This window comes from Pseudomonas sp. LPB0260 (assembly GCF_013388395.1).
Map to the genome: position 1 here is coordinate 4,810,506 of NZ_CP058247.1, position 112,460 is coordinate 4,922,965.

The window sequence follows — 112,460 nt, forward strand, 5'->3', positions numbered from 1 at the left end:
GCTGTACCTGGTCTATCTCGGTTACCGGCAGTGGCAGGCGCTGCCCGCCGACCTGGCCACGGCGCCCGAGCAGCGCCCCATCGGTCGGCCGCTGACCCTGGTGCTGCGCGGCTTTCTGGTCAATATCAGCAACCCCAAGGCGATCATCTTCATGCTCGCGGTACTGCCGCAGTTCATCGATCCGCAGGCGCCGCTGCTGGCGCAATACCTGCTGATGGGCGTGACCATGATCTGCGTCGACCTGCTGGTGATGGCCGGCTATACCGGCCTGGCCTCGCGGGTCCTGCGCCTGCTGCGCACGCCGCGTCAGCAGCGGCTGATGAACCGCAGCTTCGGCGCCCTGTTCGTCGGCGCCGCGGCGCTGCTGGCCACGGTGCGCCGCACCACGGCCTGAGGCGCGGCCCGCCTACCACTCGATCGGCTGACCGTCCCAGGCCCAGAAGCTGCCGGATTGTTCGGGGCCATGGCGCGCCACCTGCTCCAGCAGACGCTCGGCGGCGAAACTCGCCTGGAACAGCTGCGCAGCCGGCACATTGGCCTGAAAGGGCCGCGACAGCTCGGTGTCGGTGGTGCCCGGGTGCAGCGCCAGCACCGTGCTCTGCGGATTGAGGCGGCTCAGCTCGATGCTGGCGGTGTGCAGCAGCTGATTGAGCGCCGCCTTGCTCGCCCGGTAGCTGTACCAGCCGCCGAGGCGGTTGTCGCCGATCGAGCCGACCCGCGCCGAGAGTGTCGCCACGGTGCACGGGTGGCGCCCGCGCAGCAGCGGCAGCAGGTGCTTGAGCAGCAGGATCGGGGCGAAGGCGTTGACCCGGAAGGTCGCCTGCAACCCGGCCAGATCGAGCTGGGCCAGGCCCTTCTCGGCCTTCGCCGTGCCATCCTGCAGCACGCCGACCGTGCACAGCAGCAGGTGCAGTCGGGCAATACGTGGCTTGAGCCGAGGCGCCAGTTCGGCCAGCTGCGCCTCGTCCGTGGCATCGACGTCCAGCAAGTGCAGGCGCTGGCCATGCTGCCGGGCCAGCGCGGCGAGGCCCTCGGACTGGCTGGCCCGGCGGGCCAGGGCCCACACACCGGCTACGTCGGCGCGGGCCAGCAGCTGTTCGCAGAGGGCCAGGCCGATGCCGCGGCTGGCGCCGCATACCAGCACCTGCGCGGGCTCATCCAGGCGTTGCCAGTAGGGCATGGGGCTTACTCCTGTCGCTCGCCCGGCGGCCAGAGGTGGGCCGCCGGTTGCGTCGGCCAGTATGGACTCATCGGCGAAAGCCGGCATCATGGGCGCCTGGCGGGCGCACCCGTTCGCCATTTCAGTCAGAGGAGAGTGCCGGTCGATGCGTATCTGGATAGATGCCGATGCCTGCCCGCGGGCGGCGCGGGATCAGGTGGTGAAGTTCGCCTTGAAGCGCGGCTACGAGGTGGTGCTGGTGGCCGGGCAGCCGGTGGCGCGGCCCAGCTTCGCCTGCGTGCGCCTGATCGTGGTGCCGAGCGGCCCGGATGCGGCCGACGACTACCTGGTCGAGCATGCGGTGCCCGGCGAACTGGTGATCTGCAGTGACGTGCCGCTGGCCGACCGCCTGGTGAAGAAGGGCGTCGCCGCCCTCGATCCGCGTGGTCGCGAGTTCGACGAGCGCAATATGGGCGACAAGTTGGCCACCCGTAACCTCTTTACCGAGCTGCGCGAGCAGGGCCAGGTCGGCGGCGGCCAGGGCGCCTATTCGGACAAGGACCGCCAGGCCTTCGCCAACGCCCTGGACCGCATCCTCACCCGCTTGAGCCGCGCTTAGCCGCACAGATAGGTGCCGGTGCCCACCGCGACCAGGACGCCCTCGTCGTTGTGCAGTTCGCTGCGTACCACCGCCACCTTGTTGCCCGAGCGCAGCAGCACGGCGCTGGCGGTGAAACTGCGGCCGCGACCGGGGCGCAGGTAGTCGATGCGCAGGTCGATGGTGCCGAGCTTGGACAGCCGTGTCAGGCGCTCGGCGCCCGGCAGCTGATGGTGCCGCTCGAAGGCGCCGATCAGCGCCATGGCGCCGCCGGCGACGTCGAGCAGCGAGGCGATCACGCCGCCATGGAGGATGCCGTGGAGGAAGTTGCCGATCAGCTCGTCCTTCATCGGCAGGACCATCGTCACCCGCTCCGGCGACAGTTGCTCGAGCTGAATGCCGAGCACCTGGTTGAACGGGATGCGCTGCATGAAGCTGCTCACCGCCTCCTGCAGCTCTGCGGTGAATTCATAGGGTTGGGTCATGGCCAGCGTACCTGTGCAGTTTGCCCGACACGCTGCCGCACGGCGGTGGACTTGGCCAGTGGCGCGGCGGGAGTGCCGCGCGCATTGGCCGGATCGACCTGCGCGGTCGGCCGTCTCAGTCGTGGTGGGTCAGTTCGAGGATGCGGTCGACCAGCTTGTTGATCCCCGAGGCGGCCTCGCTGATCGACTGGGCGAGCATGTAGGCCGGGGTGCTGACCAGCTTGCGCGGGCCGTCTTCGATGATCTCGCTGACCTCGCATTCGCGGTGCACGGCGCCCATCTGGGTCAGGGTCGCGGCGGTGTCGTGGTCGTTGCCGATGGTGCATTCCACGCCATTGCCGAAGATCCGCGCCGCCAGCACCGGCGAGATGCAGATCAGGCCGACCGGCTTGCCGGCGCTGGCGAAGGACTTGGCGGCGTTCAGCACGTCCGGTTGCACCTTGAGGTTGGCGCCGCTCAGGGCGAAGTCCGAGAGGTTCTTCGCCGCGCCGAAGCCGCCGGGCATGATCAGCGCATCGAAGTCGTCGGCGTGCAGCTCGCGCACGTCCTTGATCTTACCGCGGGCGATACGCGCGGATTCCACCAGCACGTTGCGGGTCTCGTCCATCTCGTCGCCACTGTAGTGATCGACCACGTGCAGCTGCTCCACGTTCGGCGCGAAGCACTGCACCTGGGCGCCGCGCTGGTCGAGGCGCAGCAGGGTGATCACGCTCTCATGGATCTCGGCGCCGTCGTAGACGCCGCAGCCGGAAAGAATCACTGCCACTTTCTTGTTCATCGAATACTCCTGGTCATGGGGCTGGGCCAAGGTGGCTGCGCAGGAAGCTTCTGGCCCGCTGCTGGGCATCCTTGGCGAGTTGTGGTTGGTAGGTGGCCAGATCGCTGAGGTGGTCGAACACGTGATCGGCGTTTGCGTAGCGCTGCACCTGGATCGCCCCCGGTTGCAGCTGCCGCAGGGCCTCGAGGCACTGGCGGTGATCGGTGATGTGGTCCTCGCCGGCCAGCAGCATCAGCTGCGGCGGCTGCGCACTCATGTGCCGGCGCAGCTGGGCGGGAAAGCCGCAATAGGGGTAGTAGAGAATCGCCGCCCTGACCCGCTCGAGCCCCTGTCGTCCGGGGGCGGCGAAGCCATGGCCGGCCGCGCCGCCATAGGCCAGGGCATCGAGGATGCTCCAGCCGCCATGGGAGAAGCCGAGCAGGGCCAGGCGCCGGCCGTCGACCCGGGGCAGCTCGGCGGCCAGCTCGATGGCGGCATACACGTCCAGGGCGCGCTGGTTGCCCCACAGCTGCTTGCCGGCACACACCGGCCGCCAGTCGTCGATGCCGCGGGCCCCGTGGCTGTCGACGAACAGCGCGGCGTAGCCGGCCGGCAGGAGCCAGTCGTTGACGCTGTCGAGTAGCGCCTGGTGCTGTCCGCTGCAGCCGTGGAACACCAGTACGGTGGCGAAGGGGCCGCTGCCGGCCGGGGTGAACAGGCGCAGGTGCGGGGCCAGGCGGGCCTTGGCGCTGGCCAGGTCGTCGGCTTCCGGCAACAGCGCCGTGCGATAGGGGTAGAGGCCGAGCAGGGCGGCAATGCTCAGCAGGGCCAGGGCGATCAGGAGCCAGCGAAGGGGTCTGCGCATACTGTCTTCACGTGTCACTCGGGCGGTCGCCGGGCCTCGCCTGAGGCGCCGGCGGCGGGTTTGCCATCCCTAGCAATCCTAGTCGCAGACTGCGCCGCGCGATACGCGCCGGGGTGAATTCGCCCGCGCCCGGCCGGCAGGCAACCTAGCGTTCGGAATCGGCCCCTCGGCGCAGGCGCCGGCGCAGCCAGAGCACCACGGCGACCAGCAGCAGGGCGGCGAACACATACAGCTGATAGCGACGCAGATCGCCGAGCAGCGTTTCCAGGGCCGCGCCCAGGTGGTAGGCGGCCAGGCCCAGGCCGCCGGCCCACAGCGCTGCGCCTATGCCGTCGAGCAGCAGGTAGCGGCGCCAGGAGTAGCCAGACAGGCCGATGGCCAGCGGCATCACCGTGCGCATGCCGTAGAGGAAGCGAAAGCTCAGCACCCACAGGTCCGGGTAGCGGCGCAGGTGGCGCAATGCCTTGTCGCCCAGGGCGTGCCAGCGTGGCCGGCGATCGAGAATCTCGCGGCCGTGGCGCCGGCCCAGGTGGTACCACAGCTGATCGCTGGCATAGGTGCCGCAGAAGGCGCACAGCACCACCCATTCCAGGCTCAGGTAGCCGCGCAGGGCCAGGTAGGCTGCCAGCAGCAGCGACACCTCGCCTTCGAGGAAGGTGCCCAGGACCAGGGCCGGGTAACCGTATTGCTGCAGCAGGTCTTCGAGCATGGGAACAACCGCGGGAAGGGGCATTCAGCCTACTCCCTCGGAACCGGGCGGAAAACTCCGGGCGACTCGACGGATACACGCCGGCATGGCCACAATGCGGCTCCGGCCGCTGCGACCCGCCGTCGCAGACTCGATTCCGCTGTCATCTATTGGTCATAATGACCGCTTATAACTGTCACACTCGCCCGTTCGCGCGGGCTCTGGAGTCTGCCGTGAGCTTTACCCCCGCCAATCGCCTGTTCCCTGCCACTCGCCTGCGCCGCAATCGTCGCGACGATTTCTCCCGGCGCCTGGTGCGCGAGCATCGCCTGAGCGTCGACGACCTGATCCTGCCGGTGTTCGTCCTCGACGGCGAAGGCCGCCGCGAGGCGGTGGAGTCGATGCCCGGGGTCGAGCGCCTGTCCATCGACCTGCTGCTGCAGGAGGCGGAAAAGTGGGTGGCCCTGGGCATTCCGGCGCTGGCGCTGTTCCCGGTGACGCCACTGGAGATGAAGTCCCTGGATGGCGCCGAGGCCTGGAACCCGGACGGCATCGCCCAGCGCGCGATCCGCGCCCTGCGCGCACGCTTCCCGGAGCTGGGGTTGATCAGCGACGTGGCCCTGGACCCCTTCACCACCCACGGCCAGGACGGCATCCTCGACGACAGCGGCTACGTGCAGAACGACATCACCGTCGATGCCCTGGTCAAGCAGGCGCTGTCCCATGCCGAGGCCGGGGCCCAGGTGGTCGCGCCCTCGGACATGATGGACGGCCGCGTGCAGGCGATCCGCGAGGCGCTGGAGCTGGCCGATCACAGCAACGTGCGCATCATGGCCTATTCGGCCAAGTACGCCAGCGCCTACTACGGCCCGTTCCGCGATGCGGTCGGCTCGGCGGGCAACCTCGGCAAGAGCAACAAGTACAGCTACCAGATGGACCCGGCCAACAGCGACGAGGCGCTGCACGAGGTGGCCGCCGACCTGGCCGAAGGCGCCGACATGGTCATGGTCAAGCCGGGCATGCCCTACCTGGATATCGTCGCCCGGGTGAAAAGCGAATTTCGCGCGCCGACCTTTGTCTATCAGGTCAGTGGCGAGTACGCCATGCACATGGCGGCGATCCAGAACGGCTGGCTCTCCGAGGCGGTGATCCTCGAGTCGCTGACCGCCTTCAAGCGCGCCGGCGCCGATGGCATCCTCACCTATTTCGCCGTTCGCGCGGCAGAACTCTTGCAGCAGGGGCAGTAGTCCCCCAGGACCAGACGATGAATACCGAAGGACTCTCCCAGAGCGAAGTGCTCGAGCCGCAGGCGCCAACCGTCGAGTTGCCGGAAGTGCCGGAGCCGGCGCCGATCGAGGCGCCCACCCCGGCGCCGCCTTTGGTGGTGCCGAGCCTGGACGACAGCAGCCTGTACATCCATCGCGAGCTGTCGCAGCTGCAGTTCAACATCCGCGTGCTGGAGCAGGCGCTGGACGAGTCCTATCCACTGCTGGAGCGGCTGAAGTTCCTCCTGATCTTCTCCAGCAACCTCGACGAGTTCTTCGAGATTCGCGTCGCCGGGCTGAAGAAGCAGATCAACTTCGCCCGCGAGCAGGCCGGTGCCGACGGTCTGCAGCCGCACCAGGCGCTGGCGCGGATCAGCGAGCTGGTGCACGAGCAGGTCGGCCGCCAGTACGCGATCCTCAACGACGTGCTGTTTCCGGCGCTGGCCAAGCACAACATCAACTTCATCCGCCGCCGCCACTGGAACACCAAGGTCAAGGCCTGGGTGCGCCGCTACTTCCGCGACGAGATCGCGCCGATCATCACGCCGATCGGCCTCGATCCGACGCACCCGTTCCCCTTGCTGGTGAACAAGAGCCTGAACTTCATCGTCGAGCTGGAGGGCGTCGACGCCTTTGGCCGCGACTCGGGCCTGGCCATCATCCCGGCGCCGCGCCTGCTGCCACGGGTGATCCGGGTGCCGGAGGAGGTGGGTGGCGCGGGCGCCAACTACGTGTTCCTCTCCTCGATGATCCACGCCCATGCCGACGACCTGTTCCAGGGCATGAAGGTCAAGGGCTGCTACCAGTTCCGCCTGACCCGCAACGCCGACCTGTCGGTGGACACCGAGGACGTCGAGGACCTGGCCCGCGCCCTGCGCGGCGAGCTGTTCTCCCGGCGCTACGGCGACGCGGTGCGCCTGGAGGTGGTCGACAGCTGCCCGAAGAACCTGTCCGACTATCTGCTCAAGCAGTTCGGCCTGACCGAGGGCGAGCTGTACCAGGTCGGCGGCCCGGTCAACCTGACCCGGCTGTTCAGCATCACTGGCCTGGACAGTCATCCAGAGCTGCAGTACACCCCCTTCACCCCGGTGATTCCCAAGCTGCTGCAGAACAGCGAGAACATCTTCAGCGTGGTCAGCAAGCAGGACATCCTCCTGCTGCACCCCTTCGAGTCGTTCACCCCAGTGGTCGACCTGCTGCGCCAGGCGGCGAAGGACCCGCACGTGCTGGCGATCAAGCAGACGCTGTACCGCAGCGGGGCCAACTCGGAGATCGTCGATGCGCTGGTGGAGGCGGCGCGCAACGGCAAGGAGGTCACCGCGGTGATCGAGCTGCGCGCGCGCTTCGACGAGGAATCCAACCTGGCCCTGGCCAGCCGCCTGCAGGCCGCCGGCGCGGTGGTGATCTACGGTGTGGTCGGGTTCAAGACCCACGCCAAGATGATGCTGATCCTGCGTCGCGAGAACGGCGATATCGTTCGCTACGCCCACGTAGGCACCGGCAACTACCACGCCGGCAACGCCCGCCTGTACACCGACTACAGCCTGCTCACCGCCGACGTGGCCCTCGGCGAGGACGTGGCCAAGCTGTTCAGCCAGCTGATCGGCATGGGCAAGACCCTGCGCATGAAGAAGCTGCTGCACGCGCCCTTCACCCTGAAGAAGACCCTGCTCGACCTGATCGGTCGCGAGACGGCGCTGGCCAGCGAGGGCAAGCCGGCGCACATCATCGCCAAGTTCAACTCGCTGACCGACGCCAAGATCATTCGCGCGCTGTACAAGGCCAGCCAGGCCGGGGTGAAGATCGACCTGGTGGTGCGCGGCATGTGCTGCCTGCGCCCGGGCATTCCCGGGGTGTCGCACAACATCCAGGTGCGCTCGATCATCGGCCGCTTCCTCGAGCACACCCGGGTGTTCTACTTCCTCAACGAGGGCGAGGAGAAGATCTACCTATCCAGTGCCGACTGGATGGAGCGCAACCTGGACAAGCGGGTCGAGACCTGTTTCCCGGTGGAGGGCAAGAAACTGGTCACCCGGGTGAAGAAGGAGCTGGAAAGCTACCTGACCGACAACACCCAGGCCTGGGTGCTGCAGCCCGACGGTCGTTACCTGCGTTGCAGCCCGACCGGCAACCAGAACCCGCGCAGTGCCCAGGCGGGTCTGCTGGAGAAGCTGACGGCGCCGGTGGTCAGCGCACGCTGAGGTCGATGCCGACGCGCTTGAGCCACTCCGCTTCCTGGGTGAAGTCGGCCTGGGTCAGCGGGTTGGCGGCCAGCCAGTCGTCCGGGAAGTGGATCTCCAGGCTGCTCTCGGCCGCGCGCAGCTGCACTTTGGGCATTTCCTGGGTGCCGCGGATGTGATGGAAGAGGATGGCGAAGCGCAGCAGCACGCACAGGCGCACCAGCTTCACGCCCTCGGCGCCGAAGTCGGCGAGCTTGTCCTTGGGGATGTTGCGCCGGTGGCCGCGCACCAGCAGCGCCAGCATCTGCTGGTCGAGGCGTGAGAAGCCGGCCAGGTCGGAATGCTCGACCAGGTAGGCACCGTGCTTGTGGTACTGGTAGTGGGCGATGTCCAGGCCGATCTCGTGGACCCGCGCGGCCCACACCAGCAGTTCGCGGTGCCAGTCGTCGCTCAGGCCCCAGCTGTCCTTCACCTGCTCCAGTGCCTCCAGCGCCTTGCTTTCGACCCGCGCGGCCTGCTCCAGGTCGACGTGGTAACGCTCCATCAGGGCGCTGAGGGTGCGCCCGCGCACGTCCTCGTGATGGTGGCGGCCGAGCAGGTCATAGAGCACGCCTTCGCGCAGCGCCCCCTCGGAGTGGCTCATGCGCTGGATGTCGCAGGCATCGAAGATCGCCTCGAGAATTGCCAGGCCGGCGGGGAAGATGCCGCGTCTGTCCGGCTTGATGCCGTCCAGATCGAGCTTGTCCACTTCGCCGAGCTTGAAGATCTTGCGCTTGAGCCAGGCCAGGCCTTCCGGATTGACCTCGCCGCTGCCCAGGCCGGCGGCCTGGATGGCCAGGCCGATGGCCTTGATGGTGCCCGATGCACCCACCGCGTCTTCCCACTTGTGCCGGCGCAGGGCGTGCTCGATGCCCATCACCTCCAGGCGCGCCGCGGTGTAGGCCTGGGCGTAGCGCGCCGGGGTGATCTTGCCGTCGCGGAAGAAGCGCTGGGTATAGCTCACGCAGCCCATCTGCAGGCTCTCGCGCAGCAGGGGCTCGAAGCGCAGGCCGACGATGAACTCGGTGCTGCCGCCGCCGATGTCGGCGACCAGGCGCTTGCCCGGGGTGGCGGCGATGCTGTGGGACACGCCGAGGTAGATCAGGCGCGCCTCCTCGCGGCCGGAGATGACCTCCACCGGATGGCCGAGAATCTCCTCGGCGCGGCGGATGAACTCGCCACGGTTGCGCGCCTCGCGCAGGGCATTGGTGCCGACGATGCGCAGCGCGCCCTCCGGCAGGCTGGCAGTCAGCTGGGCGAAACGGCGCAGGCAGTCGAGGCCGCGGACCATGGCCTCTTCGCTGAGCAGGCGCTGTTCGTCGATGCCGGCGGCCAGCTGGACCTTGTCGCCGAGGCGTTCGAGCACGCGAATCTCGCCGTGATCGGCCTTGGCCAGAACCATGTGGAAGCTGTTGGAGCCCAGGTCGATAGCTGCAATCAAGGGAAAAGACTCGGCTGGAGTGTGCGGCATGGGGCATAGGTCTCGGTGCGGATCCATGCCATCCTGCCACGATAGCCCGGGTGAGCCAACGCATACCGACGCCGCAGGCGTCCCCGTGGCCCGCGCAATCGGCCGCCACCGGGCTCAGCCGGCGACGCCTGCGGGCAGGTGAATTTGTGCGGGTCCATAGTTAAGCTCAATGGCGTCTGCCTTCCTGTGCCAGGCAAGCCGGGCTATGATGTCGATCACTTTTTGCTTCCGAACACGGAGACTTTCCATGAGCGAATTCATCACCAACGTCAGCGATGCTAGCTTCGATGAAGAAGTTATCCAGGCTGAGGGTCCGGTATTGGTCGATTACTGGGCTGAGTGGTGCGGCCCATGCAAGATGATTGCCCCCGTCCTCGACGAGATCGCCCAGACCTACCAGGGCAAGCTGAAGGTGTGCAAGCTGAACATCGACGAGAACCAGGATACCCCGCCGAAGTACGGTGTGCGCGGCATCCCGACCCTGATGCTGTTCAAGAACGGCAACGTCGAAGCGACCAAGGTTGGTGCACTGTCCAAGTCGCAGCTGGCCGCCTTCCTCGACAGCAACATCTAAAGTCGCTGTGTGGCAAAAAGGCCCCGAATATGCGGGGCTTTTTTCCGTCTGAAGGCTAGACGCCTTCGTCAGGCCGGTGTTACATTCGGCCTCGCTGCATTTCCTATGCAGCCCTCTGCAAGCCGTCGCCGACGCATTCCTACTCGAATACTTTCGCTACACCAGTAGGCGATCCGTTCGCCTTCTCAGCGGCGCGGCCTCCCAAGCTAATAGCTTATTCTCCCTCCTTCATGATTACGTCATTCCTATGAATCTGACCGAACTCAAGCAAAAGCCGATCACCGAACTGCTGGAAATGGCCGAACAGATGGGCATCGAGAACATGGCCCGTTCGCGCAAGCAGGACGTGATTTTCTCGCTGCTGAAAAAACACTCGAAAAGCGGCGAGGAAATTTCCGGTGATGGCGTGCTGGAGATCCTCCAGGACGGTTTCGGCTTCCTCCGCTCCGCAGACGCCTCCTACCTGGCCGGCCCGGACGACATCTACGTCTCGCCCAGCCAGATTCGCCGCTTCAACCTGCGCACGGGCGACACCATCGTCGGCAAGATTCGTCCGCCGAAAGAAGGCGAGCGTTACTTCGCGCTGCTCAAGGTCGATACGATCAACTACGATCGCCCGGAAAACGCGAAGAACAAGATCCTGTTCGAAAACCTGACGCCGCTGTTCCCCAACAAGCGCCTGGTCATGGAAGCCGGCAACGGCTCCACCGAAGACATCACCGGTCGGGTGATCGACCTCTGCGCGCCGATCGGCAAGGGCCAGCGTGGCCTGATCGTGGCGCCGCCGAAGGCCGGCAAGACCATCATGCTGCAGAACATCGCGGCCAACATCACCCGCAACAACCCCGAGTGCCACCTGATCGTCCTGCTGATCGACGAGCGCCCGGAAGAAGTGACCGAGATGCAGCGCACCGTGCGCGGCGAAGTGGTCGCCTCGACCTTCGATGAGCCGCCGACCCGCCACGTGCAGGTCGCCGAGATGGTGATCGAGAAGGCCAAGCGCCTGGTCGAGCACAAGAAGGACGTGGTCATCCTGCTCGACTCCATCACCCGCCTGGCGCGCGCCTACAACACCGTGATCCCGAGCTCCGGCAAAGTGCTCACCGGTGGTGTCGACGCCCACGCCCTGGAGAAGCCCAAGCGCTTCTTCGGCGCCGCGCGCAACATCGAGGAAGGCGGCTCGCTGACCATCCTCGCCACCGCGCTGGTGGAGACCGGCTCGAAGATGGACGAGGTGATCTACGAGGAATTCAAGGGCACCGGCAACATGGAGCTGCCGCTGGACCGGCGTATCGCCGAGAAGCGCGTGTTCCCGGCGATCAACATCAACCGTTCCGGCACCCGCCGCGAAGAGTTGCTGACCGCCGAGGACGAGCTGCAGCGCATGTGGATCCTGCGCAAGCTGCTGCACCCGATGGACGAGATCGCCGCCATCGAGTTCCTCATCGACAAGCTGAAGGCGACCAAGACCAACGACGAGTTCTTCCTGTCGATGCGTCGCAAGTAAGTCGCTGGGCTGTCGCAAAGGCCGGGGAAACCCGGCTTTTGTGCATCTGCATCCCCGCTATCCTTCTGAATAACCCAGTTCGGCGCTAAACTTTGCGCCCCCTACTGGCCTGCCCGAGACGAGGCTCCTGCATGCAGTATCGCGACCTGCGCGACTTTATTCGCGGTCTGGAACAGCGCGGCGAACTCAAGCGAATCCATACCCCGGTTTCCCCGGTGCTGGAAATGACCGAGATCTGCGACCGCACCCTGCGCAAGGCCGGCCCGGCGCTGCTGTTCGAGAACCCCACGGGCTTCGCCATGCCGGTGCTCGGCAACCTGTTCGGCACGCCCAAGCGGGTGGCCCTGGGCATGGGCGCCGAAGAGGTCGCCGAGCTGCGCGAGATCGGCAAGCTGCTGGCCTTCCTCAAGGAGCCTGAGCCGCCGAAGGGCCTGAAGGACGCCTGGTCCAAGCTGCCGATCTTCAAGAAAGTCCTGGCCATGGCGCCCAAGGTACTCAAGGACGCGCCTTGCCAGGAGGTGGTCGAGGAGGGCGAGGATGTCGACCTGGGCAAGCTGCCGGTGCAGACCTGCTGGCCCGGCGATGTCGGGCCGCTGATCACCTGGGGTCTGACCGTCACCAAGGGGCCGAACAAGGAACGGCAGAACCTCGGCATCTACCGCCAGCAGGTGATCGGCCGCAACAAGCTGATCATGCGCTGGCTCAGCCATCGCGGTGGCGCCCTGGATTTCCGTGACTGGTGCGAGAAGTACCCGGGCCGCCCCTACCCGGTGGCGGTGGCCCTGGGCGCCGATCCGGCGACCATCCTCGGCGCCGTCACCCCGGTGCCCGACAGCCTCTCCGAATACGCCTTCGCCGGCCTGTTGCGCGGCAACAAGACTGAGCTGGTCAAGTGCCGCGGCAACGACCTGCAGGTGCCGGCCAGCGCCGAGATCGTCCTCGAGGGGGTGATCCATCCGGGCGAGATGGCCGACGAGGGACCCTATGGCGACCACACCGGCTACTACAACGAAGTGGATCGTTTCCCGGTGTTCACCGTCGAGCGCATCACCCGCCGCCAGCAGCCGATCTACCACAGCACCTACACCGGGCGGCCACCGGACGAGCCGGCGATCCTCGGCGTGGCGCTGAACGAAGTCTTCGTGCCGATCCTGCAGAAGCAGTTCCCCGAGATCACCGACTTCTACCTGCCACCCGAAGGCTGTTCCTACCGCATGGCGGTGGTGACCATGAAGAAGCAGTACCCGGGCCATGCCAAGCGCGTAATGCTCGGGGTCTGGTCGTTTTTGCGACAGTTCATGTACACCAAGTTCGTTATCGTCACCGATGACGACGTCAACGCGCGGGACTGGAACGACGTGATCTGGGCCATCACCACGCGCATGGACCCCAAGCGCGACACGGTGCTGATCGACAACACGCCGATCGACTACCTCGACTTCGCCTCGCCGGTCTCGGGGCTAGGCTCAAAGATGGGCCTGGATGCCACCCACAAGTGGCCGGGCGAGACCACTCGCGAATGGGGTCGCGCCATCGTCCAGGACGAGGCGGTGAAGCGACGGGTCGATGAACTGTGGAACGAGTTGGGAATTGATTGATGCGTGTCACTCTGCAACCTTCAGGTGCGGTGCTCGAGACTCAGCCGGGTGAGCGCATCCTCGATGCCGCCCGGCGCCTGGGCTACGACTGCCCGCAAAGCTGCCGCAACGGCAATTGCCATATCTGCGCGGCGCTGCTGGTCGAGGGGCGCGTGCAGCAGGCCGGCGCCGAGCTGGACCATGGCGAGCTGCTCACCTGCCTGGCCGAGCCGCTGGGCGACTGCGTGCTGCACTGGGACGGGGTGATGGCGCCCGGCGAGCTGGCGGTGCGCGAGCTGAGCTGCCAGGTGATCGACTGCCAGGCGGTGGGCGGCGACGTCCATCGCCTGAGCCTGCGCGCGCCGGCCGGCAAGATCCCGCGCTACCACGCCGGCCAGTACCTGCTGCTGCAGCGTGAAGATGGCGAGTACGCGGCCTTCTCCCTGGCGTCGGCGCCACACTGCGGCCGTGAGCTGGAGCTGCATATCCTGGCCCGCGACGAGGCGACCCGCGGCTTGCTGGCCTTCCTCCGTGGCCAGGGCTTCGCCCGGGTGCAGCTGCCGTTCGGCGATACCCACCTGGCCGAGCTGCCGGAGGGCCCGCTGGTGCTGATCGCCGCCGGCACCGGCATGGCGCAGATGCACAGTCTGATCGAGCACTGCCGCGCGGCGGGCTTCAGGCACCCGGTGCACCTGTACTGGGGCGCCCGGCGTCCAGAGGACTTCTATCAGCTGCCCTGCTGGAGCGACTGGCAGCAGCTGGACAACCTGTTCCTGCACCAGGTGGTCAGCGACCAGTGCGGCTGGTCGGGCCGTTGCGGCCTGCTGCACGAGGCGGTGCGCGAGGACTTCGCCGACCTCAAACCACTGCACGTTTATGCCAGCGGGTCGCCGGCGATGGTCTATGCGACCCTGGATGCATTGGTCGAGGCCGGCATGGACGCGCACCAGATGCGCGCCGATGTGTTCGCCTATGCGCCCAGGGGCTGAGCGCCGCTCATGAAAAAGGCCGCCTGATGGCGGCCTTTTTCGTTGGCCCGGCCTACCTGACCCGGACCACCAGTTTGCCGACGGCCTGACGCCGGCCGAGGCAGTCGATCGCTGCGCCGGCCTGCTCCAGTGGGAAGGTCTGCGAGACCAGCGGCTTGAGCTTGCCCTCGGCATGCCAGGCGAACAGCTGCTGGAAGTTGGCGGCGTTGTCCTGGGGCTGGCGCTGGGCGAAAGCGCCCCAGAATACGCCGACCACCGCGGCGCCCTTGAGCAGGGCCAGGTTGACCGGCAGCTCGGGGATGCGTCCGCTGGCGAAGCCGACCACTAGCAGGCGTCCGTTCCAGGCGATGCTGCGGATGGCCGCGTCGAACTGGTCGCCGCCCACCGGGTCGTAGATCACGTCGGCGCCCTGGCCGCCGGTCAGGCGCTTGACCTCGTCCTTCAGGCTCTGCTCGCTGTAGTTGATCAGCTCGTCGGCGCCCGCGGCCCTGGACACTTCCAGTTTCTCCGCGCTGCTGGCCGCAGCAATCACCCTGGCGCCCATGGCCTTGCCGATCTCCACCGCGGCCAGGCCGACGCCGCCGGAGGCGCCAAGCACCAGCAGGGTCTCGCCGGGCTGCAGGTTGGCCCGCTGCTTGAGCGCGTGCATCGAGGTGCCGTAGGTCATGCCGAAGGCGGCGGCGCTGAGGAAGTCCATGCTCGACGGGAGCGGCATGACGTTGTAGCCGGGCACGGCCACCTGCTCGGCGAAACTGCCCCAGCCGGTCAGGGCCATCACCCGGTCTCCGACCTTGAGGTGGCCGACCTTCTCGCCGACCGCGCGAACCACGCCTGCGGCTTCGCCACCCGGGGAGAAGGGGAAGGGCGGCTTGAACTGGTACTTGCCCTCGATGATCAGGGTGTCGGGGAAGTTGACCCCGGCGGCATGTACCTCGAGGAGGACTTCGTTCTTCTTCGGCTCGGGGCTGGCGACTTCTTCCAGGGCCAGGGTTTCGGCGGGGCCGAAGGCTTTGCACAGCACGGCTTTCATCGGGCGTTGTCCTCTGTGGTGATGCCCCGCAGTGTAGGAAGCCGGCGGCGGCGGTCAACGAGCATGGTCGACCCTGATTGCGCGGCATAAGCGCCGGGCTTGGGTGCCGGCCCGGCAATGGCTATGCTAGGCCGCAATCTAGTGGAGATCTCGCTCGTGAAAGTCCTTATCGCTGCACTGCTCGCCCTGTCGCTGCCGATGTCGGCCCTGGCCGAAGAGGAGGAAAGCGCCGCCAAGCCGCAGGTGATCTACCACAACCTGTTCCCGGCACTGGTCGGCAACTTCGGCGGCGGGCCGAAGCTGAAGTTCTACAAGGCCGATGTCGCGCTGCGCGTCAGTGGTCCCGAGGCCCAGGCCAAGCTGAAGCACCACGAACCGCTGATCCGCAACCAGTTGGTGATGCTGTTCGCCCAGCAGACCGAGGAGGGCCTGAGCGCGGCGGATGCCAAAGAGGTGCTGCGCCAGGAGGCGTTGAAGCAGGTGCAGCAGGTGCTGACCCAGGAAGAGGGCCAGCCGGTGGTCGAGGACCTGCTGTTCAACAACCTGATCCTGCAGCGCTGACGAGGGCCTGTGCCTAGCGCAGGGCCAGGATCGCCGCCCACTGCTCGGTGCTGACCGGCATTACCGACAGGCGGCTGCCGCGCTGCACCAGGGGCAGCTCGAGCAGGGCGCTCTGCTGCTTCAGCTCGGCCAGCGGGATGACGCGGGCGAAGGCCTCGACGAAGCTCACGTCGACCGCGCTCCAGGGGGTCTTCGTAGCGCTGGCCTTGGCGTCGAAGTAGTGGCTCTGCGGGTCGAGCGCGCTCGGGTCGGCATAGGCCGGGCGGCTGATCCGCGCGATGCCGGCGATGCCGGGCTCGGGGCAGCTGGAGTGATAGAAGAAGAATGCGTCGCCGGCCTGCATGGCGCGCAGGAAGTTGCGTGCCTGGTAGTTGCGTACGCCGTCCCAGCGGGTTTCACCGAGACGCTGCAGGTCGTGGATGGATAATTCATCCGGTTCTGACTTCATCAGCCAATAAGGCATGAACTTTGCTCCATTTGGTCGGTCCGTTTATCGGGCTGATGGTCGTACGAGCCACCGACAACCGTTTGGCGCCTGATATTGCGACGCCGCCGCGGTTGGTCGACAATGCCCGGCCTCGTGCCAGGCACCTCGCGCGACCGATAAAAATAACGCCGCCGGTCCACCGTGCGCAGTGTGCCTTGAAGGAGGAGGCATTCGATGAAACGCAAGCCAGATCTATTGTGGGTATTGGTCATCCTGTTCAGCCTGGGCATGGTTACCACGGGTTACACCCAGAGCCTTTGGGATCGCCAGAACCAGCCGCCGGTCGAGGCCGCTGAGCAGCCCTGAGGCCCTCGCCCGGGGCCGCATCGGGAAGCAGGCTGGCGCCTGCCGTCAGTACCAACCCTTATCCGTTACCGTCGCCTCGAGCGGCACATCCCAGCTGGCCAGCGCCAGTCGATCCACTTGCTGACACTCATGGGCCAGGCCCAAGAGGGTCGGCTTGTGCCAATTTTTGCGCATGCTGCGGTAGGCCAGGCTGCGATCATAGAAGCCGCCGCCCATGCCGAGGCGACCGCCATGGCGGTCGAAACCGACCAGCGGCATTAGAATCAGGTCCAGCGCCCAGACCTTGCGCTGCCGCGCCGGGTCGCGTCTCGGTTCGAGAATGCGGAAGCGGTTGGGCGTCAGGCTGTCGCGCTGGCGCACCCGCTGGAACACCATTTTGGTGCTCGGCCAGGGGTTGAGCACCGGCAAATACGTGGCCTTGCCCCGCCGTTGGGCGGCGCGCAGCAGGGGCCTGGGGTCGATCTCGCCGTCGTTGGGCAGGTACAGGGCAATGTGTCGGGCGCGGCGGAACAGCGGGTGCTGCGCCAGCTGGCGATACAGGTCCTGGGCGGCGCGGCGCTGGGCCTGGGGGCTGAGGCGGCGGCGGGCCTGGCGTAGCAGGCGGCGCAGTTGCGCGCGGGACAGGTCGTTGGTGTCGTGCATGATTCAGGCGGGTAGTCCATCGCCGCGAACGGGCGCTGGGTGAAGAAGGGTGACTCCCCGACGTGCCGCTGTCGGTTTAGCCCTTGAACCCGAGAGTTCAAGGTGGAGGTTGCAGGAGGCGTTAAGGCTTTCCGTCAGGCGGACATGCACACCTGCCTCAACATGCAACCCCCGGGTTTGTGCGTATCGGCTCAGGGACATCACCAACTGGCGCACACCCCAGGGAGTGGCGGCCAGTATACCCGAATCGAGGCTGGCGTCAGCCATTGTGACCATCGCCGTCGCTGCCCAGGGCGGTATCGACCCGCTCGAGCAGGCTGCGCACGTGGTCGCGGGTGCTGCTGGTGTGCTGTTCCAGGTGCTGCTGCTTGTGCAGCAACTCGTGGGAGATGTTCAGGGCGGCCATCACCGCCACGCGGTCGGCGCCGATGACTTTGCCGCTCGAGCGGATCTCGCGCATCTTGCCGTCCAGGTAGCGGGCGGCGCTTTCCAGGTTGGCGCGCTCATCCGGCGGGCAGGCGATGCAGTATTCTTTGTCCAGGATATGGACGGTGACGGTATTCGACTGGGTCATGAGTCCTGCTCCAGGGCTTTTAGGCGCGAAATCATCGATTCGACCTTGTGCCGGGCCATTTCGTTCTTTTCGATCAGATGGGCGCGTTCCTCGCGCCAGGCCTTTTCATTCGCCAGGAGAAGTCGGTTGTGGGCCTTAAGCTGCTCGACGCGCTGGATCAGCAGGTCCAGCTTGGTCGTAAGGGCGTGCAGATCGGCGTCTTCCATGGGTTCTCGCTAAGGCAAGGATTGACCGGACTATATAGGAGCGGGCGGCCTCGGGGTCAAACCCTCGGATGGTCTTGCCGCGCCTGCCGGTGCTAGGATACGAGGCCTTCATTCTAGTGATTGCGCCGTCTGGCGCCTAGTTATCTATGCCGACTTCCAGTTCCGCCTATGCCGCCTTCGCCGCGTTGCTCGCCAGCAGCGCCAATCCCGTTTCTCCCGCCGAACTGCACGGCCTGCTGCTGGGGCGCAGTTGCGCCGGTGCCGGCTTCGAGATCGCACCCTGGCTGGCCGATGCCGCCGAGCTGCTCGGTGGCGCCCCCGAGGACAATGTGCGCCAGGCGCTGATCGGCCTGCAGGAAATGGTCAAGGGCGAATTGACCGGCGAAGAGGTCACCGTGGTCCTGCTGCTGCCTTCCGACGAGGCGCCGCTGCAGGAGCGGGCCAAGGCGCTGGGCCTGTGGTGCCAGGGCTTTCTCGGCGGCTTCGGCCTGACCGCCGGCGACCGCGCGCTGAGCGCCGAAGCCATGGAGGTGCTGCAGGACCTGTCGGCCATCGCCCAGGTGCAGAACGCCCTGGAAGAGTCGGAAGACGGCGAGAACGACTATATGGAAGTGATGGAATACCTGCGCGTCGCGCCGCTGCTGTTGTTCAGCGAATGCGCCAAGCCGGTGGCGGCCGCCAAACCGTCGCTGCACTGATTCTTCATGCCCCCCACACCGGACCCTGCCTGCCCATGACCAGCATCCCCAAGTCGGAATACGCCCGTCGGCGCAAGGCGCTGATGGAGCAGATGGAGCCCAACAGCATCGCCATCCTGCCGGCCGCGCCGGTGTACATCCGCAACCGCGATGTCGAGCACGTGTACCGCCAGGACAGCGACTTCCAGTACCTCTCCGGCTTTCCCGAGCCCGAAGCGGTGATCGCCCTGATTCCGGGGCGCGAACACGGCGAATACGTGTTGTTCTGCCGTGAGCGCGATCCCGAACGCGAGCTGTGGGACGGCCTGCGCGCCGGCCAGGACGGTGCGATCAGCCAGTACGGCGCCGACGATGCCTTTCCCATCGGTGACATCGACGACATCCTCCCCGGCCTGATCGAAGGCCGCGAGCGGGTCTACTACGCCATGGGCACCAACCAGGAATTCGACCGCCACCTGATGGAGTGGATCAACGTGATCCGCTCCAAGGCGCGCCAGGGCGCCCAGCCGCCGAACGAGTTCGTCGCCCTCGACCACCTGCTGCACGACATGCGCCTGTACAAGAGCGCCGCCGAGGTCAAGGTGATGCGCGAGGCCGCGCAGATTTCCGCCCGCGCCCATATCCGCGCCATGCAGGCCAGCCGTCCCGGCCTGCACGAGTTCCACCTGGAAGCCGAGCTGGACTACGAGTTTCGCAAGGGCGGGGCGAAGATGCCGGCCTACGGCTCGATCGTCGCCGCCGGCCGGAACGCCTGCATCCTGCATTACCGCGAGAACGACGCGCCGCTCAAGGACGGTGACCTGGTGCTGATCGACGCCGGCTGCGAGATCGACTGCTATGCCAGCGACATCACCCGCTGCTTCCCGGTCAACGGCCGCTTCTCGCCGGAGCAGAAAGCCATCTACGAGCTGGTGCTGGCGGCCAACGAGGAGGCGTTCAAGCACATCGCCCCGGGCAAGCACTGGAACGAGGCCCATGAAGCGACGGTGCGGGTGATCACCGCCGGCCTGGTCGAGCTCGGCCTGCTGCAGGGCGAAGTCGACGAGCTGATCGCCAGCGAGGCCTACAAGCCGTTTTACATGCACCGCGCCGGCCATTGGTTGGGCATGGACGTGCACGATGTCGGCGACTACAAGGTCGGCGGTGTCTGGCGCGAGCTGGAGGCCGGCATGGCCATGACCGTCGAGCCGGGCATCTATATCGCCGTCGATAACCAGAACGTGGCGAAGAAATGGCGCGGCATCGGCGTGCGCATCGAGGACGACGTGGTGGTGACCAAGGAGGGTTGCGAGGTGCTCACCACCGGCGTGCCGAAGACAGTCGCGGAGATCGAGGCGCTGATGGCCGCGGCAAAGCGCGAGGTCGCCTGAGGCCATGCAGCGCGCCCATCTCGCGATCATTGGCGGCGGCCTGGTCGGCGCCAGCCTGGCCCTGGCCCTGCAGGGCGCGGCCAAGGCGCGCGGCTGGCAGATCTGCCTGATCGAGGCCTTTACCCCTGGCGACGGTTACCAGCCCAGCTATGACGCGCGCTCCACCGCGCTGTCCTACGGCTCGCAACAGATCTATCAGCGCCTGGGCATCTGGCAGCAGGTGACCAAGCGCGCCGAGCCTATCCGGCAGATCCACGTCTCCGACCGCGGCCGCTTCGCCGCGGCGCGCCTCAGTGCGATGGAGGAGGGCGTGCCGGCGCTCGGCTACGTGGTGGAGAACGCCTGGCTCGGCCAGTGCCTGTGGCAGGCCCTGGATCCGGAGGTGGTCAGCTGGCGCAGCCCGGCCCAGGTCACGCGTCTCGACGCGCTGCCGGCAGGCTATCGCCTGACCCTGGACGACGACTCCAGCCTGGAGTGCGAGCTGGCGGTGCTCGCCGAAGGCGGCCGCTCCGGTCTGCGCGAACAACTCGGCATCGGCGTCAGCCACCGCCCCTACGGGCAGAGTGCGCTGATCGCCAACCTCAGCCCGCAGGAAGCCCATCGCGGCCAGGCCTTCGAGCGTTTCACCGAAGACGGGCCGATGGCCCTGCTGCCGCTGCCGGACAACCGCTGTGCACTGATCTGGACCCGGGCCGAGGCCGATGCCGAGCGCTTGCTGCGCCTGGATGAGGCGGCCTTTCGCGCTGAGCTGCAACAGGCCTTCGGTTACCGCCTCGGCGCCATTGGCCAGGTCGGCGCCCGCCATCTCTATCCGCTGGCGTTGATCGAGGCCCAGGAACAGGTGCGCCCGCACCTGGTGGTGCTGGGCAATGCCGCGCACAGCCTGCACCCGATCGCCGGCCAGGGTTACAACCTGTCGTTGCGCGACACCCAGGCGCTGGCCGAGGCGCTGCTGGCCAGTCGCGCGCCACTCGGCGATTTCGCCGTGCTGCAGGGTTACCTGCAGCGCCAGCAGAGCGATCAGCAGCTGACCCTGGGCTTCTCCGACCGGGTCACGCGCCTGTTCAGCAATGGTGAGCCGCTGCTTGCCGCCGGGCGCAACCTCGGCCTGCTTGGCCTGGACCTGTTGCCGCCGGCCAAGCGCTGGTTCGCCCGCCAGGCCATGGGCCTGGGCACTCGCGCCCAGCCTTGAGCCGGCGCATGGACAAGGGCTGCGCAAGGGCCAGGTCGCCTAGAGCGCGCCGTTCTACCCCTGGTACCCGTGCGGTGGTCAGGCGCTGGTATGGGTACCCAAGACTCTCTACTTGCGACTCGAGCCCCACGCGGCGAGCCGCCTAAGGAATGGACATGGATGCGGATCTGATCATCGTCGGCGCCGGTATGGTCGGCAGCGCCCTGGCGCTGGCGCTGCAGGATGCGGGCCTGGAAATTCTGCTGGTCGATGGCGGGCCGCTGAGTGTCGCGCCGTTCGACCGCAACGGCGCCTTCGAGCCGCGCGTCAGCGCACTCTCGGCGGCCAGTCAGCGGGTGCTCGAGCGCCTCGGCGTATGGCCGGGCATCGCCGCACGGCGCGCCAGTGCCTACGGCGAGATGCAGGTGTGGGACGGCGCCGGCACCGGGCATATCCATTTCAGCGCGGCCAGCGTGCACGCGCAGACCCTCGGCCATATCGTCGAGAACCGGGTGGTGCAGGAGGCCCTGCTCGAGCGCCTGCACGACAGCCGGGTGGGCCTGCTGGCCGGTGCGCGCCTGGAACGCCTGCGCCGCTCCGGCGACGGCTGGCTGCTGAACCTGGAGGATGGTCGTGAGTTGCGCGCGCCGCTGCTGGTGGCCGCCGACGGCGCCAACTCGGCGGTGCGCCGCCTGGCCGGCTGCGCCACCCGCGAATGGGACTACCTGCACCATGCCATCGTCACCAGCGTGCGCTGCAGCGAGCCGCACCGGGCCACGGCCTGGCAGCGCTTCACCGATGACGGCCCGCTGGCCTTCCTGCCCCTCGATTCGGGCGACGGGCAGCACTGGTGCTCGATCGTCTGGTCCTGCGTGCCGGACGAGGCCGAGCGCCTGATGAACCTGCCGGACGAGGCCTTCTGCGAGGCGCTGGGCAAGGCCTTCGAGCATCGTCTGGGGCGGGTGCTGCAGGCCGATCGGCGCCTGCGCATCCCGCTGCGCCAGCGGCATGCCAAGCGTTACGTCGAGGACGGCCTGGCGCTGATCGGCGATGCCGCCCACAGCATTCATCCGCTGGCCGGGCAGGGGGTCAACCTGGGCTTTCTCGATGCCGCGGTGCTTGCCGAGGTGTTGCTGCACGCCCTGGGGCGTGGCGAGCGCCTGGCCGAGGAGCGGGTGCTGAGCCGCTACGAACGCCGGCGCATGCCCCACAACCTGGCGATGATGGCGGCGATGGAGGGTTTCGAGCGGCTGTTCCAGGCCGATCCGCTACCGCTGCGCTGGCTGCGCAATGCCGGGCTCAACTGGGTCGACGGCCAGCCCGAGGCCAAGGCCTTGTTCGTGCGTCAGGCCCTCGGCCTGTCCGGCGACCTGCCGGAGCTGGCGCGCCCCTGATCCGCGGCAGGGTCGCCGCTGGCCTAGTCTGACGCCTCCAGTGGCCGATCGCCTCGGTTCGCGATCTTGTCGTTGCTGGGATGGCGCCGTCGGAAATGCCTGGTTGAGAAACTAAATAGGATTCACTACTATTTGCCGACTGAGTTCACCTTCGACCAAGAGGCAGATCCATGCAAGTAAGCAAGCGTTTGTTCGCCGCCTTCACCCTCACCGCGCTGGCCGGCGCCGTGCAGGCCGCTGACGAAGTGGTGGTCTACTCCGCGCGTATCGACGAGCTGATCAAGCCGGTGTTCGACGCCTACACCGCCAAGACCGGTGTGCCGGTGAAATTCATCACCGACAAGGAGGCGCCGCTGCTGGCGCGCCTGAAGGCCGAGGGCGAGAACACCCCGGCCGACATGCTGATCACCGTGGATGCCGGCAACCTCTGGCAGGCCGAGCAGGAAGGCGTGCTCAAGCCGATCGAGTCGGCCGTCATCGAGCAGAACATCCCGTCGCAGTACCGCTCCAGCACCAATAGCTGGACCGGCCTGTCGCTGCGCGCGCGCACCATCGTCTACTCCACCGAGCGGGTCGAGCCGAGCGAACTGACCACCTACGAGGCCCTGGCCGACGAAAACTGGGAAGGCCGCCTGTGCCTGCGCACCAGCAAGAAGGTCTACAACCAGTCGCTGACCGCCACCCTGATCGAGAACCATGGCGCGGCCAAGACCGAGGAGATCGTCAAGGGCTGGGTCAACAACCTGGCCACCGACGTGTTCTCGGATGACACCGCGCTGATCAAGGCCATCGATGCCGGCCAGTGCGACGTGGGCATCGTCAACAGCTACTACTTCGTGCGCCTGCTCAAGCAGAAGCCGGACCTCAAGGCCAAGCTGTTCTGGCCGAACCAGGACGGCCGCGGCGTGCACGTCAACCTGTCCGGCGCCGGCGTGACCAAGCACGCACCGCATGCCGAGGCGGCGCAGAAGCTGCTGGAGTTCATGACCACCGCCGAACCCCAGGCGATCTTCGCCAACCTGAATCAGGAGTTCCCGGCCAACCCGCAGATCGATCCGTCGCCGGATGTCGCCGCCTGGGGCCGCTTCAAGGCCGACAGCGTGCCGGTCGAGGTGGCGGGCAAGCGCCAGGCCGAGGCCACCATGCTGATGGATCGCGCCGGCTGGAACTGATGACGGCCGGGTAGGGTGGATGGCGCTTTTGGCATCCACCCTGCAGCCAACCGGCTTTATACTCCCGACGCCCCGGCCTGACCGGGGCGTTGTGCTTTCTCAGTTCCGAGGATTCTGCGTGGCCCACCCTGCCCAGCGTCGCTGGTACCCCATCGCCTTTGCCGTCGCCCTTCTGGTGCTGCTGCCACTGAGCGTGCTGTTGTTCAGCTGGCACGAGGTGGACCGGCAGATCTGGGCCCACCTGTGGCAGACCCAGCTGCTGCGGCTGATCGGCAATACCCTGGTGCTGGTGCTCGGGGTGGGTGTCGGGGTGACCCTGCTCGGGGTCAGCCTGGCCTGGCTCACCAGCCTCTGCGAATTCCCCGGGCGGCGCTGGCTGGACTGGGCGCTGATGCTGCCGTTCGCCATTCCCGCCTATGTGCTGGCGTTCGTCTTCGTCGGCCTGCTGGACTTCGCCGGGCCGCTGCAGACGCTGCTGCGCGAGCTGTTCGGCAGCGGCCTGCGGCTGCCGCCAGTGCGCTCCACCGGCGGGGTGATCATCGTCCTGGTGCTGGTGTTCTACCCCTACGTCTACCTGCTGGCGCGCAATGCCTTCCTGGCCCAGGGCAAGGGCCTCATGGAGGCGGCGCGGGTGCTGGGCCTGAGTCCCTGGCAGGCGTTCTGGCGGGTGGCCCTGCCGGTGGCGCGACCGGCCATTGGCGCCGGCCTGGCCCTGGCGGTGATGGAGACCCTGGCCGACTTCGGCGCGGTCTCGGTGTTCAACTTCGACACCTTCACCACGGCCATCTACAAGACCTGGTACAGCTTCTACAGCCTGACCAGCGCCACCCAGCTGGCCAGCCTGCTGCTGTTCGCGGTGATGCTCGCGCTGTATGGCGAGCGCCGCGCCCGCGGCGCGGTGCGACCGAGCAACGAACGCCCGCGCGGCAAGGTGCTGTATCAGCTCACGGGCGGCCGGGCGCTGGCGGCCAGTGCCTGGTGCGGCTTGGTGTTCGCCTGCGCCTTCGTCATCCCGGTGCTGCAGCTGCTGGTGTGGTTCTGGCAGCGTGGGCGCTTCGATCTGGATGAGCGCTACAGCGCGTTGATCCTGCACACCCTCTATCTGGGCGGCCTGGCCGCGTTGATCACCGTCGGCGTGGCCCTGCTGCTGGCCTTCTCCCGGCGTCTGGCGCCGACCCGGCTGATGCGCTCGGCGGTCGGCCTGGCCAATCTCGGCTATGCCTTGCCCGGCTCGGTGCTGGCCGTGGCGATCATGCTGGCGTTCAGCTATCTGGATCGCCATCTGGTGATACCGCTGTCCGGCTGGCTGGGCGGAGCCGGTCAACCGATGTTGCTGGGCAGCCTGTCGGCGCTGCTGCTGGCCTACCTGATCCGCTTCCTGGCGGTGGCCTATGGGCCGTTGGAGAACAGCCTGGCGCGAATCCGCCCGTCGCTGCCGGAGGCCTCGCGCAGCCTCGGCGTCGGCGGTGTCGGCCTGTTCCTGCGGGTCTACCTGCCGCTGCTGGTGCCCGGCGCCCTGTCCGCGGCGCTGCTGGTGTTCGTCGACGTGCTCAAGGAGATGCCGGCCACCCTGCTGATGCGCCCCTTCGGCTGGGACACCCTGTCGGTGCGGGTCTTCGAGATGACCAGCGAGGGCGAATGGGCGCGCGCCGCGCTGCCGGCCCTGACCCTGGTGCTGGTCGGCCTGCTGCCGGTGATCCTGCTGATTCGCCGTTCCGCCCGGCGCATCGGCTAGGCGCAGCGGGCGGCGTCCCCGCCGCCCCTTTCCGGGCGGGTCATGAGCGGCTCCGACCGGTGAGCCGTCGGTCGAGATGACCCGCCCCGACCTTGCGGCTACAATGCGCGCCATTCGCTGCGACCGGTCATTGCCATCGGGAGGGCGGAATCCCCGCAAACGCCCGATTCACGGGCGTTGCGCGGATTTCAGCGCCTGCTCGCAGCCCTGCCAAGCCCGGAAGGAGATACCTATGGGACAGCGCACAGCTCTTTACGACCTGCACCTCGCCTTGGGGGCCAAGATGGTCGACTTCGGCGGCTGGGACATGCCGCTGCACTACGGTTCGCAAGTCGAGGAACATCATCAGGTGCGTCGCGACTGCGGGGTCTTCGACGTGTCGCACATGACCGTGGTGGATGTGTCTGGCGAGCAGGCCAAGGTCTATCTGCAGCACCTGCTGGCCAACGACGTCGAGCGTCTGCAGGTACCGGGCAAGGCCCTCTACAGCGCCATGCTCAACGAGCAGGGCGGGGTGGTCGACGACCTGATCGTCTACCTCACCGGTGTCTCGGCGCAGCAGCCCAGCTACCGCCTGGTGGTCAACGCGGCCACCCGCGACAAGGACCTGGCCTGGATGCGTCTGCAGAGCGCCGGCTTCGCCGTCGCACTGGACGAGCGCGCGGAGCTGGCCCTGCTGGCGATCCAGGGCCCGCAGGCGCGGGCCAGGACCTCCGAGCTGGTGACCCAGGCGCGCGCCGCGCTGATCCACGAGCTGAAACCCTTCCAGGGCCTGGCCGAAGGTGACTGGTTTATCGCCCGCACCGGTTATACCGGCGAGGACGGCCTGGAAATCATGCTGCCGGCCGAGCAGGCGGTGGCCTTCTTCAACGACCTGGTGGGTGCCGGCATCTCGCCGATCGGCCTCGGCGCCCGCGATACCCTGCGCCTGGAAGCGGGCATGAACCTGTACGGCCAGGACATGGACGAGCAGGTCTCGCCGCTGGCCGCCAACATGGCCTGGACCGTGGCCTGGGAGCCGGCCGCGCGCCGCTTCGTCGGGCGTGTCAGCCTGGAGGCGCAGCGCGCGGGCGCCAGCCAGGCCAAGCTGGTCGGCCTGGTGCTCGAGGAACGTGGCGTGCTGCGCGCCCACCAGGTGGTGCGGGTAGAGGGGGTGGGCGAGGGCGAGATCACCAGTGGCAGCTTCTCGCCGACCCTGAACAAGTCCATCGCCCTGGCCCGCGTACCGGCGGCCACCGCCGAGCGCGCCGAGGTGGAAATCCGCGGCAAGTGGTACCCGGTGCGCGTGGTCCAGCCGACTTTCGTGCGCCATGGCAAAGCCTTGATCTAGGCTTGGCCAAGGGCCAGCGGCTCGAATTCTTAAAGGCAGGGCCGGCGCGATCAGCGGCGCCTGCTAAATTTTCCAGACGGCGCGGTCGCCGTCATGTCAGATGAGGAACGACACATGAGCACTATCCCCGACGATCTGCGTTACGCCGCCAGCCACGAATGGGCCCGTCTGGAGGCGGATGGCAGCGTCACCGTGGGTATCTCCGACCATGCCCAGGAAGCCCTCGGCGACGTGGTCTTCATCGAGCTGCCGGAAGTCGGCAAGACCCTGTCCGCCGGCCAGGAAGCCGGGGTGGTGGAGTCGGTCAAGGCCGCCTCCGACATCTACTCGCCAATCGGCGGCGAAGTGATCGCCATCAACGAGTCCCTGGCCGACAGCCCCGAGAGCGTCAACGGCGACCCCTACGGCAGCTGGTTCTTCAAGCTCAAGCCGAGCGATGTCAGCGAGCTGGACAAGCTGCTCGACGCCGCCAGCTACAAGGCCAACGCCGACGCGGACGCCTAATCGTCCGGGCAGAACGCTGAGTTTTTCCTAAGCTGATAGAGCCTCGCATCGTCGAGGCTTTGTCTTTTTAGCAGAGTGATGGCCATGCCCCAGACACCCCGCCTTGCCCAGTTGCAGCAGCCCGACGCCTTCCTGCGTCGCCACCTCGGCCCGGATGCCGCCGAACAGCAGGCCATGCTGGCGAGCCTCGGCCTGCCCAGTCGCGCCGCGCTGATCGAACAGACGGTACCGCCGGCGATCCGCCTGAAGCGGCCGCTGGAGTTGCCGGCGGCCCTGGACGAGCAGGCCGCCCTGGCCAAGCTGTGGGGCTATGCCGAGCAGAACCAGGTGTGGACCAGCCTGATCGGCATGGGTTACCACGGCACCATCACCCCCACGGTGATCCTGCGCAACGTGCTGGAGAACCCGGGCTGGTACACCGCCTACACGCCCTACCAGCCGGAGATCGCCCAGGGGCGCCTGGAGGCGCTGCTGAATTTCCAGCAACTGACCATCGACCTGACCGGCCTGGAGCTGGCCAGCGCCTCGCTGCTCGACGAGGCCACCGCCGCCGCCGAAGCCATGGCCCTGGCCAAGCGCGTGGCCAAGAGCAAGAGCAACCTGTTCTTCGTCGACGAGAACTGCCATCCGCAGACGATTTCCGTGGTGCAGACCCGTGCCGAGGCGTTCGGCTTCGACCTGGTGGTCGAAACCGTGGACAAGCTCGGCGAGCAGCAGGTGTTCGGCGCGCTGCTGCAGTACCCGGATACCCACGGCGAGATCCGCGATCTGCGGCCACTGATCGAGCAGCTGCACGCCCAGCAGGCGCTGGCCTGCGTCGCCTGCGACCTGCTCAGCCTGCTGCTGCTGACCCCGCCGGGCGAGCTGGGTGCCGACGTGGTATTCGGTTCGGCGCAGCGCTTCGGCGTGCCGATGGGCTACGGCGGCCCCCACGCGGCCTTCTTCGCCACCCGCGACGCCTTCAAGCGGGCCATGCCCGGGCGGATCATCGGCGTGTCCAAGGACACCCGCGACAACGTCGCGCTGCGCATGGCCCTGCAGACCCGCGAGCAGCATATCCGCCGCGAGAAGGCCAACTCCAACATCTGCACCGCCCAGGTGCTGCTGGCCAACATCGCCAGCTGCTACGCGGTGTACCACGGCCCCGAGGGCCTCAAGCGCATCGCCCAGCGCGTGCATCGGCTGACCGCGATCCTCGCCGCCGGCCTGGCGCAGAACGGCATTGCCCGTGACAACCGGCATTTCTTCGACACCCTGACCCTCGATGTCGGCGGCAGCCAGGCGGCGATCATCGAGTCGGCCAAGCAGGCGCGGATCAACCTGCGCATCCTCGGCCGCGGCAAGCTCGGCGTCAGCCTCGACGAGACCTGCGACGAGCGCACGGTGATGCAGCTGTTCGCGGTCTTCCTCGGCGCCGACCACGGCCTCAGCGTGGCCAAGCTGGACCAGGGCGAGATCGCCGACGGCATTCCCGCCACGCTGCTGCGCAGCTCCGGCTACCTGATCCATCCGGTGTTCAACGCCCACCACAGCGAAACCGAGATGCTGCGCTACCTCAAGCAATTGGAGAACAAGGACCTGGCGCTGAACCAGGCGATGATTCCGCTCGGTTCCTGCACCATGAAGCTCAACGCCACCAGCGAGATGATCCCCATCACCTGGCCGCAATTCGCCAACCTGCACCCCTTCGTGCCGCGGGACCAGGCCCTAGGCTACAAGGCGATGATCGACGAGCTGGAGGCCTGGCTGTGCGCCATCACCGGCTTCGATGCCGTGTCCATGCAGCCCAACTCCGGGGCCCAGGGCGAATACGCCGGGCTGCTGGCGATCCGCCGCTACCATGAGAGCCGCGGCGACAGCCAGCGCACCATCTGCCTGATCCCGGCCTCGGCCCACGGCACCAATCCGGCCTCGGCGCAGATGGCCAGCATGCGCGTGCAGATCGTCGAGTGCGACGCCGAGGGCAACGTCGACCTCGACGACCTCAAGCGCAAGGCGGCCGAGGCGGGCGAGCAGCTGGCCTGCCTGATGGCCACCTACCCCTCGACCCATGGCGTCTACGAGGAAGGTATCCGCGAGATCTGCGAGGTGATTCACAACCATGGCGGCCAGGTGTACATGGACGGCGCCAACCTGAACGCGCAAGTGGGGCTGACCCGTCCGGCCGATATCGGCGCCGACGTGTCGCACATGAACCTGCACAAGACCTTCTGCATTCCCCACGGCGGCGGCGGCCCGGGCATGGGGCCGATCGGCGTGCGCGCGCACCTGGCGCCCTTCGTCGCCAACCACCCGGTGGTCGAGCTGCAGGGGCCCAACCCGCAGAACGGCGCGGTCAGCGCGGCGCCCTGGGGCAGCGCCAGCATCCTGCCGATCAGCTGGATGTACATCGCCATGATGGGGCCGCAGCTGGCCGACGCCACCGAACTGGCGATCCTCGGCGCCAACTACCTGGCCAACCAGCTGGGTGGCGCCTTCCCGGTGCTGTACAGCGGCCGCAACGGCAGGGTGGCCCACGAGTGCATCCTCGACCTGCGCCCGCTCAAGGCGGAAACCGGGATCAGCGAGGAGGACGTGGCCAAGCGCCTGATCGACTACGGCTTCCACGCCCCGACCATGTCCTTCCCGGTGCCCGGCACGCTGATGATCGAGCCGACCGAAAGCGAGAACAAGCACGAGCTGGACCGCTTCATCGAGGCCATGCTGAGCATTCGCGAGGAGATCGCCAAGGTGCAGCGCGGCGAATGGCCGGCCGAGGACAACCCCCTCAAGCACGCCCCGCATACCCTGGCCGACGTCGTCGGGCCCTGGCAGCGGCCCTACAGCATCGAGGAGGCGGTGACCCCGACGGCCCACTGCCGGGCCCACAAGTACTGGCCGACGGTCAACCGGGTGGACAACGTCTATGGCGACCGCAACCTGTTCTGCGCCTGCGTGCCGCTGGACGCCTACCGGGAGTGACCGATCCTCGAGGTGAGTGGCCAGGCGGGCCGCTCAAGGTGCAAGGGCTGACCTGACCAGCTGTCGCCGGCGCTGGCCGAGCAGCTCGACGCGCTCGCCGGTACCCTTTACCCGGGCCCAAGCTCGGAGCACACTCCGGGCTGAGTACGGGAAGAGGCTGGCAATGAGACGTTTGATCGGCGCATCTGGCTTGCTGCTCTCGATCCTGTGCCCGGGCGCGGCCCTCTCGGCCAGCGAGCCCGCGACGATGAAGATCGTCTATACCGACTACCGGCCCTACAGCTGGGAGGAGGGCAGCCAGGTGATCGGCCTGGAAGTCGATCTGCTGGAAGAAGCCTTGCGCAAGCGCCTCGGAATCACCCTGGAACACAAGGTGCTGCCCTGGGAGCGCGCCCAGCAACAGGTCAGGAGTGGATTGGCGGACGCCTTCGTCGCCAGCCCAAGCCCGGCACGCCTGGTCTATGCCGTGGCCAGCCGCGAGCCGGTGTCCTACTGGGATCTCTCATTGTTCTTCCGCAAGGGGGACCGGCGCCTGGCTGGTATCAGATCGCTGGAGCAGCTCGCCCCCTTGCGCATCGGTACCCTGCTGGGCAATGCCTGGGTCAAGGACAAGCTGGGCAATCTGCAGGTGCAATACTTGGCGAAGATGGAACAGCTGCCACCCACGCTGTTGGCCGGGCGTTTCGACGTGATTCCCGACAATCCCTACGTGATACACCATCTCCTGAAGCGCGGCGGGTATGCCGCCGAGATCGGCGAGACATCGCTCTCCGGCCATCGAACCGAGATGCTGCTCTACATCGGCAAGGCGTCGAGTTTCGCGTCGCGGCTCGAAGAGGTCGACCAGGTACTGCAGGCAATGCGCGCCGACGGTACCTGGCAGCGCATCCATGCCCAGTACAGAGTCGACAATTGAGCGCGGCCAGGCGGCGGGCTTCTATCAGGCGGCTACGGGCTCAGCGCGGCTCGCTCGCGAGGATGGCGCCCGCCAGTTCCATGTCGCTGGCCTGCAGGTCCGGATGCTCGCGGCGCACCTGCTGCAGCGCCGCCTCCAGGTAGGGCCCGCGAATCTGCCCGGCGCTGGCGATAAAGCTGCTCGCATCGTCCTGGGCCGGCACGATCAGCTTCTTGTCCTTGAAGGTCAGGTAGGTCGAGGCCGTGGTCGCCCCGGACGAGAGAATGTCGCGCCAAGTGGTTTCGGCGAATGCCGGCGCGGTGGCCAGGGACAAGGCGGCAAGGAGGGGCAGGCTGAAACGGTGCATGCGAATGACTCCCGGGCGGTGGTGATATAGCTCAGAGTCCCAAGTGAGTCGCGGGTTCCGGCGGCATGACCAACTGCGCACTGTAGCCGGTTGAGGTTGGCTTTTTTCAGCGCGAACCGCTTTCCCAGGAGAGCTGGAGGTAGTGCTGATGCAGACCAGATATGTGCAAGTCGGCGCTCCGTTGAAAACCTAGGCGGTGGTATAGCGGCAGGTTTCGCGGCTCACCCGTTTCAAGGGCCACCGCGAGGCTGCCATGCAGCTTGCAATGGCTCAGGGTGTGATTGAGTAACAGGCCCCCGAGACCTTGGCCTCGGTGCTCGGGAGCCACTGCTATGAACTCGATTCGGGCGACGCCGGGCGAGCCCCCTTGCAAGTTGAATGTTTCTAGGAGATGGTCCAAGCGGGCCAGGCAGTCCTCGCCGCACTGCTCGCGAATGGTCATTCCAAGCGCTTCCGAGCTGGCCGCTTCGGGCTGTTCATTGCCCAGGCTGAAATAGCTCACGCCGAGCAGGTGATCGTCCTTCCAAGCGGCAAGGGCGGGTAATGCCTGGCCGTGATGGAAGCGCTGGTAGGCGGCGAGATAGGAGCGACGGCGTTGGTCGAAGCCAGGGCGCTCGCGAAACAGGAACCAGCCGATTGTTGGATCACGAGCGAAGGCCGTATCGAGCAGGTCGAGCGCCGCCGCATGCTGTATGTCCGACAGCAGTGTGAAACGTAGAGCCCTCATGCCGCCGCTTCGACCTTGAGCAGCACGCCCTCCTGGCCGATCACCTTGACCGTGCTGCCGGCCGGCAGGTCCGGGCCGCTGACCAGCCACAGCGAGTCGCCGGCCTTGATCTTGCCGCGCCCGCCGCTGATCGCCTCGTGCAGGACGAACCGGCGGCCCAGCAGTTCACTACCGCGATCGTTCAGCCCGGGCTGATCGGACGGCTTGGCCGCGGTGCGCTGGCGCCGCCACCAGAACACCGCGGTGAGCACCGAGAGGCTGCCGAACAGGAGAAACTGCACCGCCCAGGGCAGGGCCGGGAACAGGTAGGTGAGCACGCCGACGCCGGCGGCGGCCATGCCGATCCACAGCAGGTAGCCGCCGGCGCCGAATACCTCGAGGATCAGCAGCAGGGTGCCGAAGGCCAGCCAGTCCCAGAACGACAGGTGTTGCAGGTATTCCCACATCGCTTAGCCCTTCCGCTCGCCCGGGGCCGCCCCGGCATGGTCCGCCCCGGCGAAGGTGGCTCTGACGATCTCGCCGATGCCGCCCACCGCGCCGATCACCTGGCTGGCCTCCAGTGGCATGAGGATCACCTTGCTGTTGTTGGCCGAAGCCAGCTTGCCCAGGGCGTCGACATATTTCTGCGCGACGAAGTAGTTCACCGCCTGCACATTGCCGCTGGCGATGGCGTCGGAGACCACACGAGTGGCTTCGGCTTCCGCCGCCGCGGCGCGTTCGCGGGCCTCGGCTTCGAGGAAGGCGGCCTGGCGCTCACCCTCGGCCTCGAGAATCTGCGCCTGCTTCTTGCCTTCGGCGGTGAGGATCGCGGCCTGGCGCAGCCCTTCGGCCTCGAGGATCTGCGCGCGCTTGATGCGCTCGGCCTTCATCTGCCCGGACATGGCGGCCATCAGGTCTTCGGGCGGGCTGATGTCCTTGATCTCGATGCGGGTGATCTTGATGCCCCAGGGCGCGGTGGCCTCGTCGACGGTCTTGAGCAGGCGCTCGTTGATCGCATCGCGCTGGCTGAGCATGGCGTCCAGTTCCAGGGAGCCGAGCACGGTGCGGATATTGGTCATCACCAGGTTGCGGATGGCATGTTCGAGGTTATTCACCTCGTAGGCGGCCTGGGCCGCATTGATCACCTGGAAGAAGCACACCGCATCGATCTGCACGGTGGCGTTGTCGGAGGTGATCACCTCCTGCGGCTCGATGTCCAGCACGCTCTCCATGACGCTGAGCTTGCGGCCGATGCGGTCCATCACCGGCACTATGATGTTGAGCCCCGGTTTCAGCGTGGTGGTGTAGCGGCCGAAGCGCTCCACCGTCCACTGGGAGCCCTGGGGCACCACCTTGAAACCCATGAAGACCACGGCCACGGCGAGGCCGACGAAGAGAAAGATGACACTGCCGATTTCCATTAAACGCGAACTCCTTGTGCTGTGCGGATCGGGCGCGATTGTATGCCTATAGTCGCTGCTTTGCCGGAGCGCCAGGCCGGGCTGTGATTCAGTGCCCAGGCTTTTGCAGGGCGGCGAGCAGGCGGGCGTCGCGGGCATAGATGTCGTTGCGCAGAATCAAGGTGCCGTCCGGGTCCACGTGGGCGGTCCAGTAGGCCATGACGATCGGCAGGCGCCGCTTGATCGGGTAGTTCTGCGTGCGCTTGCTGGCCAGGCGCCGGAGGATCTCCGCGCAGTCCTCGGCCGGCAGCAGGGTCTGCAGCAACTGCAGAATCCCTTCGATGCGCACGCAACCCGAACTGAAGGCCCGTGGCGACTTGGCGAACAGGTGCTGGCTCGGGGTGTCGTGCAGGTACACGGCGAAGGGGTTGGCAAAGCGGATGGCCAGCTGGCCGAGCGGGTTATCCGGCCCGGCGTCCTGGCGCAGGATGATGCGCCCCGGGTTCTCCCAGTCGATGCCGGCCGGGTCGAGTGGATTGCCGGCATAGTCGAGCACGCGCATGTTGTGCTGTTGCAGATAGTCCGGGTCGCGGAGGATCTCCGGGACCTTGTCCTCGCGCAGGATGGTTGGCGGCACGCTCCAGGTGGGGTTGAGCGTCAGGCGGCTGACCAGCGACTTGAGCTGCGGCGTCTGCCGGTCCGCGCGGCCGACCACGGTGCGGCCCTGCCAGCGCAGCTGCCGATCGCGGTAATAGCTGAGCAGGCCGCCGGCGATATCCACCAGCAGGGTCTCCGCCTCGATGTCGCCGGCCAGCCAGCGCCAGCGCTCCAGGTTGACCCGTAACTGACCGAGGCGGTCGGCGGCAGGGGTGTTCAGCGCGCTCAGGGTGTAGGGGCCGACCAGGCCATCGGCCTGCAGGCCGTGGCGGCTCTGGAACTGTTCTACTGCCGCCAGCACGGCAGGGTCGTACAGCGCGTCGTCGGCCTGCGGGCGCTCCCCGAGGTAGCCGCCGGCCTCCAGGCGCGCCGCCAGCAGTGCCACCCGCTCGTCACGCATGCCCGGCCGCAGCAGGCGCCCGGGTGGAACCGGCGTCCATTCGTTCAGGGGCTGGCGCCGACGCTCGGCGTAGGCGCGACGCAGTGCCTGGTACTGCGCCAGTTGTGGGCGCGCGGCGGCGAAGGCCGCCGCCGGCTCATCCAGGCCGCGCCAGGCCAGCTCGAGCAGCGTGGGCTGCGGCGTTGGCGAGGCGCTCTGCGGGGCGCGCCAGAATGGCTCGAGGGCGTCCTGCGGCAGGCGCCCGCGCGACAGGTGCTGCAATGCCTGCAGGTAGCTGCGACTGGCCAGCAGCTCGGCGCAGGCGCTGTGCTGCTCGGCGGATGAAGAGGCCGGGGCGGCTCGGTCCAGGGGATAGTCAGCCGGGTCGAGACCGTCGTCGCGCAGCTGCTCCAGCTCGCGCAGCAATGCCGCTCGTCGGCTGGGCTCCTGCCAGAGCGGGGTGAAGGCGCGGCGCTGGTAAAACTCATGGAGCTGGCTTGAGACCCCTGGCTCGCTGGCTGCGAGCCAGGGCGCGCAGGCTTCGGCACGTTGTTCGAGCGTCAGGCGGATGCGCTCCTGCAGCGGCTCGCTGGCCGCGCAGGCGAGGGCGACGACGGCCAGCAGACAGCCGGTGATGAGGCCATGTGCGGTTTTTTTGTACACTTGTCGACTCCAGCCCATGGTTCGCTAGCAAGCCTAGTCGAACAGGCTTCCATCCATTACGCAAACCATGGCCGCAGTCGATCGGAGCCCGGCGCCCACTGGGGGCGGGACCAGGAGCAAGGCTTAGTTGGGGGGAGTGTGACCAGACTGCTTCGGCGCCTGTGCCTTTACGGTGCGTGGCTATTCCTGTTTTCGTCGCCACTGCAGGCTGGCGGAGTCCCGGCTGCCGGTCTGTCGGATAGCCTGGCACGGGTTGCCCCCGGCCTGGACCGTCAGGTTCTGCAACATGCGGTGGCGGCCATGCAGTGCGCGGTCAACCATGGCGCCGCCCCGGCGCGGCGCCTGGCGGTGATCGACTATTCGCTGCCGTCCACGGCCAAGCGCCTGTGGATCTTCGACCTGGAGCGCAAGAAACTGGTGCTGCACGACCTGGTCGCTCACGGACGCCAGACCGGGGAGAACCACGCCAGGCGCTTCTCCAATGTGGTCGACAGCTACCAGTCGAGCCTGGGCCTGTTCCGCACCGCCGAAAGCTACCGCGGCAAACATGGCTATTCATTGCGCATGGATGGCCTGGAGCCGGGGGTCAACGATCGCGCCCGGGAACGGGCCATCGTCATCCACGGCGCCGCCTACGTCGATCCACGCCTGGCCAGCACCCAGGGGCGCATCGGCCGCAGTCTGGGCTGCCCCGCGGTGCGCCCGCAGGTGGCGCGCCTGGTGGTCGACCAGCTCAAGGGCGGGCAGTTCATGTTCGCCTGGTATCCCGACCAGGGCTGGCTGCGCAGTTCCGCCTACCTCAACTGCCGGCCCCAGCAGCTCGCCACCCTGCGCTGATTCCGGCGTTCAGCTGTAGCTCGCCTGGGGGCCGCAAACCCGGTTACGGCCGTCCTGTTTGGCCTGGTACAAACGCTCATCCGCGGTGTTGATCAGCTGTTCCAGGTGGGGCTGCTGCTCGCGGCTGACCACGCCGAAGCTGGCGCTCGGGGTCAAGGGCGCATCGCGGCCATGCAGGCTCAGGCTGGCGATGGCCTGGCGCAGTCGCTCGGCCAGCACCAGGGCCTCGTCGAGGCTGGTATTGGGCAGCAGCAGCAGGAATTCCTCACCGCCCCAGCGCGCCAGCAGGTCGCCGGTGCGGCATTGCTGGGTGAGCAGGCGGGCGGTGGCGATCAGGCAACTGTCGCCCGTGTCGTGACCATGGCGGTCATTGATGTCCTTGAAGTGATCCAGGTCGAACATGATCAGCGCCAGCGGCTGCGCATGACGCCGCGTCGTGCTCCACAGGGCATTGCCCTGTTCGAGAAAGGCGCGGCGGTTGAGCAAGCCGGTCAGCGGGTCGGTGCGCGCCAGGGATTCGGCCTGACGCCGGGCGTGCTGGTGCTGGCGCATCTGGTAGGCCAGGGCCAGGGCCAGCAGGGTGGCTTCCAGGGCAATGCCGATATCCACGGCGCGGTAGGTCAGCTCGGTGAAGGGCAGCAGGCCCCATACGCTGAGATCGGTCAGGGCGGTCCCGAGCATGCCGCACAGGGTCGCCGCGAGGAAGTAACGGGCGGCTAGCCGACCGCGGCGCAGGCTGATGACGCCCAGAACCACCATCAGCAGGGTGTAGATCAGCACGCTGGCGAAGGCCAGCCAGAGGGCCGTGGCGTGCCAGTCGAAGGCGATGCAGGGCAACAGCAGTAGCACGCTGGCCGTGGCGCCACGACTGACGGCGCGGGCCAGACGCGGCGCATGGGCATCCAGGTCGAGGAAATGACGGGCGAAGTGCAGGCCGAGCCAGGCGACGGCGCTCATCAGGGCCGGGTTGGCGTAGCGTTTGAGCAGCAGAGAGTCCGGCCACAGCCAGGTCCCGGCATGGCCGGTGTAGGACAGGTTGAGCAGGATGAAGGCGGCGAGGTAGAGCGAGTAGTTGAGGTTGTTGCGATCCTTCAGGCCGGCATAGAGCATCAGGTTGTAGGCCATAAGCGCCAGCATGAAACCGTACAGGGCGCCGTAACCGTATTGCGTGCTGGTGCGCGCGTGCTCGAGGGCGCTGTCGCTCAGCAGGCGCACGGGAAGGATCAAGGGGTCCGCGCTGTAGGCCTGCACGTAGAGTTCCGAGCGCCCCGGCGGCAGCTCCAGCGTCAGCAGGTAGTCCATGCCGGGGGTGGCCTGCAGCCCCTGCAGTTGCCCGTCCCCGGCGTGCGTCTGATGCAGCACGCGGCCGTCACTCAGCAGGTGAACATCCAGCTGGTCGATCCAGGCCTTGCCCAGTTGCAGGGTGCGCCGCAGCGGCTGATCGGACGGATTGATCAGCGGCAGGTACAGCCAGTGGGCGGCTGCGCCGATGCCCAGGCGCGGCACGGCGTGCGGCGAAGGTTGGAAGGCGCCGGCCTGGCGGGCGCGGATGGCGGCCTCGAGGCCGATGGGCTCGGGCGTGCTGAGCAGGCTGAGGTGCCGGCCGAGGGGCTGCGTCTGCTCGGCGACTTCGAGCCAGGCCAGGGCCTGGGCTGGTAGACACAGCAGCCAGGCCAGGCAGAACAGCCGGAGCAGGTGTGCGCTCATGGGGCGCTCCGCCTGCTCATCAGCGCTGCTCGCTCTGCGGGGTGACGCGCAGCACTTCCTCGATGGTGGTCAGCCCCGCGGCGATCTTCTGCGCGCCGGACAGCCTCAGGCTGCGCATGCCTTCCTTGAAGGCCTGGCGGCGCAGGGCGATGAGATCGGTGTCGGCGGTGATCAGCGGCTTGATCGAGTCGCCGAGGAGCATGATCTCGTAGACCCCGGCGCGACCGCGGTAGCCGGTGTCGCGGCATTCCAGGCAGCCCACGGCCTGGTGCGCGCCGCTCGGCATGGGGGTTTTCCACGGTTTGGTCAGGCTCAGCCAGTCGCTCTCGTCCAGGTCGTGCGGCGCCTTGCAGTGCGGGCACAAGGTGCGCACCAGGCGCTGGGCCATGACCCCGAGCAGGGTGGCCTTGAGCAGGTAGTGCGGCACGCCGAGTTCGAGCAGGCGGGTGATGGCGCTGGGGGCGTCGTTGGTGTGCAGGGTGGAGAGCACCAGGTGGCCGGTGAGCGCCGCCTGGATCGCCATCTCGGCGGTCTCCAGGTCGCGGATCTCGCCGATCATGATGATGTCCGGGTCCTGGCGCATCAGCGCGCGTACGCCGCTGGCGAAGGTCAGGTCGATGTTGTGCTGCACCTGCATCTGGTTGAACGCGCCCTCGATCATCTCGATCGGGTCTTCGATGGTGCAGACGTTGACCTCGTCGGTGGCCAGCTGCTTGAGCGTGGTGTACAGGGTGGTGGTCTTGCCCGAGCCGGTCGGCCCGGTGACCAGGATGATGCCGTTGGGCTGGCTGGTCATGCTCTGCCAGCGCTTCAGGTCATCGGCGGAGAAGCCCAGCTGGTCGAAGCCCTTGAGCAGCACCTCGGGATCGAAGATGCGCATCACCATCTTCTCGCCGAAGGCGGTGGGCAGGGTGGACAGGCGCAGCTCGACCTCGCCGCCTTCCGGGGTCTTGGTCTTGACCCGGCCGTCCTGGGGCTTGCGCTTCTCGGCGACGTTCATCCGCCCCAGGCTCTTCAGGCGGCTGACCACCGCCATGGTCACCTGGGGCGGAAATTGGTAGACGGTGTGCAGCACGCCGTCGATGCGAAAACGCACGCTGCCCTGCTCGCGGCGCGGCTCGATGTGGATGTCACTGGCGCGCTGCTGGAAGGCGTATTGGAACAGCCAGTCGGTGATGTTGATGATGTGCGCGTCGTTGGCGTCAGGCTCCTGGTCCTGGGCGCCGAGGCTCAGCAGCTGCTCGAAGTTGCCGCTGCCGCTGATCTTCTGGTCCACCGCGGTGGCGCCGCTGACCGACTTGGCCAGGCGGTAGAACTCCACGGTGAAGCGCTGGATGTCCGCCGGGTTGGCCACCACCCGCTTGATCGGGCGCTTGAGCACATGGGTCAGGTTGGCTTCCCAGCTGTGTACCAGGGGCTGGGCGCTGGCGATGGTGACCTGCTCGCTGTCCACCGCCACGGCGAGGATCTTGTGGCGCTGGGCGAAGGCGTAGGACATCAGCGGGGTGACGGCGGCGACATCGATCTTCAGCGGGTCGATGCGCAGGTAGGGCTGGCCGGCGAATTCCGCCAGCCAGACCGTGAGGCTTTCCAGGTCGAGCTTCTTGCCCGGTCGCTTGAGGTCGTCGAGCTGCTGCGCGGCGAGGAACTCCAGGGGATGCTGCTGGTTCTTCACCGCGCTGCGGCGGATCGCCAGGCACTGCTCGGCGCTGTCCTGATCGACCCGGCCCTGGCCGACCAGCTCACGCAACAGGTCGTTGAGTTCGAGCACCCGGTCTTGGGTGGTGGGGGCAAAGGCGGACATGCGGGCTCCTCGGTAGCGCGGCCTGGGGTCAAGCATAGCCAGGGGGGGCGTCTTCCGTGGCTAGCGCTAGGATGCCCGAAAAACCCGGCTGGAGCGAAGTGCTGCGACGTGACCCATTACCCAGTGCGAGCGGCCCCCGGCGCCAGGCTGTGATCCAGGCGTCGCCAGTCGACCTGCCAGACGCAGACCAGGCCGCGCAGCTTGTTCGCCAGCACCCCGGCGCGGTGCAGCGACAGGCCCGGCAGCCGTAGCTGAACATGCAGGTCGCCGTCCTGCTGGTGTGCCTGCAGGTGCTGGGGCAGCAGTTGCAACTGGGCGAACAGGCCGAGCAGGCGGCACAGCACGTCGGCGTCGGCCTCGGTGCGCAGCCGGTATTCGATGCTGTGCTCGGGGCGCTCCTGCCAGGGATCGCGGCGATTGCAGGGGGTGGGCAAGGGCGTGGTGTCGGGCATGGCGGTATCTCGGGGTGACTTTTTTCCAGTTTCGTCCTTTCAGGGGCGAAAGTTCTGCCTGGTTATCTGTCATGCGGGCAGGTTTGTGGGTAGTCTTGCCGGATATTGTCGATTTCGAGGAAAATTTATGTCCGTTGTCCTGGATGCCTACGATCGGCGCATTCTCGCCCTGCTGCAGGAAGATGCCGGGCTTTCCACCGCGGAGATCGCCGAACGCGTCGGGTTGTCGCAATCGCCCTGCTGGCGGCGCATTCAACGGCTCAAGGAGGAAGGGGTGATCCGCCGCCAGGTGACCCTGCTCGAGCGCAAGAAGGTCGGCCTCAACGCCCAGGTGTTCGCCCAGATCAAGCTCAACGCCCACGGCCGCTCCAACCTCACCGAGTTCGCCGCGGCCATGGAGGAGTTTCCCGAGGTGCTGGAGTGTCACGTGCTGATGGGCTCGATGGACTTCATGCTGCGCATCGTCACCCGCGACATCGAGGCCTACGAGCGCTTCTTCTTCGAGAAGCTGTCACTGTTGCCGGGGATCCAGGAGGTCAACTCCATCGTCGCCCTGTCGGAGATCAAGTCCACCACCAGCCTGCCCCTGGGCTAGGGCAGCAGAGGGGGCGGCGCCCCCCCTTGGCGAGAGGGCGCCGGCGTGCGCCTGGGCGCAGCGTGCGGGGCTACCTGACCAGCGCTTTCCAGGCCTTCAGGCTTTGCAGGATCTGCGCCTGGCTGGCGCGCAGCTGGCGCTGCTCCTCGTCCAGCGGCTGCAGGGCCAGCAGGTGGTACTTGTTCAACTCGCCGTACAGGCGGTCGACCTCCGGCACCTCCAGCAGGTCCCTGGCCAGACGCAGCCAGACGAGCAGGCGCTCGATGCGCGGCAGCTGCTCGCCGAGGTCTTCCGGCTGCTGCTGGTAGCGCTTGAGCTGCAGCGCGGCGCCTTCCTCGGCGACCAGTGTCGGCAGCCAGTTGCCCAGCGGGGCGGCGCCCTGACGGTTGCCGCGGTTGTTGCGCTCGGCGGTCCAGCTGCGTGCCAGCAGCCAGCGCGAGGCGTGCAGGGAAAACTGGCCCCAGCGGGTGTCGTCCAGCTCGGCGGCGAATTGTCCCGGCGCGTTCTGCCGCACGGTCTCGTCGTGCTGGCCGGCCAGCAGCCGCGGGCGCCAGTCATTCAGCAGGGCGTCGAGACGCTGGCGCAGCTCGCTGCTGCTGGCTCGCGGCGCCGCCTGACCAAGGCTGCCGAGCAGCGCGCGCAAGTCGACCAGCTGCTCCAGCCAGTCCACCAGCAGGCGCCAGTGGCCGTTGAAGCGGTATTGTTCGGCCAGGCGCTGGCTGCTGCCCAGCAGGTGCCAGGCCAGGGCGGCGAAGCCATCGTCCAGGCTGGTTTCTGCCGTCAGTTGCGGTGCCGGCAGGCTGAGGGCGTAGCTGCCGGCATCGAACAGCCGGTAGCCGCGCTCGGCCTTGCTGATGTCGCACGGCATCAAGGGCAGGTCGGCCGCCAGCTCGGCGGCCAGCTCCAGCAGCGCGCCGGGCTCGCCCTGGCGCAGCTCCAGTTCCAGTTCGCAGATTTCCTCCTGCTGGTCGCCGGCGACCACCTGGCCGAGGTCCAGCGCCGCCTCGATCACCACCTTGGCCTTGCCGCGGCCCCAGGCGATCTCGGCGCGCTGGCGGACGAAGTCGGTGGTGAACAGCGGCTTGAGCTGTTGCTTGTCGAGTTCGGCCAGGCTTGCCGGCCAGCAGCTGTCGTCGAGCTTCTTCAGGTCCAGCTTGGCCTTGCCCAGGGACCAGTCCCACTCGTTGCGCTCGGACAGCCCGGCGACGCTCTGGCCACGGGTCTTCAGGGTCTGGATGAACTGCTCGCCATCGCGGCGCAGGCGCAGCGCGACCTTGGCCTGGGCCAGCGCGCGCTCGGGGGTGTCGAAGTACTGGTTGAACAGCTCGCACTGCTCCCAGCCGCTCTTGTTACGCTTCTTCAGCAACGGGTGCTCGCGCAGGGCGGTCAGGGTGTCGCGGCTGACCCGCAGTTTGATTTCGGTTTCTTTGACCATGGTGGGAAACTTAAGCGCCTACTATGAAATTGTGACGGTGCGATGACGTGCGATGGCGGGCACCGGGAACGATCCGTATACTTGCCGCCTTTGGAAAAACCAGGGTTCACCCTATGCCAGTCAATCCCTTTGTCAGCCTGTTTGGTCGTTCGCCGATCGGACCGATGCAGCAGCACATTGCCAAGGCCCACGAGTGTGCGGCGAATCTCGTACCCTTTTTCGAGGCCGTGATGGCCGAAGACTGGGCCAAGGTAGAGCAAGTGCAACAGGACATGTCGCGCCTGGAGCACGAAGCCGACAAGCTCAAGAAAAGCGTGCGCCTGCACCTGCCCAAGAGCCTGTTCCTGCCCGTACCGCGCTCGGATCTGCTCGAGCTGCTGAGTGTACAGGACAAAGTCGCCAACCGCGCCAAGGACATCGCCGGGCTCGTGCTGGGCCGCGAGATGATGATTCCTCAGGCTCTGCAGCCGATCATGCGCAGCTACGTGCAGCGCACCGTGGACGCCAGCGCCCAGGCGCTGAAGGCCATGAACGAGCTGGACGAGCTGCTGGAAACCGGCTTCGCCGGTCGTGAAGCGGTGTTGGTGGAAACCTTGATCGAGGAGCTGGGTGTCATCGAACAGGACACCGACAACCTGCAGATCGACGTGCGCCGCCAACTGTTCAAGCTGGAGAAGGAGCTTCCGCCGGTCGATGTGATGTTTCTCTATCAGATCATCGACTGGATCGGCGATGTAGCCGACCGTGCCCAACGAGTGGGCAACCGACTGGAACAACTGCTGGCGCGCTAAGCGCCAGTGTCCTTTCTGGGATCAACGGAATCTAAATTATGTCTCTGATTGCGGACTACGGCCTCGTACTCCTGTTGCTGGCCTGCCTGTTCGGCTTCTTCATGGCCTGGGGCGTGGGCGCCAACGATGTCGCCAACGCCATGGGCACTTCGGTCGGCTCCCGGGCGCTGACCATCAAGCAGGCGATTCTCATCGCCATGGTCTTCGAGTTCTGCGGCGCCTACCTGGCCGGTGGCCAGGTCACCGAAACCATCAAGAGCGGCATCGTCGACGCATCGATAATCAGCCCCGAGCTGATGGTGCTGGGCATGATGTCGGCGCTGCTGGCGGCCGGTACCTGGCTGCTGGTGGCCTCGACCCGCGGCTGGCCGGTCTCGACCACCCACTCCATCGTCGGCGCGGTGATCGGCTTCGCCGCCTTCGGCGTGTCCATGGATGCGGTGCACTGGAGCAAGGTCGGGCCGATCGTCGCCAGTTGGGTGGTCTCCCCGGTACTGTCCGGCGTGGTGGCCTTCGGCGTGTTCGTCAGCGTGCAGAAGCTGATCATCGACACCGACAAGCCCTTCCTCAACGCCAAGCGCTATGTGCCGGTGTACATGTTCCTCACCGGTTTCATGGTGTCGATCATGACCGTGACCAAGGGCCTCAAGCACATCGGCCTGAACCTGTCCGCCAGCGAGGGCTTCTTCCTGTCGCTGGCCGTCGGCGCCGCGGTGATGCTGCTCGGCATCGCCCTGCTCAGCCGGATCAAGATCGACATCGAGGCCGACAAGGGCTTCCATTACGCCAGCGTGGAGAAGGTCTTCGCCGTGCTGATGATCTTCACCGCCTGCTCCATGGCCTTCGCCCACGGCTCCAACGACGTGGCCAACGCGGTCGGCCCGCTGGCGGCCATCGTCGGGGTGATCCAGTCCGGCGGCGAAGCGGTCGGTGCCAAGGCAGCCCTGCCGAGCTGGGTGCTGCTGCTCGGCGCCATCGGTATCGTCATCGGCCTGGCCACCTACGGCTACAAGGTGATCGCCACCATCGGCAAGGAAATCACCGAGCTGACCCCGAGCCGCGGCTTCGCCGCCGAGCTGGCCACCGCCACCACCGTGGTTGGCGCCTCGGCCATCGGCCTGCCGGTGTCCACCACCCACACCCTGGTCGGTGCGGTGCTGGGCGTCGGTATCGCCCGCGGCATCGGCGCGTTGAACCTGGGCGTGATCGGCAAGATCTTCATGTCCTGGATCATCACCCTGCCGGTCGGCGCGGCCTTGTCGATCCTGTTCTTCCTGACCCTGCGCGCCATCTTCGGCGGCGTCTGATCCGACTCGGCGGTTTCATCTGTGCTGGCGATGGTCCTATGATGGGAGCATCGCCAGCGGAGACCGTCGATGACCCTGCCTTCCTTCAAAGAGCAATTCGCCGCGCTGATCGCCGCGCCCTCGGTGAGCTGCACCCAGGCGCAGTGGGACCAGTCCAATCGCCCGGTGATCGAGTTGCTGTCCAGCTGGCTCACCGATCTCGGCTTCGCCTGCGAAGTGCAGGAGGTCGAGCCCGGCAAGTTCAACCTGCTGGCCAGCTACGGCAGCGGCGCGGGTGGCCTGGTGCTGGCCGGGCACAGCGACACCGTGCCCTTCGACGCCGAGCTGTGGCAGACCGACCCGCTCAAACTGACGGAAGCCGATGGCCGCTGGTTCGGCCTCGGCAGCTGCGACATGAAGGGTTTCTTCGCCCTGATCATCGAGGCCGTGCAGCCCCTGCTGACCCAGCGCTTCCAGCAGCCGCTGCTGATTCTCGCCACCTGCGACGAGGAAAGCTCGATGTCCGGCGCCCGCGCCCTGGCCGAGGCCGGCCGGCCGCTGGGCCGCGCCGCGGTGATCGGCGAGCCGACCGGCCTGCGGCCGATCCGCCTGCACAAGGGCATCATGATGGAGCGCATCGACATCCTCGGACAAAGCGGCCACTCCTCCGACCCTAGCCTCGGCCACAGCGCCCTGGAGGCGATGCACGGGGTGATGGGCGAACTCATGCAGCTGCGCCGCGACTGGCAGCGCCAGTACTGCAACCCACAGTTCAGCGTGCCGCAGCCGACCCTCAACCTTGGCTGCATCCACGGCGGCGACAACCCCAACCGCATCTGCGGCCAGTGCTCCCTGGAGTTCGACCTGCGGCCGCTGCCGGGCATGCAGCCGGAGGCGTTGCGTGCGGCGATTCGGCAGAAGCTGCAGCCGCTGGCCGAGCAGCATCAGGTGAAGATCGATTTCGCGCCGCTGTTCCCCAGCGTGCCACCCTTCGAGCAGGCCGCCGATGCCGAACTGGTGCGCCTGGCCGAGCAGTTGACCGGCCATCCGGCGACGGCGGTGGCGTTCGCCACCGAAGCGCCTTATCTTCAACAGCTCGGCTGCCAGACCCTGGTGCTCGGCCCGGGAGACATCGACTGCGCCCACCAGCCCAACGAATACCTGGAGATGTCACGCATCGAGCCGAGCGTGCGTCTGCTGCGTGAACTGATCCAACACTACTGCCTGAGCCCGGCCCCTTGAGCCCGGCCCCGACCCTTGCCAGCGGAAGGAGAGAACGCGTGATGCTGCCCCAACTGCGACGATAAAGCGGGTGCCGCCGGCTGCTTCACCGGGCGCGTGCCGCGCTCCGTTCATGCGTTCCTTTCACGGCTTACAGGTTTCCTCAGCAATGCACGACTACGTCAACTGGCTCCGCCACGCCTCGCCCTATATCAACGCCCACCGCGACTGCACCTTCGTGGTGATGCTGCCGGGCGATGGCGTTGCCCATCCGAACTTCGGCAATATCGTCCACGACCTGGTGCTGTTGCACAGCCTCGGCGTGCGCCTGGTGCTGGTGCACGGCTCGCGACCACAGATCGAGGCGCGCCTGGCCGCGCGCGGCCTGACCCCGCACTTTCACCGCGATCTACGGGTCACCGACGGGGCCACCCTGGAGTGTGTGATCGACGCTGTCGGCCAGCTGCGCATCGCCATCGAGGCGCGCCTGTCGATGGACATGGCCGCCTCGCCCATGCATGGCGCCAGGCTGCGGGTGGCCAGTGGCAATTTCGTCACCGCCCGTCCCATCGGCGTGGTCGATGGCATCGACTACCACCACACTGGCGAGGTGCGCCGCATCGACCGCAAGGGCATCGGCCGCCTGCTCGACGAGCGCAGCATCGTGCTGCTGTCCTCGCTCGGCTATTCGCCGACCGGGGAGATCTTCAACGTGGCCTGCGAGGATGTCGCCACCCGCGCCGCCATCGACCTGGGCGCCGACAAGCTGCTGCTGTTCAGCCCCGAGCGCGGCCTTCTCGACGAACAGGGCAAGCTGGTGCGTGAACTGCGCCCGCAGCAGGTGCCGGCCTACCTGGCGCGCCTGGGCAACAGCTACCAGGCCGAGCTGCTCGATGCCGCCGCCCAGGCCTGCCGCGGCGGGGTCAAGCGCGCGCACATCGTCGGCTATGCCGACGACGGCTCGCTGCTCACCGAGCTTTTCACCCGCGACGGCGGCGGCACCCTGGTCGACCAGGAACAGTTCGAATCGCTGCGCGAGGCGACCATCGAGGACGTCGGCGGGCTGATCGAGCTGATCAGCCCGCTGGAAGAGCAGGGCATCCTGGTGCGCCGCTCGCGCGAGGTGCTGGAGCGGGAGATCGAGCAGTTCAGCATCGTCGAGCGCGACGGCATGATCATCGCCTGCGCGGCGCTGTACCAGATCGCCGACTCGGATTTCGGCGAACTGGCCTGCCTGGCGGTCAACCCGTCCTACCGCCACGGCGGCCGCGGCGACGAACTGCTCGAGCGCATCGAGGAACGCGCCCGCAGCCAGGGCATCAAGACCCTGTTCGTCCTCACCACCCGCACCGCCCACTGGTTCCGCGAACGCGGCTTCGTCCCCAGCAGCGTCGACCGCCTGCCGGCGGCGCGCGCCTCGCTCTACAACTTCCAGCGCAACTCGCAGGTGTTCGAGAAGGCGTTGTAGTCGGGCGGGGCCGCTAAAGCTCCGGCCTCTATACGTCCAGCCCGCGCTCGCGTTCAAGATCGATCAGCCGGGTGGTGGGGCCGTCGGGTTGCAGGCGCTCGGTGACGATCTGCGGCCAGCGGTTGCGCGAGCGGCGCTTGGCGACGTTGTAGGTGAACTCCTGAATCCAGTTCATCGGGTAGAAGAGCAGGTCTCCGAGGAACAAGGCGACATCGATCCCGCTGAGGTAGTTCTTGCTGCCTGCCGCCGCTTTCTTCTCCGCTATGGTCTTGCGCGAGTGCACCAGGAAACCCGTGGGTTTCGTATGGGCCGCCAGCTGGCTTTTGACAAAGGCATCCGACTCACTGTGGTTGCCGTCCTTGTCGAACCAGGGGCCGTTGTTCATATAGGCGCGGATGTATTCCCAGAAGCCTTTCTGCATGGCCAGCGACTTGCCCATGGGCGCGCCGAGGCTGACCATCAGAGCGTTGTCCGGCTCGCCGAGACGGCGCACGAGTAGCTCCAGGGACGCGTTGTTCATGCCGGCGGTGTAAGGGCCGACGATCTGAAACTCGCAGGCGACGGCTTGGATGCCGTCCCAGGGGCTGTGGTAGAGCTCGCCGTTATGGTCGAAATAGACCTCGCGGGTGCGGCGGTTAAAGAGGATAGGTAGTGGGAGGGGGCGGCTGATTTCCCAAACAAAGGGAATCACAAAGGCAGGGACGCAGAACCAGAGTGAGAAAGGTACAAGGCTCCATTTTCCGGAAAACAACGCTAAAACTAGTATGCAGAAAAAGAGCATGGCCCCTCCAATTCCGCCAAGTAAGCCTGTTGCCATGCCTCTATCACTATCGCCGCCTGCCTGTAATGTCAGGTAATGCTCGGTGTGTTCATCGGTGATAAACAGCTCCAGGGGCTGTTCGCCCGTGGCCTGGCTGGCCGTCAACACTACGCTAGGTACTTGGCCGTATCTTTCCCGCGCCTGCTGGATAAGGTCTCTTAGAGCCATGCGATGTCCTCGATGTCGACTGGGGGCAGGGTAAGGCCTTCCAGGGGTGAGTAACTTAGTTTGCCGCTGATTTTATTGAGATCGCGTCCGTCGCGGTCCTGATGGTAGACGCGCCTGTAGGTGGCGACGCCGGGTTCGGTGCTGACCCGGGTGCCCGCATGGCGGTCGAAGTCCTTGCCGGTCCATTCCACCGGCTTGCGCAGGCTGCCGAAACCGAACAGACCGCCCCAAATTTCTTCGCCCTTGAAGTGGAGCATATCGTCGGTCAGGGCGGCTTGGCCGGGCAGGCGCAGGATCAGGTAGGTGATTTCCTGTATGCCACGGTAGGGGTTCAGCTCATTCAGCCGGTAGGCGTCGAAATAAACGGGGAACAGGTCCTTGTGCAGCTTGCCGGGACACGATTGACTTTCATGTTCAGCCCCGGTGGATATTGTCGTAGTCATCGCCCTTGGGTGTGGCGTGGATGCCTTTGGCTTCCTGCTGGCGGTAATAGGTTTCGATGCTTAGGTTATGGTCGATCTTGGACTGAAGGATGCAGGGCTGCTCTTGCCAGTTGTAATCGCGGTTACGCTTTATCATCTCTGCACGGCCACGGCGCTCCCAGGCCCGATAAGGCATATCGCGCCAGCAGCGCGGGTCGCGTTTGCTCTGGCGGTCGTGTTCCGCGGTGGTGGGGTCGAGGTGGCGGAACTGTTCGAGTATGGGCAGTTCCGGTAAGGGTTGAGTTACGTCCATATAGCGTTGCAGGGTATCCCAGAACGCCAGGGCCTCTTCCAGACTCATGCCCAGGGATTGAATTTTGGCGCCGAGAAACACCTCGACCGAGGTATAGCGGTGGTGCAGCCAGATGGCGAAACCGCTGTTGCCGTGGGGGCCGGGGCGAAACTCCAGGGTGGCGTCGAACTCATAGAACGGCGCGCTGAAAGGCTTCTGAAAGCGCCGGCCAATAGTGAGCATACCGGTCTGGCGATTAAAGCCGCTGCCGTCATGGGCAAATACACGCAGGTAGAGGTCTTGTAAGTAGTCCCAGCCGATCAGGCCCATAAAGACGCTAAAGGCCATGAAGAAACATAACCAGAGACTAGTTGCATCTTCTAATTGTGGGAAATTAAGCAGCGATGCTAATAGAGCCACGACAAACCCTGCACAGGTCTGCGCCAAGTAGTTTTTATAGCGCGGCTTGTCCCGCCCCCAAATATACCAATGACTTAATCCAATCATTATGAATGCAAACAAGCCGAGCGAACTGAGTAAAACTGCTGGAGTTGTAGTGCCGCTCTGCGCTGTCATATTCTGAAGTTGCGGTGAGAATGCACCAGTCATGGCCCCCCCCATATGGCCCACGGGGCATATAAAATTGATGTCCATTTTAGGTACGGAAATAAAATCATCCATTTGCTGGCGCTATCAAAGTTCCAGCGCTTTTGATTGATATAAAGATCGTCTTCCTTTTTTTCGTCTAGATAGTCACGCATGCCGGACTGCAACTGGGCATCTACATTCTGCCACGGCTCCAGATTGGCGTAATGCCCCCAGAGCAACTGGGTGCGGGTTGGGCCAGTACGATTGGCATCCTGCGACCATTTATGCGGCGGCTGGGCGGGGATGGCATTGCTGCGATAAGCCGAAGCGGCATAGGCCGCTTCTGGAGTTATGGGGGCATTCATACTTTGGCAAAGTCCCTTTGGGTGATCAGCCAATAGGCTACGTCATCGGCGTCGTCGCGGTCTCTGGGTGTACTCGCAGCAAGCGGTTGCCAGTTGCGCGGTTTTGGTTGGGGCAAGGTGATGCGGTTATAACCGGGAAAGGGGTCGTCCGCACGGCACATTGCTTCGCCCAACTGGAACTGGCCGTAGACCTTGAGGCTGAATTCAATCGCCTGCCGGTAGCGCAACGGATCGCTTTCCGTGGGCACGGCGTAATGCGCGGGCAATACAAAGAGCAAGCGGTTGCCGTCCAGCACAACCGCCCCGAGTTTTTGCTTGGAAATGGGCTGATAACGATAGGACCAGCCAGAGGCATGGCTGCGGGTACGCAGTACTTCCCTCGCGAACAGGTTGAAGTCGACGCCATTGCGGAACTGACCGAGCAACGGGGTGCGCAGTTCCACCACCCAGTCTTTCGGCCTCAGGTATATGCGTGCTTCGTTCTGTGCATCTTGCAAGCGGGCATTGTCTGCCGCGCTGGCTTTTTCCTGCCAATGCTGCAAGCGCTCGATATGCACGCGGGGCTCACCCAGTGCGCCGAGCAGCTGTTGGTAGGCCAGCAGCGGATCGGTCATCTGTGGCAGGCGCTGCTTGGTGCCGAAGGGGCCGTGCTTGATGGCCTGTTCTACCGCGCTATCGGCCAGTAACACGCTGCCAATAACCCCGGCCACCAGCAAGCCGACCCCCAGCCCGAGCAACCAGGGGCTGGCCAGCAGGCCAATGGTATAGAGTGCCCAGATACCCGAGCCGCTGGCAGCGATCATATTGGCCATGGCGACATCGTCGTCGCCGTCACATAGAGCGCGCCCGGCGTCCCAGACAAACAAACCAGCGGTAAAAACGCCCATCGCGATAAATGAGCCGACACTCGACACATTGAGCCATGTGCTACCGGTGCGCTTTAGCAGGTTGTCTGCCCAGAAGCCGGATGTCTGGAAACGCCCCCGTTCCCAGAACACATGCCAGGGGTTTCCGGTCCTTTTTGCATCGGTTAGCAATTTAAGTGCAACGTTATTGGCAGCCAGGCCAAGATCAGCTAAGCCGCTCAAGAAGCCTCCCAAATAGCGGTAATCTTCCTTGTTTTTCAGTAGTGTCCTCGCTTCAACAGTATTGGCATACAAACTAAACCCCGCACACACGGTTGCCAGTACGGGTATCGACTTGCTGTTGGCGAGGGCCTTGGCCGTATCCAGGTGACCAGCCATGGCACGCCATTGTTTGTAGTCGGCGACCAGCGGATCGTTAGCCTCCGCAGCCACCACCATGACCTGCCCCAGGTCTTTCCGGGCAAAGCCCAAACGCTCCGCTAGCTTGTCGCTGCTGGTCGTCTGCACCTTGCCATTTTTCGCTTCTAGGTTGGCGTAGAGGTAATTGTCGCGTGTCAACGTGGCGCGTTCGGCCGCGGTGATGCCGAAACTGAAGCCGTCGCCGTGCACGCCCAGTACCACCATATTCTTGGCCAGGGCCTCGCCTTGAGGCATCAGTTTCAGCCTCTTGGCCCGGCTGTGCAGGTGGCTCAGCACATCGAAGGTCGGGGCGAAGCTGCGGTGCAGTTGTACCTGAGTAACGCTGCTGCTCGCACTGATGCGCTTGACCGCCAGCGCACTGGCCGTGGCGACATGGTTGAGCAACTCGTCGAGGGCTGCTGCCAAGTTCTGGCCGATATAGGCGTTGTTGAGAAAGCTCAGGGCACTCAGGCCTAAACGCTCAGGGTTGACGGCCATACCGCTGGCCGCAAGGGCCTGTAGGCGTTTGGCAGTTTCTGGCAGCTCACCCTGGGTATTGGCCAATAAACCTTTGGTTAGCGCATGGGTAGCTTTGATCAGCTGACGGCTGAGTTTCTCCACGTTAGCACTGACCTTCATATCCTGGGCTTCAATGCAGCGCGGGTCGCAGCCCTTGGGCGAGCGGTTGAGCACCTCCAGCAACTCGCTCAGCTGGGCATAGGGTTCCAGCAGACGTTCATCGTGGCTGTGGAGAAAGTCGTTCCACACTGCAGGCAGTCGTTCGACCACCTTGAGCACACGCTCCTGCTGACGATAGAGCTGCCCACGGGCTTGCTCGCGCTCAGCATGCAAGGTGGCTTTTTTAAGCGCGGCAATATCGATGTGCTCTTTGAACTCTTGCAGCGGACCGTTTACAGGCATGGCCTCGCTGTAAAGCACCTCGGCATAACGGCCGAAGGGCTGATGCGGAACCAAGGCGTTGAGGGTCTGCAACAGCTCAGCACATAACCGCGACTGAGCGACAGCATGGCGCAGGGCGAAAATGGGGTCATCGAGCATCACGCCAACCAGTTGCGGATGACCGCGCAACTGGTACTCCGCCAGCAAGTCTTTGCTGGGCGGCAGTACGGGCAATGGGTCGGGTGGCGTGGTCCGAATAAAACCTGCCAGTTCTTTCTGTCGCTGTTCAAGTTGTTTAACCAACGAGGTAGCTGGCAGCTCAGTGAGACCTGCATTGAATAGCAGAGGGTCTTCAAGCAGGGTTTCAAGATGCAACTCACGGGCACACATACCTTTGCTAATACGTGTGATCTGAATAATTGGCATCGCTTGAGTGGCTTTCCATTGCTCAGGACCTACAACAGCAGCAGCCCAAGCAGGTGCGATGTTCTGGCAACGTTGCTTGATCCGTCCGGAGCTGGCTTCTAGCCACTCGATGTACTCCCAAGTCCAGGGCAACTCGCTGTAGGCCATGGCAAGCTGGTCACCAACAAAACGCCCTTGTAACAACATGGGCACAAGAATCAGATGCTGCTTAGCCCCAACAGGCTTACGCTCATCCGCCTTGCCGCCGCTCTGTGCCGTTTTGCGCCAGTGCGCAACATCAACCTCAAACAGCTGGCCCTGACCATCACTTTCCAACTCGCGCCATAGCTTGCCCTGCCGGAAGATATATAGGCGACCTGGGCGCAGCAGTCCGCCTTTTGGGGCCTCATCGTATTTCTCATAACCCGGCAGCCGCGCCATGGGCACAACGGCGAGAAAGGTGTTCTGCTGAACCTCCGGCTCTTCTTCGTGACTGCGCATATCTGATTCAACGGGGATCTTCAGCGTGCCGCCATCGCTGCGCTCGATATTCAGAGCTAATCGAGCACGGCGCGTATTTTCGTACTCCGCACGTTTTCGCGTGCCCTGCTTGATGGGCTGATCTTTTAGCTCGCTCATGCATCACCTTCCGGGTCGAGCAGTTGTACTTGGCCACCCATGCCGGGGTCGCCCCAGACATCGACAATCAGTTGTTGTGCCCCTTGCTCGCCCAGGTTCGCCAGCGGCAACAGCGGATTGACGTTGGCCTTGCCGGTCTTTTCCCCGGTCGGTGCGGTATCGGCGGGCTTGGGAGTGATCGGTAATATCGGCGCTGCCCCCGAGCCACTGCCCGGCCCGCCGCCGGAGTTGATCTTGATCACCGGGCCGACCAGGGTGAGGCCGCCGGCATCCAGCTTGATAAAGCTGCCGGCGGCCTTGAGGGTCAGGTCGCTGCCGGCTTCGAGCACCACTTTCTGCCCGCTGGATAAATGAATCTCGCTACCGGCGTTGATAAATTGGCCGGTGCCGATCTTGATGTGCTGGTTGTTGCCGACGCTGAGGTGGTCGTTGGCCTTGATCTCGCTCTTGCGGTCGGCGTGGGTGGTGCGGTGCTCTTCGGCCTTGAACTCGCTGTAGCTGTTGGCCTCGACCGTGTCGTGGCGCTCAGAGCCGATGCGGATCTTCTGGTCGTGCTCGATGTTCTCGTCCCAGTCGCGCTGGGCATGGATATAGATCTGTTCCTGGCCCTTGCGGTCCTCGATGCGCAGTTCGTTGTAGCCGCCTCCGCCGGGACTGCTCAGGGTCTTGAATACAGTGCGGGTCTTGTTCGCCGGCAGGTCGTAGGGCACCACGTGTTCCTTGTGGTACAGGCAGCCGGTCACCAGCGGCTGGTCGGGGTCGCCTTCGAGGAAGGTGATCAGCACCTCCATGCCGATGCGCGGGATGGCGATGCCGCCGTAGCGGTCGCCGGCCCAGTTGCTGGACACGCGCAGCCAGCAGCTGGTCTTGTCGTCCGCTTGGCCGTGGCGGTCCCAGAAGAATTGCACCTTGACCCGGCCGTATTCGTCGCAGTGGATCTCTTCGCCCGCCGGGCCGGTGACCACGGCGCTCTGGCTGCCGAGGATGCGCGGCTTGGGGTGGCGCACGCGCGGGCGGTAGGGCACGGTCCAGGGCGTGGCGCTGAAGCGGTTGCGGTAGCCCTGCTGAAGGCAGCCCCGCTGGAAACCGTCGGCCTTATCGGTGTGGCTGGTCACGGCCTCTTCCAGCACCTGCGGCTGCTTGCCCTCGTGGTGCACTTCGGTGAGTAGCCAGAGGTCGTTCCAGCTGGGCCGTGGGTGGTCGGTGAAGGCCAGGAAGTGGCCGCTGACCAGCAGGCTCTGATCGCTCTCGCCCTCAGCCAGTTCGAAGTCGTGGCGGTGGCGTTCCAGGGCGCGCTGGCTGAGGTGCTTGCCGCGCTCACGTTCGACGAAGCGGCCGGGGTAGTCGTAGTCCTCGAGGTCGGGTACGAACGCACTCTTGGCGCCGGCCTCGAGCAGCAGCTTGGGCTTCTCGAAGTCGTAGTCGCGGCGCGTCACTCGATTCGTGCGGGTTTCCACGCGCACGCCGAAACGCTTGATCACCGGTTCGTCGGCCACCAGGCCGCTGTCCTGCTGGTAGGCGGTGGGGGCCAGTTTGGGGAAGGGCGTCTGGTCGTCGCCGAAGACCAGTACATGCCCGTCTGTGCTGTGCTGGAAGTGGTAGTGGATACCTTCTTCCTCGCACAGGCGCTGGACGAAGTGCAGGTCGGACTCGTCGTACTGCACGCAGTACTCGCGCTCGGGGTACACCGAGCCGAGTTGGAAGTGGTAGGCATTGGCCTGGATGCCGTGTTCCTCGAGCACCTGGCCGATGATCTTCACAACGGAAAGGTGCTGGAAGATGCGCTGGTTGATGCGATGGGCCAGGTAGGCCAGTTGCGGGCGCAGGCTGAGGTGGTAGCGGGTCAGGCGCTTGCCGGACTCGCCCTGGGCGATACGGTAGATCTGCCCGTGGATGCCGTTACCGGCTGGCGACAGGGCGAGGAAGGCCGGGCCATGCAGCAGGGCTTCCAGGTCGAGGTCGGGGCGTTCGCTGACCAGTTCCACCTCGAACTCGAAGGGCTGGTTGAGCGCCTCGCGGCCGCTGAACGCGAGGACCTGGAAATCGTGGGCCACGCCCGCGATCTCCAGGCTGAAATGGGTCTGGTTGGCCTGGGCGAACATCCGTTGTTCCTCTTCCATCGTTCCATGAGCCGCGTCAGTGCGCGCAGCGCCGCCGTTATAACCCAGGCGCAGCCAGGTGAACGTGCGGACTCGACTTTTTCGCGGATTTCCTTGCTGCTGAAACACCTCGGCCAGGACGATGCCTGGCCGAGGTCAGCATTACCGCTCGATCACCTTAGGCGGAGATCGGGGTACGCCAGTCGTCGGAGCCGGAGGTGCCGGAGACTTCGTGGGTCCAGACGATCTTGCGGTAGGTGAAGTAGACGTCTTCCAGGTGGGTGAAGTGGGACATGTTCGGGTCCTGGCAGTTCGGCATGCGCGACTGCACGTCGACGATCACCGCGTCTTCCAGTTCGATGGTGAAGTAGTGCTCCTGGGTACCGGTGGAGGAGGTGCGGTACCACTCCAGGCGGCACTTGCTCAGACGCTCACCGGAGGTCAGGGAGTTGAAGATCAGCGGCGAGGACTTGTCGAACACCTTGGTGATCATCAGCGGCTTGTGCACGCGCTGGCCGGTCGGCTGGCCGGACTGCGGGTCACGCGGGATGATCACCTGGTGGTTGAAGGCTTGAACCAGAATCTGATCTTCGTGACCTTCCTGGAAAATGTTGCCGACCGAGTCCTCGGTGAAGGTGCCAGCGGTGATCAGACCTTGTTTGGTGCCTTCGAGGGACAGATACGCGGGTGTTGGCATGAGTGCTCTCCTTGCCTGGTTCATGGATCCAGTTGATCCGGGAGCCGGGTCTATAGCGAGTACCGTGCCATCAATTAAAAATCATTTAAAAACAATTACTTGCGATATCTGTTCGATTGCCTTGCCAGGCTGTTGCGAAGGGCGTCACGAAATATTGCGCAGAGTCTGGCGCAGGCCTGCGCAGGAGCTTGCGCAGTACCGCTAAGGGGCAGCCAGGGCAGGCGCTCGGCGGGCTTATCCACAGTCTTGTGTGAGGTGGGGTGCGCAATAAATTGCGCACTCGGCGACAGCGCGGGGGGCTGTAGGTCTGCAGCTTGATGGGCCAGGGCGAGCGGCGTTGGTTCAGGCGCTCTTCTGCTGGCGCAGCAGTTGGCCGTGGCCGTCATCCCAGCCGGCCTCCCAGGCAGCGCTGGGAACTTCCGCGGTATAGGGCAGGTTGCTGGTGGGTTGGCCGGTCAGGCCGGCCATGTAGCCCTGCTGGTAAGCCTTGTTCAGGCTCTCCAGGCTCCACTGGCGGTCATCGTCGGGTTGGGCGTCGGACGCCATGGGCACAGCTCGCGTTACGTTCACTGTGCCCATGCTAGCCGCGCCGGCCGGTGATTACCGGGCCGCCGGTCCCGGTTTTGACGCCGCTGGCGTTTTTTGTGACCGGATCGACTAAACCGCCAGGGCCAGGATGCTGGCCTGGTAGGCCGCGGCGAAGCTGTCGAAGTCGCCTTCTTCCTGGGCCTCCAGCTCCGCCTGGTCGCGCAGCGATCGGGCGGTTGCCGCCTCCAGTGCGGCCTGTTGCTCGGCGCTCAGCGGCTGGCTACGGAAGTACTCGGCGTGCTGCTTGCTCTGGCGCAGGGCGAACTGGGTGAAGCTTTCGCCCTGCTGCAGCTGGGCCAGCACCTGGGCCGAGGGCGTCAGGCTGGTGTCGGCGACCTTGGCGCGCTGCGCCTGCAGGGCCTGTTCGTGGGCGTCGCCGCCCAGGTTGTGGTCGAGCAGTTCGGCCAGTGGCTGGATCTGCGCGAGCAGTTCCTCGGCCCACTGCTGCAGCGCCACCGGTTGGCCCTGGCGCTGCAGCTGCAGGCCGGGACGACGACCCTCCTTGACCACCGAAAGGAAGTTGTCGGTGCAGGCGTGGCACTCGTCACTCTCCAGCAGCGGGCTGTCCTGCAGGGCGCAGAACAGCAGGAAGGCGTCGAGGAAGCGCGCTTCGTTCAGGTCGATGCCCAGGGGCAGGAAGGGGTTGATATCCAGGCAGCGCACCTCGACGTACTGCACGCCGCGAGCCATCAGCGCCTGGATCGGCCGTTCGCCGCTGGCGGTGACGCGCTTGGGGCGGATATTCGAGTAGTACTCGTTCTCGATCTGCAGGATGTTGGTGTTGAGCTGCTGCCACTCGCCATCCTTGTGGGTGCCGGCTTCGACGTAGGCGGGGTAGGGCGTGGCGACGGCCTGGCGCAGGCTGTCGATATAGCTGCCGAGGTCGTTGTAGCAGGGCGTCAGGCCGGCCTGGGCGTTGCTCTGGTAGCCCAGGTCGCTCATGCGCAGGCTGGTGGCGTAGGGCAGGTACAGGGTGTCGGCGTCGAGCTGCTGCAGGCCATGGGGGCGGCCGCGCATGAAGCCGGCGTCCAGCGCCGGTGAGGCGCCGAACAGGTACATCAGCAGCCAGCTGTAGCGGCGGAAATTGCGGATCAGGCCGATGTAGCGCGCCGACTGGTAGTCGCGCGGGCTGCGCGGGTCGCCTTCGGCCTGCTGCAGCACGGCCCACAGCCGGTCTGGCAGGGAGAAGTTGTAGTGGATGCCGGCGATGCACTGCATGGTCTTGCCGTAACGCAGCGCCAGGCCCTTGCGGTACACGTACTTGAGCCGACCGATATTCGAGTCGCCGTAGCGGGCGATCGGGATCGTCTCCTCGTCCGGCAGGGCGCAGGGCATCGACGGGCTCCACAGGTATTCGCCGTCGAGCTTGCTGTAGGCGTAGCGGTGAATCTGCTCGAGGTCGGCCAGGGTGGTGGCCGGGTCGGGCTCGGCCGGGGTAATGAACTCCAGCAGTGCCTCGGAGTAGTCGGTGGTGATCTGCGGGTGGGTCAGTGCCGAGCCCAGTTTCTGCGGGTGCGGGGTCAACGCCAGCTGGCCGTCACTGTCGACGCGCAGGCATTCGCGCTCGATGCCGTGCAAGCACTGGGAAAGCAGGGAGAGGTTGGCGCGCTCGCCGAGCAGGGCCAGGCGGCGGGAGAACAGGTCGCTCAAGATTGCATTCCTTCACGCGTCGATCGGCCCAATATGGGGGTGGAACGCTTGCTCTACAAGGGGGAATCGGTAACGGCGATTTGCGCCGTGGCCCGCCGGAGCGGACTGCCGTCTGCCTACCCTAGACCAGCCGGGACGGATGCAGTTATACCCAGGCGAAGGTCGCTTGCGCCTCAGCGACCCGCTTCTCGCCCCGATCCATCCCGGCCCCAGGTGCGGCTCATTTGCAGATGAAGGTGGCCTGGGCCGTGGCGACCAGTTTGTCGCCCTGCTGCACCCGCGCCTCCAGCACATGCACCTTGCGCCCGGCATTGAGCACGCGGGCGTTGCAGGCGATCTCGCCTTCTTCGACCGCGCGGATGTAGTTGACCTTGCACTCCAGGGTCATGCTGCCGGCCTGGCCACCGAACAGGCTGTGGCTGGCCTGGCCGAGCGCGGTGTCGATCAGCGAGAACAGCGCGCCGCCGTGCATGCGCCCGTGCAGGTTGAGCAGGTGATCCTGCATGCTCATGCGCACCTGGGATTCACCGTTCTCGGCCTTGTCGATGGTCATGCCGAGCAGCTTGCTGAACGCGCTGTCCTGGCCGACCGGGGAGGTGGTGCTCATGGCTTACTTCCTCAATTGCTTGGCGTTGGCGAACAGCGCGGCCATGGCATTGTTGCCCTCGGCCGGCTTGTCCTGGCTGGAATGGCGCTCGCTGCGCGGCGTGTTGCCACGCTTGCCGCCACCGCGGGATTGCCCGCCACGCGTCCCGTCGACCTTCTCGCCGGGGGTGTCGCCCATGCGCATGGACAGGGCGATGCGGTTGCGCGGGATGTCCACCTCCATCACCTTGACCTTGACCACGTCGCCGGCCTTGACCGCCTCGTGCGGGTCCTTGATGAACTTCTCCGACAGCGCCGAGATGTGCACCAGACCGTCCTGGTGCACGCCGATGTCGACGAAGGCGCCGAAGTTGGTGACGTTGGTCACCACGCCCTCGAGGATCATTCCCAGCTGCAGGTCCTTGAGGGTCTCGACGCCTTCCTGGAACGCGGCGGTCTTGAACTCCGGGCGCGGGTCACGGCCGGGCTTCTCCAGCTCGGCGAGGATGTCGCCGATGGTCACCAGGCCGAAGCGCTCGTCGGTGAACTGCTTGGGGTCGAGGCGCTTGAGGAAGGCCGCATCGCCGATCAGCGAGCGGATGTCGCGGCCGGTGTCGGCGGCGATGCGCTGCACCAGCGGATAGGTTTCCGGGTGCACCGCCGAGGCGTCCAGCGGGTTGTCGCCGTTCATCACGCGGAGGAAGCCGGCGGCCTGTTCGAAGGTCTTCTCGCCCAGGCGCGAGACCTTCTTCAGTTCGTCGCGGGTCTTGAACGCGCCGTTGGCGTCGCGGTGCGCGACGATGTTCTGCGCCAGGGTCGCGTTGAGCCCGGAGATGCGCGCCAGCAGGGCGGCGGAAGCGGTGTTGACGTCGACGCCGACGGCGTTCACGCAGTCCTCCACCACGGCATCGAGGCTGCGCGCCAGCTTGAGCTGGGAGACGTCGTGCTGGTACTGGCCGACGCCGATGGATTTCGGGTCGATCTTCACCAACTCGGCCAGCGGGTCCTGCAGGCGGCGGGCAATGGACACCGCGCCGCGCAGCGAGACATCCATGTCCGGAAATTCTCTGGCGGCCAGCTCCGAGGCGGAGTACACCGAGGCGCCGGCTTCACTGACCATCACTTTGGTCAGCTTGAGGCCCGGCAGTTTTTTGATCAGCTCGGCGGCCAGCTTGTCGGTCTCGCGGCTCGCAGTACCGTTGCCGATCGAGATCAGGTCGACGGCGTGCTTGGCGCACAGCTTGGCGAGGACCGCCAGGGTGCCGTCCCAGTCATTGCGCGGCGCATGCGGATACACGGTGGCGGTTTCCAGTACCTTGCCGGTGGCATCCACGACCGCCACCTTGCAGCCGGTGCGCAGACCCGGGTCCAGCGCCAGGGTGGCGCGCGGGCCGGCCGGGGCGGCCAGCAGCAGGTCGTGCAGGTTGCGCGCAAAGACATTGATGGCTTCGTCTTCAGCCGCTTCGCGCAGCTCGCCGAGCAGGTCGGTTTCCAGGTGGGTATAGAGCTTGACCTTCCAGGTCCAGCGCACCACCTCGCCCAGCCACTTGTCGGCGGCGCGGCCGCGCTGCTCGAGGCCGAAGCGTTCGGCGATCATCACCTCGCACGGATGCAGGGTGCCGGGCAGTTCCTCGCCGACCTTCAGGCTGGCGCTGAGGATGCCCTCGTTGCGCCCGCGGAAGATCGCCAGGGCGCGGTGCGACGGCGCGCTCTTGAGCGGCTCGTCGTGTTCGAAGTAGTCGCGGAACTTGGCGCCTTCCTCTTCCTTGCCGGCCACCACCCGGGCGCTGAGGGTGGCGTGGTCCTTGAGGAAGCTGCGCAGGCTGCTGAGCAGAGTGGCGTCCTCGGCGAAGCGCTCCATGAGGATGTACTTGGCGCCTTCCAGCACCGCCTTGACGTCGGCGAAGCCCTTTTCCGCGTCGACAAAGCGTGCGGCTTCCTGGTCCGGGGTCAGGCTCGGGTCGTTGAACAGCGCATCGGCCAGTTCGCCGAGACCGGCTTCCAGGGCGATCTGGCCCTTGGTGCGGCGCTTCTGCTTGTAGGGCAGGTAGAGGTCTTCGAGGCGCGTCTTGGTGTCGGCCAGGTTGATCTCGCGGGCCAGTTCCGGGGTCAGCTTGCCCTGCTCCTCGATGCTGGCGAGGATGCTGGCGCGGCGATCGTCCAGCTCGCGCAGGTAGCGCAGGCGCTCTTCCAGATGGCGCAGCTGGGTGTCGTCCAGGCTGCCGGTGACTTCCTTGCGGTAGCGGGCGATGAAGGGCACGGTCGAGCCTTCGTCGAGCAGCGCCACGGCGGCGGCGACCTGTTGCGGGCGCACGCCCAGTTCTTCGGCGATGCGGTTGTTGATGCTGTCCATATAGAGCTACCCACACTGAAACGAAAAACCGGCCACGCAGACCACGGGCCAGACAAGAAGCGGCGCATTATAAACACCGCCCGCCAGGCTGCTGGGAACCGTTCGGGGAAAAATCTGCTAACAATGGCCGGCCCGCCGCGCCCGGTGGCTGAGCCATAATGCCGAGCATGCAAGCTGTCTGCGCCTCCCTCGGGCCAGACAGATCCCCGGTCAAGGAGCCTCTATGAGTAGCACCGCCCCCTCCCTTGAAGGCGAGAAAATCCTCGTCGTCGACGACGACGCCCGCCTGCGTCGCCTGCTCGAGCGCTTCTTCGACGAGCAGGGCTACCGGGTGCGCACGGTGGAGAACGTCGAGCAGATGGACCGCCTGCTGTCGCGCGAGCTGTTCAACCTGGTGGTGCTCGACCTGATGCTGCCCGGCGAGGACGGCCTGTCCGCCTGCCGCCGCCTGCGCGAGAGCAACAACCAGGTGCCGATCATCATGCTCACCGCCAAGGGCGACGAGGCCAGCCGCATCCAGGGCCTGGAACTGGGCGCCGACGACTACCTGGCCAAGCCGTTCAACCCGCGCGAGCTGCTGGCGCGGATCAAGGCCGTGCTGCGCCGCCAGGCGCCGGTGGTGCCGGGCGCGCCGGGCAGCGAGGACGAGACGGTGAGCTTCGGCGACTACCAGCTGTCGCTGGCCACCCGCGAGCTGAAGAAGGGCGAGGAAGTGCACATGCTCACCACCGGCGAGTTCGCCGTGCTCAAGGCCCTGGTGCAGCATGCCCGCGAGCCGCTGACCCGCGACAAGCTGATGAACCTGGCCCGCGGCCGCGAGTGGGACGCCCTGGAGCGCTCCATCGACGTGCAGATCTCACGCCTGCGCCGGCTGATCGAACCGGACCCGTCCAAGCCGCGCTATATCCAGACGGTCTGGGGCGTGGGCTATGTCTTCGTCCCGGACGGTAACAAGTAGTGCCGGGCGCTCCCTTCTTTTGCGTTGCGGGCCGCCGTCAGGCGGTCGTCGAACAGCCATGAAGACCCCGCTGTGGTTCCCGCAAAGCTTCTTCGCCCGCACCCTCTGGCTGGTGCTGGTGGTGGTGCTGTTTTCCAAGGCACTGACCCTGGTCTATCTGATGATGAACGAGGACGTGCTGGTCGACCGCCAGTACAGCCACGGCGCGGCCCTGACCCTGCGCGCCTACTGGGCGGCCGACCCGGAGGATCGCCAGACCATCGCCCGCGCCGCCGGCCTCAAACGGGTGGCCGAGCATCGGGTGCCGGCCAGCGAGCAGCACTGGCCCTACAGCGAGATCTTCCAGCGCCAGATGCAGGCCGAACTGGGCCCGGATACCGAGGTGCGGGTGCGTGCCAAGAGCCCGCCGGCGCTCTGGGTGCGGGCGCCGGCGCTGGGCGAGGACTGGCTGCGGGTACCGCTGTATCCGCACCCGCTGCGCGGCCAGCGGATCTGGAGCGTGCTCGGTTGGTTCCTCGGCATCGGCCTGCTGTCCACCGCCGCGGCCTGGATCTTCGTGCGCCAGCTGAGCGCGCCGCTCAAGCGCCTGGTGTTCGCCGCCCGGCAGATCGGCCAGGGGCGCAGCGTGCGCCTGCCGGTGAGCGACACGCCGAGCGAGATGACCGAGGTCTACCGCGCCTTCAACCAGATGGCCGAGGATGTCGAACAGGCGGCGCGCGAGCGTGAGCTGATGCTCGCCGGGGTGTCCCACGACCTGCGCACGCCGCTGACCCGCCTGCGCCTGTCCATGGAGTTCCTCAACAGCGACTCGGAGCTGACCGACGACATGGTCCGCGACATCGAGGACATGGATGCGATTCTCGACCAGTTCCTCGCCTTTATCCGCGACGGGCGCGACGAGCCCCTGGAAGAGATCGACCTGCGCGAGCTGATCCGCGAGGTGGTCGCACCCTACAACCAGCAGCGGGAGCTGGTGCGCCTGTGCCTGGAGCCGCTGCCGGTGATTCCCGTGCGCCGGGTGTCGATCAAGCGCCTGCTGGTCAACCTGATCGAAAACGCCCTGCGCTACGGCGGCGATGCGGTGGAGGTGGCCGCCTCGCTGTCCGGCACGCACAACGCGCCCTACGTGGTGCTGAGCGTGCTCGACCGTGGCACGGGCATCGATCCGGCGGAACTGAGCAGCATCTTCAATCCCTTCATTCGCGGCGACCGTGCCCGCGGTGGGCAGGGCGCCGGGCTCGGCCTGGCCATCGTCAAGCGCATCGCCGCCCTGCACGGCGGCAGCGTCGAGCTGCGCAACCGCTCCGGCGGCGGTCTGGAAGCGCGGGTGTGCCTGCCGCTGGGCCTGCTGCTGCCGCGCGACGCGGCGTGAGCGCCGGCAGAGCGCTGCAGCGACCCTGGAGGCGGGGCTAGCCGCGGCCCTTGGTGCGGGTCAGGTGCGGCATGGCGGTCTTTTCCATGTACTCGATGATCATCCCGGCGACGTCCTTGCTGGTGGTGGTTTCGATGCCCTCCAGGCCTGGGGAGGAGTTCACCTCCATCACCAGGGGGCCGTGGTGGGAGCGCAGGATGTCCACCCCGGCGACCGACAGACCCATGACCTTGGCCGCGCGCAGGGCGGTCATGCGCTCCTCCGGGGTGATCTTGATCAGGCTGGCCTCGCCGCCGCGGTGCAGGTTGGAGCGGAACTCGCCCGGCTTGGCCTGCCGCTTGATCGCCGCGATGACCTTGTCGCCGACCACGAAGCAGCGGATGTCGGCGCCGCCGGCCTCCTTGATGTACTCCTGCACCATGATGTTCTGCTTGAGGCCCATGAAGGCCTCAATCACCGACTCGGCGGCCTTCTGGGTTTCGCACATGACCACGCCGATGCCCTGGGTGCCCTCCAGTACCTTGATGATCAGCGGCGCGCCGTTGACCATCTGGATCAGGTCGGGGATGTCGTCCGGCGAGTGGGCGAAGCCGGTCACCGGCAGGCCGATGCCCTTGCGCGAGAGCAACTGCAGCGAGCGCAGCTTGTCCCGCGAGCGGGTGATGGCCACTGATTCGTTGAGCGGGAACACCCCCATCATCTCGAACTGGCGCAGCACCGCGCAGCCGTAGAAGGTCACCGAGGCGCCGATGCGCGGAATCACCGCATCGAAGCCTTCCAGCGGCTGGCCGCGATAGTGGATCTGCGGCTTGTGGCTGGCGATGTTCATGTAGGCGCGCAGGGTGTCGATCACCACCATCTCGTGGCCGCGCTGCTGCCCGGCTTCGACCAGGCGGCGGGTGGAATAGAGGCGCGGGTTGCGCGACAGGACAGCGATTTTCATGGGGCACCCGGAAGGTCGAGAAGCGAGGGTTTGTCTTGAACATAGGTCAGCGCCGGGTTGACCACCAGCTGGCCGTCGATCAGCGCCTTGGAGCCGAGCAGCACGCGGTAGCGCATGGTCTTGCGGCAGGTCAGGGTGAATTCCACCGGCCAGTGGCGGTCGCCGAGGATCAGCAGGGTACGGATCGTGTAGCGGCTCTGCACGTGGCCGGTGGAGCTCTTGATGCGCTTGACCGCCACCAGCGGCGCCTCGCAGCGATGGCGCCGCTGCACCAGGGTGCCGAGGTGCGCGGTGAAGCGCACCCAGTCGGCGCCGTCGCGCTCGAACGGCTGGATATCGCTGGCGTGCAGGCAGGAGGTGCTGGCGCCGGTGTCGATCTTCGCGCGCAGGCCGACCATGCCCAGTTCCGGCAGGTTGATCCATTCGCGCAGGCCGATCACGCTGAGATGGTCGAAGGTCTTCACACTGGGCAGATTCCGTTGGGCCTGACTGGCCTATGGTCCCGGCATTCTAGTTGTGCCCCGGGACAACTGCATCAGGCAGAATCGTGGCCTGGCAGCATTTTTTGATCGAGAGAGCGATGAGCGAGAAAGACGACGACAGGGTGCGCCTGGACAAGTGGCTGTGGGCGGCGCGCTTCTACAAGACCCGCGCCCTGGCCAAGGCGGCGATCGAGGGCGGCAAGGTGCATTGCCGGGGCGAACGCTGCAAGCCGAGCAAGGAGCCGAAGGTCGGCGATGAACTGCAGATCCGCAGCGGCTTCGACGAGCGTACGGTGGTGATCCAGGCGCTGTCGGTGGTGCGGCGGGGGGCGCCGCAGGCCCAGGAGCTGTACACCGAGACCGCCGACAGCCTTGCCCGCCGCGAGCTAGCCGCGGCGCAGCGCAAGGCCGGCGCCCTGGGCGTGCAGACCGATGGTCGGCCGACCAAGAAACAGCGGCGCCAGCTGCACCAGTTTCGCGGCAGTCAGGACGACTGAGGCGCGCCCGACTGTGGCGTGTGCTGCGGCGAAACCACCTGCAGTCGGTTGATCAGCGGCAGCCGTTGCAGCGGCGCCCATAGCGGCTGACAGGCCCATTCCAGGCCCCTGGCGATATGCCCGGCGAGCGGCGTGCAGTAGCCCCAGGCGAAGCTGACCAGGGCGATGAACAGCCCGCCGACCGCCACGTCCACCAGCCAGTGGGCGCCGGCGACCAGGCGCGGCAGCATGAACAGCACCACCAGTGCCAGGCTCACCGCCAGCTTCCAGCCACGGCTGAACAGGGCCATGAACAGGCCCCAGAGCAGCAGCACCGAGGCATGGTCGCCGGGGAAGCTGCGGCTGGAGCGGTCCTTGAGTTCGAACAGGCGCTCCAGCTCGGGGAAGGCGCCGCTCAGATGGAAGCTGCCAGGCACCTGCATCGAGGGGCTTTCGTGCTGCCATCCGAGCAGGGTGACCAGCTTGCTGAACACCACGCGCACCACCAGCAGCACCACCAGCAGGGCAATGAAGGTGAACAGCGCCGGGCGCAACTCGCCTGTGCGGAACGCCCAGCGCGTGTGCAGCAGCAGGCTGAGCATCAGGCCGCCGATCAAGGCGTCGCTGGGGCGCAGGCTGGTCAAGGCCCAGAACCAGTCCCATAGCGGGTAGTGATTGAGCGAGCCATTGAGGCTCTGGAACAGCCACAGGTCGGCGGCGTCCCACAGTGCGCGGGTGGCTGGCAGCAACCAGCTGGCGAGCAAGGCGGCGGCCAGCAGGTTGAGACCGAGCAGGGCCGGCCATCGCCAAGTGGCTTGGATACGGTTGTCTTTATTCATAGAATGTCGCTCCTTAATCTTCCCTGATCGTAATGGCGCCGCGCTTTATATAGATGCAGCGCCATTTTGTCATCTGTTGTTCACATCTGGTTGCCCCATGCACGATTTCGATCACACCCAGCGTTTCCTGTTCGACGATACCGATGTCCGCGGCGAGCTGGTCGGCCTGGGCGCGAGCTACCAGCATGTGCTGGCCAAGCACCCCTATCCGCAGCCGGTCGCCCAGTTGCTCGGCGAATTGCTGGCCGCGGCGTCGCTGCTGATCGGCACCCTGAAGTTCGACGGCCTGCTGGTGCTGCAGGCGCGCTCGTCCGGCGCGGTGCCCTTGCTGATGGTCGAGTGCTCCAGCGATGGCGAGTTGCGTGGCATTGCCCGCTACCACGCCGAGCAGGTGGCCAGCGATGCCGGGCTGGCCGAGCTGATGCCCGATGGCGTGCTGGCGATCACCGTCGACCCGAAGAATGGCCAGCGCTACCAGGGCATCGTCGACCTGGAAGGCGCCACCCTGGCCGACTGCCTGACCAACTACTTCGCCACCTCGGAACAGCTGCCCACGCGCTTCTGGCTGTGCGCCGACGGTCAGCGCGCCCGCGGTCTGCTGCTGCAGCAGCTGCCGGCCGACCGCCTGAAGGAAGCCGAGGCCCGCGAGGCCAGCTGGCAGCACCTGGTGACCCTGGCCAGTACCCTGACCACCGAGGAACTGCTCGGCCTGGACAACGAAACCCTGCTGCACCGCCTCTATCACGAGGAGGCGCTGCGCCTGTTCGAGCCGCGCCAGCTGTGCTTTCGCTGCAGCTGTTCGCGCGAGCGCTCGGCCCGGGCGCTGATCAGCCTGGGGCAGGCCGACGCCGAGCTGCTGCTCAGCGAGCATGCCGGGCGGGTGGTGATCGACTGCCAGTTCTGCAACCAGCAATACGGTTTCGATGCCGCCGATGTCGCCCAGCTGTTCGCCGGCGGCGGCAGCGAGGAACCCTCGGATACGCGCCACTGAGGCGATAGCGGGCGCCTATCGGCCCGCTTGGCGGATCGGGTACTGCCAAGGAATGTGCTTTCTGGCATACTCCCGCGACTTTTTATCGCTGTAGTAGTGCGCAAACCTTTACTACAAAACGTTTGGAAGACTCGGCCCGCGGGCCGACGGGGACTCACATGACGCAAGCCAACAACGCCGTGTACACCGACATCAGCGCCGCCCAACTGGTCGAAGAAGCCCTCCGTCGCGGCGAAGGCGAACTGGCCGCCAACGGTTCTCTGGTGGTCCGCACCGGCCAGCGCACCGGCCGCTCGCCGGCCGACCGCTTCATCGTTCAGGAGCCGAGCACCGAGGCGAAGATCGCCTGGGGCCCGATCAACCGGCCATTCCCGGCGGACAAGTTCGATGCCCTGTGGGACCGTGTGCAGGCGTTCTCCGATGCCCAGGACAGCTTCGTCTCCCACGTTCACGTAGGCTCCGCCGAAGCGCACTACCTGCCGGTCAAAATGACCACCGCCACCGCCTGGCAGAACCTCTTCGGCCGCTGCCTGTTCATCGAGCCGGCGCAGTACAACCCGGCCGCCAAGGCTGAGTGGCAGGTGCTCAACGTCGCCAACTTCGAGTGCGTGCCCGAGCGTGACGGCACCAACTCCGACGGTTGCGTGATCATCAATTTCGCCGCCAGGAAGGTGCTGATCGCCGGCATGCGCTACGCCGGTGAAATGAAGAAGGCGATGTTCAGCGTGCAGAACTTCCTGCTGCCGGACGCCGACGTGCTGCCGATGCACTGCGCCGCCAACATCGGCGAGGACGGCGACGTCACCCTGTTCTTCGGCCTGTCCGGCACCGGCAAGACCACCCTGTCGGCGGACGAGTCGCGCTACCTGATCGGCGACGACGAGCACGGCTGGGGCGAGGGCGTGGTGTTCAACATCGAGGGTGGCTGCTACGCCAAGTGCATCGACCTGTCGGAGAAGAACGAGCCGGTGATCTGGAAGGCCATCCAGTTCGGCGCCGTGCTGGAAAACGTGGTGCTCGATGAGCAGCGCAACCCGGACTACGCCGACGACAGCCTGACCCAGAACAGCCGCGCGGCCTACCCGCTGAGCCATGTCGAGAAGCGCAGCGAGCGCAACCTCGGCGGCGAGCCGAACGCGGTGATCTTCCTCACCTGCGACCTCACCGGGGTGCTGCCGCCGGTGTCGATCCTCGACGAAGAGCAGGCCGCCTACCACTTCCTGTCCGGCTACACCGCGCTGGTCGGCTCCACCGAAATGGGCTCGGGCAGCGGCATCAAGTCGACCTTCTCCACCTGCTTCGGCGCGCCGTTCTTCCCGCGCCCGGCCGGCGAGTACGCCGAGCTGCTGATCAAGCGCATCCGCGGCTTCGGCTCCAAGGTCTACCTGGTCAACACCGGCTGGACCGGCGGCGGCTATGGCGTCGGCAAGCGTTTCAACATCCCCACCACCCGTGGGGTGATCGCCGCCATCCAGAGCGGCGCGCTGATCGGCACAGAGACCGAGCACCTGCCGATCATCAACCTCAACGTGCCGAAGTCGGTGCCGGGCGTCGAAACCAACCTGCTCAACCCGCGCAACACCTGGGCCGACCAGAACGCCTACGACGAGGCCGCCAAGGCCCTGGCCAAGTTGTTCATCGACAACTTCCAGAAGTTCGAGGTCAGCGACGCGATCAAGAACGCCGGCCCGCAGCTCTAAGCCGTCAGCGCGTCACGGAAAACCGCCTTCGGGCGGTTTTTTTGTATGCGTCTGCCAGGTAGAGCCAGCACCGGAAGAACTGTTGCGGTGAATCGGTCGACAGCCTGTGCTGCCTATCACGCCGGGGTGTTGAACTGTCTGCCTCGCGACGGCCGTTGTCCGTTGCAGGGGGAGGCGCCGGGGCTTACTCAGCCAGCAGCTTTCTTAGCTGTTGCTCGCGGATCGCCGGCAGGGATTGCCAGATGGCCTGAGTCAGTTGCGGGTTCTGTTGCCGAAACTGGTGGGAGAACACCAGATAGGAGTCATCCTCGTAGTACGTCTGTGGCAGCAGCTTGACCTGCTCGGTGAGGCCCAGGGTACGCAGCATATTGAGGCCGATGCTGCGCTCGCTGACATAGCCATCCAGGCGGTTCAGCGCCACCAGCTGCAGGCCGATCTTCACCGAGCGCACCGTCTCGTCGAGTACGCCGGCCTTTTTCAGGCTGTGCCAGACCACATAGCCAGGCGGCGCCCCCAGGCCGGTCTTGATACCGCTGAACTGCTGGCCATCGTAGCGCAGCTCGCCGGCCAAGGGGACGAACACCCGATACTCCTCGCGCCACAGGCGCAGTTCGGGGTCTGGCGCGGACTGCGCCCGTTTATTGGCCTTAGGGAAGGCGCCCCAGGCGTCGCGCTCGCTCGACCAGAAGGCAGCCGCTATGGCATCGACCTGGTTCTTGCGCAGCATGGCGAGGCAGCGTTTCCATGGATGGCGCAGCAGCGTCACCGGCTCGGCGTGTTCGGCCGCCGCGGCGCGGGCGATGTCAGGCAGCAGGCCGGAACGGCCATCGATATCTTGTTTGAGCAGCAGGGGCAGGTAGTCGGCATCTTCGACGCAGAGGCTCAGAGCCTCGGCCGACAGGCTGATTGAAAAGCCCAACAGAACAACAAGCCAGGCCTTCATGGGCAGTCCCCCTGACGGGTGGTCAACAGCACAAGGTTAGTTGGCCATCTACCTGGGGTAAAGCCGCTGTCGCCCGGCTTCTGGCTGTCTGGGCGTGTGTGCCGGGCCAGCACCGGGGAATGCTCTTACAATAGCCGGGCGCCTGTTTCCGGCCAGCCACGAGGAATGCCCGATGTTGCTGCACAGCCTCGCCGAAGTCTTCGGCTTTCACCAACTGCGTCCCGGTCAGGAGGCGGCGATCGGCGCGGTGCTGGCCGGGCGCTCGGCGGCGGCGATCTTTCCCACCGGCTCCGGCAAGTCGCTGTGCTACCAGCTGCCGGCCCTGCATCTGCCGCACCTGACCCTGGTGGTGTCGCCGCTGCTGGCGCTGATGCAGGACCAGCTGGCCTTTCTCGCCCGTCACGGCATCAATGCCGCCAGCATCGACTCGGCGCAGAGCCGCGAGCAGACCGCCGAGGTGATGGAGCGCGCCCGTGCCGGCGAGCTGAAGATCCTGATGATCTCGGTGGAGCGCCTGAAGAACGAGCGCTTCCGTAACTTCATCGGCCAGGTGCCGATCTCCCTGCTGGTGGTCGACGAGGCTCACTGCATCTCCGAGTGGGGCCACAACTTTCGCCCGGACTACCTCAAGTTGCCCGACTACCAGCGCCAGTTCGCCATTCCCCAGGTGCTGCTGCTGACCGCCACCGCCACGCCGCAGGTGGTGGCCGACATGCAGCGCAAGTTCGCCATCGAAGCGCAGGACGTGATCACCACCGGCTTCTACCGGGCCAATCTCAACCTGCTGGTCGAGCCGGTGCGCGGCGACGACAAGCGCCGCCGCCTGGTCGAATGGCTGGCGCCCCGGGCCGGGCAGCCGAGCATCGTCTACGTGACTCAGCAGAAGAGCGCCGAGCAGATCGCCGAGCACCTGAGCCGGCACGGCATCGCGGCCAGCGCCTACCACGCCGGCATGGCTCACGAGCAGCGCGAGGCGATCCAGCGCCGCTTCATGGCCGGCCAGGACAGCTGCATCGTCGCCACCATCGCCTTCGGCATGGGCATCGACAAGAGTGACATCCGCAATGTGGTGCACTTCGACCTGCCCAAGTCGATCGAGAACTACAGCCAGGAGATCGGCCGTGCCGGGCGCGACGGCCGCCCCTCGGACTGCCTGGTGCTGGCCAATCGCGACAGCCTCAGCCTGCTGGAGAACTTCGTCTACGGCGACACCCCGGAGCTTGCGGGCATCGAGCGGGTGCTCGAGGAGCTGCTGGGCTGCGCGCAGGACGGCCAGTGGGAGCTGATGCTGAATGCCCTCAGCGAGCAGAGCAACATCCGCCCGCTGCCGCTCAAGACCCTGCTGGTGCAGCTGGAGCTGCGTGGCATCATCGCTCCGCGTTACGCCTATTTCGCCGAGTACCGCTTCAAGTACCTGATCGAGCCGCAAGCCCTGCTGGACCGCTTCGACGGCGAGCGCCGGCAGTTCGTCGAGGCCCTGGTCGCCAGCGCGACGCGGGCACGCACCTGGTGCACCCTGGACTTCGAGGCGCTGTATCAGCGGCACCGGGCCGAGCGCAGCCGGGTGGTCAAGGCGCTGGACTATTTTCAGGAACAGGGCTGGATCGAGCTGGAAAGCAAGCAGATGACCGAGGTCTATGCGCTGCTCGACCCGCACTTCGACCCGGAGGCGCTGGGCGCCGAGCTGCATCGGTATTTCCGCCAGCAGGAGGGCAGCGAGATCGCCCGCATCCAGGCCATGCTGGCGCTGTTCGAGAGCGCGCAGTGCCTGAGCCGGCGCCTGGCCGACTACTTCGGCGACGAGCAGGCGCCGGAGCGCTGCGGCCACTGTTCCGTATGCGCCGGCCGGGTCGCCCGGCTGCCGCCGCCACCGGATCTGCCGGCGCTGGCCGGGCAGGACCTCGACCGGCTGTGTGGCGATTTCATCCAGCGCTACCGCCAGGCCCGTGGCGAGGCGCCCAGCGGCGAATGCCTGACGCGCTTTCTCTGTGGCGTCAGCGCGCCGCTGCTGACCAAACTCAAGGCGCGCAGCCTGCCCGGCTTCGCCGCGCTGCAGGCCTACCCCTACGCGGCGGTGCGCGACTGGGTGCGGGACGGGCTGCAGCCGGCTGCCGACTAATCCCGGGCGCGGGTGGCCTGGCCCTGTTCCAGGGCCCACTGCACCAGCTGCGCGGTCAGCCGGTCCGCGGCCGCGCCGAGGGCGCTCACCATCGCCGCCACCGAGCGCCCGGACGCCGCCTGGCGCACTTCGAAACGGCGGCTGGCGAGGATGCGCCGGCTGCCGCCCTGTACCAGACGCGCCTCCAGGCGGATGTGGGCCTCGGGCCGCTGGCCGTGGTAGTCGCCTTGGAAGCTGCGCAGGTCGCTGTCCAGCAGGAGGTCGGCGCGCAGGCCGCTGCTGTCGCTGCTCAGCGCGGCCAGTCGGCCGTCGTCGCGAAAGCCATCTAGCAGCCGGTCGCGCAGCAGAAGGCTGGCGCGGTCGACCCAGCGCGCGCCCTGGTAGGCGCTGAGCCGGTCGCCCTGGGGCAGCACGGCGATCCGCGTGCTGTCGAGCAGGGCGCTGGCCGCGGGAGTGTTGACCCGCAATGCCCAGTCGCTGCGCACCCCGGCGTGCGCCTGGCTGGGCAGGGCGCTGGCCGGCAAGCGATAGAGGTCCAGCGGTTCGCTTTCGGGCAGTACCGAGCAGGCGCCGAGCAGGCCGCCCAGCAGCAGGGCGCAGAGCATCCGGCTCATGGCTGGAACTCCTGTAGCCGCTCGCCGCGCAGCAGGTAGCCGGCGGGGTCCTGCTCCAGGCGGCGGGAGAACGAGCGCAGCGCGCCGAGGGTGTCGCGCAGCTCGTGGATGGCCGGGCCCAGCTCGCCGAGGCCTTGCAGGCCGCTGTCGAGCGCCTCGCGATTGTCGCCGAGCAGGCGCTCGAGGTTCCGGCTGCTGCGCTCCAGCGAGGCCATCAGCCGCTCGGTGTTGGCCAGGGTCTGGCGGCCCGGGCCGTCCAGCAGCTGGTTGGCGCTGCGCATCAGCTTGGCCGTTTCCTGGCTGGCGGCGCCGAACTCTTGCAGGGTCAGGCGCAACTGGTCGCGTCGCTCGGCGACGCTGGCGGTGGTCCGTTCCAGGTGTTCGAGGGTGCGCGACACGCGCTCGATATTGGCGTCGGAGAGCAGCCGGTCGGCGCGTTTGAGCAGGCCGCTGAGGCTCAGCAGCAGGTCGTCGCCATTGCTCATCAGCTGTGCCAGTACCGAGCGTTCGGCGATGATCTGCGGCGGCTGCTCGCCGTCGCCCAGGAGCCTGGGACTCTGCGGCGTGCCGCCGAGCAACTGGATCACCGCGATGCCGGTGATGCCGGTGATCGTCAGGCGCGCGCGGGTGTCCTGCTTGATCGGTGCCTGGCTGAGCACGCGAATGCGCGCGTGCACCTTGCGCGGGTCCTCGGGATCGAGCTCAAGGCTGGCCACCTCGCCGATGGTGATGCCGCTGTATTGCACCGCGCTGCCCTTGGACAGGCCGCTGACGGTCTCGTCGAAGACCACCACGTAGTCGCTGAGCGCCTGGTCGACCGTGGACTTGTTCAGCCACAGGGCGAACAGCAGTGCGGCGGCGAGGCTCAGCACGGCGAACAGGCCGATCAGCACATGGTGGGCGCGCGGTTCCATTCAAGGGCTCCCCGGCGCGCCGGCGGCGGCCCGTTCGGCCGCGCGTCCACGCGGGCCGTGAAAGTAGTCGCGAATCCACGGGTCGTCGAAGGCGGCGACCCGCTCCAGGCGGTCGGCCACCAGTACCCGCTGCCGCGCCAGCACCGCCACCCGGTCGCACAGGCTGTAAAGCACGTCGAGGTCGTGGGTGACCAGCAGCACGCTCAGCCCCAGGGCATCGCGCAGGGTGCGCAGCAGCTGGTCGAAGGCGCCGGCGCCGATCGGGTCGAGGCCCGAGGTCGGCTCATCGAGAAACAGGATCTCCGGGTCCATGGCCAGGGCGCGGGCCAGGGCGGCGCGCTTGACCATGCCGCCGGACAGTTCGCCCGGGTACTTGCCGCCGGCCTCCAGCGGCAGGCCGACCAGCGCCAGCTTGACCCGGGCCAGGCGCTCGGCCGCCGGACGGGGCAGGCCGGCATGTTCGATCAGCGGCAGGGCGATGTTCTCGGTCACCGTCAGCGAGGAGAACAGCGCGCCGCGCTGGAACAGCACACCGAAGCGTCGTTCCATGCGCGCGCGCCGGGCCGGCGGCAGGTGCAGCAGGTCCTCACCGAACACGCGGATCTGGCCGGAAGTGGGCTGGCGCAGGCCGAGGATGCTGCGCAGCAGCACCGACTTGCCGGTGCCCGAGCCGCCGACCACGCCGAGCACCTCGCCGCGCAGCAATTGCAGGTGCAGGTCCTGGTGCACCACCTGAGTACCGAAGCGGTTGCACAGGTCGTGCACCTCGATGATCGGCTCGGCGCTCACCAGCCCATCTCCATCAGGAACAGCGCAGCCACGGCGTCCAGCACGATCACCACGAAGATCGACTGGACCACGCTGGAGGTGGTGCGTTCGCCCACCGACTGGGTGCTGCCGGTGACCTTGAAGCCTTCCAGGCAGCCGATCACCGCGATCAGGAAGGCGAACAGCGGCGCCTTGGCCATGCCCACCAGGAAGTGCCGCACGGCGATGTTCTCCTGCAGGATGGCCAGGTACATGCTTGGCGTGATGTCCAGGCTCAGGGCGCAGACCACGGCGCCGCCGAGGATGCCGCTGAGCATGGCGACGAAGGTCAGGATCGGCAGGGCGATCAGCAGCGCCAGCACCCGTGGCAGCACCAGCAACTCCAGGGGGCTGAGGCCGAGGGCGCGGATCGCGTCGATCTCCTCGTTGGCCAGCATCGAGCCGATCTGCGCGGTGAAGGCGCTGGCCGTGCGGCCGGCCATGAGGATCGCGGTGAGCAGCACGCCGAACTCGCGCAGGAAGGAGAAGGCCACCAGGTTGACCGTATAGAGGGTCGCGCCGTAACCGGCGAGCACGGTGGCGCCGAGGAAGGCCACCACGGCGCCGACCAGGAAGGTCAGCAGGGCGACGATGGGCAGCGCGTTGAGCCCGCTCTGCTCCAGGTGCACGACCAGCGAGGTGACGCGCCAGCGACGTGGGCGCCACAGGGTGGCGAACAGGGTGGCCAGGGTCAGACCGATGAAGCCGAGCAGGGCGCCGCTCTGTCGCCACAGCCCCTCGAGGGCCGCGCCTATGGTGCCGAGCAGCTCGAGCAGGGTCGAGGGCCGCCGTGCCGGCTGCCCGCCCGCCACGCCGGCCATGGCCTGGCACACCACCTGCAGCAGGGCGCGGCGCTCCTCGGGCAGCCCCGGGGCGCTGGCCGCCAGCTCGGCCAGGCGCTGGCTGCCGAGCAGTTCGACCAGCAGCGCCGCGCCGGCGGTGTCGAGCGCGCCCAGTCCGCCCAGCTCGACCGCCGCGGCGTCCGGCAGGCTGCCGCGCAGCGCCTGCACCTGGGCTTGCAGTGCGGTGTAATGGACCAGGGTCCAGTCGCCGCCGATCCGCAGGCCCGGTGCGGCGTGCCTACCGCGCGACTGGCACGGGGTGATGTACGGGGTGGTGCTCATAGGCCCAAGCTTAGTTCGCGGTGGTCACCTGCGACGGTTCGACGGTTCGACGGCATGCGGGGCTATCGATGGCGCCGTGGCCAGGGCACTTGCTTGCCGGCCGATGAGTCCTGCGCTCACCCGATTGGGGGACTTTGCCGGCGGCGGCGGGTCGGCTATCCTGCGCGACGTGCGTCACAACTCGGCCTGCTGCACGGCCGACCCACCTGTTCGATTGGCAATGGAAGAAAGGACTCGACCATGAAAGAACAACGCAAACTCCCGGCGCTACGCGCGCACATCGACCAACTGCTCGGCAAGGGCTGGGTCATTGCCGGCCGCAATCCGCTGGCGCTGCGCAAGGGCCGCAAGAGCTGGGTGGTCAACCACGGCATGCTGATCAGCGAAGACCTCGCCGCCTGACTTCCCCTCCCGAGCGCTGATGCACCCTGGCCTATGGCCGGCGGCGCCTCGGCGCTCGCTCCGGCCGATGCAATACTCGCGCAGCTGCGACCGCGAGATCTTCCTAACCCCGACGCATTAGCCCGGTCGCGGCGCCCGCAGCGGATGCCGGCTTCGCTGGGGTGAACATCGACCGTGCAACTCGAACAAAAAAGGGCATGCCGCGGGCGTGCCCTTTTTCGTTGGCGCTTGTGGCCGGCGGAGAGCTCGATGGTGGGCGGTCGATGGGCTGCGCGTTTCCAGGCAGTTGGGGGTCGACTTCAGACATTCGCGTCACGCGTTGCAGCGCTAGCTTAGCCGGGTGCTATTTCAGCCCGACAACGTGGAGCAGACATGCAACCGATCACCGTTCTTCGCGACACCACCCCCGTCCCGGTCCTCGACGCCTGCAAGTGGGAGCGCATCGGCGGCGACCCGCACACCGTCAACCTTAATGCCTACACCTCGGAAGACGGCAAGAAGATCATGGGCACCTGGATCTGCACCCCCGGCAAGTGGCGGGTGGCCTACGACAAGTGGGAGTACTGCCACTTCCAGGAAGGCTACTGCATCATCACCCCGGACGGTCAGGAGCCGATCCACCTCAAGGCCGGCGATATCTTCGTGGTCGAGCCGGGCATGACCGGCACCTGGGAAGTGGTCGAGACCGTGCGCAAGTACTTCGTCTTCGCCTGATTGGCTGGCCGAAGCGTCCGGCCCGGCGATTGCGGGTCGGCCGCTTGCGGCACTGGCTTGTTCGGCGCGCATCTGTTAATCATGGAGGCGTCGGTGTTTGTTGGCCGATTGCATCTGGCTAGAGCCGTGCGCTGCAGTCCCACGCAGCCGGCGCCGCGACAGGAGGGCATGCAATCGACTGTAACCCCGGCCCCGCAACACCTCGAACGAACACCCAGGTCAAAACGAGGAAGCCCTATGCAAGTACAAGTGAACATTCATCAGATCGAAGGCGACGCCCGACTTCAGAAGTGGATAGGTTCGACCCTAACCGACAGGCTCGAGCGCTACTCCGATCTGCTTACCCGCATAGAAGTGCACATCAGCGACGAGAACGCCCACAAGTCCGGGCCGGATGACAAGCGCTGCCAGATCGAGGCCCGCCCCAAGGGGCAGCAGGCGATCTCGGTGACCCACAAGGCTCAGGACCTGGAGCAGGCCGTCGACGGCGCCAGCGAAAAAATGCGTCACGCGCTCGAGCATCTGGTCGGCAAGCTGGAGGCCAGGGCGACCTCGGCCAAACGCCTCGATAACGGCGAAGAGGAGCCGGTCGACGCCTTGCTGCAGGAAGAGTTTCTGGCCAAGCAGGAAGAGTTGGACCGGGCGTAACGCGCCCCTTCCCAGTTATCCAACTGATTAGCAAGAGGGGTTCCCACGCAGGTGGGAACCCCTTTTTCATGGGCCGCCGCGTCGTTCCCTGGGCAGGACCTCCGCTGCACCCATGGAAGTGTTCCCTTCGGTGCTACGACCATTGACGGGTTGACGCCTTACGCACCGAACTGCAGACACTGTGCGGGGCGCGTACATAGCCGAGCGGCGCCCGCGGGAGCGCCGCGTGGTGCCTGGCCGAGCAAGGACCGACGCACTGTGGCGTCATCTGTCATGAATGGCATAATCATGGCGTCAATAATTTGCGTAACTTTGTTTACGCCAGGTCCGCCGTCTTGTGCTCCAACTGGCGGTCATGGCTCGAGGGTTTAGTCGATCTATAGAGCAGCAGGTGATAACAATGAAAGAACCAGAGCTGCCGAACAACGAATCCGAGCGCATGGCCGCGCTCCAGGCCACTGGCCTGCTGGACTCCCCGGCCGAGGAGCGCTTCGACCGGATCACCAGGCTCGCCGCCCAATTCTTCGACGTGGGCATCTGCCTGGTGTCCCTCGTCGATGCTGAGCGGCAATGGTTCAAGTCCAGGCACGGGCTGGACGAGGAGCAGACCCCCAGGCGCCTTTCCTTCTGCGCCCATGCCATTCTCGGCACCGATATTCTCGAGGTTCCCGATACCCTGCTCGACCCGCGCTTCGCCGACAGCCCGGTGGTGACCGCTGCGCCCTTCGTCCGCTTCTATGCCGGTGCGCCAATCAGGTCGCGTAGCGGCCATGCGCTCGGCACCCTGTGCCTGGTCGACAGCCGGCCCCGGCGGCTGAGTGCGGCGCAGCGGCGGGCGCTGCGCGACTTCGCCGATTGCGTCGAGCAGGAGATCAACCTGCTCAGCGACAACGCCCTGCAGCGACAGCTGGCCGTCAGCCGCGAGCGCAGTGCGGCGGTGCTGCAGGCCCTGCCCGACATCGTCCTGCTGGTGAGTCGCGACACCCGGCTGATCGAGTGCATGGAGCATCCGGACCTGCCGGCGGCGCCCGAACAGCTGATCGGCCGCACGCTCGCCGAGGTGCTGCCGCCCGCCGCTGCCCAGGTCCTTTCCAGCAAGCTCGACGAGGCCTTCGCCACGGGGCGACTGGTCTGCTTCGACTACGAGCTGGAGGTCGCCGCTGGGCGCGCCAGCTTCGAAGCGAGAATCACCCGTATCGATCCCGACGAGGCGGTGCTGATCGTGCGCAACACCTCGCACATCACCCGCGCCCAGGCCGAGCTGGGGCGCCTGTCCGAGGTGGCCCGGCAGACCACCAATGGCGTGGTGATCTGCGCAGCGGATGGTCGGGTGGTGTGGATCAACGAGGCGTTTGCCCAGCTCACCGGCTTCACCCTCGACGAGATGCTCGGGCGGCGTCCCGGCGATCTCCTGCAGGGGCCGGACACCGACCCCGACGCGGTTGTGCACATGCGCCAGGCCTTGCGGGCGCGGCGCAGCTTCAAGCTCGACGTACTCAACTACCACAAGAACGGCGCGGCCTACTGGGTGCGCATCGCCTGCAACCCCCTGCTCGACCGCCACGGCAACTTCGACGGCTTTATCGCCATCGAGTCCGACGTTACCCAGGAGAAGCGCGACGCCGAGCGGATCGCCAACAGCGAGCGCCTGCTCGGCGCCGTGGTGGACGCCAACAGCATCGGCACCTGGAAGGTCAACCTCAAGACCGGCGAGCTGACCGTCAACCGTATCTGGGCTGGCCTGCTCGGCTATACGCTCGAGCAATTGCAGCCGATCAGCATGGACACCTGGGAGCGCCTGACCCACCCCGAGGATGTCGCCCAGTGCAAGGCGCTTCTGCAGGGTTTTGGCCGGCAATCCGAGGATTACTTCCAGGCCAATGTGCGCATGCGTCACGCCGATGGACGCTGGGTGTGGATCAACATGCGCGGGCGCGTGGTGGCCCGGACGGCGGCCGGCAAGATCGAGGTCATGCTGGGCACGCACTTCGACATCAGTAGCCAGGTGCACGCCGAGCAGAGTCTGCGCGAGCAGTCCGAGCGCATGCGGGTCATCGTCGACAACATGCTCGATGGCGTCATCTCGATCGACGCCAAAGGCACGATCAAGTCGTTCAACGCCGCGGCGCAAGGGATCTTCGGCTACTCCGCTGCCCAGGTGCTGGGGGAGAACATCAGCATGCTGATGCCGGAGCACCACCACCCGCGCCAGGACTTCTACGTGAAGAACTACCTGGCCAACTATATGCGCGGCATCGCCGGGACCCAGTTGCAGCTGGACGGCGTGCGCGCGAACGGCCAGCGATTCCCCGCGGAAATAGGGGTGTCACAGGTTCAGCAGGACAGCGAGCTGCTGTTCATCGTGATAGTGCGCGACATCACCCAGCGCCGCCAGGACGAGCATGAGATTCGCCAGCTGGCCTTCTACGACGCCCTGACCATGCTGCCCAACCGCCGGCTGCTGCTGGACCGACTGGAGCAGGCCCTGGCGGCCAGCAAGCGGCACCGGCGCTACGGCGCCTTGCTGTTCCTCGACCTGGACAATTTCAAGAAGCTCAACGACACCGCCGGGCATGCCCAGGGCGACCTGCTGCTGCAACAGGTGGCCGAGCGCCTGCGCCGCGCGGTCAGGGAGGGCGATACGGTATCGCGCCTGGGCGGCGACGAGTTCGTGGTGATGATCGAGGAGCTCGGCGCCGATGTGGACGAGACGGTGAACCATGCCGAGCATATCGCGCAGAAAGTCCTCGCGGCGCTGAGCAGAAGTTTCGACCTGGCGGGTAACGAGTATCACAGCACCCCGAGTATCGGCGTCACCCTGTTCCAGGGCAGCTCCAGCAGCGAGGATGTGCTCAAGCAGGCCGACATGGCGATGTATCAGGCCAAGGCCTCGGGCCGCAACAGCATCCGCTTCTTCGATCCGGCGATGCAGGTCGCGGCGATGACCCGGATCAGTCTGGAAAGGGATCTCCACGATGCCCTGCAGCAGCGCCAGTTCGAGCTCTACTACCAGCGCCAGGTCGATCAGTCCGGGGCCACCGTCGGCGCCGAGGTGCTGTTGCGCTGGCGCCACCCGCAGCAGGGATTCGTATCCCCGGCGAACTTCATTCCGGTGGCCGAGGAAACCGGGCTGATCGTGCCCATCGGTCGCTGGGCGCTGGAGGAGGCGTGCCGCTGCCTGGCGCGCTGGGCGGCGGACGCGCGGAAATCGGCGCTGACCATCGCGGTGAACATCAGCGTGGCGCAGTTTCTCCGCGAGGACCTGGAGCAGACGGTGCTCGCCGTGCTGCGGGAGACAGGCGCCAATCCGGCGCGGCTCAAGCTGGAAATCACCGAGAGCCTGCTGGCCAGCGACATCCACCGGATCACCGCGCAGATGGCGGCGATCCGTCGCCACGGCGTGATCTTTTCCCTGGATGACTTCGGCACCGGCTACTCGTCGCTGACCTACCTGAAGCGGCTGCCGCTCAACCAGCTGAAGATCGACCAGAGCTTCGTGCGCGACATCCTCCGCGACAGCAACGACCTGGCCATCGCCCAGACCATCGTCGCCCTGGCCGAGACCATGGGCCTGGACGTGATCGCCGAGGGGGTCGAGACCCAGGCGCAGCGCGCCTTGCTGCACGAGATCGGCTGCAACCACTACCAGGGCTATCTGTATGGCCGGCCGCAGTGCCTGGCGGAGTTCGAGCAAGGCTTCAGCGCCGTCAGCTTCGCCGATTGAGGCGCCTCGACTGCCGGCGGCGCCGCCTGTGCGCGGGCTCCGGCGGTCCGGCGTCCCGGCGGTCCGGCGCTCCGGCGCCTTAGCCGGGCCCGACAAGCCCGCAGGTCTGGGCGGTGTCTTGGCGCGCCTCGGGTAGCGGCTGGCCGATCAGCTGCTCGATCTCTTCGGCCGGGCGCGGGCTGCTGAACAGGTAGCCTTGCAGCAGGTCGCAACCTTCGGCGAGCAGGAAGGACAGGTGGCTCTGGTCCTCCACGCCCTCGGCGACCACCTGCATGCCGAGCGAATGGGCCATGGTGATGATGGCCGAGAGGATCACCCCGTTGTTGTTCTCCTGCAGGTTGAGAATGAAGCTGCGGTCGATCTTGAGGATGTCGATCGGCAGGGTCTGCAGGTAGCTGAGCGAGGAATAGCCGGTGCCGAAATCGTCGAGGGCGATCTGTATGCCGAGCTCGCGCAGGGCGTGGAGGTTTCCCAGTACCTGTTCGCGGCCCTGCAGGACGGCGGTTTCCGTCAGTTCGATATAGAGCTCGTCGGCGCCCAGCTGGTGCTTGCGCAGGAGCCGGGAGATCTGCCTGGCGAAACCCGGCTGGGCCAGTTGCACGCTGGAGACGTTGACCGCGACCCGCAGCCGCGGCAGGCCGCGCTGTTTCCAGGCGACCAGCTGGCGCGCGGCCTGCTCCAGCACCCAGTCGCCAATGGGCAGGATCAGGCCATTCTCCTCGGCAATCGGAATGAACTGGTCCGGCGGCACCATCCCCAGCTCCGGGTCGTTCCAGCGGATCAGCGCCTCCACCGACTTCATGCGCAGGCTGCGGCTGTCGACTATGGGCTGGAACTGCAGGTGGAAGTTGAGCGCCTCCACCGCGCTGTGCAGGCGCTGGTCGAGCAGCACGCGCTCCTGGGAGCGCGCGGCGATGGCGCTGGAGAAGAACTGGTAGGTGCTCTTGCCGCGGGTCTTGGCCTGATACATCGCCAGGTCCGCATGCTTGACCAGGTCTTCCACGCTCCTGCCGTCGTCGGGGTAGATGGCGATGCCGATGCTGCAGCCGATATAGCACTCGCTGCCTTCGAGGTCGATCGGCTCGGCCAGCGCCGCGATGATGCGCTCGGCCACCGGGCCGGCCAGCTGATCGGCCTCCGGGTGGCAGAGCAGCAGGGTGAACTCGTCGCCGCCCAGGCGCGCCATGTCGCGGCCGACCTCGATGCCTACGGGGCGGCTCAGGTAGTCGTAGCCGCGCAGGTTGGCCTGGAAGATCTCGGTCACCTTCACCAGCAGGCGGTCGCCGGCGGCGTGGCCGAGGGTGTCGTTGACGTGCTTGAAGTTGTCCAGGTCGAGGAACAGCAGGGCGAAGCGCCCTCCGTGCTGGCGCGCCTGCTCGATCTCGCGGCGCAGGGTCTTGATGAACATCAGGCGGTTGGGCAGCCCGGTCAGGCTGTCGCTGTAGGCCAGGCTGCGGATCTGCTCGTTGGACTGGTACAGGGCCAGGCTCATCTGGTTGAAGGAGCGACTCAGCTCGCCGATCTCGTCGTCGTTCTGCACCGGCACCTGCACCAGTTGCTGGCGCTGGCCGAGCGATGCCAGGGCCTTGTTGAGGCGCTCCACCGGCCGCAGGAACTGGCTGCGGATCACCAGCAACAGCAGCGGCACGGACAGGCCGATGGCCGCCAGGCAGATCAGCAGCACCAGATTGCCGATGGTGCGCGATTCGTCGAGCAGCACGGCCTCGGGGATCAGCAGGTGGATCCACAGGTCATCGCTCAGGCGCCTGGCGCGGTGCAGGTAATCCTGGTCGGCGAGCTGGACCCAGCGCTCTGCGTTTTCCGTCGAGGTCAGCGGCGACAGGTCGAGCTGGCTCAGCCCCGGTAGATGCTCGATTTCCCGGGAGGCCGCCAGAGGCCGGCCACGGGCGTCGCTCAGGAGCATGCCGCCCTGGGGCCAGGGCGAGGGCGACAGGGTGTCGAGCAGCGCCTGCAGGCTGACGGTCAGGCTCAGGTAGCCGCGCAACTGCGGCGTGGCGTTATAGGAGTCGAGCGAGAGGTCGATCAGGTGGACGGCCCGCGTCACATAGAGCGCCAGCTGTCGATTGTCCGGGTTGATGGCGATGAGGTTGACGTTGGCGTCCCGCTTGGCGCCCCGCATGGCCAGGAAGAAGGGGCTCTGCCCTTCCTCTTCGGTCAGGTTGGCCAGCGCGCCGTCGTCGACGCGCAGGTCTTCGAAGCCGTCCGGCAACAGCACGCGGATCTCGTAGTACTGCGGGAATACCCCCTGGATGCTGCTGAGCTTGCGCTGCAACGGTCGCTGCAGCAGGGCATAGCGCTCTTGCGCATCGCCGGCCAGCAGGTACTTCTGCAGCAGCGGGTCTTCGGCGAACAGCTGCACGTTGGCGCCGGCGCTGTCGATCAGCTGGCGCAACTGGGCGTCGACCCGATCCAGCAGCAACTGGGTCTGCTGGTCACCGCGCTGCTGGGCGCTGTGCTTGAGCTCGACAAAGGCCAGGAAGCCCGCCAGCAGCAGCGGGGCGGTGATCAGGGGCACGACCAGCAGGGGCAGGCGTATGCGCAGCTTCATCATGGCCTCACATGGCCGGAGCTTTAGGGTTCAAAGGCGCGGGCGCCTAGTTCAGAACGCGGGCACTGATCTGGTTGCGCAAACGCTGGGCGCGGGCTGGCTGCTCGGTATAGAACTCGGATGTGGTCAGGCTGCCGGCATCGGGATAGATGCTCGGATCGTCCAGCATGGCCTTGGGCAACAGGGCCCGGGCCGCGTGGTTGGGCGATGCGTAATGGGCGAACAGCGCCTGCCGGGCGGCCTGGGTCGGCTCGTTGAGAAAGTCGAGGAAGGCATAGGCCAGGTCGACGTCCTGCGCCTTGGCGCCCAGGGTGAAGTAGTCGACCCAGAGGTTGCCGCCCTCCTGGGGCAGCACGTAGCGCAGCTTGTCGTTGTATTCCCTGAGCATGAGTGCATCGCCGTTGTAGATGATGGTGGCGACGATCTCGCCGCTGAGAATCGGCGAGTGCTCGTCGAGGGACACGGCGTCGTAGGTGCGCACGTGGGGTTTCTGCTCGAGCAGCAGCGCTTCGGCGGCCTTGAGTTGCGCCGGGTCGCTGCTGTTGAGCGAGTAGCCGAGGGCCTTGAGGCTGGCACCGATGAATTCGCGGCCGTCCTCGAGCATGGCAATCTTGCCCTGCAATTCCGGGGCCGGCCGGAGCAGTTGCAGCCAGCTGGTGATCGGCGTGCTCACCAGGTCGCTGCGATAGAGGATGCCCAGGGTGCCCCAAAAATAGGGCACGCCATAGTCCTGCGCGGCGGGAAAGGCCTGCAGCCAGCGTGCGTCGAGGTGCTTGAAGTTGGGCAGGCGGGCATGCTCCAGCGGGGCGATCCAGCCGCGTTTGGCGTAGCTGGCCAGGTCGCTGCCGGCGACCAGAATCAGGTCGTAGCCCACCGCGTCGTTCTCCATCAGCAGGCGGGTGCGGTCGTCGTCGGAGCTGTACAGGCTCTCCACCACCTTGACCCCATGCGCCTTCTCGAAGGCCTCGACCACTTCCGGAGCCAGATAATCGCCCCAGTTGAGGATCGTCAGCTGGCGCTGGCTGGCCTGGCCGAGCAGCGGTAACAGCACCAGAATGGTGCATAGGAGGAAGCGGTTTTTCTGCATGCTTAGGCGTCCCTGTTATAGCTATCGGCGTTGTTCAAGCGTAGCTGCCTTTTTGCCACCTTGGTCCAGCCCAGGGGGCTCAGCCCCGGTACCCCGTGGGTCAGCGGGCTGTCGCTGCGCTGACCGGCAGATCGGCCAGGGCGGCGCGGCGGCCACGCTTGAGGTCGACGCTGGCGAGGATCAGCAGGCCGAGGACGAAGTAGCCGCCGGTGATCAGGATCGCCAGGCGGTGGTCGCCGCCGGACAGCCAGCTGGTCAGGCCGTAGGTCATCGGGCCGAGGATCGACGACAGTTTTACCGCCTGGCCCCACAGGCCGAAGAACTCAGCCAATCGCGTCGGCGGCGCCAGCAGGCCGACGATGGCGCGCCCCGCCGACTGGCTGGCGCCCATGCACAGGCCGGCGATATTGGCCGCCAGCCAGAACAGCGGCGGCCCCTCGGCGGCCCAGGCCAGGCCGACCATCAGCAGCCAGCCGAGCAGGGTAAGGGCCAGGGTGGCGCGATGGCCGAGACGGTCCTGCAGATAGCCGAACAGCACCGCGCCGATGGAGGCGGTGACGTTGACCAGCAGGATCAGCAGCAGGGTGTCCTGGGTGGAGAAGCCCATCGCCTGGTTGGCGTAGATCGCCGCCAGGGTGATTACCGCGGCGATGCCGGCCTGGTAGCAGACGGTGCAGGCGAGAAAGCGCAGCAGGTCGCGGTAGCGCCGGGTCTCGCCCAGGGTGCGGGCGAAGCGCCGCCACGCCACGCCCGCGTCATGCCGCGCGCCGGGCTGCAGCTGCGGCAGGCTGCGCTCGCGCAGGAAGAGGAAGGTCGGCAGGCTGGCCAGGGCGAACAGCGCCGCGGTGATCAGCATGCACACCGGCACGAACTGGGCGGCCGTATGGCCCTGGGCCTGGGCCCAGGCGACATAGGCCAGGCAGCTGCCGAGGCTGACCAGGCCGCCGATATAGCCCAGGCCCCAGCCCCAGCCGGAGACCCGGCCGATGGCGTCCTCGCGGGCGATTTCCGGGAGAAAGGCGGCGATCAGGTTCTCGCCGCAGCCGAAGCAGAAGTTCGACAGCAGCAGAAAAAGCAGCGCCAGGCCCAGGGCGCCCGGTCCGGCCAGCGCCAGGGCGGCGGTGCCGGCGACGCAGCCCAGGGTGCTGTACAGCAGCAGGCGCTTCTTGCAGGCGAAGGCGTCGGCGTAGGCGCCCAGCAGCGGCGCGCCGATGATCACCAGGGCGTAGGAGAGCGACAGGCCGCTGGTCCAGGCCAGGGTCGCCCAGCTGGCGCCACCCGCGACCACGGCGACGAAATAGGCGCTGAACACCGCGGTGATCACCACCGTGGTGTAGCCGGAGTTGGCGAAGTCGTACATCGCCCAGGCCCAGGCTTCTCGGCGGTCGACGCCGCGGGCGAGGCTGGCTGACATGGGGAATCTCCATTTGGCTGCGGCGATGGGGCAAGCCTAGCCGCGGCTGACGCAGGCGGCGAGAGGGGCTGCGGCTATAACCACGGGCCTGTTATGGGCCAGAGTTATTATCGCCCTGGCCGGCAAAGGCTTATGGTGCTTAGGCGAGGGTGTTCGCCAACGACCGCCCATTGCTGAGGAGTCGCCGATGAGTCGCCTGCCTCATGCCACAGCCAACGATGCGGATGACCGAGGGACGGCGCAGAAGCTGCTGGAGATAGTCCGGCAAACCGTGCTCGAGTTGCGCCCGCATGCCGCCGATGAGGCGGCCATCAGCCTGCACAGCGTGCTCGATCGCGACCTGGGCCTGGACAGCCTGGGCCGGGTCGAGCTGTGGTCGCGCATCGAGCGCGAGTTCGGCGTGCGCCTGCCCGAAGCGCTGTTCGCCAGCGCTGACACCCCCCAGGACCTGCTCGTGGCCCTGCGCGTCGAGCGCGGGGTGGTGCCCGAGCCGGAGCCCGCCAGCGAACCCGAGAGGGTCGCAACGGCGGCGGATCGGCGCACCCCGGAGCAGGCGCAGACGCTGATGGAGGTGCTAGACTGGCATGTGCGCGCGCATCCGCAACGCTGCCATGTGCGCCTGCTGGGCGACGGCGAGGCGAGCGACGACATCAGCTACGCGGCGTTGCAGCGGGGTGCCCAGGCGGTCGCCGTCGGCCTGCAGCAGCGCGGCCTGGAGGCCGGGCAGCGGGTGGCGCTGATGCTGCCGACCGGGCGCGACTTCCTCTTCGGTTTCTTCGGCATTCTCCTGGCCGGTGGCGTGCCGGTGCCGATCTATCCGCCGATGCGCCTGTCGCAGATCGAGGACCACCTGCGCCGCCAGGCCGCCATCCTCGGCAACGCCGAGGCCAGCATGCTGATCACCGTCAGCGAGGCCAAGCTGCTCGCCCATCTGCTCAAGCCCCAGGTGCCGAGCCTGGGCGAGATCGCCAGCGTCGCCGAACTGTCCGCGAGCAGCGGCGCCCTGCGCGCCCAGCCCCGCCAGGCCGGGGACCTGGCCTTCCTGCAGTACACCTCCGGCAGCACCGGCCAGCCCAAGGGGGTGATGGTCAGCCACGCCAACCTGCTGGCCAACCTGCGCGCCATGGGCAAGGCCCTGAAGGTCGACGCCGAGGACGTGTTCGTCAGCTGGCTGCCGATGTACCACGACATGGGCCTGATCGGTGCCTGGCTCGGCAGCCTGTATTACGGTTTCAACCTGGTGCTGATGTCGCCGCTGGCCTTCCTCGCTCGCCCGGCGCGCTGGTTGCGGACTATCCACCAGTACCGCGCGACCCTGTCGGCGGCGCCGAACTTCGCCTACGAGCTGTGCCTGAGCAAGCTCGATGCACGCGACCTCGAAGGCCTCGACCTGAGCAGCTGGCGCCTGGCGCTGAACGGCGCCGAGCCGGTCAATCCGGATACCCTCAAGCGCTTCGCCGAGCGCTTCGCCGGCTACGGCCTGTCACCGGCGGCGTTGATGCCGGTCTATGGGCTGGCCGAGGGCACCCTGGGGGTGACCTTCCCGCCGCTGCAGCGTGGCCCGCTGATCGACTGGGTAAGCCGCGGGCCATTCCAGGCCAGCGGCCAGGCGCAGCCGGTCGAGCCGGACAGCGCCGATGCGCTGCGCTTCGTCTGTTGCGGGCGGCCGCTGCCGGGGCATCAGGTGCGCGTGGTCGACGGCCGCGACGTGGAGCTGCCCGAGCGCACCGAGGGCCATGTGCAGTTCAGGGGGCCTTCGACCACCGCCGGCTATTTCCGCAATGCCCAGGAGAGCGCGCGGGTTCGGCATGGCGAGTGGCTGGACTCCCTCGATCTCGGCTACATGGCGGGCGGCGAGCTCTACCTCAGTGGCCGCGCCAAGGACCTGATCATCCGGGGCGGGCGCAACATCTACCCCTATGACCTGGAGACCGCCGTCGGCAACCTGCAGGGCCTGCGCAAGGGCTGCGTGGCGGTGTTCGGCAGCGGCGCCGCCAGCCATGGCGGCGAGCGCCTGGTGGTGCTGGCCGAGACCCACGAGCAGGACAGTGCGGCGCGGCGTGACCTGCAGCAGGCGATCAGCCGCGTCGCCGTGGACCTCACCGGGGTGGCGCCGGACGATGTGGTGCTGGCGCCGCCGCACAGCGTGCTGAAGACCTCCAGCGGCAAGATCCGCCGCGCCGCCAGTCGCGAGCTGTACGAGCGCGGCGAGGTCGGCCAGCCGCGCCGCGCCGTGTGGCGGCAGCTGCTGCGCCTGGGCCAGGCGGCGCTGGGTGCCCAGGCCGGACGTCTGCTGCGGGCGCTGGGCGCCTTGCTCTACGCCGGTTATTTCTGGGCCCTGCTGCTGATCATCGCCAGCCTGACCTGGCTGGCGGTGGCGCTGCTGCCGCGGCGCAGCTGGTGCCGACGCCTGACCCGGGTGGCGGCGCGGGGCTTCCTGCGCCTGGCCGGGGTGCCGTTGAGCACCAGCGGCCTGGCCCAGCTGCGCGCGTCCGAGGTACGGGTGCTGGTCGCCAACCATGCCAGCTACCTGGACGGGGTGGTGCTGTGCGCCGTGCTGCCGCCGACCTTCAGTTTCGTCGCCAAGCGCGAGCTGGCCGAGCAGTTCGTCGCCGGGCGCTTCCTGCGCCGGCTCGGCACCTGCTTCGTCGAGCGCTTCGACGTCCAGCGCGGCGCCGCCGATGCCGAGGCCCTGGCGGCGACCCTGGCCAGTGGGCAGTCGCTGCTGTTCTTCCCCGAGGGCACCCTGAGCCGCGAGCCGGGGCTGCAGCCGTTTCGCATGGGCGCCTTCGTCCTCGCCGCGCGTGCCGATGTGCCGCTGCTGCCGATAGCCCTGGGCGGCACGCGCATGGTGTTGCGCGACGGCCAGTGGTTCCCTCACCGGGGCGAGGTCCGGGTCAAGCTGTGCGGCCAGTTGCTGGCCGACGGTCACGACTGGCTGGATGCGATCAAGCTGCGCGACAAGGCGCGGGCGGTGCTGCTGCAGCAGCTGGATGAGGCGGATCGGCTGCTGCTGGCCGGCTGAGCCCGGCAATCGCGCCCAGCAAAAAGCCCGCAGCAGGCGGGCTTTTTGTGTGTCGGCCGAGTGGCTCAGTGGTGTTTGTGCTTCTTGTGCTTCTTGTGTTTGTGGCCATGGTGATGGCCGTGGTCGCCGTGGGAGTGGCGATGGCCGTCATGGTAGTGGCCACGGTCATCCTGGCGGTTGTCGTTGGCGATGACGTTGCCCAGGGCACCGCCGGCGGCGCCGCCGAGGCCGGCGCCGATGGTCGAGCCGGTGCTGCCGCCGACCTTGCCACCGATCACCGAGCCGCCGGCGGCGCCCAGGCCGCCGCCGATGGCCGCCTCGGTCTTGTTGCCGCGCGGTGCGGTGATCACCCCACCGGCGGCGCCGCCGAGGCCGGCACCGACGGCCGCGCCGGTGCTGCCGCCGACCTGCTGGCCGATGACGTTGCCCAGGGCGCCGCCGACACCGCTGCCGATGGCGACCTTGGTGCTGTCGCCGGCGAAGGCGAGCGGGGACGCCAGGGCGCAGAATGCCAGGGCGGTGAGAAGTGTGCGCATAGGGTCGATCTCGCTAAGGTGGAAAGGGCTTGGTCCGGGGGCGATCGGTTTCAGTCGTCGTCGTGGTCGTGACCGTGATGCCAGCCGTGGCGCTTGCCGTGCTTGTGGTGCTTATGCTTGTGGCGGTGGCCATGGTGATGGTCGTCGCGGTAGTGGCGGCGGTCATCGTAGCGGCTCTTGTTGCCGTAGTAGTTGCCCAGGGCGCCGCCACCGCCGCCGCCGATCGCGGCGCCGATCAGGCCGCCGGTGGTGCCGCCGACCTGGCGACCGATGACGTTGCCACCGGCGCCGCCCAGGGCGCCACCGATGGCCGCCTCGGTGCGGCTGCGGCGGTCGGCGCCGACCACGCTACCGGCCGCGCCGCCAACCCCGGCACCGATGGTCGCGCCGGTGTTGCCGCCGACCTGCTGGCCGACCACCGCGCCCAGGACCCCGCCCAGGGCGCCGCCGATTCCGGCTTCGCTGGTGCCGGCCATGGCCGCGCCACTGACCAGGCCCAGGGACATCAGGAGGATCGAGAAATACTTCATGGCTGGGAGGACCTCTTGGTGAACATGGCGGCGATCCTCGGGCCGCGTGACGGTCCGCGCAAGCGCCTGCCGACGAGCTGCACGACTTTGCTCGCAGTTCATAAATATTTGTTTTTTGCGGAGAACTCCGGCGATCTGTGGCGGTCTGAGGCTTCTTGGTCCGGCCAGGATGGGGCGTTTTTCGCCGCGCCGGCAGTGGCGTACTGATGGCTACCCTCGGCCCGCTCCCGGCACCTGTCGGAATGTCCCAGGCCTTGCCGGAGCTGGGCGAGTGGCGCGCGCGGCTAGAGCAGGTTTTCCTTGCGCCATTGCTCCAGGGCCTGGGCCAGTGGCAGCACCTCGCCGGGACGGCTCAGGGCGTAGCCCGGCAACTGGCTGATCTGCGCCTGGAACTGCGGGTTCTGCAAGACCTTGAGCAGGGCGCCCATGGCCGGCAGGCCGAGGCTGTCCTCGCGGCACAGCAGGCAGTAGTTCTCCCGGGCCATGGGGATGAAGGTCAGGCCGAACTGGCGCGCCGCCGCCTCGACGCCGAAGCCGGCGTCGGCCATGCCGCTGGCCACGTAGGCGGCCACGGCGGCGTGGGTGAACTCCTCGTTGTGGAAACCCTTGATCGCCGCGCTGTCCAGGTTGTCGCGACGCAGCAGGCTCTCCAGCAGCATGCGCGTGCCCGAGCCCTGCTCGCGGTTGACGAAGCGCAGGTCGCCGCCCGCCAGATCGGCCAGGCCCTGGACGCCGCGTGGGTTGTCGGGGGCGAGGATCAGGCCCTGGGTGCGCATGACGAAGGTGATCACCCGCAGGTCCGGCCGCAGCCAGGGCTGGATGCGGCTCATGCTCAGGGCGCCGAGCGGGCCGAAGGGCACATGCAGGCCGGCCACCTCGCAGTCGCGGCGGTGCAGGGCGATCATCGCCTCGCTGCCGCTGCGGAACTGCACGTCCCACTCCCAGCTCGGGTCCTGTTCCAGCCATTCGCGCAGCGCCGCCACGGCGAAACCGTGGCTGGCGAAGATGCGCAGGCCCGGGTTGCCAGCCTGCAGCACCCGGTTGAGCTCCAGTTCCAGCTCGCCGGCCAGGTTGTCCAGTTGCGGCGACAGGCGTGCGCGAATCCGCTGGTCGGCCCACAGCAGCTTCTCCCCCAGCGGCGCCAGGCGTGCGCCCTTGCCGCGCTCCAGGTCGATCAGCGGGCTGCCGAAGAACGCTTGCCATTTGCCCAGCAGGTTCCAGGCGTGACGGTAGGAGTAGCCGACCCGGGCGGCGGCCTCGGTGAGCTTGCCGGTGTCGTGCACCGCTTGCAGCAGCTCCAGGCCCTGGGGGTCGAGGCTGCTGCCGTCACCCTGGTGGAAGCGCCAGCGGGGTTGGATTTCGATACGGATCATATGCTCGGTACTTCATATTTGATCGGGGGGTGGCCCATGATACTTTGCCTCATCGGGGCTTTTCTGTGCCCGAGTATAAGAACTTTATTTCATATGTGGCGAGCCAATAGGCACCGCCAGAGATAACCGGTCCATATACCGTGAATGGATCGAGTCGTCTCCCCGACAGCACCGGCTATGCCTGCCGGCTGGAGCAACGAACATGGCCACTCTTCCCCAGCGCTTCGACCCCGAGCAGTGCCAGGCCGTTACCCGTGAGGTACTGGCCGCCCACCGTGGTCAGCCCGGCGCACTGCTACCCATCCTCCACGACATCCAGGACCGCCTCGGCGCCGTGCCGCCCGAGCTGCTGCCGATGATCGCCGAGGACCTCTGCCTGTCGCGCGCCGAGGTGCATGGGGTAGTCAGCTTCTACCACGACTTCCGCGCCAGCCCGCCCGGGCGCCAGCACCTCAAGCTGTGCCAGGCCGAGGCCTGCCAGTCGATGGGGGTCAAGGCGCTGACCGCCGAACTGGAGGACAAGCTGGGCCTGCAACTGGGCGAGACCCGCGAGGACGGCAGCCTGACCTTCGAGGCGGTGTACTGCCTGGGCAACTGCGCCTGCGCGCCGAACGCCATGCTCAACGGTGAGCTGCACGGGCGGGTCGACGCCGAGGACCTGCTGGCCCTGCTGGCAGAACAGGAGGCACAGGCATGAGCGAGGCGAACATGAAAGCAGGCACCCTGACCGTCTACGTGCCGCGTGACGCCACCGCCCTGAGCCTAGGTGCCGACCGCGTGGCCCAGACCATCGCCGCCGAGGCCAAGGCGCGCAACCTGGAGATCAAGCTGGTGCGCAACGGCTCGCGCGGGCTGTTCTGGCTCGAGCCCATGGTGGAAGTGGCGACTCCGGCCGGCCGCGTGGCCTATGGCCCGGTCAAGGCCAAGGACGTGCCGGGCCTGTTCGACGCCGGCTTCCTCGAAGGCAAGGAACATGCCCTGGGCCAGGGCCTGACCGAGGAGATCGACTACCTCAAGCGTCAGGAGCGCCTGACCTTCGCCCGTGCCGGCATCACCGATCCGCTGTCGCTGGAGGACTATATCGCCCACGACGGCTACCGCGGCCTCAAGCGCGCCCTGGGCATGAGCCCCGAGGCGATCGTCGCCGAGGTCACCGAGTCCGGCCTGCGCGGCCGTGGCGGCGCGGCCTTCCCCACCGGCATCAAGTGGCGCACCGTGCTCGGCTGCCAGGCTGAGCAGAAGTACATCGTCTGCAACGCCGACGAGGGCGACTCCGGCACCTTCTCCGACCGCATGGTGATGGAAGACGACCCCTACGTGCTGATCGAGGGCATGACCATCGCCGGTCTCGCCGTCGGCGCGACCAAGGGTTACATCTACCTGCGTTCCGAATACCCGCATGCCGAGGCGGTGCTGCTTGAGACCATCAGCCGTGCCAGCGCCGCCGGCTACCTGGGCGACGACGTGCTCGGCAGCGGCAAGGCCTTCCACCTGGAGCTGCGCCGCGGCGCCGGCGCCTACATCTGTGGCGAGGAAACCGCACTGCTGGAGAGCATCGAAGGCAAGCGCGGCACCGTGCGGCCGAAGCCGCCGCTGCCGGCCATCGAGGGCCTGTTCGGCCAGCCTACGGTGATCAACAACGTGATCTCCCTGGCCTCGGTGCCGATCATCCTCGACAAGGGCGGCGCCTACTACAAGGACTACGGCATGGGCCGCTCGCTCGGCACCCTGCCGATCCAGCTGACCGGCAACATCGCCCGCGGCGGCCTGATCGAGAAGGCCTTCGGCGTCACCCTGCGCGAGCTCCTCTACGAATACGGCGGCGGCTCGGCCAGCGGCCGGCCGATCCGCGCGGTACAGGTCGGCGGCCCGCTGGGCGCCTACCTGCCGGAGTCGCAGTTCGACACCCCGCTGGACTACGAGGCCTTCGCCGCCCTCGGCGCGGTGCTCGGCCACGGCGGCATCGTGGTGTTCGACGACACCGTCGACATGGCCGACATGGCCCGCTACGCCATGGAGTTCTGCGCGGTGGAGTCCTGCGGCAAGTGCACCCCGTGCCGGATCGGTTCGACCCGCGGCGAGGAGCTGCTCGAGCAGATCATCGTGGCCCGTTCCGAAGGCCCGCAGCCGGGTCGCATCGAGCTGCTCAAGAGCCTCTGCGACACCATGCTCGGCGCCTCGCTCTGCGCCCTCGGCGGCATGACGCCCTATCCGGTGATGAGCGCTATCAACCACTTTCCCGAGGACTTCGGGGTGTCGCCAGACACCACCGAAGCCCGCTGATCCGGAGGCACTCTCATGGCCCTGTATCGTGAACTCGACTATGGCACCCCCGCCCGCACCGGCGCCCCGGTAACGGTGGAAATCGACGGCACCGCCATCACCGTGCCGGCCGGCACCTCGGTGATGCGCGCGGCCCAGGAGGCCGGTATTGCCGTGCCCAAGCTGTGCGCCAGCGACAGCCTCGAGCCGTTCGGCTCCTGCCGCCTGTGCACCGTGGAAATCGAAGGCCGCCGCGGCTATCCGGCGTCCTGCACCACCCCGGTGGAGCCGGGCATGAAGGTGCGCACGCAGAGCCCGAAGCTGGCCGAACTGCGCCGCGGCACCATGGAGCTGTACATCTCCGACCACCCGCTGGACTGCCTGACCTGCTCGGCCAACGGCAACTGCGAGCTGCAGGACATGGCCGGCGTGGTCGGCCTGCGCGAGGTGCGCTACGACCCGGTGAAGACCCACCTGGCCGAGGCCAAGGACGAGTCCAACCCCTATTTCAGCTACGACCCGGCCAAGTGCATCGTCTGCAACCGCTGCGTGCGCGCCTGTGAAGAGGTGCAGGGCACCTTCGCCCTGACCATCGACGGTCGCGGCTTCGATTCGCGGGTGGCCGCCGGCCAGGACGAGGACTTCCTCGACTCCGAGTGCGTGTCCTGCGGCGCCTGCGTGCAGGCCTGCCCGACCGCCACGCTGATGGAAAAGTCGGTGATCGAGATGGGCCAGGCCGAGCGCAGCGTCACCACCACCTGCGCCTACTGCGGCGTCGGCTGCTCGTTCAAGGCCGAGGTCAAGGGCAACGAAGTGGTGCGCATGGTGCCGAACAAGGATGGCCACGCCAACCACGGCCACTCCTGCGTCAAGGGCCGCTTCGCCTGGGGCTACGCCACCCACCCGGACCGCATCAAGGCGCCGATGATCCGCGACAGCATCGACCAGCCCTGGCGCACCGTCAGCTGGGACGAGGCGATCGGCTACGCGGCCAAGCGCTTCAAGGACATCCAGGCGCAGTATGGGCAGAACGCGGTCGGCGGCCTGACCTCCTCGCGCTGCACCAACGAAGAAGCCTACCTGGTGCAGAAGCTGGTGCGCGCCGCGTTCGGCAACAACAACGTCGACACCTGCGCCCGCGTCTGCCATTCGCCGACCGGCTATGGCCTGAAAGTCACCCTCGGCGAGTCGGCCGGCACCCAGGACTTCGACTCGGTGCTGGAAGCCGACGTGGTGCTGGTGATCGGTGCCAACCCCACCGACGGCCACCCGGTATTCGCCTCCCAGCTCAAGCGCCGCCTGCGCGAGGGCGCCAAGCTGATCGTCGCCGACCCGCGCGGCATCGACCTGGTGCGCAGCCCGCACATCAAGGCCGAGCATCACCTGCAGCTGCGCCCCGGCAGCAACGTCGCCCTGCTCAACAGCCTGGGCCACGTCATCGTCACCGAGGGCCTGGTCAACGAAGCCTTCGTCGCCGAGCGCTGCGAGCGTGATGCCTTCGAACAGTGGCGCGACTTCGTCGCCGACCAGCGCCACAGCCCCGAGGCCATGGAAGCCAACACCGGCGTGCCGGCCGCCTCGGTGCGCGCCGCGGCGCGTCTGTACGCCACCGGCGGCAACGCGGCGATCTACTACGGCCTGGGCGTGACCGAACACAGCCAGGGCTCCTCGACCGTGATGGCGATCGCCAACCTGGCCATGGCCACCGGCAACATCGGCCGCGCTGGCGTCGGCGTCAACCCGCTGCGCGGGCAGAACAACGTGCAGGGCTCCTGCGACATGGGCTCCTTCCCCCATGAGCTGCCGGGCTATCGCCACGTCTCCGACCCGGTGATCCGTCCGCAGTTCGAACAGGCCTGGGGCGTGACCCTGCTCGACGAGCCGGGCCTGCGCATCCCCAACATGCTGGCCGCCGCCCATGCCGGCACCTTCAAGGGCATCTACATCCAGGGCGAGGACCCGGCGCAATCCGATCCGGACACCCAGCACGTCACCGACGCGCTGAAGGAAATGGAATGCGTGGTGGTGCAGGACCTGTTCCTCAACGAGACCGCCAAGTTCGCCCACGTGTTCCTGCCGGGCGCCTCGTTCCTCGAGAAGAACGGCACCTTCACCAACGCCGAGCGGCGTATCTCGCCGGTGCGCAAGGTGATGCCGCCGCTGGCCGGCAAGGAAGACTGGGAAGTGACCGTGGCGCTGTCCAACGCCCTCGGCTACCCGATGAACTACACCCACCCGTCGCAGATCATGGACGAGATCGCCAGCCTGACCCCAACCTTCACCGGGGTCAGCTACGCCAAGCTCGACCGCATGGGCAGCATCCAGTGGCCGTGCAACGACGAGGCGCCGGACGGCACGCCGATCATGCACGAGGACGCCTTCGTGCGCGGCAAGGGTCGCTTCATGGTCACCGAGTACATCCCCACCGAGGAGCGCACCTCGCGCAAGCGGCCGCTGATCCTCACCACCGGACGCATCCTCTCGCAGTACAACGTCGGCGCGCAGACCCGCCGCACCTCGAACAGCTCCTGGCACTCCGAGGACGTGCTCGAACTGCATCCGGTGGACGCCGAGGACCGCGGCATCAAGGACGGCGACTGGGTCGGCATCAACAGCCGTGCCGGTGAGACCGTGATGCGTGCGGTGGTGACCGAGCGCATGCAGCCGGGGGTGGTCTACACCACCTTCCACCATCCGGAGTCCGGCGCCAACGTGATCACCACCGACAACTCGGACTGGGCGACCAACTGCCCCGAGTACAAGGTCACCGCGGTGCAGGTCAGCAAGGTCGAGGCGCCGTCCGAATGGCAGAAGGAGTTCCAGAGCTTCACCCAGGAGCAGCTCGACTTCCTGCCGCGGATCAAGGTGACCCAGCTCTGACCGACGCCGGCGGGCCCTCCGGGTGAGGGCCCGCCGACATTCTTCCTCCACTCTTCGAGCGCAAAGAGGTTCGCAGATGGGCATGAACGCCACGCAACTGATCAAGATGGCCAACCAGATCGGCGCCTTCTTCGCTTCCCAGCCGAATCCCGCGCAGGCCCGCGCGGATTTCGCCCTGCACCTGAAGAAGCAATGGGACCCGCAGATGCGCACCGCGCTCTACGCGCACATCGACGCCAGCAGCGGCGAGGGCCTGAGCCCCTTCGTCCTCGAGGCCATGCAGGGTGAGCGCGAGCATATCGAGCCGGTGGCCCGGAGCGCCTGATCGATCGGTCGGCACCTGGCCTGGTTCAGGTGTTGCCTACAACAAAAAGCCCGCGCGATGCGGGCTTTTTGTTGTCTGGACCAGACCGGGTTTAGCCCCCGCCGGCAAACGGCGCCGGGCTGTATACCCGCGGGGCGCTGTGGTGCGGCAGGTGGATCAGGTTGAGGTGGTGGCGGCGTGCCCATTGCACGGTGAGGCTGGTCGGCGCCGACAGGCTGACCAGGGTGCCGATCCTGGCGCGCACCGCCTTGTGGATCAGTTCCAGGCTGCAGCGGCTGGTGACCAGGGCGAAGCCTAGCTGCGGCTCGAGGCGCTCGCGCAGCAGGGCGCCGATCAGCTTGTCCAGGGCGTTGTGGCGGCCGATGTCTTCGCGGCACAGGCGGATCTCGCCGCTGCCGTCGACGAAAGCCGCGGCGTGCAGGGCGCCGGTCTGCCGGGCCAGGCGCTGCGCGCTGCCGATGCGCTCGCGCAGCCCCTGCAGGTGTTCGGCCGGCGGCAGCGGGCTGGCGGTCAGGGTGTCGAGTTGCGGCAGTGCCTGCTCCAGCGCCTCGACGCCGCACAGGCCGCAGCCGCTGGTGCCGGCCAGGTTGCGCCGATGCTGCTTCAGGGCCCAGAAGGCGCGGCTGCTGATCTGCACCTCGGCGCTCAGGGCGGCGCCGGCGCGTTTGACCTGGATGTCGTAGATGTCGTCGAGGCCGTCGACCAAGCCGCCGCTGAGGCTGAAACCGGCGACGAAGTCCTCCACCGCCGAGGGCGAGACCATCATCACCGCGTGGCTGATGCCGTTGTAGCTGATCGCCAGGGCGCATTCCTCGGCCAGCACCGCCTCGCCGCGCGCGCCGGCGCCATCCAGTTCCTGGTAGGCGTAGGCATCCCGGGGCTGGTCGTTGGCGCTTTCGCCTGTCGGCGAGTCGAGTGCGGCGCGCGGCATGTTCGGCGTTCCGTAAGGGTTATGGGCCTAGCCTAAGCCCGTGGGGCGCGGGCGTCTAATGCTGCGCGCGGCGATGCCGAGCGCAGGCAGCCGCGGGTCGCTTTTGCCGACGGCCGGGCGCGCTTCATGGCAGCAGCGCGCGGTAATCCTCGACCGCGGCGAATTCCTCGGTGTCCTTCGGCCCCTGGCGGCTGTCCGGCTGGCGCACCGCCAGCAGGTGGGCGACGCCGAACTCGCGGGCGCTGCGCAGCACCGGCAGGCTGTCGTCGATGAACAGGCTGCGCGCCGGGTCGAAGGTCAGGTCCTGGCGCAGGGCGTGCCAGAACTGCTGGTTCTCCTTGGGGAAGCCGTAGTCGTGTGAGCTGATCAGGCGTTCGAAGTAGGGCGCCAGCTCGATGCGCTCGAGCTTGAGCGATAGCGAGTCGCGGTGGGCGTTGGTGATCAGCACCACCTGCTTGCCGGCGGCGCGCAGGGCGGCGAGGAAGGTGTCGGCATCCGGGCGCAGGGCGATCAGCTCGGCCACCTCGCGCTTGAGCTCGCGGATCGACAGTTTCAGCTCGCGGGTCCAGAAGTCGGTGCAGTACCAGGTCAGCTGGCCGGCATGTTCGCGGAACAGCGGCAGCAGTTCGGCGTCGGCCAGTTCACGACTGATGCCGTGGTGCTCGGCGTAGCGCTGCGGCAGGTGCTCGAGCCAGAAGTGGTTGTCGAAGTGCAGGTCGAGCAGGGTGCCGTCCATGTCCAGCAGGACGGTGTCGATCTCGCTCCAGGGTAACGGCGGCATGGCAGGGTCTTCGGCGTCTGGTGCGGAGTCTGTCGCGATTCGGTCGGCGGCCGTCGTCCATCGCGCAATCTCCGGCGGGGCTAATGGAAAAAGCCGGGGTATGATAACCCGCCCGGTCATGCCAAGGAGCCGCACCATGCGCCAGAAGCCCACCGTACTCGCCCGCGAGATAGTCGCCAGCAGTCGCCTGTTCCGCGTCGAGGAGTTGCAGCTGCGTTTTGCCAACGGCGTGGAGCGCACCTACGAGCGCCTGGTTGGCAAGGGCGTCGGCTACGGCGCGGTGATGGTGGTGGCGATGGCCGACGCCGAGCATGCGCTGCTGGTCGAGGAGTATTGCGGCGGCACCGACGCGTACGAGCTGTCGTTGCCCAAGGGCCTGATCGAGCCGGGTGAGGACGTGTTGGCGGCGGCCAACCGCGAGCTCAAGGAGGAGGCCGGCTTCGGTGCCCGCCAGCTCGAGCACCTCACCGAGCTGAGCCTGTCGCCCGGCTACATGAGCCAGAAGATCCAGGTGGTGCTGGCCCGCGACCTCTACGAGGAGCGCCTGCCGGGCGATGAACCGGAGCCGATGCGGGTCGACCGGGTCAACCTGCGCGAGCTGTCGAGCCTGATGCAACATCCCCAATTCAGCGAGGGGCGCGCCCTGGCCGCCCTGTACCTGGCGCGCGACCTGCTTAGCCAACGAGGAGACTTCGTCCTGTGAACCACCCCCTGATTCCCGCGGTGATCCAGCTGGTCCGCGCCGCCGGCAAGGCGACCCTGCCGCACTGGCGCGCCGGCGTGACCGTCACCGAGAAGGCCGATGCCTCGCCGGTGACCGCCGCCGACATGGCCGCCCACCATCTGTTGGCCGATGGCCTGCGGGAGCTGGACGCGAGCATCCCGGTGCTGTCCGAGGAGGCGGCCAACATTCCCCTGAGCGAGCGCAGCGGCTGGAGCCGCTGGTGGCTGGTCGACCCGTTGGACGGCACCAAGGAATTCATCGCCGGCTCGGAGGAGTTCACCGTCAACGTCGCGCTGATCGAGCGCGGGCGGGTGGTGTTCGGCGTGGTCGGCATCCCGGCCAGTGGCCGTTGTTATTACGGCGGCGCCGGGCTGGGAGCCCGGCGTGCCGAGGCCGATGGCACGGAGCAGGCGATCAGCGTGCGCCTGGCGCCGGCGGAAGCCTTCACCCTGGTCGCCAGCCGCCGCCATTCCAGCCCGGCCCAGGAGCGCCTGCTGGAGGGGCTCGTCGAGCGTTTCGGCGACCTGCAGCTGACCAGTGTCGGCAGTTCGCTGAAGTTCTGCCAGCTGGCCGAGGGCCTGGCCGACTGCTATCCGCGCCTGGCGCCGACTTCGCAGTGGGACACCGCCGCCGCCCAGGGCGTACTGGAAGGCGCCGGCGGCGAGGTGCTGACGCTCAAGGGCGAGGCGCTGACCTACGAGGCCCGCGAGTCCCTGCTCAACCCGTCCTTCCTGGCCCTGCCGGCTGCCGCCGAATGGCGCGCCGAACTGATCCAGCTGGCCCGCGCCCTCGACTGAGACTCAGTGGGATGAGGTGGCCCGGATGCAATCCGGGCTACGGGGTTTCGCCGCGCTCAACACGACCGCCGTAGGGTGCGCCGCGCGCACCACAGCAGCGGCAATCAATGCGCCGCGCAGGACGCACCCTGCGCGGATCAGTCGAGCATGTCGCGGTAGCGGTCGTCCTGCTTGAACACCAGGGGCTGGGCGAAGCCGGGCACCTTGACCTGGGTGTCGCCCAGCTCGATGGCCTGATCGTCGATCAGGTCGTTGCCGAAGTTGTAGATGATGTCCAGCTGGCCCAGCAGCGCCTGCTGGTCGTACTGCCGGGCGGCGGCGCGGGTCTGCTCGCGGCGCGCGCAGTAGTCGGCGAAGGCCGCTTCGCCATGGCGCTTGCGCAGCATGCGCTCGACCACATGGGGCGCCAGCACCACGCCGCTGGCGTTGTTGCCGCCGAAGCCCTTGGAGTTGATAAAGCACACGTCCAGCGCCTGCGCGCCGACCTTGCGGTCTTCGGTGGCGATGCTCAGGTGCTGCTGATGGACGTCGTCGGCGACCCCGTCGATGGTCTTGATCCCCGGAATCACCCCGTACTTGAAGCTGCCCAGGGCGGCGATCAGCTGGTCGCCGCTGGCGGTGGCCAGGGAGTGGCCGACGAAGGCCTTGACCGCGGTGACCGGCCATTGCTCGATGGCGAAGGCGGCGGCGATGCGGTCGAGCAGTTCGGACTCGGTGACCCGGTTGGCCGGGGTGCTGGAGCCGTGGGCGTGGATGAAGCTGCGCTGGCGCACGGCGTCGCTGCCCAGCAGCTGCACGGCGCTGGCCACGGCCTTGGCCATGGTCAGGTAGTTGCCCGGACCAGGGGCGGAGATGGACTTCTTGAAGCCGTCGGCGTTGATGAACACGTCCGGCACCGCGCCGTGGATGTCGGCGCCCAGCTCGAGGGCCAGGGCGTCGTCCATCAGCACCACGAACTGGCAGGCCTCGGCCAGGGTGAAGCCGCAGTTCTCGCCGAACGGGCGGCTGGCGCGGCGGAAGTCCACCTGCTCCTTGCCCTCGATCTGGCGCAGGCCGTCTTCGGTAGCGAGGGCGCCCATGGCGCCGTAGCCCTCGATGCACTCCTGGTTGATCGGCGCCTCGCTGCTGCCGACGATGACCACCCGCGCCTTGCCGGCGGCGATCTGCTCGATGCCCTTCTGCAGGTTGTAGAGGAAGGTGGCGCAGGCGCCGGTGATGGCGCCGGTGGTGCCGACGCTGCCGAGCACGTAGGCGTTGATGAAGTCCGCCGGCATGGTATTGAGGCCCAGGGCCAGCTGCTTGGCGGTGACCCGGCCGCCCTTGAGGCGCGACTGCATCAGGCCGCCGAAGCCGTTCTCGTCCAGCTGGCTCATGATGCAGCTGGCGAACACGGCGATCTCGTCCGGGGCCACGCGGTCGACGATCGACTGCCAGGGCAGGCCGGTGGAGCGCAGGGCGTCGGTCACCCCGACCACGGCCATGCTCAGGCCGCGCGGGTGGAAGCGCGAGTTGTACAGCTCGGCCGGCTCGAAGCCGCTGGGCAGCTGGCCGGCGGACTTGACCGGCAGGGCGCGGTAGCTGTCGACCTTGAATTCGCAGTTGTCGTGCAGGGTGACGCGTACCTCGGCGGCGTTGAGCGGCTCGACCGTCCAGTTGGCCGGCAGCGGTTCGGGCAACTGCTTGCGGCTGGCGATAAAGCTCAGCTGGCTGCCGGAGGTCTCGCTGAGGGTGATGCTCTTCTGCCAGTGGGCGGCGTCGACGTCCAGGTAGCTCTTCTCGATGCGCCGCACCAGGGTCGAGGCGAGGATCTGCTCGCCCAGGCGCGCGTCGATCTCGGCCAGGCTCAGGGTCTTGCCGTCCTGGTCCTGGTAGGCGCCATCGACCACGCGCAGCAGCTTCATCATCACCGCCAGGCCGGCGAGGGTTTCCTGGCGCGCCTGGGTGTCCATGGACTCGAGCACGGTGCGACGGAAGCCATGGTGAAAGGAGCTGCGCCCGGCAGCGTTGTAACCACCAAAGCCAACGATCACGGGTAAGCGAGATATCACGTGGAAAACTCCTTCAAATGAATTCGTCAGGACAGGCGCGGCTGACGCGGAGCCGGCTTGTCGCACGGAACGGGAGCCCTCTGGCCCGCGCAAGGGCCGCAAGGGCGAGCGCCGGCTCGACTGTTCGGATGCCTATGCTGACGAGGTTAATGACCTGTGAGTCACGGCTTCGACCAAGGTAGGGCTTGGATAAGGCCCTACGGCTGCTAGGGTTAATGGCGCCCAAGCTTGAGCTGGAGAACAACAATGAACAGCGTCAACCCTTACGAACACGGCATGCCGCGCGATGCGGCGAACTTCCAGGCGCTCAGCCCCTTGAGCTTTATCGAGCGGGCGGCCAGCGTCTATCCGCAGCGCCTGGCGCTGATCAACGGTAGTCTGCGCCAGTCCTGGGGCGAGACTTACAGCCGCTGCATCCGCCTGGCCTCGGCCCTGGCCGGGCGCGGCATCGGCCTGGGCGACACGGTGGCGCTGATCGCGCCCAACGGCCCGGCACTGTTCGAGGCGCACTTCGGCGTGCCCATGTGCGGCGCGGTGCTCAATGCCATCAACACGCGCCTGGATGCCGAGGCCATCGCCTTCATCCTGCAGCACGGCGAGGCCAGGGTGCTGCTGGTCGACAAGGAGTTCGGCGAGCTGGTGCAGCGCGCCGTCGCCCAACTGAGCAATCCGCCGCTGATCATCGGCATCGACGACCCGGAGTACGCCGAAGGCCTGCTGCTCGGCGAGCTGGACTACGAGGCGCTGCTGGCCGAGGGCGATCCCGGATACGCCTGGCAGATGCCGGCAGACGAGTGGCAGGCCATCGCCCTCAACTACACCAGCGGCACCACCGGCAACCCCAAGGGGGTGGTCTACCACCACCGCGGCGCGCACCTCAACGCACTGTCCAATGCATTGTGCTGGGACATGCAGCGCTTCCCGGTGTACCTGTGGACCCTGCCGATGTTCCACTGCAACGGCTGGTGCTTCCCCTGGGCCCTGGCCGCCTACGTCGGCACCAGCGTATGCCTGCGCCAGGTGCGCGCCGAGGCAATCTACCCGCTGCTGGCCGAGCATGGCGTCGACCACTTCTGCGGTGCGCCCATCGTGCTGAACATGCTGGCCAACGCCGCCGATGAACTGAAGGCGCTGAAGACCCGGCCGGTCAAGGTGCTGACCGCCGGCGCGGCGCCGCCGGCGGCGGTGATCGAGGCCATGGAGGCCCTGGACTTCCGCGTCACCCACGTCTACGGCCTGACCGAGACCTACGGCCCCAGCGTGGCCTGCGAGTGGAAGGCCGAGTGGGACGGCGAGAGCCCTGAGCAGCGGGCGCGCCTCAAGTCCCGTCAGGGCGTGCGCGCGCCGCTGCTCGACGGCCTGATGGTCGCCGACCCGGATACCCTGCAGCCGGTGCCCAAGGACGGCCAGACCATCGGCGAGATCTTCATGCGTGGCAACGTGGTGATGAAGGGCTACCTGAAGAACCCCACGGCCACCGCCGAGGCCTTCGCCGGCGGCTGGTTCCATTCCGGCGACCTGGCGGTGTGGCACGCCGATGGCTATGTGGAGATCAAGGATCGCTCCAAGGACATCATCATCTCCGGCGGCGAGAACATCTCCTCCATCGAGGTGGAGGACGTGCTCTACCGCCATCCGCAGATTCTCGAGGCCGCGGTGGTGGCCATGCCCAGCGCCAAGTGGGGCGAGACCCCCTGTGCCTTCGTCACCCTCAAGCCGGGCGCAGAACTCAGCGCCGAGGCGGTGATCGCCTTCTGCCAGGAGCGCATGGCACGCTTCAAGGCGCCGGGCTGCGTGGTCTTCACCAGCCTGCCGAAGACCAGCACCGGCAAGGTGCAGAAGTTCGTCCTGCGCGAGCAGGCCAGGGCCATGGCGGCGGGCGGGCAGACGGCGGCCTAGGCGGCGCGGTCCGCCGCACGGCCGAGCGACGGCTCTGCTGCTACAGGTAGCCCGGATGCAATCCGGGGTTGGTTGGCGGCATGGCACCGCCGCCCCGGATTGCATCCGGGCTACTGGGTCTGGATGTCAGCGAAAAAAAGCCCGGCGCTAAGGCCGGGCGGAGTGGGTACAAAAGCTACCAAGGAAGCGGGTTTCAGTTCATCCCCAGCCAGTTCGGCAGGGCCATGGACACGGCCGGGATATAGGTGATCACCAGCAGGAAGCTCAGCAGCAGCATCAGCCACGGCCAGGCCGCGCGGATCACCGAGGTCAGCGGCATGCCGGTCACCGCCGAGGTGACGAACAGGTTCAGCCCCACCGGCGGGGTGATCAGGCCGATCTCCATGTTCACCACCATGATGATGCCCAGGTGGATCGGGTCGATGCCCAGCTGCACGGCGATCGGGAAGAGGATCGGCGCAAGGATCAGGATGATCGCCGAAGGCTCCATGAAGGCGCCGGCGATCAGCAGCACGATGTTCACCACCAGCAGGAACTGCCAGGGCTGCAGGCCCATCTCGATCACCCAGGCGGTGATGGTCTGGGGGATCTGCTCGGTGGTCAGCACGTGGGCGAAGAGCATGGCGTTGGCGATGATGAACATCAGCATGATGGAGAGCTTGCCGGACTCCAGCAGCACCTTGGGGCACTCGCGGATGGTCATGTCCTTGTACACGAACAGCGCCACGAAGCCGGCGTAGACCGCCGCCACCGCAGCCGCCTCGGTGGGGGTGAACATGCCCGAGTAGATGCCGCCGAGGATGATCACCATCAGCAGCAGGCCCCAGATCGCCTTGCGCCCGGTGGCGATCAGCTCGCGCAGGCTGGCCCGCGGCATGGCCGGCAGGTTCATCTTGCGCGCGACGATGTAGATCGCCACCATCAGCGCCACGCCGAGCAGCAGACCGGGCACCACGCCGGCCATGAACAGCTTGCCCACCGACTGCTCGGTGGCCGCGGCGTACACCACCATGACGATCGATGGCGGAATCAGGATGCCCAGGGTGCCGGCGTTGCAGACGATGCCGGCGCCGAAGGCCTGGGGGTAGCCGGAGCGCACCATGCCGGCGATGGCGATGGAGCCGACCGCGGCCACCGTGGCCGGACTGGAGCCGGACAGCGCGGCGAACAGCATGCAGGCCAGCACCGCGGAAATCGCCAGGCCGCCGCGGATATGGCCGACGCAGGCGTTGGCGAAGTCGATCAGGCGCCGGGCCACGCCGCCGGTGGTCATGAAGGCGCCGGACAGCAGGAAGAACGGAATGGCCAGCAGGGTGTAGTGCTCGCTGGTCTCGAACAGCTTGATCGCCAGCGAGCGCACCGAGTCGGGACTGAACAGCATGATGGTCATGGAGCCGGCCAGGCCGAGGGACACGGCGATCGGCACGCCGATGAACATCAGCAGGAACAGCAGGGCGAAGAGGAACAGGATGGTCATGGCTTGGAGTCCTTCTTCGTGTCGTCGTCGTGCTCGGTCAGCTTCATCGCCTCGGCGGCCTCGTCGGCCAGGCCCAGGCCGGTCTGCTGGTTGCGCAGGATGCGCACGAAGATTTCGAGGAAGCGGATGAACACCATGGCGTAGCCGAACGGCACGATGGCATTGATGTACCACTGCTGGATGCCGTAGTGGCCGAGGTCTTCGGCGCCGATGTCGGCGATCAGCAGGGTGCGCACCCAGTCGAAGCTGGCCACGCTGATCAGCCCGGCGTAGCCCAGGCAGCACAGGCAGGCGATCAGGCCGATGATGCGCTGGGTCGGCTTGTTGGCCAGCTTGACCAGGGCGTCCACGCCGATATGGCCGGCAGTGCGCACGCCGTAGGCCAGGCCGAAGAAGATCAGCCAGGCGAACAGGGCCTTGGTCAGGGCGATGCTCCAGGTCATGGCCTGGGCCATCTCGATCACGCTGTCACCGATGGCGAAGAACAGGTCGCTGGCCGCCGGCCAGCTGTCGCCAAGGCTGTAGAACACCGTGTAGAGGTTGTTGAGGATCACATAGACGAATGTCACTAGCGTCATGGTGCCCAGCAGGAAGGCGATAAAGCCCTCCTCGAAGTGGTCCCAGACGCGCCGCAAGGCGTTCATCGTTCGAGTCTCCCGGTGAACAGAAAGGAAAAGCGCGGGGTGGGTCGGGCGCATGCGCCGACCCACCGGGTGTGGCGAGGCGCTGTCGGCGACAGCGCCGCTATGCCGCCCGGGCGGGAAGTCCGGCCGCGGGCGGCTTTGCCCTTACTGCTGGTTGGCCGCGTCGGCCGCCTTGATCAGGTCGGCGCCGATTTCCGCTTCGAACTTGCTCCAGACCGGCTTCATGGCGTCGCGCCACTGACCGCGCTGCTCCGGGGTGAGGGTGATGATCTCGCTGGTGCCGGCGGCGACGATGGCCTGCTTGGCTTCCTGGTTCAGGGCGTCGGCCTGCTTGTTCACTTCGGCGGCGACTTCGACGTTGATCTTCTCCAGCTCGCTGCGCACATCGGCCGGCAGCTCGTTCCAGAACTTGGTGTTGGTGATCAGCATGTAGTCCAGGACGCCGTGATCGGACTCGGTGATGAACTTCTGCACTTCATGCATCTTCTGCGAGTAGATGTTCGAGTAGGGGTTCTCGGCGCCGTTGACCACGCCGGTCTGCAGGCCCTGGTAGACCTCGGCGAAGCTCATCTTGCGCGGGTTGGCGCGCACGGCCTTGAACTGCTCCTCGAGCACGGCGCTGGCCTGCACGCGGAACTTCAGGCCGCGGGCATCCTTCGGCTCACGCAGGGCCTTGTTGGCCGACAGCTGCTTCATGCCGTTGTGCCAGTAGCCGAGGCCGGTGATGTTCTTGCTTTCCATCGACTTGAGCAGCGCCTGGCCTTCGGCGCTCTGCTGGAAGCGGTCGACCGCATTGATGTCGTTGAACAGGAAGGGCAGGTCGAATACCTGCAGCTGCTTGGTGTACTGCTCGAACTTGGCCAGGGACGGGGCGATCAGCTGCACGTCGCCGAGCAGCAGGGCTTCCATTTCCTTGCCGTCGCCGAACAGCGAGGAGTTGGCGTAGACCTCGACCTGGACCTTGCCCGGCAGACGCTCTTCGGCGAGCTTCTTGAACAGCAGCGCACCCTGGCCTTTCGGGGTGTTCTCGGCGACCACGTGGGAGAACTTGATGACGATGGGATCGGCCGCCTGGGCCAGGCCGGCGATGGTCAGGGACAGGGCGCACGCCAGCGCCTTGGCAGTCAGTTTGAACATGTGAGTGCTTCCTCTTGTTGTGCTTATCGCGTTGAGCGCCGCAGCGCCGGAAACGGGCGAACAGGTTCAAGTCTAGGCGGCCTGTCGGAACACGACGGACGCTGGGCAGCTATGGCCTGGACTCGAGCCTGGTGGATCGCCTGAGAGGAGTAGAGCAACCGCCATGCCAGTCCAGGGGCAAGCGCTGCGCCAGGTGCTGTTCAGGCTGGCACATGGCGCGCCAGGGGCGCGCGCGAGGCGTATATCGGGGGGAGCAGGGCGGCCAACTGGAGGGCTGCCCCGGCGGATTTGGCGGATATCCGCCAGTCACCCGGCCTCGTCTGGCGAGCTTCCGCCAGCATCGGCGAAGCTCAGGCCGTGCTTGCGCAGTTTGTCGTGCAGGGTCTTGCGCGGCACGCCGAGGGCCTCGGCCACGCTGCGCAGCGAACTGTGGGGGCGGCCCAGCTCGGCGGCGATCAGCGCCCGCTCGAAGGCTTCTACCTGCTCGCTGAGGTTGCCGCTCGGCGCCGCGTCGTCGCCCGGAGCCGGGGACTCGAGCTGCAGCTCCAGGCCGAGGTCCAGGTCCAGGCCCAGGGCGAAGCGCTCGGCGGCGTTCTGCAGCTCGCGCACGTTGCCCGGCCAGGGATGGCGCAGCAGCTGCGCGCACTGGGCCGATTGCAGCTCGCGCAGCGGCAGGCCGTGGCGGCTGCCGGCGGCGTCGGCGAAGTGCTGGAACAGCAGCAGGATGTCGTCGCCGCGTTCGCGCAGCGGCGGGATGCGCAGCGGCGCAACGTTCAGCCGGTAGTACAGGTCGGCGCGGAAGCGCCCCTGATCGGCGGCCTGGCGCAGGTCTTCCTTGGTCGCGGCGATCACCCGGATGTCCAGGGGAATCAGCTGGTTGCCGCCGAGGCGTTCGACCACCCGCTCCTGCAGCAGGCGCAGCAGCTTGACCTGCACCTCCAGGCTCATGCTCTCGATCTCGTCGAGGAACAGGGTGCCGCCGTTGGCGAACTCGAACTTGCCGATACGGCGCTTCTGCGCGCCGGTAAAGGCCCCCGGTTCGTGGCCGAACAGCTCGCTTTCCACCACCGACTCGGCCAGGGCGCCGGCGTTGATCGCCACGAAGGGCCCGCCGCGGCGACTGGACAGATCGTGCAGGGCGCGCGCCACCACCTCCTTGCCGGCGCCGGTTTCACCGAGGATCAGCACGTCCGCGGCGATCCCGGCGAGGGCGCCGATCTGCTCGCGCAGGCGCAGCATGGCGGCGGACTGGCCGACCAGGCGGGCCGACAGCTCGTTGCGGTCGCTCAGGGCCAGGCGCAGGCTGCGGTTGTCCAGCACCAGGCGGCGCAGGGCCAGGGCGCGGCGCACGCTGTCGAGCAGGTGCTCGCTGGGAAAGGGCTTCTCGAGGAAGTCGTAGGCGCCGGCGCGCATCGCCTGCACCGCCAGGGGCACGTCGCCGTGGCCGGTGATCAGCAGCACCGGCAGCTCCGGGTCCTGCTGGTGCAGCTGTTCGAGCAGCTGCAGGCCGTCGATGCCCGGCATGCGGATATCGCTGACCACCACCCCCGGCCAGTCGCGCTCGATGCGCGCGGCGGCGCCCTGGGCATCGGCCAGGCTGGCGACCTTGAGGCCGGCCAGGTCGAGGGTCTGGCTCAGGGCCTGGCGCAGGTGGGGATCGTCGTCGATCAGCAGGACCTGGGTGCGGGCGTCGAGGGGCAGGGTCATGGGGCAGAGTCCTCAGGCGGCTGGATATTCACGCCGTGCTCGGCGGTGCGCAGGCGCAGGGTCAACAGGGCGCCGCCGGCGGGGTGGTTGGCCAGCAGCAGCTCGCCACCCAGGGCACGCATCAGGGTATCGCAGATCGCCAGGCCCAGGCCGAGGCCCTGGGCGCTGGTCTTGGTGGTGAAGAAGGGCTCGCGGGCGCGTTGCAGGGCCTCGGCGGAGAAGCCCGGGCCATTGTCGCGCAGCTGCAGCTCGACGCCCTCGGCGGTGCGCCCGGCGCTGAGCCACAGGCGCCGCGGCGGCGGCACTTCGGCCAGGGCATCGAGGGCATTGGCCAGGAGGTTGCCGAGCACCTGGCGCAGGCGGGTCTCGCCGGCCTGGACCCACAGGGTGGCGTCCGGCAGGTCGCGAATCAGCTCGACCTGCAAGCCCCGCCGGCGCTTGGCCAGCAGCGCCAGGGCATCGTCGATGGCCGGCTGCAGGGCGACGCTCTCCGGGGCGTGGCGATCGCGGCGGGCGAAGGCGCGCAGGTGGGCGATGATCGAGGCCATGCGCTCGGTGAGCTGGCTGATCAGGCGCAGGTTTTCGCGGGCGTCCGCGCCGCGCTGGTGGTCGAGCAGCACGCCGGCGTTGTCGGCATAGCTGCGAATCGCCGCCAGGGGCTGGTTGAGCTCGTGGCTGATGCTCGCGCTCATGGTGCCGAGGGCCGACAGCTTGCCGGCCTGGACCAGTTCGTCCTGGGCGCGCACCAGCTCCTGCTGGGCCTGCTCGCGCTCCAGCACCTCCTGTTTCAGGCGGCTGTTGAGCAGTTCCAGGTCATGGGTGCGCTCCTGTACCCGTTGCTCCAGCTGCTGACGGGCTTGCGCGTCCAGGGCGATGCGCTCGAGGTAGTGGCGGCGCCGTTGCATCAGCAGGCCGAGCAGCAGGATGAGCACCAGCAGCGCGGCGCCGCCGATGGCAACGGCCGCGCGCACGGGGCGGTCGAGCAGGCTGCGCGGCGCGAGAATGCTGGCCGTCCAGCCGATGTCCTCCAGGTCGCGCGCCTGGCGCAGCCAGGCACTGTCATCGAGGCGCAGCGGCGGCGGCGACTGGATCAGGTAGGGCTGGGTGTCGGCGATGGTCGCCCGTTCGGCCTTGTCCAGCTTGCGGGTGGCATGGAAGCGCCAATCGGCGTTGGAGGTGAGGATCACCACGCCATGGTTGTCGGTCACCAGTAACTGCTCCGGGCGACTGCCCCAGAGGGTTTCGCTGTGGTCCAGATCGACCTTGACCACCAGCACGCCGATGATCTGCTGGCCTTCGCGTACCGGCGAGGCGAAGAAATAGCCGCGCTTGCGCGAGGTGGTGCCGAGGCCGAAGAAGCGCCCGGCGCGGCCCTGCATGGCCTCGATGAAATAGGGCCGGTAGGAAAAATTGCGCGCGACGAAGCTGTCCGGCCGCTGCCAGTTGGAGGCCGCCAGGGTCTGCCCGTCGACGTCCATCAGGTAGATCACGTCGGCGCCGGTCTGCTGCTGCAGGTCGTCGAGCAGACGGTTGGCGCGCTCGTGCAGCGGGGCCTGGTCGCCCTCATGCAGCAGCTGGCGCAGGGCCGGCAGCTGGCTGAGGATCGGCGGCAGCACCTCGTAGCGGCGCAAGGTGCCGAGCAGGTTGGCCACGTAGAGGTCGAGGGTCTGGCCGCTCTGCCTGTCCAGTGCGTCACGGTAATAGCGTTCGGCCAACTGCTGCAGGGGCCAGAGCAGCGACGCCAGGATCAGCGCCAGCAGGGCCAGGCTGCGCCAGCGCGGGCGGCTGTGTAATGCGGTGGAGGGCATGGGCGGATGACTCGGTCGCGGTAAGGCTCAGTTTAGTAAGGGACGAGGCGCCCCGGAACCGAGCCTGAAGCAATTGTCGGACCAGGCGGCGCCAGGGAGGGCGCTCCACCGGGGGGGCCTGGATCTGGCGCGCGAGCGGCGGCTGATCCTGCTGTTCAACGGTGGGCGCTCGACAACCCGGCGTTGGCTGGCTCGAGCGGTCGATCAAGCCCGGGCCGCGCCGGGCTGCGGCCTGGGGGGTTGGCTTCGACTCCTAGCGCGGACTGGCCAGGCACTCCAGCAAGGCGTCATCCCAGTCCGGCAGCTGGATATGCCAGTCGTGCTGCAAGCGCGTGCAGTCCAGGCGCGAGTTGAGCGGGCGCTGCGCCGGGGTCGGATAGGCGCTGGTCGGAATTGCTTCGAGCTGGGCGGCAGGCTTGCCCTGGGCGCGCAGCTGTTCGGCGATGGCACTGGCGAAGCCGAACCAGGAGGTCTCGCCCTGCCCAGTCAGGTGGTAAGTGCCCCAGGGGCCGGCCTGGCCGGCACGCCAGTGGGCGATCAGCTCGGCGCTGGCGCGGGCGATGCTGCCGGCCCAGGTGGGCGCGCCGATCTGGTCGGCCACCACATTGAGGCTGTCGCGCTCCTGCAGCAGGCGCTGCATGGTCAGCAGGAAGTTGCGCCCGTGCAGCGAGTACACCCAGCTGGTGCGAAGGATCAGGTGCTCGCCACCGGCGGCCCGGATGGCCTGTTCGCCGGCCAGCTTGCTCTGGCCGTAGACGCCCAGCGGGTTGGGCGTGTCGTCCTCGGTGTAGGATGCCGCCTTGCCGCCGTCGAACACGTAGTCGGTGGAGTAGTGGATCAGCGGCGCGCCCAGGACCGCCGCCTCCTCGGCCAGGACGCCGGGGGCCGTGGCGTTGATCGCGAAGGCCAGCTCGGGCTCGCTTTCGGCCTGGTCGACCGCGGTGTGCGCGGCGGCATTGATGATCAGCGCCGGGCGCAGTTCGCGGACCTGCCGGCGAATCTGCTCGGGCTGACCGAGGTCGAGCTGGTCGCGTCCGCGCACCACCAGTTCTGCCTGCCCCGCAAGACTCAGTTGCAGCTCGCGGCTGACCTGGCCGTGCTGGCCGAGCAACAGGATTTTCATGGGAACAGCTCCGCCTCGTTGAGCGGGAGGCCGGCCTGATCCTTGGCCGACAGTTGCGGCGCGGTGACGAGCGGCCAGTCGATGGCCAGGCTCGGGTCGTCCCAGCGGATGCAGCGCTCGTGGGCCGGGGCGTAGTAGTCGGTGGTCTTGTAGAGGAATTCGGCGAACTCGCTGAGCACCAGGAAGCCGTGGGCAAAGCCCTCCGGCACCCACAGCTGGCGTTTGTTCTCGGCGGACAGCTGCACGCCTATCCAGCGGCCGAAGGTGGGCGAGGCGCGGCGGATATCCACGGCCACGTCGTAAACTTCGCCGGCGGTCACCCGCACCAGCTTGCCCTGGGCCTGCTGCACCTGGTAGTGCAGGCCGCGCAGCACGCCACGCTGCGAGCGCGAATGGTTGTCCTGGACAAACTCGCGGGTCAGGCCGGTGGCCTCGGCGAAGGCGCGGGCGTTGAAGCTCTCGTAGAAGAAGCCGCGCTCATCGCCGAACACCTTGGGCTCGAGGATCAGTACGCCTGGAAGGTCGGTCTGGATGACGTTCATGCATGCTCCTCCGCCAGCTTGAACAGGTACTGGCCGTAGCCGGTCTTGCCGAAGGCCTGGGCCTGGCGGAGCAGCTGGTCGCGATCGATCCAGCCATGCCCGTAGGCAATTTCCTCCAGACAGGCGACCTTCAGCCCCTGGCGGTGCTCGATGGTCTGCACGTACTGCGACGCTTCCAGCAGGCTGTCGTGGGTGCCGGTGTCGAGCCAGGCGAAGCCGCGGCCGAAGCGCTCGACGCGCAGGTCGCCGCGCTTGAGGTAGGCGTTGTTGATGTCGG

100 protein-coding genes and 1 other RNA gene (2 of these 101 cut by a window edge) are annotated in these 112,460 nt (G+C 67.0%); 44 read left to right on the forward strand and 57 right to left on the reverse strand.

What is annotated here, in order from left to right:
- Positions 1–394, forward strand: partial view of a homoserine/homoserine lactone efflux protein gene (gene rhtB, locus LPB260_RS21495; protein ID WP_208707893.1) — the 3' portion only. The gene continues 239 nt to the left of window position 1, outside the view; only the last 394 of its 633 coding nucleotides appear in the window; its start codon lies beyond the left edge, outside the window; it ends in the stop codon at positions 392–394.
- A gap of 12 nt (positions 395–406) precedes the next feature.
- Here rhtB and LPB260_RS21500 read toward each other — a convergent pair whose 3' ends face one another.
- Entirely contained in the window at positions 407–1,180 is a 774-nt protein-coding gene (locus LPB260_RS21500) for an SDR family NAD(P)-dependent oxidoreductase (protein WP_208707894.1), read from the reverse strand.
- 145 nt (positions 1,181–1,325) lie between these two features.
- On the opposite strand from LPB260_RS21500, the gene LPB260_RS21505 reads away from it, so the two are divergent.
- Positions 1,326–1,778 (forward strand): YaiI/YqxD family protein, encoded by a 453-nt coding sequence (locus LPB260_RS21505; RefSeq protein WP_208707895.1) that lies wholly within the window; start codon positions 1,326–1,328, stop codon positions 1,776–1,778.
- On the opposite strand, the gene LPB260_RS21510 is transcribed toward LPB260_RS21505, so the two are convergent.
- The 4 genes from LPB260_RS21510 to LPB260_RS21525 form a co-directional block, all read right to left on the reverse strand.
- Positions 1,775–2,242, reverse strand: a complete 468-nt coding sequence (locus LPB260_RS21510; protein ID WP_208707896.1) for a thioesterase family protein — start codon at positions 2,240–2,242, stop codon at positions 1,775–1,777. The two genes, LPB260_RS21505 and LPB260_RS21510, sit on opposite strands and share 4 nt — an antisense overlap.
- 115 nt (positions 2,243–2,357) lie before the next feature.
- Complete coding sequence (elbB, locus tag LPB260_RS21515; protein WP_208707897.1) at positions 2,358–3,020, reverse strand: isoprenoid biosynthesis glyoxalase ElbB; 663 nt, start codon at positions 3,018–3,020, stop codon at positions 2,358–2,360.
- Between the two features lie 13 nt (positions 3,021–3,033).
- On the reverse strand, positions 3,034–3,864 hold the full coding sequence (locus LPB260_RS21520; protein WP_208707898.1) for a dienelactone hydrolase family protein: 831 nt from the start codon (positions 3,862–3,864) through the stop codon (positions 3,034–3,036).
- Between the two features lie 145 nt (positions 3,865–4,009).
- On the reverse strand, positions 4,010–4,573 hold the full coding sequence (locus LPB260_RS21525) for a DedA family protein (protein ID WP_208710098.1): 564 nt from the start codon (positions 4,571–4,573) through the stop codon (positions 4,010–4,012).
- Positions 4,574–4,785: 212 nt separating this feature from the next.
- Here LPB260_RS21525 and hemB point away from each other — a divergent pair, with 212 nt between their 5' ends.
- Positions 4,786–5,799, forward strand: a complete 1,014-nt coding sequence (gene hemB, locus LPB260_RS21530; RefSeq protein WP_208707899.1) for a porphobilinogen synthase — start codon at positions 4,786–4,788, stop codon at positions 5,797–5,799.
- Positions 5,800–5,816: 17 nt separating this feature from the next.
- Positions 5,817–8,018: a polyphosphate kinase 1 gene (ppk1, locus tag LPB260_RS21535; protein WP_208707900.1), complete on the forward strand. Its 2,202-nt coding sequence runs from the start codon at positions 5,817–5,819 to the stop codon at positions 8,016–8,018.
- On the opposite strand, the gene ppx is transcribed toward ppk1, so the two are convergent.
- On the reverse strand, positions 8,005–9,507 hold the full coding sequence (gene ppx, locus LPB260_RS21540; RefSeq protein WP_208707901.1) for an exopolyphosphatase: 1,503 nt from the start codon (positions 9,505–9,507) through the stop codon (positions 8,005–8,007). The two genes, ppk1 and ppx, sit on opposite strands and share 14 nt — an antisense overlap.
- Positions 9,508–9,754: 247 nt before the next feature.
- Here ppx and trxA point away from each other — a divergent pair, with 247 nt between their 5' ends.
- The 4 genes from trxA (at position 9,755) to LPB260_RS21560 (ending at position 14,154) form a co-directional block, all read left to right on the forward strand.
- Entirely contained in the window at positions 9,755–10,081 is a 327-nt protein-coding gene (trxA, locus tag LPB260_RS21545) for a thioredoxin TrxA (RefSeq protein ID WP_208707902.1), read from the forward strand.
- Between the two features lie 247 nt (positions 10,082–10,328).
- Positions 10,329–11,588, forward strand: a complete 1,260-nt coding sequence (gene rho, locus LPB260_RS21550; protein ID WP_208707903.1) for a transcription termination factor Rho — start codon at positions 10,329–10,331, stop codon at positions 11,586–11,588.
- A 131-nt stretch (positions 11,589–11,719) separates the two neighbouring features.
- A complete protein-coding gene (gene ubiD, locus LPB260_RS21555; RefSeq protein WP_208707904.1) occupies positions 11,720–13,186 on the forward strand; it encodes a 4-hydroxy-3-polyprenylbenzoate decarboxylase in 1,467 nt (488 codons plus the stop codon).
- Complete coding sequence (locus LPB260_RS21560; RefSeq protein WP_208707905.1) at positions 13,186–14,154, forward strand: CDP-6-deoxy-delta-3,4-glucoseen reductase; 969 nt, start codon at positions 13,186–13,188, stop codon at positions 14,152–14,154. Before ubiD ends, LPB260_RS21560 begins: the two co-directional genes overlap by 1 nt.
- Before the next feature lie 52 nt (positions 14,155–14,206).
- On the opposite strand, the gene LPB260_RS21565 is transcribed toward LPB260_RS21560, so the two are convergent.
- A complete protein-coding gene (locus LPB260_RS21565; protein WP_208707906.1) occupies positions 14,207–15,184 on the reverse strand; it encodes an NADPH:quinone oxidoreductase family protein in 978 nt (325 codons plus the stop codon).
- Between the two features lie 156 nt (positions 15,185–15,340).
- Between LPB260_RS21565 and LPB260_RS21570 the strand changes: the two genes are divergently transcribed.
- Positions 15,341–15,745, forward strand: a complete 405-nt coding sequence (locus LPB260_RS21570) for a flagellar basal body-associated FliL family protein (RefSeq protein WP_256625531.1) — start codon at positions 15,341–15,343, stop codon at positions 15,743–15,745.
- A gap of 13 nt (positions 15,746–15,758) precedes the next feature.
- Here the strand turns inward: LPB260_RS21570 and LPB260_RS21575 are convergent, their stop codons facing one another.
- Positions 15,759–16,208, reverse strand: coding sequence for an EVE domain-containing protein (locus tag LPB260_RS21575; RefSeq protein ID WP_208707907.1), 450 nt, complete (start codon positions 16,206–16,208; stop codon positions 15,759–15,761).
- Between the two features lie 198 nt (positions 16,209–16,406).
- Between LPB260_RS21575 and LPB260_RS29110 the strand changes: the two genes are divergently transcribed.
- Positions 16,407–16,538 (forward strand): hypothetical protein, encoded by a 132-nt coding sequence (locus LPB260_RS29110; RefSeq protein WP_256625532.1) that lies wholly within the window; start codon positions 16,407–16,409, stop codon positions 16,536–16,538.
- Positions 16,539–16,583: 45 nt separating this feature from the next.
- Here the strand turns inward: LPB260_RS29110 and LPB260_RS21580 are convergent, their stop codons facing one another.
- From LPB260_RS21580 to LPB260_RS21595, 4 genes are all read right to left on the reverse strand, one after another.
- Positions 16,584–17,180: a 5-formyltetrahydrofolate cyclo-ligase gene (locus tag LPB260_RS21580; RefSeq protein WP_208707908.1), complete on the reverse strand. Its 597-nt coding sequence runs from the start codon at positions 17,178–17,180 to the stop codon at positions 16,584–16,586.
- Between the two features lie 50 nt (positions 17,181–17,230).
- Positions 17,231–17,409, reverse strand: a non-coding RNA gene (gene ssrS / locus LPB260_RS21585) — 6S RNA.
- Positions 17,410–17,439: 30 nt separating this feature from the next.
- A complete protein-coding gene (locus tag LPB260_RS21590) occupies positions 17,440–17,754 on the reverse strand; it encodes a cell division protein ZapA (RefSeq protein WP_208707909.1) in 315 nt (104 codons plus the stop codon).
- Positions 17,751–17,960 carry a TIGR02449 family protein gene (locus tag LPB260_RS21595; RefSeq protein ID WP_208707910.1) on the reverse strand — a complete coding sequence of 70 codons (210 nt, stop codon included), beginning with the start codon at positions 17,958–17,960 and terminating at the stop codon, positions 17,751–17,753. The genes LPB260_RS21590 and LPB260_RS21595 overlap by 4 nt, the downstream gene beginning before the upstream one ends.
- A gap of 146 nt (positions 17,961–18,106) precedes the next feature.
- Between LPB260_RS21595 and LPB260_RS21600 the strand changes: the two genes are divergently transcribed.
- The 10 genes from LPB260_RS21600 (at position 18,107) to LPB260_RS21645 (ending at position 31,211) form a co-directional block, all read left to right on the forward strand.
- Positions 18,107–18,658, forward strand: a complete 552-nt coding sequence (locus tag LPB260_RS21600; RefSeq protein ID WP_208707911.1) for a YecA family protein — start codon at positions 18,107–18,109, stop codon at positions 18,656–18,658.
- Positions 18,659–18,693: 35 nt separating this feature from the next.
- Positions 18,694–20,028 (forward strand): Xaa-Pro aminopeptidase, encoded by a 1,335-nt coding sequence (gene pepP / locus LPB260_RS21605; RefSeq protein ID WP_208707912.1) that lies wholly within the window; start codon positions 18,694–18,696, stop codon positions 20,026–20,028.
- Positions 20,029–20,032: 4 nt separating this feature from the next.
- A complete protein-coding gene (ubiH, locus tag LPB260_RS21610) occupies positions 20,033–21,220 on the forward strand; it encodes a 2-octaprenyl-6-methoxyphenyl hydroxylase (protein WP_208707913.1) in 1,188 nt (395 codons plus the stop codon).
- Between the two features lie 155 nt (positions 21,221–21,375).
- Complete coding sequence (locus tag LPB260_RS21615; protein WP_208707914.1) at positions 21,376–22,593, forward strand: 2-octaprenyl-3-methyl-6-methoxy-1,4-benzoquinol hydroxylase; 1,218 nt, start codon at positions 21,376–21,378, stop codon at positions 22,591–22,593.
- Positions 22,594–22,763: 170 nt separating this feature from the next.
- Positions 22,764–23,765, forward strand: coding sequence for an extracellular solute-binding protein (locus LPB260_RS21620; RefSeq protein ID WP_208707915.1), 1,002 nt, complete (start codon positions 22,764–22,766; stop codon positions 23,763–23,765).
- Positions 23,766–23,883: 118 nt separating this feature from the next.
- On the forward strand, positions 23,884–25,500 hold the full coding sequence (locus tag LPB260_RS21625) for an iron ABC transporter permease (RefSeq protein ID WP_208707916.1): 1,617 nt from the start codon (positions 23,884–23,886) through the stop codon (positions 25,498–25,500).
- Between the two features lie 232 nt (positions 25,501–25,732).
- Positions 25,733–26,830, forward strand: coding sequence for a glycine cleavage system aminomethyltransferase GcvT (gene gcvT, locus LPB260_RS21630; protein WP_208707917.1), 1,098 nt, complete (start codon positions 25,733–25,735; stop codon positions 26,828–26,830).
- Between the two features lie 114 nt (positions 26,831–26,944).
- Positions 26,945–27,334: a glycine cleavage system protein GcvH gene (gene gcvH, locus LPB260_RS21635; RefSeq protein ID WP_208707918.1), complete on the forward strand. Its 390-nt coding sequence runs from the start codon at positions 26,945–26,947 to the stop codon at positions 27,332–27,334.
- Positions 27,335–27,418: 84 nt separating this feature from the next.
- On the forward strand, positions 27,419–30,295 hold the full coding sequence (gene gcvP / locus LPB260_RS21640; RefSeq protein ID WP_208707919.1) for an aminomethyl-transferring glycine dehydrogenase: 2,877 nt from the start codon (positions 27,419–27,421) through the stop codon (positions 30,293–30,295).
- A gap of 163 nt (positions 30,296–30,458) precedes the next feature.
- Positions 30,459–31,211, forward strand: coding sequence for an ABC transporter substrate-binding protein (locus LPB260_RS21645; RefSeq protein ID WP_208707920.1), 753 nt, complete (start codon positions 30,459–30,461; stop codon positions 31,209–31,211).
- A 40-nt stretch (positions 31,212–31,251) separates the two neighbouring features.
- Here LPB260_RS21645 and LPB260_RS21650 read toward each other — a convergent pair whose 3' ends face one another.
- From LPB260_RS21650 to LPB260_RS21670, 5 genes are all read right to left on the reverse strand, one after another.
- Entirely contained in the window at positions 31,252–31,557 is a 306-nt protein-coding gene (locus tag LPB260_RS21650; RefSeq protein WP_371926116.1) for a DUF2388 domain-containing protein, read from the reverse strand.
- Positions 31,558–31,663: 106 nt separating this feature from the next.
- Positions 31,664–32,284 carry a GNAT family N-acetyltransferase gene (locus tag LPB260_RS21655; protein WP_208707921.1) on the reverse strand — a complete coding sequence of 207 codons (621 nt, stop codon included), beginning with the start codon at positions 32,282–32,284 and terminating at the stop codon, positions 31,664–31,666.
- Positions 32,281–32,730, reverse strand: coding sequence for an NfeD family protein (locus LPB260_RS21660; RefSeq protein WP_208707922.1), 450 nt, complete (start codon positions 32,728–32,730; stop codon positions 32,281–32,283). The genes LPB260_RS21655 and LPB260_RS21660 overlap by 4 nt, the downstream gene beginning before the upstream one ends.
- Positions 32,731–32,733: 3 nt before the next feature.
- Positions 32,734–33,684, reverse strand: a complete 951-nt coding sequence (locus LPB260_RS21665; protein WP_208707923.1) for an SPFH domain-containing protein — start codon at positions 33,682–33,684, stop codon at positions 32,734–32,736.
- A gap of 88 nt (positions 33,685–33,772) precedes the next feature.
- Entirely contained in the window at positions 33,773–35,362 is a 1,590-nt protein-coding gene (locus tag LPB260_RS21670; protein WP_256625534.1) for a murein L,D-transpeptidase, read from the reverse strand.
- A 138-nt stretch (positions 35,363–35,500) separates the two neighbouring features.
- Here LPB260_RS21670 and LPB260_RS21675 point away from each other — a divergent pair, with 138 nt between their 5' ends.
- Positions 35,501–36,199, forward strand: a complete 699-nt coding sequence (locus tag LPB260_RS21675) for a murein L,D-transpeptidase catalytic domain family protein (RefSeq protein WP_208707925.1) — start codon at positions 35,501–35,503, stop codon at positions 36,197–36,199.
- A 9-nt stretch (positions 36,200–36,208) separates the two neighbouring features.
- Here LPB260_RS21675 and LPB260_RS21680 read toward each other — a convergent pair whose 3' ends face one another.
- The 3 genes from LPB260_RS21680 to LPB260_RS21690 all read right to left on the reverse strand — a co-directional run bounded on the left by LPB260_RS21680 (position 36,209) and on the right by LPB260_RS21690 (position 40,162).
- A complete protein-coding gene (locus LPB260_RS21680; protein WP_208707926.1) occupies positions 36,209–37,906 on the reverse strand; it encodes a diguanylate cyclase in 1,698 nt (565 codons plus the stop codon).
- Positions 37,907–37,925: 19 nt separating this feature from the next.
- Positions 37,926–39,710 (reverse strand): GspE/PulE family protein, encoded by a 1,785-nt coding sequence (locus LPB260_RS21685; RefSeq protein ID WP_208707927.1) that lies wholly within the window; start codon positions 39,708–39,710, stop codon positions 37,926–37,928.
- Between the two features lie 116 nt (positions 39,711–39,826).
- Positions 39,827–40,162 carry a hypothetical protein gene (locus LPB260_RS21690; RefSeq protein ID WP_256625535.1) on the reverse strand — a complete coding sequence of 112 codons (336 nt, stop codon included), beginning with the start codon at positions 40,160–40,162 and terminating at the stop codon, positions 39,827–39,829.
- A gap of 127 nt (positions 40,163–40,289) precedes the next feature.
- Between LPB260_RS21690 and LPB260_RS21695 the strand changes: the two genes are divergently transcribed.
- On the forward strand, positions 40,290–40,757 hold the full coding sequence (locus LPB260_RS21695) for an Lrp/AsnC family transcriptional regulator (protein WP_208707928.1): 468 nt from the start codon (positions 40,290–40,292) through the stop codon (positions 40,755–40,757).
- A 70-nt stretch (positions 40,758–40,827) separates the two neighbouring features.
- Here LPB260_RS21695 and LPB260_RS21700 read toward each other — a convergent pair whose 3' ends face one another.
- Positions 40,828–42,192: an inorganic triphosphatase gene (locus LPB260_RS21700; RefSeq protein WP_208707929.1), complete on the reverse strand. Its 1,365-nt coding sequence runs from the start codon at positions 42,190–42,192 to the stop codon at positions 40,828–40,830.
- A 113-nt stretch (positions 42,193–42,305) separates the two neighbouring features.
- On the opposite strand from LPB260_RS21700, the gene LPB260_RS21705 reads away from it, so the two are divergent.
- The 4 genes from LPB260_RS21705 to argA all read left to right on the forward strand — a co-directional run bounded on the left by LPB260_RS21705 (position 42,306) and on the right by argA (position 46,958).
- Positions 42,306–42,983, forward strand: coding sequence for a TIGR00153 family protein (locus LPB260_RS21705; protein ID WP_208707930.1), 678 nt, complete (start codon positions 42,306–42,308; stop codon positions 42,981–42,983).
- 38 nt (positions 42,984–43,021) lie between these two features.
- The gene (locus LPB260_RS21710) at positions 43,022–44,290 is read left to right on the forward strand and encodes an inorganic phosphate transporter (RefSeq protein WP_208707931.1); all 1,269 of its coding nucleotides are present in this window, start codon (positions 43,022–43,024) and stop codon (positions 44,288–44,290) included.
- Positions 44,291–44,359: 69 nt separating this feature from the next.
- Positions 44,360–45,511 (forward strand): acetylornithine deacetylase, encoded by a 1,152-nt coding sequence (gene argE, locus LPB260_RS21715; protein WP_208707932.1) that lies wholly within the window; start codon positions 44,360–44,362, stop codon positions 45,509–45,511.
- A gap of 148 nt (positions 45,512–45,659) precedes the next feature.
- Positions 45,660–46,958 (forward strand): amino-acid N-acetyltransferase, encoded by a 1,299-nt coding sequence (gene argA, locus LPB260_RS21720; RefSeq protein ID WP_208707933.1) that lies wholly within the window; start codon positions 45,660–45,662, stop codon positions 46,956–46,958.
- 28 nt (positions 46,959–46,986) lie between these two features.
- On the opposite strand, the gene LPB260_RS21725 is transcribed toward argA, so the two are convergent.
- The 11 genes from LPB260_RS21725 to LPB260_RS21775 form a co-directional block, all read right to left on the reverse strand.
- Complete coding sequence (locus tag LPB260_RS21725; RefSeq protein WP_208707934.1) at positions 46,987–47,946, reverse strand: hypothetical protein; 960 nt, start codon at positions 47,944–47,946, stop codon at positions 46,987–46,989.
- A complete protein-coding gene (locus LPB260_RS21730) occupies positions 47,937–48,389 on the reverse strand; it encodes a hypothetical protein (RefSeq protein ID WP_208707935.1) in 453 nt (150 codons plus the stop codon). Before LPB260_RS21730 ends, LPB260_RS21725 begins: the two co-directional genes overlap by 10 nt.
- The gene (locus LPB260_RS21735) at positions 48,361–49,269 is read right to left on the reverse strand and encodes a hypothetical protein (protein WP_256625536.1); all 909 of its coding nucleotides are present in this window, start codon (positions 49,267–49,269) and stop codon (positions 48,361–48,363) included. The genes LPB260_RS21730 and LPB260_RS21735 overlap by 29 nt, the downstream gene beginning before the upstream one ends.
- Positions 49,266–49,613: a hypothetical protein gene (locus LPB260_RS21740; RefSeq protein ID WP_208707936.1), complete on the reverse strand. Its 348-nt coding sequence runs from the start codon at positions 49,611–49,613 to the stop codon at positions 49,266–49,268. The genes LPB260_RS21735 and LPB260_RS21740 overlap by 4 nt, the downstream gene beginning before the upstream one ends.
- A complete protein-coding gene (locus LPB260_RS21745; RefSeq protein ID WP_208707937.1) occupies positions 49,610–52,822 on the reverse strand; it encodes a hypothetical protein in 3,213 nt (1,070 codons plus the stop codon). The genes LPB260_RS21740 and LPB260_RS21745 overlap by 4 nt, the downstream gene beginning before the upstream one ends.
- Positions 52,819–54,924: a type VI secretion system tip protein TssI/VgrG gene (tssI, locus tag LPB260_RS21750; protein WP_208710108.1), complete on the reverse strand. Its 2,106-nt coding sequence runs from the start codon at positions 54,922–54,924 to the stop codon at positions 52,819–52,821. The genes LPB260_RS21745 and tssI overlap by 4 nt, the downstream gene beginning before the upstream one ends.
- A 175-nt stretch (positions 54,925–55,099) precedes the next feature.
- Complete coding sequence (locus LPB260_RS21755) at positions 55,100–55,618, reverse strand: Hcp family type VI secretion system effector (RefSeq protein WP_108490538.1); 519 nt, start codon at positions 55,616–55,618, stop codon at positions 55,100–55,102.
- 342 nt (positions 55,619–55,960) lie between these two features.
- Entirely contained in the window at positions 55,961–56,164 is a 204-nt protein-coding gene (rmf, locus tag LPB260_RS21760; RefSeq protein WP_208707938.1) for a ribosome modulation factor, read from the reverse strand.
- A 111-nt stretch (positions 56,165–56,275) separates the two neighbouring features.
- A complete protein-coding gene (gene gshA, locus LPB260_RS21765) occupies positions 56,276–57,856 on the reverse strand; it encodes a glutamate--cysteine ligase (RefSeq protein ID WP_208707939.1) in 1,581 nt (526 codons plus the stop codon).
- Positions 57,857–58,076: 220 nt separating this feature from the next.
- On the reverse strand, positions 58,077–58,463 hold the full coding sequence (locus LPB260_RS21770; protein ID WP_208707940.1) for a PaaI family thioesterase: 387 nt from the start codon (positions 58,461–58,463) through the stop codon (positions 58,077–58,079).
- A gap of 3 nt (positions 58,464–58,466) precedes the next feature.
- Positions 58,467–60,794, reverse strand: coding sequence for a Tex family protein (locus LPB260_RS21775; protein WP_208707941.1), 2,328 nt, complete (start codon positions 60,792–60,794; stop codon positions 58,467–58,469).
- A 223-nt stretch (positions 60,795–61,017) separates the two neighbouring features.
- Here LPB260_RS21775 and ompR point away from each other — a divergent pair, with 223 nt between their 5' ends.
- Positions 61,018–61,752, forward strand: coding sequence for a two-component system response regulator OmpR (gene ompR / locus LPB260_RS21780; RefSeq protein WP_208707942.1), 735 nt, complete (start codon positions 61,018–61,020; stop codon positions 61,750–61,752).
- 58 nt (positions 61,753–61,810) lie between these two features.
- On the forward strand, positions 61,811–63,124 hold the full coding sequence (locus LPB260_RS21785) for an ATP-binding protein (RefSeq protein ID WP_208707943.1): 1,314 nt from the start codon (positions 61,811–61,813) through the stop codon (positions 63,122–63,124).
- Positions 63,125–63,161: 37 nt separating this feature from the next.
- On the opposite strand, the gene rimK is transcribed toward LPB260_RS21785, so the two are convergent.
- Complete coding sequence (rimK, locus tag LPB260_RS21790) at positions 63,162–64,067, reverse strand: 30S ribosomal protein S6--L-glutamate ligase (RefSeq protein ID WP_208707944.1); 906 nt, start codon at positions 64,065–64,067, stop codon at positions 63,162–63,164.
- On the reverse strand, positions 64,064–64,498 hold the full coding sequence (locus LPB260_RS21795; RefSeq protein ID WP_256625651.1) for an ATP-dependent zinc protease: 435 nt from the start codon (positions 64,496–64,498) through the stop codon (positions 64,064–64,066). The genes rimK and LPB260_RS21795 overlap by 4 nt, the downstream gene beginning before the upstream one ends.
- Before the next feature lie 149 nt (positions 64,499–64,647).
- Between LPB260_RS21795 and LPB260_RS21800 the strand changes: the two genes are divergently transcribed.
- Positions 64,648–65,046, forward strand: coding sequence for an RNA-binding S4 domain-containing protein (locus tag LPB260_RS21800; protein WP_208707946.1), 399 nt, complete (start codon positions 64,648–64,650; stop codon positions 65,044–65,046).
- On the opposite strand, the gene LPB260_RS21805 is transcribed toward LPB260_RS21800, so the two are convergent.
- Positions 65,034–65,864, reverse strand: coding sequence for a phosphatase PAP2 family protein (locus tag LPB260_RS21805; RefSeq protein ID WP_208707947.1), 831 nt, complete (start codon positions 65,862–65,864; stop codon positions 65,034–65,036). The two genes, LPB260_RS21800 and LPB260_RS21805, sit on opposite strands and share 13 nt — an antisense overlap.
- 97 nt (positions 65,865–65,961) lie before the next feature.
- Between LPB260_RS21805 and hslO the strand changes: the two genes are divergently transcribed.
- Together hslO and LPB260_RS21815 are read left to right on the forward strand one after the other, a co-directional pair.
- The gene (gene hslO, locus LPB260_RS21810) at positions 65,962–66,855 is read left to right on the forward strand and encodes an Hsp33 family molecular chaperone HslO (RefSeq protein WP_208707948.1); all 894 of its coding nucleotides are present in this window, start codon (positions 65,962–65,964) and stop codon (positions 66,853–66,855) included.
- A 158-nt stretch (positions 66,856–67,013) separates the two neighbouring features.
- Complete coding sequence (locus LPB260_RS21815) at positions 67,014–68,555, forward strand: phosphoenolpyruvate carboxykinase (RefSeq protein WP_208707949.1); 1,542 nt, start codon at positions 67,014–67,016, stop codon at positions 68,553–68,555.
- 184 nt (positions 68,556–68,739) lie between these two features.
- Here the strand turns inward: LPB260_RS21815 and LPB260_RS21820 are convergent, their stop codons facing one another.
- Positions 68,740–69,498 carry an ABC transporter substrate-binding protein gene (locus LPB260_RS21820; RefSeq protein WP_208707950.1) on the reverse strand — a complete coding sequence of 253 codons (759 nt, stop codon included), beginning with the start codon at positions 69,496–69,498 and terminating at the stop codon, positions 68,740–68,742.
- A 172-nt stretch (positions 69,499–69,670) separates the two neighbouring features.
- On the opposite strand from LPB260_RS21820, the gene LPB260_RS21825 reads away from it, so the two are divergent.
- Entirely contained in the window at positions 69,671–71,617 is a 1,947-nt protein-coding gene (locus LPB260_RS21825) for an ATP-dependent DNA helicase RecQ (protein ID WP_208707951.1), read from the forward strand.
- On the opposite strand, the gene LPB260_RS21830 is transcribed toward LPB260_RS21825, so the two are convergent.
- Genes LPB260_RS21830 through LPB260_RS21845 form a run of 4 tightly spaced genes read right to left on the reverse strand, consistent with a single transcriptional unit; the run spans position 71,614 to position 75,076 of the window.
- Positions 71,614–72,231, reverse strand: a complete 618-nt coding sequence (locus LPB260_RS21830) for an ABC-type transport auxiliary lipoprotein family protein (RefSeq protein ID WP_208707952.1) — start codon at positions 72,229–72,231, stop codon at positions 71,614–71,616. The two genes, LPB260_RS21825 and LPB260_RS21830, sit on opposite strands and share 4 nt — an antisense overlap.
- Entirely contained in the window at positions 72,228–73,145 is a 918-nt protein-coding gene (locus LPB260_RS21835; RefSeq protein ID WP_208707953.1) for an MlaD family protein, read from the reverse strand. The genes LPB260_RS21830 and LPB260_RS21835 overlap by 4 nt, the downstream gene beginning before the upstream one ends.
- Positions 73,146–73,934 (reverse strand): ABC transporter ATP-binding protein, encoded by a 789-nt coding sequence (locus LPB260_RS21840; protein WP_208707954.1) that lies wholly within the window; start codon positions 73,932–73,934, stop codon positions 73,146–73,148. It lies immediately after the preceding gene.
- Positions 73,931–75,076, reverse strand: coding sequence for an ABC transporter permease (locus LPB260_RS21845; protein WP_208707955.1), 1,146 nt, complete (start codon positions 75,074–75,076; stop codon positions 73,931–73,933). The genes LPB260_RS21840 and LPB260_RS21845 overlap by 4 nt, the downstream gene beginning before the upstream one ends.
- A gap of 240 nt (positions 75,077–75,316) precedes the next feature.
- Here LPB260_RS21845 and LPB260_RS21850 point away from each other — a divergent pair, with 240 nt between their 5' ends.
- The 4 genes from LPB260_RS21850 (at position 75,317) to LPB260_RS21865 (ending at position 80,564) form a co-directional block, all read left to right on the forward strand.
- A complete protein-coding gene (locus LPB260_RS21850; protein ID WP_208707956.1) occupies positions 75,317–75,478 on the forward strand; it encodes a hypothetical protein in 162 nt (53 codons plus the stop codon).
- A 372-nt stretch (positions 75,479–75,850) separates the two neighbouring features.
- Complete coding sequence (locus tag LPB260_RS21855) at positions 75,851–76,192, forward strand: cupin domain-containing protein (protein WP_208707957.1); 342 nt, start codon at positions 75,851–75,853, stop codon at positions 76,190–76,192.
- A gap of 237 nt (positions 76,193–76,429) precedes the next feature.
- Positions 76,430–76,840: an HPF/RaiA family ribosome-associated protein gene (locus LPB260_RS21860; RefSeq protein ID WP_208707958.1), complete on the forward strand. Its 411-nt coding sequence runs from the start codon at positions 76,430–76,432 to the stop codon at positions 76,838–76,840.
- Between the two features lie 400 nt (positions 76,841–77,240).
- A complete protein-coding gene (locus tag LPB260_RS21865) occupies positions 77,241–80,564 on the forward strand; it encodes an EAL domain-containing protein (RefSeq protein ID WP_208707959.1) in 3,324 nt (1,107 codons plus the stop codon).
- A 79-nt stretch (positions 80,565–80,643) separates the two neighbouring features.
- Here the strand turns inward: LPB260_RS21865 and LPB260_RS21870 are convergent, their stop codons facing one another.
- From LPB260_RS21870 to LPB260_RS21880, 3 genes are all read right to left on the reverse strand, one after another.
- Positions 80,644–83,136 carry a bifunctional diguanylate cyclase/phosphodiesterase gene (locus LPB260_RS21870; protein WP_208707960.1) on the reverse strand — a complete coding sequence of 831 codons (2,493 nt, stop codon included), beginning with the start codon at positions 83,134–83,136 and terminating at the stop codon, positions 80,644–80,646.
- Positions 83,137–83,179: 43 nt separating this feature from the next.
- Positions 83,180–84,220, reverse strand: coding sequence for a spermidine/putrescine ABC transporter substrate-binding protein (locus LPB260_RS21875; RefSeq protein ID WP_208707961.1), 1,041 nt, complete (start codon positions 84,218–84,220; stop codon positions 83,180–83,182).
- Between the two features lie 100 nt (positions 84,221–84,320).
- Positions 84,321–85,634, reverse strand: coding sequence for an MFS transporter (locus LPB260_RS21880; RefSeq protein ID WP_208707962.1), 1,314 nt, complete (start codon positions 85,632–85,634; stop codon positions 84,321–84,323).
- 187 nt (positions 85,635–85,821) lie between these two features.
- On the opposite strand from LPB260_RS21880, the gene LPB260_RS21885 reads away from it, so the two are divergent.
- The gene (locus LPB260_RS21885) at positions 85,822–88,659 is read left to right on the forward strand and encodes an AMP-binding protein (RefSeq protein WP_208707963.1); all 2,838 of its coding nucleotides are present in this window, start codon (positions 85,822–85,824) and stop codon (positions 88,657–88,659) included.
- A gap of 65 nt (positions 88,660–88,724) precedes the next feature.
- Here the strand turns inward: LPB260_RS21885 and LPB260_RS21890 are convergent, their stop codons facing one another.
- The 3 genes from LPB260_RS21890 to LPB260_RS21900 all read right to left on the reverse strand — a co-directional run bounded on the left by LPB260_RS21890 (position 88,725) and on the right by LPB260_RS21900 (position 91,098).
- Positions 88,725–89,195 (reverse strand): glycine zipper domain-containing protein, encoded by a 471-nt coding sequence (locus LPB260_RS21890; protein ID WP_208707964.1) that lies wholly within the window; start codon positions 89,193–89,195, stop codon positions 88,725–88,727.
- A gap of 50 nt (positions 89,196–89,245) precedes the next feature.
- Positions 89,246–89,725: a glycine zipper 2TM domain-containing protein gene (locus tag LPB260_RS21895; protein ID WP_208707965.1), complete on the reverse strand. Its 480-nt coding sequence runs from the start codon at positions 89,723–89,725 to the stop codon at positions 89,246–89,248.
- 284 nt (positions 89,726–90,009) lie between these two features.
- Positions 90,010–91,098 (reverse strand): substrate-binding domain-containing protein, encoded by a 1,089-nt coding sequence (locus tag LPB260_RS21900; RefSeq protein ID WP_208707966.1) that lies wholly within the window; start codon positions 91,096–91,098, stop codon positions 90,010–90,012.
- 202 nt (positions 91,099–91,300) lie between these two features.
- On the opposite strand from LPB260_RS21900, the gene LPB260_RS21905 reads away from it, so the two are divergent.
- The 4 genes from LPB260_RS21905 to LPB260_RS21920 all read left to right on the forward strand — a co-directional run bounded on the left by LPB260_RS21905 (position 91,301) and on the right by LPB260_RS21920 (position 96,565).
- On the forward strand, positions 91,301–91,795 hold the full coding sequence (locus LPB260_RS21905; protein WP_208707967.1) for a formate dehydrogenase subunit gamma: 495 nt from the start codon (positions 91,301–91,303) through the stop codon (positions 91,793–91,795).
- Positions 91,792–93,381, forward strand: coding sequence for an NADH-quinone oxidoreductase subunit NuoF (locus LPB260_RS21910; protein ID WP_208707968.1), 1,590 nt, complete (start codon positions 91,792–91,794; stop codon positions 93,379–93,381). Before LPB260_RS21905 ends, LPB260_RS21910 begins: the two co-directional genes overlap by 4 nt.
- 15 nt (positions 93,382–93,396) lie before the next feature.
- A complete protein-coding gene (gene fdhF / locus LPB260_RS21915) occupies positions 93,397–96,240 on the forward strand; it encodes a formate dehydrogenase subunit alpha (RefSeq protein ID WP_208707969.1) in 2,844 nt (947 codons plus the stop codon).
- A gap of 82 nt (positions 96,241–96,322) precedes the next feature.
- Positions 96,323–96,565: a formate dehydrogenase subunit delta gene (locus LPB260_RS21920; RefSeq protein WP_256625539.1), complete on the forward strand. Its 243-nt coding sequence runs from the start codon at positions 96,323–96,325 to the stop codon at positions 96,563–96,565.
- 91 nt (positions 96,566–96,656) lie between these two features.
- On the opposite strand, the gene fdhD is transcribed toward LPB260_RS21920, so the two are convergent.
- Positions 96,657–97,496, reverse strand: a complete 840-nt coding sequence (gene fdhD / locus LPB260_RS21925) for a formate dehydrogenase accessory sulfurtransferase FdhD (protein WP_208707971.1) — start codon at positions 97,494–97,496, stop codon at positions 96,657–96,659.
- Between the two features lie 124 nt (positions 97,497–97,620).
- Positions 97,621–98,277, reverse strand: coding sequence for a GMP/IMP nucleotidase (gene yrfG, locus LPB260_RS21930; protein ID WP_208707972.1), 657 nt, complete (start codon positions 98,275–98,277; stop codon positions 97,621–97,623).
- A 136-nt stretch (positions 98,278–98,413) separates the two neighbouring features.
- Here yrfG and nudE point away from each other — a divergent pair, with 136 nt between their 5' ends.
- Both nudE and cysQ read left to right on the forward strand, forming a co-directional pair.
- On the forward strand, positions 98,414–98,980 hold the full coding sequence (nudE, locus tag LPB260_RS21935) for an ADP compounds hydrolase NudE (RefSeq protein ID WP_208707973.1): 567 nt from the start codon (positions 98,414–98,416) through the stop codon (positions 98,978–98,980).
- Positions 98,977–99,798 carry a 3'(2'),5'-bisphosphate nucleotidase CysQ gene (gene cysQ / locus LPB260_RS21940; RefSeq protein WP_208707974.1) on the forward strand — a complete coding sequence of 274 codons (822 nt, stop codon included), beginning with the start codon at positions 98,977–98,979 and terminating at the stop codon, positions 99,796–99,798. The genes nudE and cysQ overlap by 4 nt, the downstream gene beginning before the upstream one ends.
- Positions 99,799–99,935: 137 nt before the next feature.
- On the opposite strand, the gene LPB260_RS21945 is transcribed toward cysQ, so the two are convergent.
- Positions 99,936–101,843 (reverse strand): beta-ketoacyl synthase, encoded by a 1,908-nt coding sequence (locus tag LPB260_RS21945; RefSeq protein WP_208710110.1) that lies wholly within the window; start codon positions 101,841–101,843, stop codon positions 99,936–99,938.
- A gap of 249 nt (positions 101,844–102,092) precedes the next feature.
- Between LPB260_RS21945 and LPB260_RS21950 the strand changes: the two genes are divergently transcribed.
- Positions 102,093–103,745, forward strand: a complete 1,653-nt coding sequence (locus LPB260_RS21950) for an acyl-CoA synthetase (RefSeq protein WP_208707975.1) — start codon at positions 102,093–102,095, stop codon at positions 103,743–103,745.
- Positions 103,746–103,938: 193 nt separating this feature from the next.
- Here the strand turns inward: LPB260_RS21950 and dctM are convergent, their stop codons facing one another.
- From dctM to rfbA, 8 genes are all read right to left on the reverse strand, one after another.
- Positions 103,939–105,222, reverse strand: a complete 1,284-nt coding sequence (dctM, locus tag LPB260_RS21955) for a TRAP transporter large permease (RefSeq protein WP_208707976.1) — start codon at positions 105,220–105,222, stop codon at positions 103,939–103,941.
- Positions 105,219–105,866 carry a TRAP transporter small permease gene (locus LPB260_RS21960; RefSeq protein ID WP_208707977.1) on the reverse strand — a complete coding sequence of 216 codons (648 nt, stop codon included), beginning with the start codon at positions 105,864–105,866 and terminating at the stop codon, positions 105,219–105,221. Before LPB260_RS21960 ends, dctM begins: the two co-directional genes overlap by 4 nt.
- Positions 105,867–106,010: 144 nt before the next feature.
- Positions 106,011–107,003, reverse strand: coding sequence for a TRAP transporter substrate-binding protein (gene dctP / locus LPB260_RS21965; RefSeq protein ID WP_208707978.1), 993 nt, complete (start codon positions 107,001–107,003; stop codon positions 106,011–106,013).
- Between the two features lie 306 nt (positions 107,004–107,309).
- Positions 107,310–108,710 carry a sigma-54 dependent transcriptional regulator gene (locus tag LPB260_RS21970; RefSeq protein ID WP_208707979.1) on the reverse strand — a complete coding sequence of 467 codons (1,401 nt, stop codon included), beginning with the start codon at positions 108,708–108,710 and terminating at the stop codon, positions 107,310–107,312.
- Positions 108,707–110,518 (reverse strand): ATP-binding protein, encoded by a 1,812-nt coding sequence (locus tag LPB260_RS21975; protein WP_208707980.1) that lies wholly within the window; start codon positions 110,516–110,518, stop codon positions 108,707–108,709. Before LPB260_RS21975 ends, LPB260_RS21970 begins: the two co-directional genes overlap by 4 nt.
- A gap of 253 nt (positions 110,519–110,771) precedes the next feature.
- Positions 110,772–111,641, reverse strand: coding sequence for a dTDP-4-dehydrorhamnose reductase (gene rfbD, locus LPB260_RS21980; protein ID WP_208707981.1), 870 nt, complete (start codon positions 111,639–111,641; stop codon positions 110,772–110,774).
- Positions 111,638–112,183, reverse strand: a complete 546-nt coding sequence (gene rfbC / locus LPB260_RS21985; RefSeq protein ID WP_208707982.1) for a dTDP-4-dehydrorhamnose 3,5-epimerase — start codon at positions 112,181–112,183, stop codon at positions 111,638–111,640. Before rfbC ends, rfbD begins: the two co-directional genes overlap by 4 nt.
- On the reverse strand, positions 112,180–112,460 hold the 3' portion of the coding sequence (gene rfbA / locus LPB260_RS21990) for a glucose-1-phosphate thymidylyltransferase RfbA (protein WP_208707983.1). Its footprint extends 592 nt past the window's final position; only the last 281 of its 873 coding nucleotides appear in the window; the start codon falls outside the window, past its right edge — the gene reads right to left on this strand; its stop codon occupies positions 112,180–112,182. Before rfbA ends, rfbC begins: the two co-directional genes overlap by 4 nt.

Bases quoted from the DNA above. Each gene is read 5' to 3' on its own strand.
- dctP (WP_208707978.1), bottom strand. From the start codon at position 107,003: ATGTTCAAACTGACTGCCAAGGCGCTGGCGTGCGCCCTGTCCCTGACC.
- LPB260_RS21895 (WP_208707965.1), bottom strand. From the start codon at position 89,725: ATGAAGTATTTCTCGATCCTCCTGATGTCCCTGGGCCTGGTCAGTGGC.
- LPB260_RS21885 (WP_208707963.1), top strand. From the start codon at position 85,822: ATGAGTCGCCTGCCTCATGCCACAGCCAACGATGCGGATGACCGAGGG.
- LPB260_RS21890 (WP_208707964.1), bottom strand. From the start codon at position 89,195: ATGCGCACACTTCTCACCGCCCTGGCATTCTGCGCCCTGGCGTCCCCG.
- LPB260_RS21975 (WP_208707980.1), bottom strand. From the start codon at position 110,518: ATGCCCTCCACCGCATTACACAGCCGCCCGCGCTGGCGCAGCCTGGCC.
- LPB260_RS21730 (WP_208707935.1), bottom strand. From the start codon at position 48,389: ATGACTACGACAATATCCACCGGGGCTGAACATGAAAGTCAATCGTGT.
- LPB260_RS21960 (WP_208707977.1), bottom strand. From the start codon at position 105,866: ATGAACGCCTTGCGGCGCGTCTGGGACCACTTCGAGGAGGGCTTTATC.
- LPB260_RS21755 (WP_108490538.1), bottom strand. From the start codon at position 55,618: ATGCCAACACCCGCGTATCTGTCCCTCGAAGGCACCAAACAAGGTCTG.
- LPB260_RS21665 (WP_208707923.1), bottom strand. From the start codon at position 33,684: ATGGAAATCGGCAGTGTCATCTTTCTCTTCGTCGGCCTCGCCGTGGCC.
- argE (WP_208707932.1), top strand. From the start codon at position 44,360: ATGACCCTGCCTTCCTTCAAAGAGCAATTCGCCGCGCTGATCGCCGCG.
- LPB260_RS21820 (WP_208707950.1), bottom strand. From the start codon at position 69,498: ATGAAGGCCTGGCTTGTTGTTCTGTTGGGCTTTTCAATCAGCCTGTCG.
- tssI (WP_208710108.1), bottom strand. From the start codon at position 54,924: ATGTTCGCCCAGGCCAACCAGACCCATTTCAGCCTGGAGATCGCGGGC.
- LPB260_RS21900 (WP_208707966.1), bottom strand. From the start codon at position 91,098: ATGATCCGTATCGAAATCCAACCCCGCTGGCGCTTCCACCAGGGTGAC.
- ompR (WP_208707942.1), top strand. From the start codon at position 61,018: ATGAGTAGCACCGCCCCCTCCCTTGAAGGCGAGAAAATCCTCGTCGTC.
- LPB260_RS21845 (WP_208707955.1), bottom strand. From the start codon at position 75,076: ATGAGCACCACCCCGTACATCACCCCGTGCCAGTCGCGCGGTAGGCAC.
- LPB260_RS21970 (WP_208707979.1), bottom strand. From the start codon at position 108,710: ATGACCCTGCCCCTCGACGCCCGCACCCAGGTCCTGCTGATCGACGAC.
- LPB260_RS21700 (WP_208707929.1), bottom strand. From the start codon at position 42,192: ATGGTCAAAGAAACCGAAATCAAACTGCGGGTCAGCCGCGACACCCTG.
- LPB260_RS21580 (WP_208707908.1), bottom strand. From the start codon at position 17,180: ATGCACGACACCAACGACCTGTCCCGCGCGCAACTGCGCCGCCTGCTA.
- LPB260_RS21600 (WP_208707911.1), top strand. From the start codon at position 18,107: ATGCCGACTTCCAGTTCCGCCTATGCCGCCTTCGCCGCGTTGCTCGCC.
- hslO (WP_208707948.1), top strand. From the start codon at position 65,962: ATGCACGATTTCGATCACACCCAGCGTTTCCTGTTCGACGATACCGAT.
- LPB260_RS21855 (WP_208707957.1), top strand. From the start codon at position 75,851: ATGCAACCGATCACCGTTCTTCGCGACACCACCCCCGTCCCGGTCCTC.
- LPB260_RS21680 (WP_208707926.1), bottom strand. From the start codon at position 37,906: ATGAGCGCACACCTGCTCCGGCTGTTCTGCCTGGCCTGGCTGCTGTGT.
- LPB260_RS21505 (WP_208707895.1), top strand. From the start codon at position 1,326: ATGCGTATCTGGATAGATGCCGATGCCTGCCCGCGGGCGGCGCGGGAT.
- ubiD (WP_208707904.1), top strand. From the start codon at position 11,720: ATGCAGTATCGCGACCTGCGCGACTTTATTCGCGGTCTGGAACAGCGC.
- LPB260_RS21920 (WP_256625539.1), top strand. From the start codon at position 96,323: ATGAACGCCACGCAACTGATCAAGATGGCCAACCAGATCGGCGCCTTC.
- gcvP (WP_208707919.1), top strand. From the start codon at position 27,419: ATGCCCCAGACACCCCGCCTTGCCCAGTTGCAGCAGCCCGACGCCTTC.
- LPB260_RS21595 (WP_208707910.1), bottom strand. From the start codon at position 17,960: ATGGAAGACGCCGATCTGCACGCCCTTACGACCAAGCTGGACCTGCTG.
- LPB260_RS21500 (WP_208707894.1), bottom strand. From the start codon at position 1,180: ATGCCCTACTGGCAACGCCTGGATGAGCCCGCGCAGGTGCTGGTATGC.
- LPB260_RS29110 (WP_256625532.1), top strand. From the start codon at position 16,407: ATGAAACGCAAGCCAGATCTATTGTGGGTATTGGTCATCCTGTTCAGC.
- LPB260_RS21620 (WP_208707915.1), top strand. From the start codon at position 22,764: ATGCAAGTAAGCAAGCGTTTGTTCGCCGCCTTCACCCTCACCGCGCTG.
- LPB260_RS21695 (WP_208707928.1), top strand. From the start codon at position 40,290: ATGTCCGTTGTCCTGGATGCCTACGATCGGCGCATTCTCGCCCTGCTG.
- LPB260_RS21870 (WP_208707960.1), bottom strand. From the start codon at position 83,136: ATGATGAAGCTGCGCATACGCCTGCCCCTGCTGGTCGTGCCCCTGATC.
- gcvT (WP_208707917.1), top strand. From the start codon at position 25,733: ATGGGACAGCGCACAGCTCTTTACGACCTGCACCTCGCCTTGGGGGCC.
- LPB260_RS21830 (WP_208707952.1), bottom strand. From the start codon at position 72,231: ATGAGCCGGATGCTCTGCGCCCTGCTGCTGGGCGGCCTGCTCGGCGCC.
- LPB260_RS21615 (WP_208707914.1), top strand. From the start codon at position 21,376: ATGGATGCGGATCTGATCATCGTCGGCGCCGGTATGGTCGGCAGCGCC.
- fdhD (WP_208707971.1), bottom strand. From the start codon at position 97,496: ATGCCGCGCGCCGCACTCGACTCGCCGACAGGCGAAAGCGCCAACGAC.
- pepP (WP_208707912.1), top strand. From the start codon at position 18,694: ATGACCAGCATCCCCAAGTCGGAATACGCCCGTCGGCGCAAGGCGCTG.
- rimK (WP_208707944.1), bottom strand. From the start codon at position 64,067: ATGAAAATCGCTGTCCTGTCGCGCAACCCGCGCCTCTATTCCACCCGC.
- LPB260_RS21825 (WP_208707951.1), top strand. From the start codon at position 69,671: ATGTTGCTGCACAGCCTCGCCGAAGTCTTCGGCTTTCACCAACTGCGT.
- LPB260_RS21745 (WP_208707937.1), bottom strand. From the start codon at position 52,822: ATGAGCGAGCTAAAAGATCAGCCCATCAAGCAGGGCACGCGAAAACGT.
- LPB260_RS21880 (WP_208707962.1), bottom strand. From the start codon at position 85,634: ATGTCAGCCAGCCTCGCCCGCGGCGTCGACCGCCGAGAAGCCTGGGCC.
- dctM (WP_208707976.1), bottom strand. From the start codon at position 105,222: ATGACCATCCTGTTCCTCTTCGCCCTGCTGTTCCTGCTGATGTTCATC.
- gcvH (WP_208707918.1), top strand. From the start codon at position 26,945: ATGAGCACTATCCCCGACGATCTGCGTTACGCCGCCAGCCACGAATGG.
- argA (WP_208707933.1), top strand. From the start codon at position 45,660: ATGCACGACTACGTCAACTGGCTCCGCCACGCCTCGCCCTATATCAAC.
- LPB260_RS21875 (WP_208707961.1), bottom strand. From the start codon at position 84,220: ATGCAGAAAAACCGCTTCCTCCTATGCACCATTCTGGTGCTGTTACCG.
- LPB260_RS21905 (WP_208707967.1), top strand. From the start codon at position 91,301: ATGGCCACTCTTCCCCAGCGCTTCGACCCCGAGCAGTGCCAGGCCGTT.
- rmf (WP_208707938.1), bottom strand. From the start codon at position 56,164: ATGGCGTCCGACGCCCAACCCGACGATGACCGCCAGTGGAGCCTGGAG.
- LPB260_RS21710 (WP_208707931.1), top strand. From the start codon at position 43,022: ATGTCTCTGATTGCGGACTACGGCCTCGTACTCCTGTTGCTGGCCTGC.
- LPB260_RS21690 (WP_256625535.1), bottom strand. From the start codon at position 40,162: ATGCCCGACACCACGCCCTTGCCCACCCCCTGCAATCGCCGCGATCCC.
- LPB260_RS21770 (WP_208707940.1), bottom strand. From the start codon at position 58,463: ATGAGCACCACCTCCCCGGTCGGCCAGGACAGCGCGTTCAGCAAGCTG.
- LPB260_RS21565 (WP_208707906.1), bottom strand. From the start codon at position 15,184: ATGAAAGCCGTGCTGTGCAAAGCCTTCGGCCCCGCCGAAACCCTGGCC.
- LPB260_RS21590 (WP_208707909.1), bottom strand. From the start codon at position 17,754: ATGACCCAGTCGAATACCGTCACCGTCCATATCCTGGACAAAGAATAC.
- rfbD (WP_208707981.1), bottom strand. From the start codon at position 111,641: ATGAAAATCCTGTTGCTCGGCCAGCACGGCCAGGTCAGCCGCGAGCTG.
- LPB260_RS21575 (WP_208707907.1), bottom strand. From the start codon at position 16,208: ATGCCTTATTGGCTGATGAAGTCAGAACCGGATGAATTATCCATCCAC.
- LPB260_RS21660 (WP_208707922.1), bottom strand. From the start codon at position 32,730: ATGTGGGAATACCTGCAACACCTGTCGTTCTGGGACTGGCTGGCCTTC.
- LPB260_RS21525 (WP_208710098.1), bottom strand. From the start codon at position 4,573: ATGCTCGAAGACCTGCTGCAGCAATACGGTTACCCGGCCCTGGTCCTG.
- LPB260_RS21785 (WP_208707943.1), top strand. From the start codon at position 61,811: ATGAAGACCCCGCTGTGGTTCCCGCAAAGCTTCTTCGCCCGCACCCTC.
- LPB260_RS21815 (WP_208707949.1), top strand. From the start codon at position 67,014: ATGACGCAAGCCAACAACGCCGTGTACACCGACATCAGCGCCGCCCAA.
- LPB260_RS21645 (WP_208707920.1), top strand. From the start codon at position 30,459: ATGAGACGTTTGATCGGCGCATCTGGCTTGCTGCTCTCGATCCTGTGC.
- LPB260_RS21860 (WP_208707958.1), top strand. From the start codon at position 76,430: ATGCAAGTACAAGTGAACATTCATCAGATCGAAGGCGACGCCCGACTT.
- nudE (WP_208707973.1), top strand. From the start codon at position 98,414: ATGCGCCAGAAGCCCACCGTACTCGCCCGCGAGATAGTCGCCAGCAGT.
- trxA (WP_208707902.1), top strand. From the start codon at position 9,755: ATGAGCGAATTCATCACCAACGTCAGCGATGCTAGCTTCGATGAAGAA.
- LPB260_RS21950 (WP_208707975.1), top strand. From the start codon at position 102,093: ATGAACAGCGTCAACCCTTACGAACACGGCATGCCGCGCGATGCGGCG.
- LPB260_RS21850 (WP_208707956.1), top strand. From the start codon at position 75,317: ATGAAAGAACAACGCAAACTCCCGGCGCTACGCGCGCACATCGACCAA.
- LPB260_RS21775 (WP_208707941.1), bottom strand. From the start codon at position 60,794: ATGGACAGCATCAACAACCGCATCGCCGAAGAACTGGGCGTGCGCCCG.
- LPB260_RS21560 (WP_208707905.1), top strand. From the start codon at position 13,186: ATGCGTGTCACTCTGCAACCTTCAGGTGCGGTGCTCGAGACTCAGCCG.
- rho (WP_208707903.1), top strand. From the start codon at position 10,329: ATGAATCTGACCGAACTCAAGCAAAAGCCGATCACCGAACTGCTGGAA.
- LPB260_RS21805 (WP_208707947.1), bottom strand. From the start codon at position 65,864: ATGAATAAAGACAACCGTATCCAAGCCACTTGGCGATGGCCGGCCCTG.
- LPB260_RS21655 (WP_208707921.1), bottom strand. From the start codon at position 32,284: ATGAGGGCTCTACGTTTCACACTGCTGTCGGACATACAGCATGCGGCG.
- LPB260_RS21910 (WP_208707968.1), top strand. From the start codon at position 91,792: ATGAGCGAGGCGAACATGAAAGCAGGCACCCTGACCGTCTACGTGCCG.
- LPB260_RS21685 (WP_208707927.1), bottom strand. From the start codon at position 39,710: ATGTCCGCCTTTGCCCCCACCACCCAAGACCGGGTGCTCGAACTCAAC.
- LPB260_RS21835 (WP_208707953.1), bottom strand. From the start codon at position 73,145: ATGGAACCGCGCGCCCACCATGTGCTGATCGGCCTGTTCGCCGTGCTG.
- LPB260_RS21800 (WP_208707946.1), top strand. From the start codon at position 64,648: ATGAGCGAGAAAGACGACGACAGGGTGCGCCTGGACAAGTGGCTGTGG.
- LPB260_RS21725 (WP_208707934.1), bottom strand. From the start codon at position 47,946: ATGGCTCTAAGAGACCTTATCCAGCAGGCGCGGGAAAGATACGGCCAA.
- LPB260_RS21865 (WP_208707959.1), top strand. From the start codon at position 77,241: ATGAAAGAACCAGAGCTGCCGAACAACGAATCCGAGCGCATGGCCGCG.
- LPB260_RS21705 (WP_208707930.1), top strand. From the start codon at position 42,306: ATGCCAGTCAATCCCTTTGTCAGCCTGTTTGGTCGTTCGCCGATCGGA.
- LPB260_RS21740 (WP_208707936.1), bottom strand. From the start codon at position 49,613: ATGAATGCCCCCATAACTCCAGAAGCGGCCTATGCCGCTTCGGCTTAT.
- LPB260_RS21650 (WP_371926116.1), bottom strand. From the start codon at position 31,557: ATGCACCGTTTCAGCCTGCCCCTCCTTGCCGCCTTGTCCCTGGCCACC.
- rfbC (WP_208707982.1), bottom strand. From the start codon at position 112,183: ATGAACGTCATCCAGACCGACCTTCCAGGCGTACTGATCCTCGAGCCC.
- ppk1 (WP_208707900.1), top strand. From the start codon at position 5,817: ATGAATACCGAAGGACTCTCCCAGAGCGAAGTGCTCGAGCCGCAGGCG.
- ppx (WP_208707901.1), bottom strand. From the start codon at position 9,507: ATGCCGCACACTCCAGCCGAGTCTTTTCCCTTGATTGCAGCTATCGAC.
- fdhF (WP_208707969.1), top strand. From the start codon at position 93,397: ATGGCCCTGTATCGTGAACTCGACTATGGCACCCCCGCCCGCACCGGC.
- yrfG (WP_208707972.1), bottom strand. From the start codon at position 98,277: ATGCCGCCGTTACCCTGGAGCGAGATCGACACCGTCCTGCTGGACATG.
- ubiH (WP_208707913.1), top strand. From the start codon at position 20,033: ATGCAGCGCGCCCATCTCGCGATCATTGGCGGCGGCCTGGTCGGCGCC.
- LPB260_RS21735 (WP_256625536.1), bottom strand. From the start codon at position 49,269: ATGACTGGTGCATTCTCACCGCAACTTCAGAATATGACAGCGCAGAGC.
- LPB260_RS21520 (WP_208707898.1), bottom strand. From the start codon at position 3,864: ATGCGCAGACCCCTTCGCTGGCTCCTGATCGCCCTGGCCCTGCTGAGC.
- elbB (WP_208707897.1), bottom strand. From the start codon at position 3,020: ATGAACAAGAAAGTGGCAGTGATTCTTTCCGGCTGCGGCGTCTACGAC.
- LPB260_RS21510 (WP_208707896.1), bottom strand. From the start codon at position 2,242: ATGACCCAACCCTATGAATTCACCGCAGAGCTGCAGGAGGCGGTGAGC.